This window comes from Secundilactobacillus kimchicus JCM 15530 (assembly GCF_001433995.1).
In the GTDB taxonomy this organism is placed as follows: domain Bacteria; phylum Bacillota; class Bacilli; order Lactobacillales; family Lactobacillaceae; genus Secundilactobacillus; species Secundilactobacillus kimchicus.
On record NZ_AZCX01000007.1, the window covers coordinates 1 to 104,631 of the forward strand.

General features: G+C 47.4%; 93 protein-coding genes, 1 pseudogene and 1 other annotated feature. Of the genes and pseudogenes, 57 read left to right on the forward strand and 37 right to left on the reverse strand.

Annotated features, from left to right (window positions below; genetic code table 11):
- From FC96_RS08955 to FC96_RS08965, 3 genes are all read right to left on the reverse strand, one after another.
- A partial coding sequence (locus FC96_RS08955) for a glycosyltransferase family 2 protein (protein ID WP_056942747.1) occupies positions 1–759 on the reverse strand: 759 nt, incomplete at its 3' end.
- Between the two features lie 24 nt (positions 760–783).
- Positions 784–3,042, reverse strand: a complete 2,259-nt coding sequence (locus FC96_RS08960; RefSeq protein WP_056942748.1) for a glycosyltransferase family 39 protein — start codon at positions 3,040–3,042, stop codon at positions 784–786.
- Positions 3,032–3,442, reverse strand: a complete 411-nt coding sequence (locus FC96_RS08965) for a GtrA family protein (protein WP_056942749.1) — start codon at positions 3,440–3,442, stop codon at positions 3,032–3,034. The genes FC96_RS08960 and FC96_RS08965 overlap by 11 nt, the downstream gene beginning before the upstream one ends.
- 158 nt (positions 3,443–3,600) lie before the next feature.
- Between FC96_RS08965 and FC96_RS08970 the strand changes: the two genes are divergently transcribed.
- From FC96_RS08970 to FC96_RS08990, 5 genes are all read left to right on the forward strand, one after another.
- Positions 3,601–4,293 (forward strand): response regulator transcription factor, encoded by a 693-nt coding sequence (locus FC96_RS08970; protein WP_056942750.1) that lies wholly within the window; start codon positions 3,601–3,603, stop codon positions 4,291–4,293.
- Between the two features lie 68 nt (positions 4,294–4,361).
- Entirely contained in the window at positions 4,362–5,603 is a 1,242-nt protein-coding gene (locus FC96_RS08975; RefSeq protein ID WP_056942811.1) for a sensor histidine kinase, read from the forward strand.
- A gap of 12 nt (positions 5,604–5,615) precedes the next feature.
- Complete coding sequence (locus FC96_RS08980) at positions 5,616–6,296, forward strand: matrixin family metalloprotease (protein ID WP_156403205.1); 681 nt, start codon at positions 5,616–5,618, stop codon at positions 6,294–6,296.
- Between the two features lie 6 nt (positions 6,297–6,302).
- A complete protein-coding gene (locus FC96_RS08985; RefSeq protein ID WP_056942751.1) occupies positions 6,303–7,034 on the forward strand; it encodes a potassium channel family protein in 732 nt (243 codons plus the stop codon).
- Positions 7,035–7,212: 178 nt separating this feature from the next.
- Positions 7,213–8,634 carry an MFS transporter gene (locus FC96_RS08990; protein WP_235804748.1) on the forward strand — a complete coding sequence of 474 codons (1,422 nt, stop codon included), beginning with the start codon at positions 7,213–7,215 and terminating at the stop codon, positions 8,632–8,634.
- Positions 8,635–8,696: 62 nt separating this feature from the next.
- On the opposite strand, the gene FC96_RS08995 is transcribed toward FC96_RS08990, so the two are convergent.
- On the reverse strand, positions 8,697–9,095 hold the full coding sequence (locus FC96_RS08995) for an aggregation-promoting factor C-terminal-like domain-containing protein (RefSeq protein WP_056942753.1): 399 nt from the start codon (positions 9,093–9,095) through the stop codon (positions 8,697–8,699).
- Between the two features lie 86 nt (positions 9,096–9,181).
- Positions 9,182–9,691: a DUF1440 domain-containing protein gene (locus FC96_RS09000; protein WP_056942754.1), complete on the reverse strand. Its 510-nt coding sequence runs from the start codon at positions 9,689–9,691 to the stop codon at positions 9,182–9,184.
- A gap of 278 nt (positions 9,692–9,969) precedes the next feature.
- Here FC96_RS09000 and FC96_RS09005 point away from each other — a divergent pair, with 278 nt between their 5' ends.
- Positions 9,970–12,339: a metallophosphoesterase family protein gene (locus FC96_RS09005; RefSeq protein ID WP_056942755.1), complete on the forward strand. Its 2,370-nt coding sequence runs from the start codon at positions 9,970–9,972 to the stop codon at positions 12,337–12,339.
- Positions 12,340–12,381: 42 nt separating this feature from the next.
- On the opposite strand, the gene FC96_RS09010 is transcribed toward FC96_RS09005, so the two are convergent.
- From FC96_RS09010 to FC96_RS09020, 3 genes are all read right to left on the reverse strand, one after another.
- Positions 12,382–13,218 carry a hypothetical protein gene (locus FC96_RS09010; protein WP_056942756.1) on the reverse strand — a complete coding sequence of 279 codons (837 nt, stop codon included), beginning with the start codon at positions 13,216–13,218 and terminating at the stop codon, positions 12,382–12,384.
- Positions 13,219–13,366: 148 nt separating this feature from the next.
- Entirely contained in the window at positions 13,367–13,768 is a 402-nt protein-coding gene (locus FC96_RS09015) for an ImmA/IrrE family metallo-endopeptidase (RefSeq protein ID WP_054660023.1), read from the reverse strand.
- Positions 13,761–14,093 (reverse strand): helix-turn-helix domain-containing protein, encoded by a 333-nt coding sequence (locus FC96_RS09020; RefSeq protein ID WP_056942757.1) that lies wholly within the window; start codon positions 14,091–14,093, stop codon positions 13,761–13,763. Before FC96_RS09020 ends, FC96_RS09015 begins: the two co-directional genes overlap by 8 nt.
- Positions 14,094–14,342: 249 nt before the next feature.
- On the opposite strand from FC96_RS09020, the gene FC96_RS09025 reads away from it, so the two are divergent.
- From FC96_RS09025 to FC96_RS09045, 5 genes are all read left to right on the forward strand, one after another.
- Positions 14,343–14,549: a helix-turn-helix domain-containing protein gene (locus tag FC96_RS09025; protein ID WP_056942758.1), complete on the forward strand. Its 207-nt coding sequence runs from the start codon at positions 14,343–14,345 to the stop codon at positions 14,547–14,549.
- A gap of 230 nt (positions 14,550–14,779) precedes the next feature.
- A complete protein-coding gene (locus tag FC96_RS09030; protein WP_056942759.1) occupies positions 14,780–15,199 on the forward strand; it encodes a hypothetical protein in 420 nt (139 codons plus the stop codon).
- Between the two features lie 524 nt (positions 15,200–15,723).
- On the forward strand, positions 15,724–16,134 hold the full coding sequence (locus FC96_RS09035; protein WP_056942760.1) for a phage holin, LLH family: 411 nt from the start codon (positions 15,724–15,726) through the stop codon (positions 16,132–16,134).
- Positions 16,127–16,963 (forward strand): GH25 family lysozyme, encoded by an 837-nt coding sequence (locus tag FC96_RS09040; protein ID WP_054660032.1) that lies wholly within the window; start codon positions 16,127–16,129, stop codon positions 16,961–16,963. Before FC96_RS09035 ends, FC96_RS09040 begins: the two co-directional genes overlap by 8 nt.
- A gap of 1 nt (position 16,964) precedes the next feature.
- A complete protein-coding gene (locus tag FC96_RS09045; RefSeq protein WP_054660034.1) occupies positions 16,965–17,249 on the forward strand; it encodes a hypothetical protein in 285 nt (94 codons plus the stop codon).
- A gap of 68 nt (positions 17,250–17,317) precedes the next feature.
- On the opposite strand, the gene FC96_RS09050 is transcribed toward FC96_RS09045, so the two are convergent.
- Positions 17,318–18,148 (reverse strand): hypothetical protein, encoded by an 831-nt coding sequence (locus FC96_RS09050; protein WP_056942761.1) that lies wholly within the window; start codon positions 18,146–18,148, stop codon positions 17,318–17,320.
- Between the two features lie 200 nt (positions 18,149–18,348).
- Here FC96_RS09050 and FC96_RS09055 point away from each other — a divergent pair, with 200 nt between their 5' ends.
- From FC96_RS09055 to FC96_RS09080, 6 genes are all read left to right on the forward strand, one after another.
- The gene (locus FC96_RS09055) at positions 18,349–18,996 is read left to right on the forward strand and encodes a GntR family transcriptional regulator (RefSeq protein WP_056942762.1); all 648 of its coding nucleotides are present in this window, start codon (positions 18,349–18,351) and stop codon (positions 18,994–18,996) included.
- A gap of 140 nt (positions 18,997–19,136) precedes the next feature.
- On the forward strand, positions 19,137–20,309 hold the full coding sequence (locus FC96_RS09060) for a betaine/proline/choline family ABC transporter ATP-binding protein (protein ID WP_054660040.1): 1,173 nt from the start codon (positions 19,137–19,139) through the stop codon (positions 20,307–20,309).
- Positions 20,306–20,935, forward strand: coding sequence for an ABC transporter permease (locus FC96_RS09065; protein ID WP_056942763.1), 630 nt, complete (start codon positions 20,306–20,308; stop codon positions 20,933–20,935). Before FC96_RS09060 ends, FC96_RS09065 begins: the two co-directional genes overlap by 4 nt.
- Positions 20,936–20,947: 12 nt before the next feature.
- Positions 20,948–21,880 carry an osmoprotectant ABC transporter substrate-binding protein gene (locus FC96_RS09070; protein ID WP_056942764.1) on the forward strand — a complete coding sequence of 311 codons (933 nt, stop codon included), beginning with the start codon at positions 20,948–20,950 and terminating at the stop codon, positions 21,878–21,880.
- On the forward strand, positions 21,880–22,530 hold the full coding sequence (locus FC96_RS09075; RefSeq protein ID WP_056942765.1) for an ABC transporter permease: 651 nt from the start codon (positions 21,880–21,882) through the stop codon (positions 22,528–22,530). Before FC96_RS09070 ends, FC96_RS09075 begins: the two co-directional genes overlap by 1 nt.
- A gap of 374 nt (positions 22,531–22,904) precedes the next feature.
- The gene (locus FC96_RS09080) at positions 22,905–24,188 is read left to right on the forward strand and encodes an O-acetylhomoserine aminocarboxypropyltransferase/cysteine synthase family protein (protein WP_056942766.1); all 1,284 of its coding nucleotides are present in this window, start codon (positions 22,905–22,907) and stop codon (positions 24,186–24,188) included.
- Positions 24,189–24,286: 98 nt separating this feature from the next.
- On the opposite strand, the gene greA is transcribed toward FC96_RS09080, so the two are convergent.
- From greA to FC96_RS09095, 3 genes are all read right to left on the reverse strand, one after another.
- On the reverse strand, positions 24,287–24,760 hold the full coding sequence (gene greA, locus FC96_RS09085) for a transcription elongation factor GreA (protein WP_056942767.1): 474 nt from the start codon (positions 24,758–24,760) through the stop codon (positions 24,287–24,289).
- 63 nt (positions 24,761–24,823) lie between these two features.
- On the reverse strand, positions 24,824–25,378 hold the full coding sequence (locus tag FC96_RS09090; RefSeq protein ID WP_056942768.1) for a cysteine hydrolase family protein: 555 nt from the start codon (positions 25,376–25,378) through the stop codon (positions 24,824–24,826).
- A gap of 178 nt (positions 25,379–25,556) precedes the next feature.
- A complete protein-coding gene (locus FC96_RS09095; protein WP_056942769.1) occupies positions 25,557–26,213 on the reverse strand; it encodes an MIP/aquaporin family protein in 657 nt (218 codons plus the stop codon).
- 120 nt (positions 26,214–26,333) lie between these two features.
- Here FC96_RS09095 and FC96_RS09100 point away from each other — a divergent pair, with 120 nt between their 5' ends.
- Together FC96_RS09100 and FC96_RS09105 are read left to right on the forward strand one after the other, a co-directional pair.
- Positions 26,334–26,765 carry a hypothetical protein gene (locus FC96_RS09100; RefSeq protein ID WP_056942770.1) on the forward strand — a complete coding sequence of 144 codons (432 nt, stop codon included), beginning with the start codon at positions 26,334–26,336 and terminating at the stop codon, positions 26,763–26,765.
- A gap of 100 nt (positions 26,766–26,865) precedes the next feature.
- Entirely contained in the window at positions 26,866–27,273 is a 408-nt protein-coding gene (locus tag FC96_RS09105; protein ID WP_054660046.1) for a hypothetical protein, read from the forward strand.
- Between the two features lie 97 nt (positions 27,274–27,370).
- Here the strand turns inward: FC96_RS09105 and FC96_RS09110 are convergent, their stop codons facing one another.
- Entirely contained in the window at positions 27,371–27,853 is a 483-nt protein-coding gene (locus tag FC96_RS09110) for a C39 family peptidase (protein WP_054660048.1), read from the reverse strand.
- Between the two features lie 233 nt (positions 27,854–28,086).
- On the opposite strand from FC96_RS09110, the pseudogene FC96_RS09115 reads away from it, so the two are divergent.
- Positions 28,087–29,709, forward strand: a pseudogene (locus FC96_RS09115) (peptide ABC transporter substrate-binding protein).
- A 77-nt stretch (positions 29,710–29,786) separates the two neighbouring features.
- Here the strand turns inward: FC96_RS09115 and FC96_RS09120 are convergent.
- The 3 genes from FC96_RS09120 to FC96_RS09130 form a co-directional block, all read right to left on the reverse strand.
- The gene (locus FC96_RS09120; protein ID WP_056942771.1) at positions 29,787–30,734 is read right to left on the reverse strand and encodes an alpha/beta hydrolase; all 948 of its coding nucleotides are present in this window, start codon (positions 30,732–30,734) and stop codon (positions 29,787–29,789) included.
- 150 nt (positions 30,735–30,884) lie between these two features.
- Complete coding sequence (locus FC96_RS09125) at positions 30,885–32,072, reverse strand: acetate/propionate family kinase (protein WP_054660056.1); 1,188 nt, start codon at positions 32,070–32,072, stop codon at positions 30,885–30,887.
- Between the two features lie 219 nt (positions 32,073–32,291).
- Positions 32,292–32,933: a histidine phosphatase family protein gene (locus tag FC96_RS09130; RefSeq protein WP_056942772.1), complete on the reverse strand. Its 642-nt coding sequence runs from the start codon at positions 32,931–32,933 to the stop codon at positions 32,292–32,294.
- Positions 32,934–33,048: 115 nt separating this feature from the next.
- Between FC96_RS09130 and FC96_RS09135 the strand changes: the two genes are divergently transcribed.
- Together FC96_RS09135 and FC96_RS09140 are read left to right on the forward strand one after the other, a co-directional pair.
- Positions 33,049–33,834, forward strand: a complete 786-nt coding sequence (locus FC96_RS09135) for a carbon-nitrogen family hydrolase (RefSeq protein WP_054660060.1) — start codon at positions 33,049–33,051, stop codon at positions 33,832–33,834.
- Positions 33,835–33,908: 74 nt separating this feature from the next.
- Complete coding sequence (locus tag FC96_RS09140; RefSeq protein ID WP_054660062.1) at positions 33,909–34,385, forward strand: S-ribosylhomocysteine lyase; 477 nt, start codon at positions 33,909–33,911, stop codon at positions 34,383–34,385.
- 62 nt (positions 34,386–34,447) lie between these two features.
- Here FC96_RS09140 and phoU read toward each other — a convergent pair whose 3' ends face one another.
- The 6 genes from phoU to FC96_RS09170 all read right to left on the reverse strand — a co-directional run bounded on the left by phoU (position 34,448) and on the right by FC96_RS09170 (position 39,491).
- Positions 34,448–35,143, reverse strand: a complete 696-nt coding sequence (gene phoU / locus FC96_RS09145; RefSeq protein WP_054660064.1) for a phosphate signaling complex protein PhoU — start codon at positions 35,141–35,143, stop codon at positions 34,448–34,450.
- Positions 35,144–35,153: 10 nt separating this feature from the next.
- Positions 35,154–35,900 (reverse strand): phosphate ABC transporter ATP-binding protein PstB, encoded by a 747-nt coding sequence (pstB, locus tag FC96_RS09150; protein WP_056942813.1) that lies wholly within the window; start codon positions 35,898–35,900, stop codon positions 35,154–35,156.
- Between the two features lie 24 nt (positions 35,901–35,924).
- Entirely contained in the window at positions 35,925–36,719 is a 795-nt protein-coding gene (gene pstB, locus FC96_RS09155) for a phosphate ABC transporter ATP-binding protein PstB (RefSeq protein ID WP_054660066.1), read from the reverse strand.
- 10 nt (positions 36,720–36,729) lie between these two features.
- Entirely contained in the window at positions 36,730–37,623 is an 894-nt protein-coding gene (gene pstA, locus FC96_RS09160) for a phosphate ABC transporter permease PstA (RefSeq protein WP_056942773.1), read from the reverse strand.
- Entirely contained in the window at positions 37,620–38,540 is a 921-nt protein-coding gene (gene pstC, locus FC96_RS09165) for a phosphate ABC transporter permease subunit PstC (RefSeq protein WP_056942774.1), read from the reverse strand. The genes pstA and pstC overlap by 4 nt, the downstream gene beginning before the upstream one ends.
- Positions 38,541–38,606: 66 nt before the next feature.
- Positions 38,607–39,491, reverse strand: a complete 885-nt coding sequence (locus FC96_RS09170; protein ID WP_056942775.1) for a phosphate ABC transporter substrate-binding protein PstS family protein — start codon at positions 39,489–39,491, stop codon at positions 38,607–38,609.
- A gap of 173 nt (positions 39,492–39,664) precedes the next feature.
- Between FC96_RS09170 and FC96_RS09175 the strand changes: the two genes are divergently transcribed.
- Positions 39,665–40,387: a winged helix-turn-helix transcriptional regulator gene (locus FC96_RS09175; RefSeq protein ID WP_056942776.1), complete on the forward strand. Its 723-nt coding sequence runs from the start codon at positions 39,665–39,667 to the stop codon at positions 40,385–40,387.
- Between the two features lie 186 nt (positions 40,388–40,573).
- On the opposite strand, the gene FC96_RS09180 is transcribed toward FC96_RS09175, so the two are convergent.
- Positions 40,574–41,974 carry an MFS transporter gene (locus FC96_RS09180; RefSeq protein ID WP_056942777.1) on the reverse strand — a complete coding sequence of 467 codons (1,401 nt, stop codon included), beginning with the start codon at positions 41,972–41,974 and terminating at the stop codon, positions 40,574–40,576.
- Positions 41,975–42,112: 138 nt separating this feature from the next.
- Here FC96_RS09180 and FC96_RS09185 point away from each other — a divergent pair, with 138 nt between their 5' ends.
- Both FC96_RS09185 and FC96_RS13180 read left to right on the forward strand, forming a co-directional pair.
- Positions 42,113–42,580, forward strand: a complete 468-nt coding sequence (locus tag FC96_RS09185; RefSeq protein WP_054660070.1) for an NUDIX hydrolase — start codon at positions 42,113–42,115, stop codon at positions 42,578–42,580.
- The gene (locus FC96_RS13180) at positions 42,567–43,808 is read left to right on the forward strand and encodes a C39 family peptidase (RefSeq protein WP_235804749.1); all 1,242 of its coding nucleotides are present in this window, start codon (positions 42,567–42,569) and stop codon (positions 43,806–43,808) included. The genes FC96_RS09185 and FC96_RS13180 overlap by 14 nt, the downstream gene beginning before the upstream one ends.
- Here the strand turns inward: FC96_RS13180 and FC96_RS09195 are convergent.
- Together FC96_RS09195 and FC96_RS09200 are read right to left on the reverse strand one after the other, a co-directional pair.
- Entirely contained in the window at positions 43,780–44,877 is a 1,098-nt protein-coding gene (locus FC96_RS09195; protein WP_056942778.1) for a DmpA family aminopeptidase, read from the reverse strand. The two genes, FC96_RS13180 and FC96_RS09195, sit on opposite strands and share 29 nt — an antisense overlap.
- 2 nt (positions 44,878–44,879) lie before the next feature.
- Positions 44,880–45,485, reverse strand: a complete 606-nt coding sequence (locus FC96_RS09200; protein WP_156403206.1) for a M15 family metallopeptidase — start codon at positions 45,483–45,485, stop codon at positions 44,880–44,882.
- Between the two features lie 112 nt (positions 45,486–45,597).
- Here FC96_RS09200 and hisJ point away from each other — a divergent pair, with 112 nt between their 5' ends.
- The 12 genes from hisJ to FC96_RS09260 all read left to right on the forward strand — a co-directional run bounded on the left by hisJ (position 45,598) and on the right by FC96_RS09260 (position 55,555).
- Positions 45,598–46,434, forward strand: a complete 837-nt coding sequence (gene hisJ, locus FC96_RS09205; protein ID WP_056942779.1) for a histidinol-phosphatase HisJ — start codon at positions 45,598–45,600, stop codon at positions 46,432–46,434.
- A gap of 75 nt (positions 46,435–46,509) precedes the next feature.
- Positions 46,510–46,769 (forward strand) — a binding site (T-box leader).
- A 50-nt stretch (positions 46,770–46,819) separates the two neighbouring features.
- Entirely contained in the window at positions 46,820–47,971 is a 1,152-nt protein-coding gene (locus FC96_RS09210; protein WP_056942780.1) for an ATP phosphoribosyltransferase regulatory subunit, read from the forward strand.
- Complete coding sequence (hisG, locus tag FC96_RS09215) at positions 47,968–48,600, forward strand: ATP phosphoribosyltransferase (RefSeq protein ID WP_054660074.1); 633 nt, start codon at positions 47,968–47,970, stop codon at positions 48,598–48,600. Before FC96_RS09210 ends, hisG begins: the two co-directional genes overlap by 4 nt.
- Before the next feature lie 5 nt (positions 48,601–48,605).
- Positions 48,606–49,904 carry a histidinol dehydrogenase gene (gene hisD / locus FC96_RS09220; protein ID WP_056942781.1) on the forward strand — a complete coding sequence of 433 codons (1,299 nt, stop codon included), beginning with the start codon at positions 48,606–48,608 and terminating at the stop codon, positions 49,902–49,904.
- On the forward strand, positions 49,901–50,485 hold the full coding sequence (gene hisB, locus FC96_RS09225) for an imidazoleglycerol-phosphate dehydratase HisB (protein WP_056942782.1): 585 nt from the start codon (positions 49,901–49,903) through the stop codon (positions 50,483–50,485). Before hisD ends, hisB begins: the two co-directional genes overlap by 4 nt.
- The gene (gene hisH, locus FC96_RS09230) at positions 50,486–51,112 is read left to right on the forward strand and encodes an imidazole glycerol phosphate synthase subunit HisH (protein ID WP_056942783.1); all 627 of its coding nucleotides are present in this window, start codon (positions 50,486–50,488) and stop codon (positions 51,110–51,112) included.
- Positions 51,090–51,818 carry a 1-(5-phosphoribosyl)-5-[(5-phosphoribosylamino)methylideneamino]imidazole-4-carboxamide isomerase gene (gene hisA, locus FC96_RS09235; RefSeq protein ID WP_056942784.1) on the forward strand — a complete coding sequence of 243 codons (729 nt, stop codon included), beginning with the start codon at positions 51,090–51,092 and terminating at the stop codon, positions 51,816–51,818. Before hisH ends, hisA begins: the two co-directional genes overlap by 23 nt.
- Positions 51,808–52,566, forward strand: coding sequence for an imidazole glycerol phosphate synthase subunit HisF (hisF, locus tag FC96_RS09240; protein WP_056942785.1), 759 nt, complete (start codon positions 51,808–51,810; stop codon positions 52,564–52,566). Before hisA ends, hisF begins: the two co-directional genes overlap by 11 nt.
- Positions 52,563–52,883 (forward strand): phosphoribosyl-AMP cyclohydrolase, encoded by a 321-nt coding sequence (hisI, locus tag FC96_RS09245; RefSeq protein WP_054659010.1) that lies wholly within the window; start codon positions 52,563–52,565, stop codon positions 52,881–52,883. The genes hisF and hisI overlap by 4 nt, the downstream gene beginning before the upstream one ends.
- A gap of 13 nt (positions 52,884–52,896) precedes the next feature.
- Complete coding sequence (gene hisE, locus FC96_RS09250) at positions 52,897–53,217, forward strand: phosphoribosyl-ATP diphosphatase (protein WP_056942786.1); 321 nt, start codon at positions 52,897–52,899, stop codon at positions 53,215–53,217.
- Between the two features lie 13 nt (positions 53,218–53,230).
- Positions 53,231–54,313 (forward strand): histidinol-phosphate transaminase, encoded by a 1,083-nt coding sequence (hisC, locus tag FC96_RS09255; protein WP_056942787.1) that lies wholly within the window; start codon positions 53,231–53,233, stop codon positions 54,311–54,313.
- Positions 54,314–54,652: 339 nt separating this feature from the next.
- On the forward strand, positions 54,653–55,555 hold the full coding sequence (locus tag FC96_RS09260; RefSeq protein WP_054659012.1) for an AraC family transcriptional regulator: 903 nt from the start codon (positions 54,653–54,655) through the stop codon (positions 55,553–55,555).
- Positions 55,556–55,650: 95 nt separating this feature from the next.
- On the opposite strand, the gene FC96_RS09265 is transcribed toward FC96_RS09260, so the two are convergent.
- On the reverse strand, positions 55,651–56,685 hold the full coding sequence (locus FC96_RS09265; RefSeq protein WP_056942788.1) for an aldose epimerase family protein: 1,035 nt from the start codon (positions 56,683–56,685) through the stop codon (positions 55,651–55,653).
- A 211-nt stretch (positions 56,686–56,896) separates the two neighbouring features.
- On the opposite strand from FC96_RS09265, the gene FC96_RS09270 reads away from it, so the two are divergent.
- The 4 genes from FC96_RS09270 to araA all read left to right on the forward strand — a co-directional run bounded on the left by FC96_RS09270 (position 56,897) and on the right by araA (position 62,016).
- Positions 56,897–57,982, forward strand: a complete 1,086-nt coding sequence (locus FC96_RS09270; protein WP_056942789.1) for a GntR family transcriptional regulator — start codon at positions 56,897–56,899, stop codon at positions 57,980–57,982.
- 214 nt (positions 57,983–58,196) lie between these two features.
- Positions 58,197–59,801 carry a xylulokinase gene (locus FC96_RS09275; protein ID WP_056942790.1) on the forward strand — a complete coding sequence of 535 codons (1,605 nt, stop codon included), beginning with the start codon at positions 58,197–58,199 and terminating at the stop codon, positions 59,799–59,801.
- Between the two features lie 24 nt (positions 59,802–59,825).
- Positions 59,826–60,554, forward strand: a complete 729-nt coding sequence (locus FC96_RS09280; RefSeq protein WP_056942791.1) for an L-ribulose-5-phosphate 4-epimerase — start codon at positions 59,826–59,828, stop codon at positions 60,552–60,554.
- A 37-nt stretch (positions 60,555–60,591) separates the two neighbouring features.
- Positions 60,592–62,016: an L-arabinose isomerase gene (araA, locus tag FC96_RS09285; protein WP_054659016.1), complete on the forward strand. Its 1,425-nt coding sequence runs from the start codon at positions 60,592–60,594 to the stop codon at positions 62,014–62,016.
- 73 nt (positions 62,017–62,089) lie between these two features.
- On the opposite strand, the gene FC96_RS09290 is transcribed toward araA, so the two are convergent.
- The gene (locus tag FC96_RS09290) at positions 62,090–62,707 is read right to left on the reverse strand and encodes a DedA family protein (RefSeq protein WP_056942792.1); all 618 of its coding nucleotides are present in this window, start codon (positions 62,705–62,707) and stop codon (positions 62,090–62,092) included.
- A gap of 128 nt (positions 62,708–62,835) precedes the next feature.
- Positions 62,836–64,011: an NAD(P)-dependent oxidoreductase gene (locus FC96_RS09295; RefSeq protein WP_056942793.1), complete on the reverse strand. Its 1,176-nt coding sequence runs from the start codon at positions 64,009–64,011 to the stop codon at positions 62,836–62,838.
- 66 nt (positions 64,012–64,077) lie between these two features.
- On the opposite strand from FC96_RS09295, the gene FC96_RS09300 reads away from it, so the two are divergent.
- Positions 64,078–64,710: a DapH/DapD/GlmU-related protein gene (locus tag FC96_RS09300; RefSeq protein WP_056942794.1), complete on the forward strand. Its 633-nt coding sequence runs from the start codon at positions 64,078–64,080 to the stop codon at positions 64,708–64,710.
- Between the two features lie 32 nt (positions 64,711–64,742).
- On the opposite strand, the gene FC96_RS09305 is transcribed toward FC96_RS09300, so the two are convergent.
- The gene (locus FC96_RS09305) at positions 64,743–65,663 is read right to left on the reverse strand and encodes an NADP-dependent oxidoreductase (RefSeq protein ID WP_056942795.1); all 921 of its coding nucleotides are present in this window, start codon (positions 65,661–65,663) and stop codon (positions 64,743–64,745) included.
- A 246-nt stretch (positions 65,664–65,909) separates the two neighbouring features.
- Here FC96_RS09305 and FC96_RS09310 point away from each other — a divergent pair, with 246 nt between their 5' ends.
- The 3 genes from FC96_RS09310 to FC96_RS09320 all read left to right on the forward strand — a co-directional run bounded on the left by FC96_RS09310 (position 65,910) and on the right by FC96_RS09320 (position 68,586).
- Positions 65,910–66,230 (forward strand): PTS lactose/cellobiose transporter subunit IIA, encoded by a 321-nt coding sequence (locus FC96_RS09310; protein ID WP_054659020.1) that lies wholly within the window; start codon positions 65,910–65,912, stop codon positions 66,228–66,230.
- 99 nt (positions 66,231–66,329) lie between these two features.
- Positions 66,330–67,637: a nucleobase:cation symporter-2 family protein gene (locus tag FC96_RS09315; RefSeq protein WP_268872577.1), complete on the forward strand. Its 1,308-nt coding sequence runs from the start codon at positions 66,330–66,332 to the stop codon at positions 67,635–67,637.
- A 166-nt stretch (positions 67,638–67,803) separates the two neighbouring features.
- Positions 67,804–68,586, forward strand: a complete 783-nt coding sequence (locus tag FC96_RS09320) for a (S)-acetoin forming diacetyl reductase (RefSeq protein WP_056942797.1) — start codon at positions 67,804–67,806, stop codon at positions 68,584–68,586.
- A 58-nt stretch (positions 68,587–68,644) separates the two neighbouring features.
- On the opposite strand, the gene FC96_RS09325 is transcribed toward FC96_RS09320, so the two are convergent.
- Entirely contained in the window at positions 68,645–69,736 is a 1,092-nt protein-coding gene (locus FC96_RS09325; RefSeq protein ID WP_370866653.1) for a PTS sugar transporter subunit IIC, read from the reverse strand.
- Positions 69,737–69,932: 196 nt separating this feature from the next.
- Here FC96_RS09325 and FC96_RS09330 point away from each other — a divergent pair, with 196 nt between their 5' ends.
- The 4 genes from FC96_RS09330 (at position 69,933) to FC96_RS09345 (ending at position 74,526) form a co-directional block, all read left to right on the forward strand.
- Positions 69,933–70,769, forward strand: coding sequence for a hypothetical protein (locus tag FC96_RS09330; RefSeq protein WP_054659024.1), 837 nt, complete (start codon positions 69,933–69,935; stop codon positions 70,767–70,769).
- Positions 70,770–70,848: 79 nt separating this feature from the next.
- Positions 70,849–71,322 carry a nucleoside 2-deoxyribosyltransferase gene (locus tag FC96_RS09335; RefSeq protein ID WP_056942798.1) on the forward strand — a complete coding sequence of 158 codons (474 nt, stop codon included), beginning with the start codon at positions 70,849–70,851 and terminating at the stop codon, positions 71,320–71,322.
- A gap of 153 nt (positions 71,323–71,475) precedes the next feature.
- Positions 71,476–73,320 (forward strand): glycoside hydrolase family protein, encoded by a 1,845-nt coding sequence (locus FC96_RS09340; RefSeq protein ID WP_056942799.1) that lies wholly within the window; start codon positions 71,476–71,478, stop codon positions 73,318–73,320.
- Between the two features lie 198 nt (positions 73,321–73,518).
- The gene (locus FC96_RS09345) at positions 73,519–74,526 is read left to right on the forward strand and encodes an acyltransferase family protein (RefSeq protein ID WP_056942800.1); all 1,008 of its coding nucleotides are present in this window, start codon (positions 73,519–73,521) and stop codon (positions 74,524–74,526) included.
- Positions 74,527–74,726: 200 nt separating this feature from the next.
- Here the strand turns inward: FC96_RS09345 and FC96_RS09350 are convergent, their stop codons facing one another.
- The 4 genes from FC96_RS09350 to FC96_RS09365 all read right to left on the reverse strand — a co-directional run bounded on the left by FC96_RS09350 (position 74,727) and on the right by FC96_RS09365 (position 78,616).
- A complete protein-coding gene (locus FC96_RS09350) occupies positions 74,727–75,638 on the reverse strand; it encodes a matrixin family metalloprotease (protein ID WP_056942801.1) in 912 nt (303 codons plus the stop codon).
- Between the two features lie 213 nt (positions 75,639–75,851).
- On the reverse strand, positions 75,852–76,481 hold the full coding sequence (locus FC96_RS09355) for an alpha/beta hydrolase (protein WP_056942802.1): 630 nt from the start codon (positions 76,479–76,481) through the stop codon (positions 75,852–75,854).
- Positions 76,474–77,445 (reverse strand): ring-cleaving dioxygenase, encoded by a 972-nt coding sequence (locus tag FC96_RS09360; RefSeq protein WP_054659038.1) that lies wholly within the window; start codon positions 77,443–77,445, stop codon positions 76,474–76,476. The genes FC96_RS09355 and FC96_RS09360 overlap by 8 nt, the downstream gene beginning before the upstream one ends.
- Positions 77,446–77,713: 268 nt before the next feature.
- Positions 77,714–78,616, reverse strand: coding sequence for a GH25 family lysozyme (locus FC96_RS09365; RefSeq protein WP_056942803.1), 903 nt, complete (start codon positions 78,614–78,616; stop codon positions 77,714–77,716).
- Between the two features lie 406 nt (positions 78,617–79,022).
- Between FC96_RS09365 and FC96_RS09370 the strand changes: the two genes are divergently transcribed.
- The 5 genes from FC96_RS09370 to FC96_RS09390 all read left to right on the forward strand — a co-directional run bounded on the left by FC96_RS09370 (position 79,023) and on the right by FC96_RS09390 (position 83,467).
- Positions 79,023–80,195: an aminotransferase class I/II-fold pyridoxal phosphate-dependent enzyme gene (locus FC96_RS09370; RefSeq protein WP_054659042.1), complete on the forward strand. Its 1,173-nt coding sequence runs from the start codon at positions 79,023–79,025 to the stop codon at positions 80,193–80,195.
- Positions 80,196–80,231: 36 nt separating this feature from the next.
- A complete protein-coding gene (locus tag FC96_RS09375; RefSeq protein ID WP_191976664.1) occupies positions 80,232–81,212 on the forward strand; it encodes a D-2-hydroxyacid dehydrogenase in 981 nt (326 codons plus the stop codon).
- 31 nt (positions 81,213–81,243) lie between these two features.
- Positions 81,244–81,990: an alpha/beta hydrolase gene (locus tag FC96_RS09380; protein ID WP_056942805.1), complete on the forward strand. Its 747-nt coding sequence runs from the start codon at positions 81,244–81,246 to the stop codon at positions 81,988–81,990.
- A gap of 36 nt (positions 81,991–82,026) precedes the next feature.
- Positions 82,027–82,791, forward strand: coding sequence for a matrixin family metalloprotease (locus tag FC96_RS09385; protein ID WP_056942806.1), 765 nt, complete (start codon positions 82,027–82,029; stop codon positions 82,789–82,791).
- A 64-nt stretch (positions 82,792–82,855) separates the two neighbouring features.
- Positions 82,856–83,467, forward strand: a complete 612-nt coding sequence (locus FC96_RS09390; protein WP_054659050.1) for a uracil-DNA glycosylase — start codon at positions 82,856–82,858, stop codon at positions 83,465–83,467.
- Here the strand turns inward: FC96_RS09390 and FC96_RS09395 are convergent.
- Complete coding sequence (locus FC96_RS09395; RefSeq protein ID WP_054659052.1) at positions 83,459–84,637, reverse strand: phosphoglycerate dehydrogenase; 1,179 nt, start codon at positions 84,635–84,637, stop codon at positions 83,459–83,461. The two genes, FC96_RS09390 and FC96_RS09395, sit on opposite strands and share 9 nt — an antisense overlap.
- A gap of 11 nt (positions 84,638–84,648) precedes the next feature.
- On the reverse strand, positions 84,649–85,725 hold the full coding sequence (serC, locus tag FC96_RS09400) for a 3-phosphoserine/phosphohydroxythreonine transaminase (protein ID WP_056942817.1): 1,077 nt from the start codon (positions 85,723–85,725) through the stop codon (positions 84,649–84,651).
- A 309-nt stretch (positions 85,726–86,034) separates the two neighbouring features.
- Here serC and FC96_RS09405 point away from each other — a divergent pair, with 309 nt between their 5' ends.
- Positions 86,035–86,664, forward strand: coding sequence for a histidine phosphatase family protein (locus tag FC96_RS09405; protein WP_056942807.1), 630 nt, complete (start codon positions 86,035–86,037; stop codon positions 86,662–86,664).
- A 556-nt stretch (positions 86,665–87,220) separates the two neighbouring features.
- Positions 87,221–90,946 (forward strand): hypothetical protein, encoded by a 3,726-nt coding sequence (locus FC96_RS09410; protein WP_056942808.1) that lies wholly within the window; start codon positions 87,221–87,223, stop codon positions 90,944–90,946.
- 509 nt (positions 90,947–91,455) lie between these two features.
- Here the strand turns inward: FC96_RS09410 and FC96_RS09415 are convergent.
- Positions 91,456–92,175, reverse strand: a complete 720-nt coding sequence (locus tag FC96_RS09415) for a hypothetical protein (RefSeq protein ID WP_056942809.1) — start codon at positions 92,173–92,175, stop codon at positions 91,456–91,458.
- Between the two features lie 578 nt (positions 92,176–92,753).
- Between FC96_RS09415 and FC96_RS09420 the strand changes: the two genes are divergently transcribed.
- Positions 92,754–104,631: hypothetical protein (locus FC96_RS09420; RefSeq protein ID WP_056942810.1), on the forward strand; the 11,878-nt coding region annotated here is incomplete at its 3' end.

Sequence of the window (104,631 nt, forward strand, 5' to 3'; positions counted from 1 at the left end):
CAGGCTGACGAGGCCGTAGCCAAAGCCAATCGCGATGGCGAGACCACCTAACCAATTGGTGAGCTTGAGCGGCAGGTCGGAAAACGAGGTCAGGCCGTCCGTGGCGAGGCGCAACATTTTTTTCAGCGGGTACTTGGTCACGCCGGCGTTGCGTTCTTGCCGTTCGTAACTCACGTCGGTCTGTTTGAAGCCGACCCAGCTGACCATTCCGCGAACAAAGGGTTCAGTCTCGTCCATCGTTTTGAGTTCGGCAATCACCTTCTTGTCCATTAGGCGGAAGTCGCCGGTGTCGACAGGCATGTCAACGCTGGTCATGGCGTGAAGGATGCGGTAGAACGCCTTAGCCGTCACTTTTTTGAACCAACTTTCGCCGTCACGGGACAGGCGCTTACCATACACGACATCGTAGCCGTCATGCCACTTATCGATCATTTCGGGAATCACAGCTGGCGGGTCTTGTAGATCGGCATCCATCACGACGACGGCATCGCCGGTCGCGTAACGAATGCCGGCCGTAATCGCTAACTGATGACCGAAATTTCGGGAAAATTGAACGAGGCGAATATTGTCGTAGTTTTCTTGTGCTTGTTGAATCAATTGGGCGCTGGTATCTTGAGAGCCGTCGTCGACGAAAATCAGTTCGTAGCGGGGAAGTTGATTCGTAATAAAGTTTTCTAAAACGTCAATTGTGTCCAAGATACCGGCTTCTTCATTAAAGACGGGCAGGACGATCGAGATGTTATCCGTGATTTTGTTCATGAGAATTCCTCCTTACCGGTGGATTTAATCAAAGATGGTGCTGAGGTCGTACAGGGTACCAGAACTGTTTGGACCGCCCATACCGCCACCTGGTTGAGCGGCTGACTGACCAGTTGTCGACTTCTTAGTTGTCGAAGCTGGTGCCTTGCCGTTTCCGGTTGGCTTCTTGCCCGGCTTCATCGTTGGCTTTTTGCCTTGATGACCACTCGTTGGTGGGGTTGTCGTGCCAGTTGATGGTTGCTTATTAGTCGTCGAAGTGGCCGTTGTTGACTGGTACTCGCTACTCTTCACTTTAGTGGCGTGTTTCTTAATCCAACTAACGATGGCGTTATTAGTCGAGCCACCAGATTTACCACCGTCGTAGTAGTACTTCAGTTGGCCGGTCTTCACGAGTTTCTTGAATTGTTTCAGCGTCATTGCCGGGTCAGTACCGTTGAACCCACCCATTGCCATGACGGCCTTACCCGTTTTAATGATGTAAGGTGCGGCCGTGCTAGAATCAGCGGTTGCGAACAGGTACTTGGCGTTGCCTTGATGCTTGACGACGTAGTTCAACAGTTTAGTGTTGATCTGGTCGCCCATTCCACCAGCCATGCCGCCCCCGCCATTACTGGTTAGGAGATCAGGTCCGGCCGTTGGAATTTGCGCGGATTCGGCTGCGATGGTTGGGGTCAATGACCACCAGCCGGGGGCAACCATGATGCCTAATAGCCCAAGGGAAATGAGCGGTAGGGTTGCCCGTCGGTTTCGAATGAAGATGAGTGCGAGACTGACGACGATCCCAAGACCGAGAATCAGCCAAGTTAACCACGGGTAGTAATCGTAGACGTACCAGGCTTGCAGTGCAGCTGTGCTGGTGAGGGCCAGTGGCAGTAGGTAGAAGCGCCAGTTTGCCAGGCCGGTCTCGTGGTAGAGACTCGTTAGGGCCTTAACGCCAATCCCGAAGAGGGCCGCGATGGCTGGTGCCAACATAATCGTGTAGTAGGGGTGGAAGAAGCCGGCAACGCTGAAGAAGCCGTAGACGGGAACTAACCAGCCCGCCCATAACACGAGCTGCTTTTGTTCGTGAGAAAAAGCGTACCACTTCCGCTTGCGGTCACGATAGAAGGTTAAGCCACCGAGTAAGCCGAAGATGGCAAATGGCAGTAGCCAACTAATTTGGGGACCGAGTTCCTGTTGGAAAAGTCGGAATGGACCAGCGGTACCGATATTGAAGGCGCCGCCACCGCCGCCCATACCGCCTTTTTTAGAGCCGGCTTTACCGCCTGGGCCACCAGCTCCCATCCCTTCGGGGGCTTTACCTTTAGTTCCACTTGGTGGGGTGCCCATTTTTGGGGCATTTTTAGAACCAGTCGGTGGGGTGCCCATTTTTTTGGAACCTGTGGCGCCACCAGGTTGACCAGATTTTGAGGACTTGTTATTGCCCATTCCCGGGAAAGCACCGCCCGTTCCGGTTGTTTGGCCTAGGAGTCGTTCAGAGCCGTTGTACCCAAAGGCCAGTTCGAGCACGGAGTTGTGCTCCGACCCGCCTTCGTAGGGGCGGTTGCTGGCACTAGTCAGGTCGACTGATAAGGGCCAAGCAAGGGTGAAGACGACGAGGGCGACCGTTGCGTAAACGGTCTTGAGGATTTTTTTCTTCCAATTCTCCTTGGCCGCAATCCAGTAGAAGAGATACATTGCTGGCAGAACCATGAAAGCCTGTAACATTTTAACGTTAAAAGCGACCCCGATAAGGGCGAACGACCCGACCAGCCACCACGTGCTGTGCCGGTCAATGGCCTTTTCAAGGAAGAGAAAGGCTAGGAGTAAAAAGAAGACCAGGGTTGCGTCCATGTTGTTGGTCCGGGAATCGGCCACAACAATTGGGGTGATGGTCATGGCTAAGGCGGCTAGGTTCCCCGCAAGCCGGCCAAAGTACGGTTTAACAAGGCGATACATTAAGTAAACTGACCCAACCCCGAACAGGACGGATGGGAGCACAATACTCCAGCCATGGAGACCGAAGACCTTGGCACTGATGGCCATGAACCAAAGGGCAACGGGTGGTTTATCCACCGTGATATAACCGGCGGGGTCAAAGCTGGCGAACCAGAAGTTCTTAAAACTCTGGGTCATACTTTCGATAGCGGCCGTGTAAAAGCTGTTGGCGCTACCGGCCTTCCAAATTTGCCAACCATAGAGGAAAAGGGCGAGTAGTAGAATGACGGATAAAATCCAGTCAACGTTGAATCGTCGCTGCGGTTGCTTAAACGAAGAGCTGGGTTCGATTGAATTAGTTGCCATAGTGTCTGGCCTCCTTAAAATGATGATGTTGCGAGAAAACCCAGAATTTGCTAAGCAAAAAATTGAGGGGGATCGTCAACATGAGACTCCCAATTGGAATAAGCCAAGTGGGGAGTTGCCAATTGGTGCTGGCAACGTGGGTGAACCCAACGCTAAGTAACCACGTGAAGCCGTATGTGGCATAGTATTTCCAAGCTACGCTACGAACGGCTTGATGAGCGTTAAAAACCCAGTGGTTGTTGAGCGTCAATCCGACTAGGGATGTCAGACCATAGCCCACCGCCATGGCGACAGTGGGGGTTGTAAGGTGAACCAATAATAAATAGATAACGTAGGTCAGGCCGGTGTTAAGACCGCCAGTTAGACCAAATTTGATGAATTGCTGACCATTTTTGGGCACCGTTTTGCCTCCTTTTATGAGTTGATGACATTAGTCTACTAAGCCCACCCTAAAATAAACTTAAAAGCCAAAATGAGTTAAGAAATGCTAATGCTAGTTGACCTGATGCGAAAAAATCGCTATTTTGAATGAAAGGATAGTTATCTGGAGGACTGCTAATGAACGAATTAAAGGTATTAATTATTGAAGACGACGAAGCGCTGGCTGCCTCGTTAGACCGCTTTTTAAGCGAACTAGCTGAGACAACGGTGAGTCACGACGGCTTTGAAGGCCAGATGCTGGGGCAGGAAGGGATCTATGACTTAGCCGTACTGGACTTAATGCTGCCCCAAATTAATGGGTACGACGTATTAAAATACTGGCGCACTGAGGCTAAGTTAGACATGCCGGTGCTGATTTTAACGGCCAAAGACACCTTAGATGATAAGGTCCACGGATTTCAACTGGGTGCGGATGACTACTTGACCAAGCCGTTTCACAGGCAAGAGTTGCTCATGCGAGTCAAGGCACTCCTCAAGCGATCAGGGCGATTAGGTGTTGACAACCAGTTAACAGTTGGCCAATTTACGGCGAACTTGAATAACCGCACAGTTGCGATTAACAGTCAGACATTAGAGTTAAACGGCAAGGAATATGATCTATTGGTCTACTTCCTGCAAAATCCCGACACCATTATTACTAAGGATCAGATTTTCGATCGGCTGTGGGGGTTCGATTCAGAAACAGCCCTGACGGTGGTCGAAGTTTATATGAGTAATTTACGTAAAAAAATCAAAGCAAAGGCGGACAGTCAGCCAATTAGAACGTTGCGAAACGTGGGTTATATGCTTGAGACGGAGGATAACCAGTGAGCAAAAAGAATCAAAAATCTACGCCAGAAAAGCGGCAGCAATTCCAACTTTTTATCAAAGAGTTGGTGATGTTTGCCATTTTATTTGCGACGTTAGGTGGGGTTGTGTACTTTTTCTTTCACGAATCGGTCTACCATAATATTGATCAGGGATTACAGGGAGAACGCAACCGAATATTAAAAAACACGCCTCAAGATGCCTTTAAACGTGATCCTGGTAGCCGCGGCGTCCAGCCTCCGGAAGCGGCCGGTCCATTTCGGGCGAACACTATTGTGTTTGACGGGAATGGCAAAATCTTAAACGCGGGCTGGCTGGGAACCAGAAACTATAATTTATTGAAAAACTCGACACTAGATAAGACTCAGCTCAATAAGATCCAGGAAGTCGTGTTGTCCTCGGGGACCGTGACCAGCCATTTTAGAACGCTGTTAATCAAGGTTCCAACAACCAATACAAACCCGATGTATCGGGGAAACTACGTCTTGATTTTAGAAAACGTTGACGCCGATCTATTGGCTATCAGTAGTTTTAGAAAGGCTCTTTTAGTCACGTTGGTGTTCTTTTGGATCTTGGCAATCGCGGTGGCCTACTTCCTGTCGCGGTCTAGTATGAAGCCCATCATTCAGTCTTGGCGACGGCAACGTGATTTTAGTGCCAATGCAGCTCATGAATTACGAACGCCACTAACGGTGATCCAAAACCAGTTAGAGTACATGCTGACGAAGCCTAAGGATCAAGTGATGACCCAAATTGACGAAATTTCGACGGCTCTGGGTGAAGTAAAACACTTAAAAACGCTAACAAACCGGCTATTGGTGCTGGCACGGTCGGATTCGGGAACCATCCAAATTAACCGGCAATCTGTCGACCTTGAGCCGTGGTTTGATGGTATTCTCAAACCGTATGCCGAGATCGCCACTAGTCAGCAAAAGGCGTTTAATCCAGTCGTTAAGCTTAGCGGTCAGGGTCGAATTGATACTGATTTTATTCGCCAATTAATGGTGATTTTACTGGATAATGCCATCAAGTACACGCCGCCAACCGGGACGGTGACGGTTCGTGTCACCCGCAGTCATGATAACTTGCACTTAGAAGTGGCGGACACGGGGGCGGGGATTGCTGACGACGACAAAGTTCGCGTCTTTGACCGGTTTTACCGAACGGACCAGTCCCGTAATTCAAAAACGGGGGGCAACGGGTTAGGGCTCGCGATTGCTAAGTGGATCGTGGACCAACACCGTGGCCGCATTACTGTTCGCGATAACCACCCAAAAGGGGCCGTATTTAGTGTGACACTACCGATTAACTAGGGGGAACGGGTGATGAAAAGGTCATGGTTATTATGGCTGACAATGATAATTGTCGTGGTGTTTATTCCACTGAAGGTGGACGGTCAACCAGCGCCCTTGTCGTTTTGGCGCCAGCTTGACGCGTTGACCCCAACGTTGACAGCCCCGACATCAAGCAGTCAATCAACCAATCAGCAACAAACGACCGCTGATGGCAAGCAAATGACACCGACGGAATCCATTGTCTCTGACAAGACTCTGAGTCCGACGTATTATTACACGTTTGCTAGCGGCATGACGGCCAGCGAGCGGAGCGTTTTCCAACGGGCCGTTTCCATTTATAATGCGACCGGAATCGTTAAGTTGATCCCGGGCTCGGCGGGGACGTCAGATAATGCCGTGACTTTTTTCGTGTATAAGAAACACATGGATAAGTCCCAACAAGGCATGATTGAAGCGGGTCATGGGGGCCCCAAGATTATTCAGCGGCTTGGGGTGGGCGCGTATACGGTCAATAAGGCGCGTGCTGGATTAAACGTGTCGTATCCCCAATATGGCGTAAAATTGTCGGTTGCCATTCATGAACTTGGCCACGCTTTAGGACTTGATCACAGCAGTTCTCGACGTTCTGTCATGTATCCAGTTGATCAGGGAGAAACCGCGTTGGCTCAGTCTGATATTCGGGGATTGAAGGCCATTTATCAGGGGGAATAGGCAAGTATGATGAAGCAAAAATGGTTGGTCAGTTATCATGTCCTGATGACGCTGATGATTTTAGCATCAGCTGGTATTGCGGGACTACTGCTGTTCAAGGTCCAAGTGCCACCAGGGGTCCGCGTTGCCAATACAGTGCTGTGGGCGATATACACCATTGATTATGTTGCTCGATTAGCACTAGTTAGCAACCGCAAGACTTTTTTGATTGAAAACGCCCTAGATCTGTTAGGAATTATTCCGATGCATCCGGGGTTTGCGTTATTTCGACTAGGTCGCCTCTTGCGCATTATCCGCATTCATCACCTGTTTTACAAACTGGGGATTGATGGGAAATGGACGCGTAATTTTCACCGGTTTATGTATGATACTGGGTTTATTTACTTATTTTCCATCAGTATCGTGATTATTTGTATCAGCGCCTGGTTGTTCTCAATTGTTGAACGCCAAAGCCTGCCTAGTGCGCTCTGGTGGGCGGTGACAACTGCGACCACGGTCGGTTACGGCGATGATTCGCCCCATACCGCCTGGGGGAAACTAATTGCAACGGCCCTCATGTTCGGCGGAATTGGGTTTATCGGGTTACTGACCAGTACCATTACGGAATTCTTTACAAAACGGGCCGCTCAAACGAAGCCTTCGGATCCGGAAATGACGGCGTTACTTCAGGAGGTACGGGCGCTCTCAAAGCAGGTCACACAGCTTCAGCGTCAGTTGAACCATTCAAAAAAGAAATGAGCGCTCCAAATTGAGTTTAAACTGAAAAAAGCAGTGGGTTTGACGGATTCAGTCAAGCCCACTGCTTTTTTGATGATTCAGCAGATTTTCGGTGGTCAGCAAGTCGTTTTACGAGGGCGATAACGGGTTTGGCGCTATAATCTCTTTGTAGACTGAGGGATATGGAGGTGCGAGTTTGGTGGCTGAAAAAGAGAACCAAAACCGTTGGTGGATTTTAATTTCCATTGGATTATTTGCATTTATGTCAAACTTGGATGCTAGTATTGTGAACATTGCAATGCCGTTGATGGCGAAACAGCTAACAGTCCCAATGAATCAGATTGAATGGGTGGTCTCCATCTATTTAATTATTGTGAGTGCGCTATTATTATTTTTTGGTAAGCTTGGCGACCTGTATGGAAAAATCAAGATTTTTCGGTTTGGCACAATCGTGTTTTTGCTTGGGTCGTTTTTATCGGGGTTACAAGTCAATTTTAGTTTCTTATTAGTTGGCCGGATTATTCAAGGCATCGGGGCCGCTATGACCTTGTCGAATACGTATGGTATTACCACGTCAACGTTTGATTTAAAGGAACGCGGGCGGGCCATGGGGTTCATTGGGACCTTTGTGGCGTTAGGTGCGGTAGCTGGTCCAGGGCTCGGCGGGTTGATTTTAGCGAAATTGAGCTGGGGTTATATTTTTTGGGTGAACCTTCCCATTGGGATTATCGCCGTACTCCTAGGTGTTGCAGTTTTGCCCAAGGCCACACCGGCTGCGAGTGGCAAGATTGACTGGGCCGGATTTGGGAGCTTTGCCCTGTTAATTGTCAGTTTCTTTCTTGCCGTTTTCATCGGCCAGGAAGTGGGCTACTTCAAGCCGGTCCCACTCGGGTTGTACGCCGTTGCAATCGTGATGCTTTGGCTGTTTATTCGAAGCGAAAAGCGGGCGCCGGAGCCCCTAATGCCGTTATCGTTATTTAAAATCAAACCGTTTACTTACGGGGTCGGCGCAGCGGTGCTGATTTTCTTATCGAACTTTTTTACCGTGGTTATCATTCCGTTCTACCTTGAAGATGCGCGGCGGTTAACGGCTAGTCAGGCGGGTCTTCTCTTAGTAATTTTCCCAGTTGTGATGGTTTTTGCTGGGCCGATTGGAGGCTTCATGGCTGATCGGTTTTCACAGGCTAAGGTGGCAACGATTGGATTATTGATTGTGGCGATTGGTCAAGCTGGGTACATTTTTATGACCCTGACGAGTCCGATGTGGGTCTACGTTGCGGTGACCATTGTGATGGCCATTGGGTCCGGATTATTTCAATCGCCGAATAGTGATATTGTGATGTCCGTGGTCCCACGAGATCAGCTGGGAAGTGCAGGCAGTCTCAACGCATTAGCCCGAAATATTGGGATGATTTCTGGCACGGCGCTTTCCACAAGTGCCCTCTTTTTGGCAATGTCGGCACGGGCGGGTTTTCGGGTCACGACCTATCTGCCAAGCCAGCCGCAAACGTTTATTTTTGGGATGCATGTGGCCTTTCTCATTTCTCTGATCATCATTATTTTGGCCTTTGCCCTGTCCTTGTTACAGGGTCGAACCGTTAAGGCGGGTCAGATGCAATAAGGGGCAACTAAAAACAGCTTATCCGGCAATCGGGTAAGCTGTTTTGCGTGTTATTTAAAAATTTAGTACCAGTGGTGCGCTTGCCAGAAGCGCTTGGCGTTCGTCCATGACCCGTAACGGCCGTTCACATACTTGTTGGCGGTTCGTTCTTGATTGACCCGGGAATAATCACCGTGCAAGTAAGCTCGTAACAGCTGGTAACGGCCGTAACATTGACCGTTTGAAACGAAGTAGTAGCCTCGTGATTCGCGGTAGGCAATCCAGTTCTTAGCCGCTTGCTCTTTTTTTGATAGCCCAGCGTTTACTTGGGCAATTTGTTGGTTAATTGATAATTTTTTCGTGGTGGCTGCTTGCGCCACGACGGCTTGATCATTTGGCGAGAAAGCAAGTCCACTTGAGAGACCAAACAAGACTCCCAAAAACATTAAGCCCGTAGCAATCCGTGATTTAAACGTCAACATGAAAAAAATAACCCCTTTACGATAAGTGCTAAGGCTATCATAAAGGGCGAATATTTCATAACTGTTAAAGCGACGTTACGTTGTGGTTAAGCCTTGGTTTTGGCTGCGAGTAGCTGGTCGGCTAACTCGTTGATACTCCACATCCAAATGGCGTGACCAAGAGCTTCTGAAAGGTGCTCTTCAACAGGTTGATCCTTGGCTCGCGGGACGGTGCCAAGAGCGGGTAAGAGACCGTGGTGGAAGACACCGAAAACGGCGAGGCCAAATGGGATGCCGTGCCCTGCCTTGAGGGCTGGAATATGACGAGCTGCTAATTCATAAAAGACGCCAAAACCAGTGGAAAAAGCAAAGTGGACCGCTAAACTTGGCCACAAAATTTTATGGTCAGAATAGGTATAAGTCGAATCGAGAATTTTATTTGGTACCCCTATTTGATGCAGTAGCGTCATTGGCGGATTGACTTTGTCACGATCGGGCGTCCGTGGGGGTAACACGTTTTCCCAACCGAGTTTCACAAACCCGCCAACAATGCCAGCCACTGTTCCCGCCGCAATTGCTGCGGTTTGTGTTGGTAAACGGAATGTTCTTTTTTTCATTGTAGGTCACATCCTTTGCTTAAAGTATAACGGTGTCAGGTAAAGTTTCCTATTAAAAAGGTTTGGAACGATTCAATAGCGGTGAAAAGGTGACCTACGGGTGGCCTTTTTATTTTGCCAAATTTTCAGTCATAAACCATAAATATATTAACTATTTTGAGAGCGAAAAGTGAGCCAAAAGTGAGCGAAGGCCGAGCGGCACAGCAGTGAGTTTTGACTAGACTTAAGTCAGTGATTGGCCAATCGCTAAAATAAAAAATATAGAACGGAGTTTTATTATGACAATTGATACAAATTCTTTAGGGACGGTCACTGGACCGCAAGCTGAAAGTATTGCAGACCAAACACCTGATGGTACGCGGTTAGCGATTAGTGGACAATTTACCTTTACAAGCAATGCTTGGGGGCGCACTAGCACTGATATTAGCCTAACCGGTACGGATCACTGGGTGGCGGGGACCACTTGTGACTATCAAGCTAAAATCAAGACGAGCGATCGTTATTGGTTAGAATATATCGAAACTAGTGGTCAGACTTTGTATGTCCCTTACGCGTTTATTTCACCATGGCGGACAATTGGAACCGATAGTAACGATATTGTACCGGTTTACAATGTGACAACCGATGGTGGTAATACCGGCGGCGATCCGGATTCAAACGAATTAGGGAAGGTTACAGGCCAAGCTGGTGCTGATTTGTCTGGCCAAACCGCAGATGGCACGCGAGTAGCTATGGACGGCACGTTTACTTTTGATGAAAATGCAGCAGGACGTAATGAAACCCTAATGGCTGGAACCAAAAATGGTGATAAGTTTGGGTCTGGCGATCAAGTCGTGTACGTGGCCAAAGTTAAGGCTGACAATCACTATTGGTTAGAGTATCAACATTATGGTCAAGGCACCTTCTACGTCCCATACGCAACAATTAACCCGTTCCGATACTACGGTGAGGATAGTAACGCCGGAGACCCGGTTTATAGTAAAGGGTCAACTGGTGGTAATACGGGGACCACGGAGTCGGGGCGTACACCAGGTGAAATCTCACAAAACTATTCACTAAGCGGTGCTGCGCCAGTATCTTCTTTGAATGGTTATGAGTTTCCTATGAGCGGTTGGGTTGTCATGAAAAATGGCGCGCAAGAACGGACTACACCAGACTTTGCGGGCGGTACAAAAGGCACTAAACATTATGCTGGCACAACTAAATTGTCATATGTTGCTAAGACTAACGGCGTCGATGACCATAAACGTATTTGGGTGAAACTGACGAATGGTAATTACTTGCCAATCGCACAATTGGAATTTTTAAACTACATTAAGCGAAATAATGATTCTGCGATTAGCATGACATTGAAAAATGCGGCTGGTAAAGAGTATGTTCAGGATCAAAACACGGAACAAGTTTATGAAATGGTTTGGCCATACACCAAAACTGTTCATGGTGTTACAAAAGGAGGAGACGGATTTGGCAATATCGTCACTGGTTGGGAATATAACGAAACGCCAGTGCAAGAACCTGTTTCAGAGACTTTTACCCCAAGTACTGATGAACAGGCTCAACTACAGGCTTTACATGACCAAGTCGAATTAGGCAAGCATTCTGATGATGTGATTATTGCCTATATTACAGATACTCACTTTGATAGTTATGCCACACCGGCATCGGCACGAGTACTCCACAGCATGCAGTTAATGAGTTGGTATGCGAAAACTTATCCAGTTGATTTAGTGGTCCACGGTGGTGACGTGAATGATGGGGTGAAGGATAAGAATTTGAGTCGCATTGATGTTGAACAGGCAGTTGATGCGATTAAAACGAGTCACCGGCCGTATATCATCTTACAGGGGAACCATGATGATAATTCCGGTTATGTCAGAGATATGGCCGGGTATCAAGAAAATCAACTGCTGACCAATTCAGAAGCATGGAACCTTCGAAACAGTCCAGTGCTTAAACGAGCTACAGGTACTGACAATCCAAATAATGCGGTATTTGGTACGTATGATATTCCGAATAGCAAGATTACTGTAGTGGTTTTAGATGGTTTTGATCAACCAGATGTGGCTCCCACAGGTAGTGATGGTGGGATGCATTGGAAGAGTTTCCGGCATGGGTACAACCGTTATAGCCCCAAACAGGTTAGTTGGCTGAAGGGCACCTTAAACACGATGCCACGTGATCGGAAAGTGTTGTTTATCAACCATATTGCATTGAATGGGGTACCAATTGGGGTTGAAAATAGTGGGTGGAATATTCTTGGTGCAGACAACAATGATAAATACAAATCTGGTTTATTTGAGTATAACGCCGGGGTAGATAAGAGTGATGTATCGAATAGTCGCGAAATCTACGACACTATCACCACGTTTCAAAGCCAGACAGGTAATGTGATTGGGTATGTATCAGGGCACACCCACGCCGACAATAATGCATACAGCGGCGGCGTGCAATTTATCACCCAAACTGCAGGTATTGCTGATCGTGGTGGTGATCGGGGAACCGATAAATCAATTCCAAGTAGTTCTCTTTATGGAATTGACAACAATGCGTGGACCATTTTACGGATTAGCAAACAAGCTGGCACAGTCGATCAATTTAGATTTGGCTGGCAAAATTCTCAGAGTTTTAAGAGCCACTGGAATTTTTAAGTAACAAAAAAAACGGAGCAGTCGCTCCGCATACATAACTAACTATTTGGTCAATAAAACGAAGTAATGACCAAAGTTTTCATTATTTTTTGGGTAGGCAAATACTCCAATGCGGTAACCGGTATAGTCAACGTCCAATACTTTTTTGTTAATATCGACAGCCATGTTCCTAGCAGCTATGTATCCAATTGACTGATGTACAAAGGATTTAAAATCAATACTAGGATCGACTTGGGAACGATTCATAAAACCGGCCATAATATATTGGTTAAGCGTCGAATCAAGTAATGTTTTAAAAGTACTTGACTGATTTGAAATTGGTCCGGAAACCTGATCATTTGGTATTTGTTCCGCTAATTTCTGCAACTTAGTATCCGGTACTGCTCCCGGAAATAAGCTAATCAACTCTTGATTGAGCTTCTCATCAATTAACTTTGGATCAACCTTGGGTAAGTTATTTAGATCATTGCTTGGCTTGGGTGTAGGTGTCACCGTACCGGTACCAGAGCTTGTGGTTACACGGTTCACAAAATTCCGGTGTACATAGCCATATTTATTGCCCTTAACTAGTTTGTAGTAAATACCAGTTTTATTACCCCGCGTTTTCTTTGGATTGTACATTTTGACACTTTGCACAACAGACCACTGGGTATGGGGGTAATTACGCAAGTTGTGCAGTTTCTTAGTATGATTCCAGTTCCACATGGTAACTGACTGGCCGGGAGTATTGGCAGAATACAAAGGTGGATTAGCACTGTAATCTTTTGTTTTTAGCCAGGTGAAGCCCTTGGCTTGAGCGGTGGTTTGATTCAGAGCCAGGCCACTGCCAATAATAGCTGTGACCACGGCCAAAGTTTTTAATAAACCGATTCGTTTCATTGAGTATCCCTCCTTATTGGAATTGTAGCATAAAGCGCTCAATTTTTAGAATAAATCGAAGTTTTTGCGGTGCGCTGACTTTCTTGAAATGAGTTCGATGTACGACGTAAAGTTCAGCTTTTTGTAACCGTCAAAATTTGAACTTGAGTTACATATATTGATTTCTTAATTCCTTTTTAACCACGTCTTCTAAACTTGCTGGTATCTCAAAGTCCCGCATGAAATTCACGTAGTTCGGGATTTCATCATTCCGCTTATGGTATTCATCTACCAGCAGTGCAACGGCTGCTCTATCAGCAGAACCTTCAATTGACCGAGTACTGTCCGTGTGAAAGTATAAGATACCATCATCTTCGTGAAGAATATGGCTGATTTCGTGAGCCGCAATAAACGGTAGTTGATTGGGTTTATACCAGCTAGTATTGATGACCAGACGCCTTTCTTGAGGGTAGGCTCCTGAAGGTGTATGAATACTTAGAACGTTGGTCAGTTGGCACGAAATATTGTGGTCAAAGGCAAAGTTTAGCATTGCTTCCAGATAATCATTCATCGCGGCCACCTCGCAAAAGTCGTTTCATTAATTCTAAATCTTCTGGCGGAATAGGCCGGCCTTCAAACGTCATGATGAAGTCGTTGTCATCCGCTAAATCGACGTGCGGTTTTTCTGTCTTGGGAGATGGATCGTCGGTTTTACCCAGCAGATAATCCACAGAGACGTTTAACACCTTTGCGACAGCTTGAAGGTTATTAAAACTAGGTTCTTTATTTTTCCAAGAATAAATAGTATTTTTCCCCAAATGGGCGAGGTCATTAACCTTTGTCAGATTATATCCCTTTTTTTTGGAAATTTTTTTAATTCGTTCTAGGACTGTCATATTAAGGATTCCCCTCATTGTTGTTAGAATGAATTTTAGTCTTAGGCTAATAAAACGTTGACTGTTTTGACACTAAGACTTATCATGAGCCTATCAAGTACTTAAGCAACATGACCTGAAGTCTATCAGTTGAGATGTGGATTGATAGAGTGGGTTTGACTTTTGCTTATTTGTCATGCTCTCATATTAGACCTGGTCTAAAAATAAGTCAACAACTTGATTAAAAAATAACAGAAAGAGGGATTTTTAATGTCTGAAGAAAAAATTGCTGTTGCAGTGAAATCAATCACTATTTCTATCAAGAAGGCTTTGATTGAACGAGATATGAAGCAGGTTGAATTGGCGAAGATATTAGGCGTTGCACCACAGGTTCTAAATCGAGCTATCCACGGTGATATGTCACCACAGTCGGTGCGAATTCGCTGCAGAATTAATCAGATTTTGGGTATTGAATAATAGTCCTTGGGGTAGAAAAAATGAGGGTGCATGCATGTTAAGGTTGATTGTGATAAAAACCGGCAGTAGTAATCGGTAATCCATTATTAACCCGAAAACTGAAACCTAGTCTTAAGGGAACATACAGTGAGAGAAGATCATGCTGGATTATCGGTGAGTGAGCAAAATGAGATTGTTGAGGGATTATCTTTGCTGAGTACTCAAAGATAGTTTCAATAAGGAGGCGTACTATGAAAAATGGAGTAGTTAAACACATCGAAGAAATTTTACAGGACTATCCCCGACTACCGGCGTATATCCAAGAGCGTCGAGAGGAACTGTTAACACCTTATTATCCGGGTCGCGATGAGAATGTTGGGGGCGGCAAGATTGAATTTAAGTACGATGAGAGCACCGCAAACCGTGCGATTGATCTTGTGACTGATCGTGAGCTTAAGGGCCTTGAAAAGACCCGGCAAGCAATTGCATATTGCTTGGAGCGGGCTGATGACGAAACGATAGCCGTTATCCACGAATTATATTTTAAAGCACAACCTAAGCCAAGTTTGCAGGCAGTGTCGATGCGATTAAATATTAGTCGTCCGGTGGTTGGTCGTAAACGTCAGTTATTTTTTGAAGCTTTGGGAAAAGAGTTAGGATTTGTGTATTGAGATAACGCGTCGATCCGACTTTATTAGAGCAAAAAGCGAGCAAAATACCCTAAATAAGGGTGTTAGAGTAGTAGCATGGAAGTTCGTTGAGAAGCGAACAATCATATCGATGTGCTGTGGTTAGTCGGTAATTAGGCTTGTTTAAAGCGTAAAAATGCTATTGTCCAGGCGAAGGTTAATCCGGGTTTAATTCCCGGTAATGGCATTGTCAAGTTAGTGGGTATACTCGTCGGCCAAGAATCAATAAACTTTTTTGAACTGAATGGGATCCGGTCCATTCAGTTTTTTAGTGTGTTCATGGTTGCTCCTTTGTGTGGAGAAAATATGGATCCGGTATTTGAGCGCAGAAAATTCAATTCACATGAGATTAACCTGCTTTGCGACATACGGGGAAGGAGGTGAGGTAGACGAAATTAAGTATACACTGACAAAGTTTTGAATTTTATTACCGCCAGTTTGCGCTAACCCAAAACAACACTCAACCGATATGGAATCCAGACTAAACAATAAAGGTGGTCATAAACATGTTTAATGGCACAATTGACTATGCCAGTGGTATTAGTTTTTTACTAATTGTTATTCCAGCAACATATAGGTTACTGCACCCATTGATTCAAGCAAAGATCAACACTGAAAAAAACGCCCAGACAAAACAAGAAATGGCCTTGGCTGATCATTATGCGCAGGTTGCTGAAATGGCGGTAATGGCTAATCTGAGTAAAGCAGATCGTAAAAATGAAGCCGTTCGATTTTTAATGGAAAAAATGTTGCAGCGAGGTTTTGCTGTTTCTGATGGCACCGCCCATGCGACAGTTGAAGCCGCTTACCAGGACTATAAACACCAAATGGGCGGCGATATTCATACAATCCAAACGCCGACACATGTTGCTGCAGACCCTGACGTCAGCGTACCTGGGGGTGATTTAAATGACTAAAGAAGTCGTGGACATTGCCAGCTATCAAGATAGCTCAATTAGTTACTTAAAGACGCTTCGGCAATATGCCGATTCATTAATTGTTAAATTGACAGAAGGTTCTGAGAATGGCAGTGGTTATCTTAATCCAAAAGCAGGTATGCAAGTTGGCAATGGGTTACAAGTATTCCCCGCGGTGGGGGTTTACCATTATTTTAAAGGTAATTCTCAACTATATGGTGACCAGGATCCCGTTAATGAAGCGAAGTGGTTTTTGAAAAATATTGTGGCCTTGGGATTAGATAGGAATACGGTCGTTGTGATTGATGTAGAGGACAGTAGCTTAATGAAAAATGTGACTCATGACATCAATCTCTTTTTGGCGTATCTTGCTGACAAGGGTTATTCTAAGCAACTGGTGTACGCATCGGCCTCATGGTTCAACGAGGGCCGTATCAACCAAGCGGAACTGTACCAACAATCGCCTATTTGGGTAGCTGCGTACAATGACAATGCCCCTGGTGTTGATGCTGCCAGCGCTTGGCAGTATACCAACAATGGTCATGGCTTACACGTGGATTTTAGCTATGACTTCGAAGGCCGATTATCAGGAACGTCTGGTTCGATAAAGCAGTCAGATGAAAGATGGCCAGCGACAACCAGTCAATATGAAGTAATTGCGGCATCCGTTCTAGTTTATCAAGATGCTAAACTAACCCAGCCAACGGGCGAAAAATTGGCGGCTGGTAGCATTGTTACTGCTACTCCGGTGAGTGATGGACTAATGGTTGGACGCAGTTATTACTTAGCAGCGAATCATACTCAAATTAAAGTGAGGGGGGAAAAGTGAGATGACATTTTTAGGATTGACAATTGAGGACTGGGCATCGTTATTTGCAGTTCTGGGAAGTATCGTAACTGTCATATTTTACCTATTTCGAGTTATCGTAGTGAATCCCATTAATTATCGCAATTTAACCCTTCAAGCTAGTATCGGTTCTTTGACCCAAGAGCTTAAAAAGATGCGTGAAGAGGTTGATCAAGTTCATCAAGATATGAACCGACATCTCAGTAATCATGATGTGGCCTTGGCTCGACACGAGGTTGAAATATCGGATTTAAAAGCAGGTAAATAAACCGTTTGTAGGGGTGAAGTGTTCATCAAATAAAAAGACCTTCCAATTTTTGGAAGGCCTTGTACATATTACTTTGGGATGCCCAATACAATTGTGCAATGACTATAATCCATTAAATCGATAAGGTCCTTTGTAACAGTCGGGTAGCGAGATTTTTGAGATAGCGTAAACAACGTTGGATTGTCCATAGCTTCTGAATTACCCGCAATTGTGATTCCAATATAGTATTTGGTCATTGATTGGCGCTTATCGGCAGTGTATCCAAGTGCATTGAGGTGGTTCTCGATATATTTAATGGCTACTGAAGGCGCCATTTTCTGGACTTGTGTCTTTAGACGATTATCATCGAAGGCAATTCTTTGAACGTCTGAAAAGTTTTTAATAAGACTTTCGTGTGTCTCGTAAGCATAGTTAGAAAGGGTTAAGTCAATTGGTGTGTTAGGAAATAGCTGAGCAACCAACTTCGATAATTTGGTTGCCCGACTAGTTTTAAGGTAATTAGCATAAGCAGTGCTACTGTCAAAAAGCGGTGGCAGTTTTTGTAAATTTTTCTTCAAGTAGCCAGACCAAACAGTTCCTTTAAGTTTGGGATTATAAGCTGAGTAAAGCTTGTAATAGACTTCGTTATTGCCCTTTACCTGTCTAACAAAAGCGTTAGATACTAGCCAGATAGTACTAGGGTAGTTCTTTAAATTGTGTAGTCGTTTGGTGTGGCTGCTATTCCAGATATAGGCTTTTTTGCTTTTTGTGATTGAGTAGTAAGGAATAGGGCCAAAGTGTTTACTACCATCGAAAGAGTACGCGCTAGACACTTGGTTGGCCGAAGCAGGTTGAGAAGAGATACCGTTAATAAACAACATTGTTATTAGTAAAAAAGCAATTGCGATTTTTTTAAACATGATTAAATTCCTCCGCTTTGTTTCATTTATACCAATGAAGAGAAGCCCACTAAAATATAAAGTTAGCTATTAAGACGGCTAAAATTCCACTTAAATAGGCCACACACCACAAATAATCAACCTTTCGTCTCATTTTCGTCAAATTTAAAGGGTAAAATAAAGATAAGTCAATAACGGTTATTAGAATGGAGGGGTTATGAATGACGAGTAACCGACAAAAAGTGTATCAGGCGTTGAGACAGGCTATTATAACGGGGGAACTGACCAGTGGCGAACCCATTGCCGATCGGGTGTTAGCGGACCGGTATCAGGTCAGTCGGACACCGGTTCGGGAGGCCTTGCGGCAGTTGAGCGCGGAGGGCTTCGTGGATGTCATTCCCAACATTGGAACCCGGGTTGCGGTGTTACCAGCTGAGCAGCTTGTGCCCAGTATCATGCTGATGGGGCGGCTAGAACAAGCGGCGGTTGAAATGATGGTCACAACTGCGACTAAAGCCGACGTTAAGGCGCTCAAGGCCATTAACGAGGACTACCGGCAGGCGATTGTCAATCAGGACTGGCACGACGCGATGACCGCTGACCGGCAGTTCCATGATTATCTGATTAGTCGTTGTGGCAGTGACTATGCGGCCCAGTTTTCGGACCTGCTATTCGCTCAGCTACAGAGTTACGAACAAAGTTACTTTAAGGAACGGCTGATGAGTGATTTAACGGCCTATGAACGCCATCAAAAGCTCATTAAAGCCATTAAAGCCGGGAAGGCCAAGAAGGCTGGAAAGCTGATGCGGCAGCAGTGGCTCGCTCAGATTGAGGGATATGAAACACAGCAGCGCAAAGCCGCGAAATGAAAAGACTTAAAAGTTTAAGATTGTCTAAAGATACCCTGGATTATCGGCGGGAAGTCGACAGAATTTGGGGTCTTTGATACGTTGTAAACAAGAACGTCCGGCTTGAGAGGGTTAGGCCGGCGAAAAAGGAGTGGGCGCGTTTGTTTTTATCGCTAGAACACCTCAATAAAACCTATAACGGTGGCAAAGTTGCCGTTGATGACTTTAACTTGGAGATTGAAAAGGGCGAATTTGTTTGTTTCATCGGGACGTCTGGATCGGGGAAAACAACGACGATGCGGATGATCAATCGGATGCTACAACAGACTTCGGGGACGATTAAACTTGACGGTCAAGATATTAGTGAACTTGATCCAGTCAAACTGCGTCGCAAAATTGGGTATGTGATCCAAAATATCGGATTGATGCCCCACATGACTATTCGACAAAACATTACGATTGTCCCCAAGTTGCTGAAGTGGTCGCAGGATAAGATGGATGAACGAGCCAAGGAAATGATTAAGCTCGTTGAATTACCAGAAGAGTTTTTGGACCGGTACCCATCTGAACTCTCAGGTGGCCAACAACAGCGGATTGGTGTTGTTCGTGCATTGGCTGCCGATCAAGACTTGATTCTAATGGATGAGCCGTTTGGGGCGCTGGACCCAATTACGCGAGAAGCGCTTCAAGATTTGGTTAAAGACCTTCAGACACGACTGGGGAAAACCATTGTTTTTGTGACGCACGATATGGATGAAGCCCTGAATCTGGCCACGACCATTGTGGTGATGGATGCTGGTAAGATTATGCAGGTGGCCACACCAGACGAAATTCTGCGGCACCCAGCCAATGAATTTGTTGAAAACTTAATCGGAAAAGAACGCCTGATTCAAGCTAAGCCAAGCATTACAACGGTTGGTCAGGTGATGCTAACTAAGGTGGCGGCCATCACACCAGACCGTCTGCTAAAGGATGCGTTGAAGGAGATGCACGAACGGCGGGTCGATTCATTGCTCGTGGTGGACCAAGGTGGGACGCTAAAGGGCCGCTTGGACATTGAAGATGTGGATTATAATTTCCGGACCGCGACTAGTGTTGGTGACGTCATGCACCATGATGTCTTCTACGTGTATTCTGACTCAGTCATCCGCGATACGGTTGAACGGATCTTGAAGCGGGGCTTCAAAAACATTCCCGTAGTTGACCGGGATCGAAAACTGGTCGGCATCGTCACCCGTGCAACCTTAGTTGATATGGTTTATGACGCGCTGTGGGGTGATGAAGAGGTTAAGGACGAATCATCCGATGCGGAAAAGGACGGTGAAGCCAAATGATTGCGTTTTTACAAGCACACGGGGCGGAACTGTTGGTTAAAACCTGGCAACACATTTATATTTCGGCTATTTCGCTCGGCTTAGGGGTTCTTTTTGCAGTGCCGCTTGGCGTGTTACTGACCCGGGCAAAAAAGATTGCGGGTCCGGTGATTGCGATTGCTAGTATGCTACAGACCATTCCGGCCTTAGCATTGTTGGCATTTATGATTCCGCTGTTTGGAATCGGGTCAATTCCAGCCATTGTTGCGCTGTTCATTTATTCGTTATTGCCGATCCTTCGAAACACGTACTTGGGCATGGAAGACGTCAATGGGACGTTGATCGATGCAGCCAAAGGGATGGGGATGACCAGTTGGCAGTCAATTTATAAGGTTGAGTTGCCGTTAGCGGCGCCGGTTATTATGTCCGGGGTTCGGCTATCTGCAACCTACGTCATTGCTTGGGCCGCACTTGCTTCCTATATCGGGGCCGGGGGCCTTGGGGACTTCATCTTTAACGGGTTGAACCTGTATCGAACCGACCTTATCTTGGCGGGGTCTATCCCGGTCATTTTACTCGCCCTAATCGTTGACTGGTTACTCGGTAAGCTGGAGGCTGTCTTATCGCCTAAGACAGCCGCCGCGTAGGAGGTGAGCAGTATGCGACGAATTAAAAAATGGCTCACAACAGCACTCCTCACAGTTGTTAGTGGCCTCAGTCTTGCAGCCTGTGGGTTTCCAGGGGTGTCGAATTCAGCTAACGATACGATTCGAATTGCGTCTCAAAATACGACGGAACAACAAATTATGGCTTACATGATTCAGGATATGGTGGAACATTACTCTGATTTGCACACCAGTATCATCAATAACCTTGGTTCGGGTCAAGTGAGCTTTAACGCGCTAAAGCAGGGGCAAGCAGATGTTTCGGCCATTCGCTATATTGGTACGGATCTAACGACCATTCTGGGTGAACAAGCTGATCGTAATCCAGCTCGAGCTCAAAAAAAGGTGACCAAACAATTTAATGATAAGTACCATATGACGTACTTTAAATCATACGGTTTCGCGGATACCTACGCCTTTATGGTGACCCAAAAAACAGCTAAAAAGTGGCACTTGAACACGGTATCGGACATGGCAAAAGTAGCACCAAAGATGAACGTTGGGATTGACCAGATCTGGCTAAATCGAAAAGGAGACGGCTACGATGGGTTCCAGAAAGTCTACGATTTTAGCTTTGGCGAGATTCATCCCATGCAGATTGGCCTCGTCTACGACGCCGTGGCGGCCAACAAAATGGATGCCGTGTTGGGGTACTCGACGGATGGTCGGATTAACAGTTACCACTTAAAAGTGTTGACGGATAACAAGCACTTTTTCCCGCCATATGATGCGAGTCCGGTAGCGACAAATGCCATTTTGAAGAAGCATCCTGAACTCAAGGGGATTTTAAACCGACTTGTCGGTAAAATCGACCTCAAGACGATGCAAAAATTGAACTACCGGGTCGACAATGACCTCATTGAACCGGAAGTTGCGGCTAAGCAATTTCTTGAGCAGCACCACTACTTTGAAGGGAGTGACGACTAATGGCAAACATGAACGTTTTTGAGCAACTGCTGTATTACTATCAACAAAACGGTGCGTACGTTCTGTCTCAGTTTACACGTCACTTTCTGATTTCAGTGTATGGGGTCCTGCTGGCGGCCATCGTCGGCATTCCAATCGGTATTTTCATTGCCCATCATGGCCGGTTAAGCGGCTTTGTGGTCGGCGTGGCCAATGTCATCCAAACGGTCCCGTCGTTAGCGATGTTATCCATCATTATGATTGGGTTGGGCCTTGGTGTGAATACGGTCATTGTGACGGTCTTCTTATACGCCCTATTGCCCATTATTAAAAACACCGATACTGGAATGCGTAACGTTGATTCAAGCGTTTTAGATTCCGGAAAGGGGATGGGGATGACCCGCATTCAGCTACTGAGAATGGTCGAAATCCCGCTTTCTTTGTCAGTCATCATGGCTGGGATTCGAAACGCGCTGGTGTTGGCTATTGGGATCACGGCCATCGGGACCTTCGTTGGGGCTGGTGGCCTTGGGGACATCATCATCCGCGGAACGAACGCCACCAACGGGACGGCCATCATTCTCGCGGGGGCCTTACCAACTGCGCTGATGGCCATCGTTTTAGACCTTATCTTGGGCTGGATTGAACGCAAAGTTGCGCCTTCTAATTAAGTTGTGAGCGGCCCCTTGACATGGCGGAAATCGTGAACTATATTAGATAACAATTAGATTATGAAATTCGGATGGGAATAGTAACCGTGACGCGATGTTTAAGCGACCTGCAGGTGGTGAAAGGCAGGACATCGGCAGCTTGGCGAATGAACCCAGATTGAAAACTGGCCGTTGACGCGGTTAGTTCGCAAGGATGCGTTACCATCCCAGACATCAACTGGTGTCGTTGAGGCGGTTAGTGTAAGCTAACCGCGAATAAGGGTGGCAACACGAAGCGTTCGTCCCTTTACTAGCAGTGGCTAGTGAGGGACGAACGCTTTTTTGCGGTTCATAATCAAGACTAATCATTATTATCACGAAGGGGCGTTTTAACTATGGCAACTCACCAATATCATTTTGAAACTCAACAAGTTCATGCGGGTCAAACCGTTGATGAAACCGGAGCTCGAGCAGTTCCCATCTACCAGACAACCTCGTATGTTTTCAAGGACGCCGAACAGGCCGCCAATCGGTTTGCGTTAACTGATCCGGGTAATATTTATACCCGGCTAACGAACCCCACCACAGCTGTTTTTGAAAAACGGGTCGCCGCCTTGGAAGCTGGGACGGCTGGGGTGGCGCTAGCAACTGGAGCAGCGGCCATTACTGCGGCTATTCAAAACGTCGCTAATGCCGGCGATAATATTGTGGCGGCCAGCACATTATATGGCGGGACGTATGATCTTTTCAGCGTCACTTTGAAGAAACTTGGCATTACGACCACCTTTGTGGATCCGGATGAGCCACAGAACTTTGAAGCGGCCATTGACGATCATACAAAGGCCCTTTACATTGAGACCATCGGTAATCCTGGGATTAATTTAATTGATATTGAAAAGGTCGCGCAAATTGCTCACGACCATCACATTATCTTGATTGCTGATAATACGTTCGGCACCCCGTACTTAATTCAGCCCCTCAAACACGGCGTTGACGTGGTGGTTCATTCGGCCACGAAGTTCATCGGAGGTCACGGCACGACGATGGGCGGCATCATTGTCGAAAGCGGGACGTTTGACTATGCCAAGAGTGGTCGCTACCCTGATTTTACGACGCCTGATGCTCAGTACAATGGATTAGTCTGGGCGGACCTCGGTGGTGCAGCCTTCACCACTAAGGTCCGGGCAGAAACGCTGCGTGATACTGGGGGTGCCATCAGTCCATTCAACTCGTTTTTATTACTGCAAGGGCTCGAGTCCTTATCCTTGCGAGTTGAGCGACATGTCGAAAATGCGACTAAAATTGCGGATTATCTTAATCACCATCCGAAGGTCGCGTGGGTTAACTACCCAACGCTGGCTGGTAACCCCTATAAGCCACTGGCTGACAAGTATTTCCCGAACGGCGTTGGGTCGATTTTCACCATCGGTCTGACCGGTGGTGAAGCGGCTGGCAAGCAATTGATTGAAAACTTGACCCTCTTCTCGCTATTAGCTAACGTCGGGGACGCCAAGTCGTTGATTATTCATCCAGCCTCAACCACCCATGCGCAGCTCAATGAAGCTGAACTTAAGGCGACGGGGATCACACCGGATTTGATTCGGCTTTCAATTGGCATTGAAAACGTTGCCGACCTCATCGCGGATTTGGATCAGGCATTGGAAAAAGTTAGCGACTAGTCTTAATCGCTCATAGCGGTTGGGTTAGTTGTCAAAAGGGACCGCTCCTAAAAGTGAGTTTGCAGCTTTTAGGATCGATCCCTTTTTCGTGGGGTGGGTTAAGGTGTTAGTGAAACAGTTATGATTTTGACCTGATATCGGCCATTCGGTGCGTTGACGGACACCGTATCACCAACAGAGTGGCTTAGAATTGCGGCGCCGATGGGTGACGCTAGTGATATTTTGTTTGTGGTCACGTCAGCTTCGGGGGTGCCGACAAGGTCAAACGTATCCGTGTCGTTTTCGTCTAAAAAAGCCAAAACCACCCGTTTGCCGATTTCGATTGTTGCGTCATCCGTAGGGGTCACCACTTGGGCGTATCGGAGCTGTTTATCAAGAAATCGAAGGCGACTTTCAAGGTGTCGAAGGTCACGCTTGGCAGCGCTATACTCCGCATTTTCAGAGAGATCACCGAGTGCCCGGGCTGCGGATAAGGCCGCAATTTTGGCTGGGCGGTCGGCTTTTAAGGCGTCAATTTCACCCGCGATTTTGTCGTAACCCGCTTGGGTAATTTGAGTAAAATATGGCTGCATAATGGGCCCCCTTGAAGAATTGATCGCCTTCATTATAACAGGCCTATCGGACAGTGGATAGCGTTAGTCGACAACGGTAGCGCCTAGGACGTGCTCAAAATGATCAAGGGCCCAATCCTGACCGGCGGCGGTCAGTGCGGCAACGGCTTGACGGTGAATGACTAAGTTATAGTTGAGATTATAGGCATCAACGGCGGTGTGAAGGACACAAATGTCAGTGCAGACCCCGGTTAGGTGAAGCGTGTCCACGTGGCGTTCGCGCATGCGCAAGTCGAGGTCCGTCCCCGCGAAAGCACTGTACCGGGTCTTGTCGTACATGTAGACTCGGGCGTCGTCCTGATGGACGTCATACCAAGGCTGCAAGTCACCATAAAAGGCTCGTCCCCACGTGTTTCTGACGTTGTGGGGCGGAAATAACTTTGTCTCCGGATGGTACGGGTCGTTGGGTTGATGAACATCCGTTGGTAAAATTACCCACTGGTTGGTTTGTTGGAATTGGTTAGCTAAATCAATGATTGGCTCCATGAGAACCTGGCCAGATTGGCCACACGTTAGGGCGCCGTCATCGGCAACAAAGTCGTTTGTATAATCGATAATCAGCAATGCATCACTTGCCATAAGAAAACCTCCTGAGGGTGTCTTGACACCTTTTGGGTTGATTATAACGGAAACGGGAGCGTTAGGAAAGAATTTGCCCAATAAATGTGAGGGGTTCAATCACGATAGGGGGGCGGCGAAGTTATTAATGTGAAAAGGCAGCCACTAGGTGTCAAATCCTAGCGGCTGCCGTTCACGTTCAATCAGTCTTTTGTGATGAGTGATCAGTTTTGAGTAGGCGGTGAATGATGGCCGCACAAACTGAGCCAATTAGACCTGCTAATACGTAATCGCCTAATTGGAAGAGGGCTTTACCACCGACGTAAACGGCTGGTCCGATCGCCCGGGCTGGGTTCAGGGCTGGGCCTGTTAAGGAGTAGGCGGCAACACTCAACGCAACAATGACGAGGCCGTTAATCAGCGCTGCGCCGCTGGTTTCGGTCGGGTTAACTCGGAGGTAGACTAAAACCACGAAAAACGTGAGTAACCCTTCAACGAGTAAAATCATGGGGTCCGTTAGATTAGATGTTGTTTGGCCAATGTTACTCCCCGTTGTCCCAAGGTTAATGGCGGACAGATAAACGAATCCAGAAGCCAGGATAGCACCTAGAATTTGAGCTAGAACATGGCCAATCATTTCCGCCCATTTGAGTTGGTGGTTAATGGCCAGCGCAAGGCTGACGGCCGGGTTGAATTCACCCAGTGTTAACCCGTCGAACGCATAGTACGCAACGGCGTAAGTGCCACCAAAAGCAAGACCGATGGTGAGTGGGTCGGCGTTAGTCAGCGCCATCGTCGCCGTACCAGTGGCAACGACCATAAAAGTCCCTAAAAATTCTGCAACGTAAGTTTTCAAAAAAAGTGCCTCCTCCACAGTATCTTGAGTCTATTGTACCAAAAGAACGCAGTCTGCTTGAAAATTCATGCAAAAAGTCGTAGACTCTGCTTTTAGCTTAAGGTATAAAGGAGCGATTGGATGGCGGGATCAACATTTGTTTTTAAGGTACCAGTTTACATTGATTGGCTTGATTGGCGGAATCATCGGCATTTAACGACCGGCCGTCAATTAGATCTCGCCATTCAAGAGCTCTTATTGGCTCAAAGCCCGTGGACGGATGAATGGACCACGATGGTGCCGTATCAAGCGGCTGGCCAGCATCAGTTGGGGCATGCTCGACTGGTGAATGTGACGGCTAACCACCAGACACATCAGGCGATTTTGACAGTTATTTACTGGTTAGATGATTCGGTCCCGGCAAGTGACGATTTTGTGGATGTTTTGCAAATTTTTTTAACAACGTTGCTTAACCGGTTTTGTCAACGGACGGTCTTTGGGGTTGCTCAGGCCCGCTTAACTGTTCGATTTGCTGGTCTCGTTAGTTTAGCAGGGCAACGAATTGTTATCTAGACTAAGGATTTTAAAAGATTTGAAATAATTGCAGACCGCCGCCTGTTTTGAGTTTATAATAAGAGAGCTGATTTATAAAAAACTGGGAGAAGTGAATCGAATGAGTCTGAACGAATTGAACAAACAGAACCTCAACAGTCCAGAACAAGTGATGATGGCTTACCAATTACCGGATTTAGAAGGCATTGTTAAGATGCTCGGGTTCACCGAGAGCCAGCTAGATGAAGAGGTTGGCTATTTCGATGATCTGATGCCTGCTGAAAAATGGCCGGCGAAGTTTATCAGTGTCAGGACAATTCGGGAAGTGGTTGAAGACGAATACGACGATTTTCTGGAGCAGCTGGGCAGCGGTGCCTCAACTGAAACGAATCCCGATGTGTTATTGGGAAAGTTCCGCTCTCAGCTTCGGTTAACGTGGCGCAAGTTGTTGGTTGTGACCAATAATGGCAACGCGTACGTAGCAGAAAAGACAAAGGCGATGCCGGTATTTAAAGACGGTAAGCAATAAGGGTGCGACGACAGCCCCGTCGTCAGCGGTCTTAAACAAATAAAATAGCGGTCAACTTGATGATGAAATTTGTCAAGCTGATCGCTTTTTGTTTGCCCTAAATTGTTAGCGCCCGGTAACCCTTATTTTGCCAAATCTGGTTAAAAGTCTGTTGAGTGAGGGTCTCCTCACGTTCAGTCCAGCAGTCATTAACCGTTACGGTTGTCGCATCGTAGCCGGTGAGCACCAGTGCGTGGGTGTGAAACCCATCGAATTCGCCAACCCATACGACGACGGGATGACCCGCGTCAAGAACCGCTAGTAGGGTAGGCAGCCGGGTGCCAGTCAGGTCGGTTGCGTGGCCGGCGTAGCGCTGCACGAGGTCCAGGAGTGCCGGGGGATAGATGCTGTTGCCATCGTCGGTGAACGGATTGCCGACGAACCCCTTATCACAATCAGTCGGGTCGTAGGGCATTTCTCGCGCTAAGGTGACCTTATCAGCGGGAATCCCTTGGGACTGCAACATCATCGTGACGGCAGTGATTTCACATCCGGTCGGTAATTCGGGGCGTTGAGCAATGAGTGGGACGGTTAATTTCACGGTAGTTCCTCCATCGGGTAATTGTTTGAATGTCGCAAAGTATAGCACATTATTGTGGTTTGGTTAAATTTGGATAAACACTCATTTACGGGGATTTAATGAGGCTAAAGACGAAAAATAATTAAATAAATATTAGGAATTTGGTTACCTATTCTCATTGTTGTGTTATTCTATAAACAATTCAATGTTGGAAACATTGTTTGGGTTTGAATGGTGATTGGAGGAATCAGAGTATGTGGTTAAGTAAAAAAGGGCTGACGACCATTGGTGTTGCAAGCTTATCATTGCTATTGGCAGCTTGTTCTAGCGGTGGCTCACAGAGTAAAAAAGCCGTCACGATGTCCACAGATGCCCAGCTAGCATCGATGGACCCATCTAAGACAACGGCATTGGGCAGCTTTGACATGTTGAATAACACCAATGAGGGGCTGTATCGATTAGGTAAAGACAGCAAGCCAGAAGTCGGGCTCGCAACTAAAATGACGCAGTCTAAAAATGGCAAGCACTTTGTGATCGACATTCGTCCCAATACGAAGTGGAGCAACGGCGATACCGTCACGGCTAAGGATTTTGTGTACGGGTGGCAGTGAACCGTTAACCCTAAGACCGCCTCACAGTATTCCTACCTGTATAGCGGCATTAAAAACGCGGACGCCATTATGAACAGTAAAAAATCACCGGCCACGTTGGGCATCAAAGCCACGGGAAAGTATGAATTAACCGTGGACTTGGACCAACGCATCCCATACTTTAAGTTGTTACTTGGGTTCCCAGTATTCTTCCCACAAAACCAAAAAGCGGTTGAAAAATACGGGAGTGGTTACGGTACCCGGAGCAGTCGAATGGTCTATAATGGCCCGTTCAAGTTAGCGAAATGGAATGGGACGGGGAATACTTGGCAGCTTGAGAGAAATAATCAATACTGGGACAAGAAGGCCGTTAAACTTGATACCGTCAAGTACCAAGTGGTTCAGGATAACCAAACGGGCCTGAATCAGTACAACCAAAAGAAACTGATTGGGACGGCGTTATCTGGTAACCAAGCTAAAAACTTAAAGAACAACAAGGACATGGTCGTTCGGCCACAGTCGAGTTCTTATTATCTAGCGATGAACCAAAAGTTAACCCTCTTCAAGAACAAGAAGATTCGCCAAGCAATCTCGATGGCCATTGACCGTGATCAAATTGTTAAAAACGTTCTGGGTGATGGTTCGATGAACAACGGCAGCTTTGTCTCCAAGGGGTTAGCTACGAATCCTAAGACCGGTAAGGACTTTACGGCTGACGCTAAGACGCCAGAATCAATGACGTACAACCTCAAAAAAGCCCAAGCACTCTGGAAACAAGGGCTGCGAGAAACAGGCGTTAAGAATCCAAGCTTTACGTTATTATCTTCCGATAGTCCGGCCGGTAAACAGGTGACGGAGTTCTTACAAGGCAAGCTGGAGAAAAACTTGCCAGGGCTAAAAGTGACGACCCAAAACGTGCCACTCCGAACGCTGCTATCTAAGCAAGGCGATCACGATTATCAGGTAACGTTAGCTAGTTGGTTCGCAGACTTTGCGGATCCTATTACGTTCTTAAACATTTTGACGACTAAGAATCCAAGTAACAACCCACAGTGGTCAAATGCTAAGTACGATAAGCTGATTCAAGCCTCATCTACGACGGATGCGAATAACGCTGAAAAGCGGTGGGATGACATGGTGAAAGCTCAAAACATCTTGTTGGAAGATCAAGGGGTGACGCCACTTTATCAATCAGCCGCCCCATGGTTGATGAACCGCAGCTTAAAGGATTTGGTTTACAATTCAGCAGGTGCTAACTATAACTGGAAAACGGCCTATATGAAGTAGTGCGTTTTCGCGATCTAGTCATTAAAAACGGGAGATCACCGTCATCGGTGGTCTCCCGTTTTTAATTGATAGTAGCACTACAGTTCAGCGTGCCAGAGGTACCAAGCAAGCATTTGTTGGACCCGGCGGTTAGTATTGTGTAACTGGAAGTGCGAGGCATCTAGCCCGTGAAGTTCCTTGGCCGTATAGCGCTTTGCCCGGTGGCCGGTTAAGGCGCGTAACGACCGCGCTGAAACGGTGGTGACGCAGGTATCGGAGTTGCTACCGTCGCCAATGTTACCATAGATGTTCAGGACTTGCGCAGTCGCTGGAAACTGGTTGCGAGCCGTCCAAAGCGCCCGGTACTCTGGGTGGACCATGGCGGGTCGACCATTCCGCAATAGGCGGTTGGTGTTGGGCTTATCATCCACTAACTTCAATAGTTTGTTGGATAAAACGAGCAGGCGTTTGGCTCTTAAATGCATGATGCCGTTAAACGGTCCAGCAATGGTGACCAGCTTGTTGAGTGTCGGCTGATCGCTAGTATGACTGAGTCGCTCGGCATAGTAAACTGCGGCGTAAGCCCCCATGGAATGGCTGACCATGTTGTACTTGGTCACCCCGTATTTTGCTTTTAATACGGCCAAGACATCGTGCAGCCATTCTGCATCTTGAACTTCCCCCGCGAGGTTATTTTCGAAACGCAACAGGATAACCGGATTCTTTTTATGGGTAAGATGCCCCTTAATCGCGATATGGCCGTTGGCTTTAACCGAGACGAGTAGTCCCCATGTGGCGATGCCCGCACGGACCGAAGGCTTAACCATCGGTGTCTCAGACAAATACCGTCCGCCAAGGCCGTGAACAAAGAGCGTCGGGACCTGTTTTAACTTTGTCGTGTGAACGGCCCGGTTGGTCGCTAAGTCAGCTTGGGAGGCGTGACTTGTGACGGGGCGGTTCAACGTTTGATTATGAGCGGTTTGAAGGCCAAAACCAATAAGTGCGATGGCGATGACCAAGCCAAACCGGAAAATAATTTTTTTCATATCCGACTCCTTGCCATTTTGTTACAATCTTTGAGTATGACAAGTTAACTGGCAAATTTCAAGTGAACATTGTGAACTTTGTCAGTGACGGTCGTGAAAATAGTGATGTGACAAGTGTTACACCCATTCTTAAAGTTCAGTAAAACCCGGTCACTTTGTTAATCGCGCCACGTCTCGCGCGATCATGAGTTCTTCATTGGTTGGGACAACCCAGACGTCCACTGGCGCTCCAGTTTGGCTAATTTCTTGTTCCACCCCGCGCACGTTATTTTTGTCAGGATCTAATTTGACACCAAAATAAGTGAGTTGATCCGCAATCTTTTGGCGCATCGCAATCCCGTTTTCACCAGAGCCCGCAGTGAAGACTAATGCGTCCAGACCGCCCATTTCAGCAACGTAACTGCCAATATAGCGGATCACGCGGTTAGCAAACATGTCTAGCGCGAGCTTTGAAAGGGGGCGACTATTTTGGGTATCCTCTAGGTCACGTTGGTCTGGTGACAGCTCAGAGATTCCAAGCAAGCCGGACTTTTCGTTTAAAATATCAATCATTTCCTGGCTTGTAATGCCCAATTTTTCCGTTAAAAAGGCGACTAGCGATGCATCAACATCACCAGAGCGGGTCCCCATCATCACGCCAGCCAGCGGGGTGAAGCCCATTGATGTGTCGATGACTTGACCGTGATCGAAGGCGGTGATTGACGACCCAGAACCAAGATGGAGGGTAATCAATTTTAAGTCAGCAAGGTCTCGGTTCAAAAGCTCCGCTAACCGATGAGCAACGTACCGGTGGCTAGTCCCGTGGGCCCCGTATTTGCGGGCGCCAAATTCTTCGTAGTACTTGTAAGGAATTGGGTATAAATAGTTCATTTTGGGCATATCAGCATACAATGACGTGTCAAAAACAGCGACCTGTTGGGCATTGGGTAGGAGTTTTTCAAAAATTTCGATGTAGGTTGCTTGAATCGGATTGTGAAGTGGCGCGTACTGGGTTAATGCCCGAATTTGATCGAGGACCGTCGCGTCAATGAGCATCGAGTCCTTAAAGGTTTCGCCGCCCCCTACGACCCGGTGACCAATCCCGGTAATTTCGTGAAGATGGTGCACGATACCAGCGTCTTTTAGATAGGACAGGACAAGGGCGGCAGCCAGATCATAAGTGATGTTGTCCTGAACATCCTTATACTTGTCGTGACCGGGGCGCTTCACGGTAAAAACTGATTCTGGCAGATTCAACCGATCCACCAAGCCGCTGGCGATAACGGTTTCTTCCGGCATGGAAAAGAGCTTCCATTTTAACGTTGAACTTCCTGCATTAATGGCTAGTGTTTTTGTCATAAAATCCCCCACCTTAAATTCGTATAAGTCCAGTCTACCTAATAATGTATCCGCTTTCAATCAATAAGTGAAAAAGGCAGTCTTTGACACGGTGGACCAGTTGAAAAATTGATAACGAACCAAATAGCGCCTTATCCCATGGGCACACACCGGGATAAGGCGCTAGATTAAGATCAACTAGGGTTGGTCACGCGATCCAAGTTGATCGCCGTTCACAGATTACTGGTTATATGACTCGAAGGCCACTTGGTCTTCGTACACTGTCAATTGGCTAATTCCGCCATTTTTGGGGTAGTTGTCAGTTGTATCAACGCCGAGGTAGTCGGCCATCGTTCGGATGAGCGTGCCGTGAGACACGAGCAGAATGTTTTCGTTGAATTCGCAGTGGTCCCGGAGTTCTTGAAAGCCAGCTTTCATCCGGTTAATAACGGCATCATAGCTCTCGGCTTCATCTGAGGGATCCGCCTTTTTCATCGCGTTGCGGGCTTCTTCCATGCCCCCGATTTCGAGCAGGTCGGCTTGGGTGCTTTTGCCATAAGGCGCGGCGATTCCGTGCCAAATATCAGTCGAATTTAGACCTTCAAAGAAGCCGAAGTTAACCTCCCGAAAGCTTTTCAATTCGCCGTTCTCCTTGAGTGCACCGGGTGTGTGGTTAACGATAATGTCACGCGTTGTCATGGCCCGGCCAAGATCGGATGAGAATGCCCGGTCGAACGCGATGTCTTTGAGCCGTTCAGCGGCTTCTTGAGATTGAGTGATGCCGTCGTCAGAAAGGTCTGAGTCAATCCAACCTTGCATGCGATCATAGGCATTTAAAAAAGTGGCGCCGTGGCGCACGAGATAAACGGTAAATGAATTCATGTGTGTTGCCTCCAACTGAAATCAATAATTACCACCATTCTGCTTGATTATTCGAATAAAATCAAACAAAAAAGTTAAAAGTCGCTTATACTAGTCCTAAAAGTGGGGTGGTTAAATGAAGTTAAACGTTGCAATCGCACAAATGGACGTGGTTTTCGGCGACCCAGATGCTAACTTTTCGAAACTTGAAGATTTCGTTAAACAGGCGGCCGAGCAGTCAGCCGATATTGTGATTTTTCCGGAAATGTGGAATACGGGATATGACCTGACGCACTTGACGACTATTGCTGATGAGGCTGGTCAACAGACTAAAAGCCGGTTAGCTGAACTGGCCAAGCAGTATCAATTAACCATTCATGGCGGTTCGGTAGCGACAAACCGGGCGGGGAAGTTTTACAACACCACGTACGTTTTTGGCCCCAGCGGTCAGTTGTTGGCGGACTACGATAAAGTTCACTTATTCGGGTTGATGAATGAAGACGCCTATTTGACGCCTGGCGATCATGGCGATCAATTTGAGGTGGCAGGCGTTCAAGCAGCGAGTGTCATTTGCTATGACGTCCGCTTCCCAGAATGGCTCCGAACGCTGAGCTTGCATGATAGTCGACTCTTAATTGTGCCATCAGAATGGCCGACGCCGCGCTTAACGCAGTGGCATCGGTTATTAGCAGCCCGAGCTATTGAAAACCAGAGCTTTGTAGTTGGGGTCAACCGGGTGGGCACTGATCCAGATAATGCGTTTGGCGGTCAGTCGGTGGTTTATAACCCGTTCGGGGATGAATTGATTCGGTTAGATGACCAAGAACAGTTGGCAACTGTGGTGATCGATATTGCAGAGACAACGGCTGCTCGAGGTTTCATGCCGGTCTTTTCAGATCGCCGCCCCGACCTGTACGAGTAGGGGACTAAATTGACAGTTGTTTAAAAGTTCACTACAATGAGCCTGTTTAAGTCATATCTGGGAGGAAATTAAGCATGGCAAAAGTTGAGAGTTTTGAATTAGATCATACCAAGGTTAAGGCCCCTTACGTTCGGTTAATTACGGTGGAAAAAGGCCCAAATGGTGACGCCATTTCGAACTTCGATTTACGGTTAGTGCAACCAAACGAAAATGCCATTCCAACGGCGGGATTACACACAATTGAACACTTGTTGGCTGGATTGTTACGTGATCGGATGGATGGCATCATCGACTGCTCACCATTTGGTTGCCGGACCGGGTTCCACTTGATTGCTTGGGGTGAACCTTCCACGACTGAAGTGGCAAAAGCACTCAAGGGATCATTGGAACAAATCGCAAACGATATCAAGTGGGAAGACGTGCCCGGCACTGATATCTACAGTTGCGGGAACTATCGCGATCACTCACTGTTTTCAGCTAAAGAGTGGTCGAAAAAGATTTTAAGCGAAGGCATCAGTGACCAGCCGTTCGAACGCCACGTGGTGGACTAAGCATTCAAGGTTAATAGATCAAAAGGAGTCCCGATGTTGTTTATCGGGGCTCCTTTTAATTTCTAGTTAAGCAGGTCTTGAACAAGTCCTGGCTGGCGTTTACCAAGGTTGAGTTCCACCATTTCCCCAGTGGCTTGGTAAATGGTAGCTTCGTTAAGGTTGACGACGTGGTCACCGATGCGCTCAAGTAACCGAGCAACCAAAAGATCGCTCTCGCTGGTTGGAATCACACTGGCATCCTGCTTTGCAGCGGCCGTTAATTGGTGTCGGATCCGAACGTAGGCTGCATCGATTTGCAAATCTAACTTGGCCGCTTGGCGGGCTTTAACAACATCGTCCGTGTTGAAGGCGGCCAGTGTTTCGGTTAGCATGTTTTGAACCTGTTGACTCATGTCCTTGAGGGCGGTGTTAACGGTCGGAATTTGCGGATGACCGTTGAGTCGAACCGTTTCCCATGAGATACTGGTGGCGTGATCGCCCATTCGTTCAAGGTCTGAGCTGGCTTTTAGAATGGTAATCACCGCCCGAAAGTCGTTAGCGACAGGTTGCTTAAGAGCCATCAGTTCAAGGGCCATGCGCTCCAGGTCGATTGAATCGTGGTTGGTGGTTTGATCTGCTGAAATCACCGATTGGGCGGCTGATTTATCATGCGTGATAAATGCTTCAATGGCCATTTGAATCTGCCGGCTGACATCTTTTCCCATATCAACAAAGCTTTGTTGTAAATGATGAAATTCATCAGAAAATAAACTTTTCATGGTGGGCCTCCTAGCCGAATTTGCCGTTTAAATAATCACTGGTCTGTTGATTTTCGGGCGTCATGAAAAGCGTCTGCGTTGGGCCGGACTCAATCACGTTGCCATCTAGCATAAACACCGTGCGGTCGGAAATTCGGGCCGCTTGTTGCAGATTGTGGGTAACGATGATGATGGTGTAGTCGCGCTTTAACTGCATCAGGGTTGCCTCAATTTTAGCGCTTGAAATGGGATCTAAGGCGCTGGTAGGCTCATCTAATAAGATGACCTTTGGTAGGACGGCGAGAAGTCGTGCGATACAGATCCGTTGCTGTTGCCCGCCAGAGAAGCCCATGGCGTTTTCGGTTAAATGGTCTTTGACCTCATCCCAAACGGCGGCTTGTTTAAGGGCGGTCTCGACGCGTTCGTCAATGACGGCCTTGGGCAGGGAATGGGCCAGTCGTAGGCCATAGGCCACATTGTCATAAACAGAAAACGGAAAGGGGTTGGGTTGTTGGAACACCATTCCAATTTTTTGTCGTAGTGTGACAAGACTGATGGCTGGTCCGTTGACGTTTTCTCGATCAAACCAAATTGAGCCGGTTATTTTGGCGTTTGAAACCTGGTCATTCATGCGGTTAAAACACCGCAGTAAAGTTGATTTACCACACCCGCTGGGGCCAACGAGGGCTGTCATGGTCTGCGCTTCAAAAGCGAGATCAATCCCTTTCAGGGCCTCTTTTTGACCGTAATAGAGGTGCAGATTTTCGGTTGTTAACATGGACACGAACCGTCCCTCCAATCATTAGCCGAAGTTACCAGTAATATAGTCTTGGGTCGCTGTCATTTCAGGATTTTGAAAAATCGTCGGGGTTTTATCAAATTCAATCAGGTGGCCAAGGTGTAAAAAAGCGGTATAACTGCTCAATCGAGCCGCTTGTTGCATGTTGTGGGTCACGATAATGATGGTGTATCGCTCAACTAGCCGCTTTAGCGTCACCTCAATTTTGGCGGTGGAAATGGGGTCTAAAGCACTGGCAGGTTCATCTAACAGCAGAATTTCTGGTTGTGTGGCTAAGGCGCGGGCGATGCAGAGCCGCTGCTGTTGACCGCCAGAAAGCGCTAGGGCACTTTTGTGCAGGTCTTCTTTGACCTCTTCCCAGAGGGCGGCTTCTTTAAGGCTTTGTTCAACCCGGTCGTCGAGAATAGTTCGGCTTTTTATCCCCGTTGCCTTCAATGCGAAAGTCAGGTTATCGTAGATGGACTTTGCAAACGGATTAGGGCGTTGAAAGACCATGCCTAGGTGGCGACGAACCGCGTATACATTAATGGTTCGATCGTTAATATTCGTTTCTTGATACATAATTTTTCCAGTTACCCGGGCAACTTTGTCATTCATCCGGTTAAGGCTTCTAAGATAAGTGGATTTCCCAGATCCGGAAGCGCCAATCAGGGCGGTAATTTGATTAGCGGGAAAGTTTAGCGTGGCGTCAAAGATTGCTTGTTGGCGACCGTAAAAGACCTGCAACTTTTCCGTTGATAATGCGATGGGACCGCCGGGTTCGATAATGTGATGTGCTGTTAAGTCGTACGTTGCCATAAGACATCCCTCACTTGTTAGAATTGCCGGTCATTTTCCGGTAAAGGTGCCGACCAATTAAGCGTGCTAGAAAGTTAAAGAGTAAGATCACGATGATCAAAACAGCGGATGCGCCCGCGGAGATACTCACTGCATCGGGGGTCACACCTTCAGTATTGACCTTCCAGATGTGGACGGCCAACGTTTCAGCGGGGCGCATGGGATTCAAAAAACTATCACTACTGAGCGGATTCCAGTTGGTATAGTTAACAACCGGCGCGCTCTGCCCCGCTGTGTAGATGAGGGCTGCTGCTTCGCCGAAGACCCGACCGGCACTGAGAATCACACCGGTCACAATCCCGGGAAGCGCAGCGGGGAGAATCACCCCACGGATGGTCCGCCAAGCCGACAATCCTAAGGCTAATCCGGCTTCGCGTTGAGTATCGGAGATCGCTGCTAGTGCCCCTTCAATGCTTCGGGTTAGTAGTGGTAGGTTAAAAAAGGTGAGGGCAATGGCACCAGATAAAATGGAGAACCCAAAGTGAAAGTGAATAACAAACAACAGGTAGCCAAACAATCCCACAACAACCGACGGCAGGGAACTCAACACTTCAATAGCGGTTCGTAAAAGCCCGGTCAACCAATTGTCACTCGCGTATTCATTGAGATAGACAGCACTCCCAATGGCTAGGGGCAGTGAAATAAGAAGGGTCAAAACAAGCAGGTACAATGAATTGAAGAGTTGGTCCACAATCCCACCCCCAGCGGCGAAGGATTGCGACGGTGATGTTAAGAAGTGCCATGAAAGGTGAGGGACCCCTTGAATCAGAATGGTGCTGAGTAGGAAGAGTAAGATTAAAACCACGCAGGCGACGAATACTTCAATGACTTTGGTCGCTACTTTATCCAGACGAGTTGGCGTCATGAGAGCTGCCCCCGCTTTCCAATAAACCGGATGAGTAAGTTGAAGATCAGTGACATGACCAGTAAGACTAGTGCAAGTGACCATAGCGCGTTATTGGGCAGTGTGCCCATGACGGTATTGCCAATTTGAGTCGTTAGCTGACTGGTTAACGTCGCCGTTGGTGTGACCAGTCCGTGCGGCATCAAAACGGCGTTACCAATCACCATTTGAACGGCTAACGCTTCACCAAAGGCCCGGGCCATGCCGAAAATAACGGCGGTAAGTAAGCGGGGCGTCGCAGCCCTCAGCAACACTTTATGGATGGTTTGCCAGCGGGTCGCGCCAAGGGCCAGTGAGGCATCCCGAAGGTAACCAGGAAGGGCGTTTAAGGCGTCGACTGACAGGGTTGTGACCGTTGGTAAAATCATGACAAACAGCACTAACGTTCCCGCTAAAATGCCCATGCCAGTGCCACCGAAAAGGTGACGAATGTATGGGACGACAACGGTGAGACCGATAAAGCCATAGACAACGGATGGAATCCCGACTAGTAATTCGATAACGGGCTGGAGGATTCGAGCACCACGATTGGGCGCAATTTCAGTCATGTACAAAGCTACGGCTAAGGCAAACGGGGTCGCGATAATGGCGGCTAAAATGGTGACGGTAAACGAAGTAACCATCATCGCTAGCGCTCCTATCTGAGGCTGACCGTGAGCATCAAGTAGGCCCGGGTTCCAGCTTGTTTGCGAAATAAAAGACCAGAGGCTCACGTGGTTAACGGTGAAGGTGGCAATTCCCCGCGAGGCAATAAAATATAAAATGCTGATGACTAGGACCGCAATGACGGCCACGCAGCAGTAGGTGATGACCTTGCCAAACACATCCTCTCTGGTGGCTTTTGAGGCGTGACGGAGTTCTTGTTTAATTGAAGTCATAAGCACCCTCCTAAGTAAAAAACGGTCTGGATATCAGCTGTCGCCGAGTCCAACCGTTTTAATCTGCTAGTTTTTCGTCACGACGTTTTTCGCATTTTTGGAAACTTTCATGGCGTGGATACTGATGTATCCCAGCTTTTGGACTAAGCTATTTTGAACTTTTGCTGAATCCATATACTTTAAGAATTTAGCGGTTTGAGCATTCGGTTTGCCTTTGGTGTACATGTGTTCATACGACCAGATGGGCCATTTGTTGGTGATGACATTACTATCTGTTGGTTTGATATGGTCAATGGCCAGTGGTTTCACGGTCCCTTTGATGTAGGAGAAGGCTAGGTAACTCACAGCACCCGGTGTTGAACTCACAATCTTTTGGACGGTGCCGTTGGCGTCTTGTTCCTGTGAAGTGACCGCTTTTTTGCCCTTTAAGACGGCAGATTCAAAGGTGGCTCGGGTGCCACTGCCTTGCGCCCGATTGACAACCGAGATCTTCTCGTTGGCGCCACCAACTTGTTTCCAGTTCGTGATTTTACCGGTAAAGATTTGACGTAGCTGGTTCATACTGACGTTTGTCACACCTGCAGATTTGTTGACGACGGGGGCCATACCAACGACTGCTACTTGATGATCCACAAGTTGGTCGGCTTTAATCCCCGACTGTTGTTCGGCGAAAATATCAGAGTTTCCAATTTGGACAGCGCCCTGTTGAACCTGACTAAGGCCGGTACCGGACCCGCCACCTTGGACCGTTAATGAGATCCCGCTGTTTTGTTTTTCGAAATTTGTCGCGGCTTGTTCAACTAAAGGCTGAAGAGCAGTAGAGCCAACAGCGGTGATTTTAGTTGGCGAATCGCTAGACTTCTTAGCGGCTTGACTACCGCACCCCGTTAAAATGAGGCCCAAAGCACCTAGGGCAATAGCTGATGAAAGCAACGCTTTTTTACTTTTCATGACGTTTCCCCTTTTTTTAAATGATTCTCAGGTTGATTCCTGAGTACACCGTCAGTATAAGGGGCAAAGGTAAAAGGACTGTATGTATCTTGTAACGTTTATGTAAAAGCCCTTTTTAATCGGTGACGGCTATGCGATAACTATAGAAACAACGGGTGAAAGGAGTCATGGCAATGTCACGAGAAATTGTGTTAGTGACCACTAATTTAGCGTTAATGAGTCAGCTTCAACAGGCCTTAAATCCACGACAAATGACCATTCAATCACGATTTGATCCCCAACTGAAGTCGGTCGGCCGCCAATTGACGCTAATTATTGATTTGGCGGCCCACTTTGCTTATGGTCAACTAGCAGATCAGTTGCGCGAATTTCGTCGGTCTGCAGGTGGTCCGGTAATCGGCTACCTGCCCAACGAATTAGTCGCCACAGCGTCAATGGCAGACCTATTTACCACTTATCAATTGGACGAAGTGTTAACTGAGAAGATGACCACTGACGAATGGGTCGCCCGAATCCGCCAAAAAGAATGGGTTTATGCGCAACTTAACTTGATTGATCAGCCCAGTCGATTGACTGTTGGCCATTTACGAATTGATCCGCGTCAGTTTCGAGTGTGGCATAGGGGGGTGCAACTGCCAATCAGCAAACGCGAGTACCGACTATTGCTATTTTTCGTTCAACACCAAAACGTTGTATTATCACGCTCACAGCTGGCCGAAGGGGTCTGGGGGAGTGACCGGGGGTCAACCATGCGGGCGGTGGATGCACACATTAGTCGGTTACGGCAGCTCATCGAGGATGATCCTAAGCATCCTCAGTTGCTACGAACTGTCCGCGGCTTCGGTTACATTTTAAGCGAATCAGACGGCACAAAAAATGACCACTCACAGTCGTGAAATGGTCATGAAGAAACTGGTAGGGCGTGGGGTGCGCGGTGACAGGAGGTCGTGCTCCGCGGCTTAACCGCCTTGACTCACACTCTTATCGAAACGTGTTCCCCAAGGCAACTCCCTACTGTATAAGGAACTTAGCCACAAAGGTTAAGAGCAACCTTTATGTCTAAGTCCCTTATACTCCGGGAGTTAACCGCCTTGACTCACACTCTTATTAATTTTTCCCATTGCCGTCACTCCCGCAATGGCAGCGATTAATGCTAATCCGATGAGGATCATAAAATCAATGTGACCACCGGCTAATGTGGCTGCTGCGATGTTATCATGATGTCGTTCTTGCGACGAAATGACGGCCGCTAATACGCCCGTGCCGATGGAACCGGCGTACTGTTGCATCATGCTAAAGAGAGAATTTTGATCCGCCTTGTTCTCCAGACTCACATGGGTGCTGGCATCCGACATCAAGTTTCCGAAGCCAAAGTTAAAGCCAAGCCGGAGTAAAACAAAGAAGATGGCGAGTATTCCGGCGTTAAGTTGATCGGTGAAGATAGTAAAGAGACTCACGCTTAATAGGACGAACCCGTTGGCAAAAAGGAGTGGCAACGGGAGGCCCTTGTGATCGTAAACGGTTCCGGCGACTGGTCCCAGACAAGCACCAAGCAGGGCGCCTGGGAATAAAATCATGCCGGCGGTTAGGGAGTTAGCCTCCAAAACATTCTCGGCAAATATCGGAATAACAAAGGAAATTCCGATATTGATAAACTGAAAGAAAAAGTAGTTAATGAGTTGGAGTCGGATAATCGGCCGCTTAAGAATCCGCCAGTCTAGCAATTGTCGGTGACCTGTCCGGGCATGGTAAATTTGAAGTAAAATGGCAACGATGGCAACGGCCAGCCACAGCCCAAACTGGCTGCTGGTAAAGCCGTGAAGGCCAGCTTGGTTAAACGCCCAAACAAGGCTGGCGAAGATCACAGTCATTAGCCCCAATCCTCCGAAGTCAAAGGCACCATTTTTGTGACTGGCTTTGATGGTGATAGTGCGCTCGCCCAATAGCGCGACTAAAACGATGAGGGGCAGTGCACACCAGAAAATGGCTCGCCAACTTAAGAGTTGGTTCATGACACCACCGTATGTGGGGCCTAGGGCGGGGGCAAACGAAATAATCATGCTTGCGATGCCGACGTAAACCCCGAGACGGTGTTCAGGAACACTTGACATAATCAAATGAAACATTAACGGGGTGGCGAAGCCGGTTGCAAAAGCTTGGGCAAGTCGGCCGATTAATAACACCCAAAAATTGGGAGCGGCGGCGCATAGCAATGTCCCGATGAGCACCATAAAGATAGCGGTGCGAAAAATCGTTCGCGCGTCAAAGCGCTTGATGGCATAGGCGGTTGTGCCCATAACCAAGGTGACGAGCAACAAGTAGCCCGTCGTTAACCACTGAACAGTGGCTAACTTTTCGTGAAATTCGGCGATCAACGTCGGAAATGTCACGTTCATGGAGGTCTCTACCAAGATGCCGATAAAGGCTAATAGCCCTGCGGCGAGAATCGAAAGTTGGGTCTTTCGGGTAACGGTTTGTTCCAATATGGTCCCTCTCTTCCAAAATAGTTCCGGTTTGGATTATAGCATTGCAATTTAGCTAAATGCAAAGTAGGCTGGCCGGCCGGTGGTTGAGCAACCTGTTATAATGGTTGTAATTGATTAACTAAAGGAGGGCGTTTCATGGCTGATTATATTCATGAACTTCGGGGGTTGGTTGGGCACCGACCACTCATTTTGACGACGGCAGCTGGTGCGTTACTTGACTCGCAGAATCGATTGTTATTGCAGGAGCGAACCGATACAGGTGACTGGAGCTTTCCCGGCGGTTACATGGAGTTTGGCGAAAGTTTTCAGGAGACTTGTCAGCGCGAATACCTTGAAGATGCCGGGGTCGCGGTCGAATGTGAGCGTTTAATTGCGCTGTTTGATCATGATTTCTACACGTATCCAAACGGCGACCAGACCCAGTTGATCACGGCCTTGTACTTGGTTCACCAAGTGGGCGGTGAGCTACTGACAACGGCAACTTCGGAAACTCAGCAGGTCAAGTACTTCCCGTTAGACCAATTACCACCGTTCTTTAATGATCAGTCCAAAAAGATGGCCCAAAAAGTGATTGAGATGGTGGCGGCAAATGAAGCAGATTAGGGTCTTTGACGAGCATCAGCGAGCTATCGTTGTCGCTCCGGCGGGTAGCCGACTACTCACTGGAATCGGTGGTTTGCGGCAGGCGATTGCACCATCCGTTGTAGTCGAGGCGTCAGCTGAAGTGCAAGATGATCAAGGCAATCGCTGGTATCACGGCTCAACGGGGCTAGTACCAGCTGAAGACGTGGTGTTGATTCCGCAAATGATGACCCGCCGACCGTTACCGCAGCCGCAAAAGGCCAGAGTCGTGGTGCCAGGCGGGACATGGACCACGGATCCTAACCATCAGACGGCTCGTCATTGGTCGCTAAAGGCGGTGTTGACTGTCGTGGCCACGGCAACGAGTACGGTCGGTGATGTCTTTGAAACGGTTGACCATCAGTTTGTTGCTAGCGAAGATGTCTGGCTGACGGGTACGCCGATGCAGTTTGAAATTATCCGCGCGGTTTCGCAAACTATTCAGGTGATTGCATCCGTGCCGGAACCCGTTTTGGATGACCAACTGCAACTGGTCACAACGCAGCCGCCATTTGCGATGGTGGCCGTTGAGGCCGAACTAGTTGATCGATTAGGCGACCATTACTGGCGGTTAAAAACGGGGGAATTGATGGCTAAGGCCAACACGGTGGTAGTCATGGCTGATCTCGGCGTAGACACCACGGCCCCCATTCTTAAGTTGGGCGCGGAAAATATCAATCAAAATTTTTGGGGAATGCCAAATGGGTGTGAACCAGCAGCACTGCTGGAAGGTCTGCACCTAGAAGCGCAAGCGGCCACGCTTAGCTATGGTGACTTCTTGCAGCAGATGCCCATTTCGGCTGATTATAACCCGTACCACGGCTTTGGCGGCGACCCGGCAACGTCCGTTCATGGCCGCTTTGAAGCCATTTTTCCAACGCCATTGAGTCGGTGGGCCAGCCGTTATGCAACTGTTCGAGATTTAAGTGGTAGCACGGTCAGTCAGTTAAAACAGGTCGTGAGTCAAAAAAACCCCGTTATCGCTTATGTGACAGTGGGATTTGAGACCCCCGAGTGGGCCGTTTATTCATTTGGAAAAGCGGTCACGAACAATCACGCCGTTTTGATTGACGGTTGGTTTGACCAGCTGATCCACGTGTCAGACCCGATTGACGGGCCGTATTGGCTACCAGTTTACCGGTTTGCAGCGGCGTACAATGCCCGCTATTGGGCGGTCGGGATTATGGAATCAACCCTAACTGGTGCTTGAGTTCGGTTAATTGAGCTGTTGGGTGCACCGCGAGATATTGGTCAATCGCATCGCGTAAGCTTAATCGAGGCTGGCCTTTGCGGTCAATCATTGTGGTTGCGTGAGTTAAGACGCTCAGCACGGCCTCTTCCACAACGGCCACGGTCATTCTAAAATACCGGTCAAACCGATCGTCTGAAATGGCTTGTTGCTGACTGAGTTCGTGGTGACTGAAATGGGGGACGCGATTAGCCGTTGAAAAAGCTAAGACGAGTTCGCCGCTGCCATTGCCAATAAAGGCACCGGTGCGGGTGATGCCCACACTAGCCCGTTTGGCAATCCGGCGTAACTGACGTGAATTGAAGGGAATATCGGTTGCTAAAACGGTGACGATACTCCCTTTTTCCTTGGCCTTTTCAGCGGCTTGAAAGGCAGCTAATTGGGCGCCGACGGGAACGTTATAGATATTAAGATCGCGAAGAAAGCCGTAGTTGGAGAGGACAAAGGCGCCCATGGTGAAGCGGTGACCGTCAATGTCAATGGTGCGGGATGCGGAACCGACGCCGCCTTTTAGGTCGTAACAACACATCCCGGTACCAGCGCCAACGGCGCCTTCTTCAACCGTTTCGGTAGTGGTGTTGAGGGCGGTCAACACGTCTTGTTCGCTGATAATTCGGTCGCGAATATCATTAATTTCACCATCGTTACACTCCATGACAACCGGATTAACAGTGCCCGTGCTGTCTCCAATGGCAGGATTTGCGGCCAGTAATTCGCCGATTAAGGCGTTTTGAGCGGTGCCCACCGCGAAGGTGTTCGTGAGGACAATGGGGGTCTCAAGCGTTCCTAATTCGTTAATCTGAATGGTCCCGGTGCTTTTACCAAAGCCGTTAATAACATGAACGGCAGCCGGGCATTTGGCAAGAAAGACGTTGTCGCGAGTCGGACGAATGACGGTGACGCCGGTGTGATGGTGCCCCGTATTGATGGTCACCTGGCCGACGGTGACGCCAGCAACGTCGGTGATGAGGTTGCGCGGGCCCGGTTGGGTGTCACTAACCGGATCTAAGAATGGTTGATTAAGTCCCATAATTATGTTGTCCTTTCATGGTCGTAGTCGTTGGGGTTCACTTGAGCGGGCTCGTAGCTGTTGGCATCGTTATCTTGGTAGTCCCACCATTCATTCTCGTAGCCATGAAAATCGGCTTGAGTCATAGCCGATAATAAGGCCCGGTAAGTGACTTCTTGAGCAGCAGTTCTGGGAAAGTCCCGTTTTGCCCGGTTACTGAAATCGTCGAATCCGCTTTGCATGGGAATTTCCTGACCAGCCATGTCAGTGAGGGTCAGGTCAAAGGTTACACCCTTTTCGTGGCTATAGTTTGGGTTGGGCGGGGCCACCCAAGTCGGGTCTGGCCAGGTGGAAAAAAGCCGTTGCTGGGCGGTCGTGGGTCGGTAGGCATCCCAGACTTTGAGCCGGTAACCCTGGGAGCGCAGTTGTTGTGCTGCAACGGCCAGCTTTTTGGCTGTCCCAATGCGAGCAATGGCAACGGTGAAATCGTAGATGGCCTGACCCGTGAAATTATCGTTGGTCGCATACTTTAGGTCCACGATAATACTGGGATCAACTTGTTGAATATTAATGAATCCTGGGTTGGCACTGATAGACTTGGCCAGCCGATTGTGATTTTGAGGTAACATTAACTGGACGCCCCCTTAGAGTCGGGCTAGAATAACAAACAGTAGGAAAAAATGTCCGCCATCATTTTATCATAATTTGCGATGGCAGACCTGTGTTTGAGGGGGATTATTAATGAGTCGAAAAGATGGCCATTCGCACACTGAATTTTGCCCACACGGGAGTGGCGATGATGTCGAGCAAATGATTCAAAAGGCAATCAAAATGGGATTTACCCAGTACTGTGTGACCGAACACGCGCCGTTGCCTGATAGTTTCAAGGACCATTACGCGGGCGTTGAAACTGGGCTGACGGAAGCGGCAATGAGCAAGACCGATATTGGGCGGTATTTGGTTAAAATTGCGGCTTTAAAGCAAAAGTACCGCAGTCAGATTCACATTAAAGTGGGGTTTGAAATTGATTATCTTCCCACTGAGGTTGAGTGGACCAAGGCGTTTATGGCCGAATATGGCCCCCAAACTGATGAAAATATCTTATCGTTGCATTTTTTACAGGGGGTCAATGATAAGTTTTGGTGTGTAGACGATACGCCGGAGGACTTTCAAAAGGGGCTGATGGCCAGATACTTTGATCCTCAGGACCTGTATGCCAAGTATTTGAGTACCTTACTGACGGCGGTTCGCGAAGATTGGCGTAGTCCAAGTCTGAAGCGCATTGGTCATTTGACGTTGTTTAAAAAATTCCAAGATATCTTTGGATTACCCAATGAGCTCAGTGATGACAACAAGCGGTTAATGGGGGCCGTTCTAGCGACAATTAAGGCGCAGGGGTTTGAAATTGACTATAACGCAGCGGGCCTATATAAGCCAAGCTGCAACGAAGCGTATCCTGATTGGTGGACGGTTCAACAGGCTAAGGCCATGGGCATTCCACTCGTTTATGGGAGCGATGCCCACAGTGTCGCTGAAGTGGGCCAGGGGATTCATGATATTGAGACTCGGATAAATTAAAAAATAATTAAAAAATTGTTGACATGTTAGAAAATAGTGGTAAATTGTACTTATTCAATTAAAACTAAATGACAAAATAAAGTTGTGATTAGAACAAGTACCCTGTTGAATCTGTCAAGAGAGTTCGGGATGATGAGATCCGGACCAGATTCACGGGCGAAACCACGTCTATGAACTGTTCGACCGAAGCACTCAGTAAGTCGTTCCGCATGTTTAGCGTTATCAGGGTTACCCTAGCTGTTACTTTTTGGTGACTAGTTATCGGCAACGTAAGGTCGACCATCGTGAGGTGGCGACAAATTGAGGTGGAACCGCGATTAATACTCGTCCTCGTAAGCTATTGGTAGCTTACGGGGACTTTTTTTGTCAGAAGGGGGATAGCGAGATGAAGAATCGAAATTTACCAAATGGAACCCGTGATGAGTTTGGAACGCGTGCAGAGATCAAAGAAACCATCCAGGAACGGCTGTTCAAATTATTTAGAGACCGGGGATTTAATCGGTTAACAACGCCGATCCTAGAGTATGCTGATGTTTTCTCGCCATTAAATCTTGAAAATGTCAGACCTTACCAACTATTAGATGAACAGGGAGAAGCCCTTGTTTTACGCCCAGACTTAACTTTACCCGTCGCTCGGATGATGAGTACGACAGGCATCGAGGTGCCGGCTAAATGGTACTACGGCGGGGATGTTTTCCGGCTTAATAAGCAGCTATCGGGGAGTTATAACCAAGTCACTCAGGCTGGAATCGAGATTGTCGGTTATGCCGGTCTGAAAGGTGAATGGGAGTCCTTGGCAATTGCCGTTCAAGGATGTGAAATCAATGCGGTCAAGGACTTAACCATCGAATTGAGCGATGCCCGGTTTGTCGATGCGGTGTTCGCCCAGCTACCATTAGCTGACCCAACGAAACAAGCGTTGAAGCAGGCATTATTTGATAAAGATCTGACGCGCTACCAGCAGTTAGCCCAGTCGTTGGCTAACACTGCGTACCAGCCATTTATCTCAGAGTGGCCCTGGTTATTTGGGGCGGTTGATTTGGTGATGGCGACCGTGAAGACACTGCCAGACCAAGAACAGCTCCAACCGATTTTGACCGACCTTGAAAGGACAGTTCAGTTTATCGAAGCTCAGACTGGCGATTTAACGGTCGTGTTGGATCTAAGCCGGCCGACACCGCAAAGCTACTATACGGGAATGGCGTTTCGAGGGTATACCCAATCCGATGCCGATTATCTGTTTAGCGGCGGCCGCTATGACAAGTTATTGACCAGCTTTCAAAAGGTTCAGGAACCTGCTGTGGGCGTTGCATTTGACGTCGATGCGTTAGCCGATCGGGCAGCGGGGCCAGTTGATGTCGTGCAAACGTTACTCTACTTTGAGCCAGAGCAATGGTCAGTGGCGGAAGCGGCGTTGAAAAAAGATCCCAATGCGACGTTGTGTTTAGCAGATAGTCTAGCTGAGGCCCAAGCCATTGCCCGAAGCCAGCAAATGACTCTTGTTAATTTGGCGGCGAACCAGGAGGTGGGCGCATGACAATCAAGATTGCTTTAACCAAAGGGCGGGTCGAAGAACAAGTTGTGCCCCTGTTGGAACAGTGTGGCGTAGACGTTAGCGGAATCAAGCATAAGGGGCGGCGCTTGATCTTTGATGAAGATGACACCTTCGAGATTATTCTGGTCAAGGGTCCCGACGTTTTGACTTACTTAAATAACGGTTCCGTTCATATTGGCATTGTCGGTAGCGATATCTTGGCGGAACAGCAGAACTCGCAGTACGACATGTTGGACCTGGAGGTTGGCAAGTGCCGGTTTGTCTTAGCATCTACTCGGGACTACAATCCACATCAGGTTCGCCGCAAGATTATTGCAACGAAGTACCCGACCATCACCAAGCGCTATTTTCAAAGCATTGGTGAGGATGTCGAAATTATCAAAATCGAGGGATCGGTCGAGCTGGCGCCACTGATTGGCCTAGCCGATGCCATTGTTGATATTACGGAAACAGGGACCACGTTGCGGGAAAATGACTTACAGGTCTATGCTGACTTGCAACCAGTGAGCACGAAGTTAGTGGTCAACCGGCTGGCGATTAAGCAGTATAAACCGCAGATTAAACAACTAATTGAAGCCTTAACTCAAGCAAAATTAACCTTAGGAGAGTGACCACCATGCAAATTTTAACGCAACCATTAAATGAACTTTTACAACAAGTTGCCACCAGAACCGATAAGCAAGCAAATAAGCCTGAGGTTGAGTCAACGGTAGCGGCCATTATCGACAACGTTCGTCAAAACGGCGATGCAGCGCTTCGCGACTACTCGCAGCAATTTGATAAAGTCGCGTTGACCGACTTTCAAATTCCACAAGCGGCCATTGAGATGGCATATGAAAATGCCGATCAGGAATTGATTGATGCGCTGAACCTGGCCAAGCGCAATATTATTAGTTACCACAAGAAGGAAATCCAAAACGGATTTGTCGACGCGGAACAGCCGGGGGTTGTTCGCGGCGAAAAAATCATGCCACTGGCCGCTGTGGGCTTGTACGTCCCCGGCGGAACAGCCGCTTATCCGTCTTCAATCTTGATGAACGTCATCCCAGCCAAGCTGGCGGGCGTCAACAAGATCGTGATGGTGACACCACCCCAAGCCGATGGCGTCGCTCAATCCGTGTTAGTTGCTGCGAAAATCGCGGGAATTGATGAAGTGTATCAAGTGGGTGGTGCTCAGGCCATTGCGGCTTTAGCTTACGGGACGCAAACCATTCCCCGAGTCGATAAAATTACTGGTCCCGGTAATATCTTTGTCGCTGTCGCTAAAAAACAAGTCTTTGGTCAAGTTGACATTGATATGATTGCCGGCCCATCTGAAATTGGCGTTATTGCTGATGAGGGTGCTACGGCTGCACAGGTTGCTGCTGATCTGTTGTCCCAAGCGGAACACGATAAGTTGGCGCGGCCAATGCTCGTCACCCCAAGTTTAACTTTTGCTAAGCAGGTTTCAGCTGAAATTGATGAACAACTTGTCACACTCCCCCGGCGCAACATTGCGAGTGCCTCCGTCGAAAACGAAGGGTTCATTGCGGTGGTTGACAACATTGACGATGCCTTTACCCTGATGAACGCGATTTCACCAGAACACTTGGAGGTTGAACTGGCGGATGCGATGTCGTATTTGAATCAAATCCAAAACGCTGGTTCCGTTTTCCTTGGCTATAACGCCTCCGAACCCGTTGGCGACTACGTAGCGGGGCCTAACCACATTCTGCCAACTGGTGGGACTGCTCGCTTCTTTTCACCCTTGGGTGTTTCAGATTTTGTTAAACGCATTCAGTTCGTGGATTACACACGCAGCGCGTTGGCTAAGGAAGTCAAAGCTATTACCACTTTGGCTCGGGTAGAAGGGCTTGAAGGTCACGCTCGGGCAGTCGAAAGTCGATTTTCTGAAAATGGGGTGTCATCGAAATGAGAATAGCTGAGATCAAACGAATAACGAAGGAAACTCAAATTACCCTCAGTTTGAATTTGGACAATTATGACACCATTGATATTGATACCGGCATTGGATTTTTTGACCACATGCTGGACGCTTTTGCCCGCCACGGTCGGTTCGGACTAGTGGTCAAGGCAACCGGGGACTTAACCGTTGACCCCCACCACACAACAGAGGATGTGGGGATTGCTTTAGGACTAGCGCTTAAACAAGCGTTAGGTGACAAAGCGGGTATCGAACGGTTTGGGTCGGCGTTGATCCCCCTTGATGAAACACTGAGTCGGGTGGTTGTTGATCTATCCGGTCGAGCCTACCTCGTTTTTGATGCAGAACTGTTGAATCAACGATTGGGTGATTACGATACGGAGGTGACAGAAGATTTCTTCCAAGCTTTCGCGTTCAATGCGGAGCTGAACTGTCATGCGGCGGTCTTATACGGTCGCAACACCCATCACAAAGTGGAGACCTTGTTTAAGGCGTTGGGTCGGGCGCTTCGAGCCGCTGTGACAATAAATGATGAGATTAAAGGAGTGCCATCGACAAAGGGGGTCATTTAAATGCTCGTGATAGTGGACTACGATACGGGAAATACCCAAAACGTCAAGAAAGCGTTGGATTACCTTAATATTGAGAACCAGTTGTCGGCGGATTCAGCTGTAATTGAAGCAGCGGATGGGTTAATTTTACCTGGTGTTGGGGCCTTTAAGAAGGCGATGTTAGCACTTGAAGAACGTAATCTAGTCATCCCAATTCAGCAAGCTGCGGCTAACAAGAAGCCAATTCTAGGCATTTGTCTGGGGATGCAACTCCTGTTTGAAAGCAGCCTAGAATTCGGTGAAACATCTGGATTGGGATTGATTGATGGCCGTGTCGAAGCCATCCCGGACGATTTGAGCGTTAAAGTTCCTCACATGGGTTGGGATCAAAATCGGGTGATTCAAGATGATCCAATTGCCGCTCGCTTTGCTGGCGAATCCAGTTATTTTGTCCACTCGTTTTATGCGAATACGCGCCCTGAGAACGTATTAGCTGTTTGTGATTACGGGGTGGCACTCCCCAGTATCGTTAGAAATGATAATGTGATTGGGATGCAGTTTCACCCAGAAAAAAGTGGTGCGGTTGGTCTGCGTGGCTTGGCCGCCTTCAAGGAGTTGGTAGAAAATGGAAATTATTCCCGCAATTGATTTAAAATCCCAAAAAAGTGTTCGCCTATACCAAGGGGATTTTGACCAAACAACCCTGATTGATGCCGATCCGTTACAACAGGCGCTTGCCATTCAGAAGGCTGGGTTGACCCGATTGCACCTTGTTGATCTGGATGGCGCCAAAACGGGGCGGCCTGTCAATCGCACCATTATTGAACAAATTTGTGCCCAGACGAACCTGAAAGTTGAAGTCGGTGGTGGGATTCGAACGTTGGCTCAGGTGAACCAATACCTAACAAGTGGTGTTGATCGGGTCATTCTCGGATCGGCAGCACTGACCGATCCGACCCTTGTTCAAACGGCTATTCAACAGTTTGGTAACGATCAGATTGTGATCGGCATCGATGGTAAAAACGGCCGGGTCGCAATCTCTGGTTGGCTGGAAGAAAGTGACGTGACAATGACGGCTTTGATGACAGCCATGGTGGCTTTTGGCGCCGTGAACTTTATCGTAACGGATATTGAAAAAGATGGCACCCTCAGTGGGCCCAACGTTGCCCAGTTAGCTGCCTTGCAGACGGCCTTTCCCATGACAAATATCGTGGCTTCGGGCGGGGTCACGACCAAGCAAGATCTGGCAGCTTTGGCGCAGGCGGGGTTGCAAGCAGCAATCGTGGGTCGGGCAATGGCGACGGGCGACTTACCCTTAGCCCAATTGGCGGAGGTGGCTGAAGATGTTAGCTAAGCGCATTATTCCTTGTTTGGACGTTGATAACGGCCGGGTGAAAAAAGGGGTTAACTTTGTGAATTTAACGGATGTTGGCGACCCCGTGGAGATTGCTAAGGCCTATGAGGACCAAGGGGCTGATGAGTTGGTGTTTTTGGATATCACTGCGACCAACGAAGGCCGGCGCGCAATGACCGATACGATTGCAGGTGTAGCGCGTCAGGTATTTATGCCGTTAACCGTTGGCGGTGGCATCAATTCGGTTGCTGATATGCAGCGGTTACTCAAAGCCGGTGCGGATAAAGTTGCGGTGAACTCTGCGGCAGTGGCTAATCCGAAATTAATCACTGCGGGCGCAGAAAAATTTGGGGCCCAGTGTATCGTGTTGGCCATTGATGTGAAATGGGATGTTGCAACCAACCAATACTTGGTGTTTGTCAACGGTGGCCGGCAAGCAACCCCGCTTAATGCCATCGAGTGGGCTCGGCAGGGGGTTGCGGCTGGCGCTGGCGAACTACTGGTTACTAGTATGGATAAAGACGGTACGAAAAGTGGCTTTGATTTACCGTTATATCAGGCGATTACCGCAGCTGTTGGGGTGCCGGTTATTGCTTCTGGCGGCTGTGGGCAGGTCAGTGATTTTGATGACGTATTTGGCCAAACAAATGTGGACGCAGCCCTGGCCGCATCGGTATTTCACTTTGGCGAACTCACCATTCCAGCCGTGAAACAGGAATTACGACGAAGCGGGGTGCCGGTGAGATGAAACCAGATTTTGACAAATACCCGGATGGTCTAGTGCCCACGATTGTTGTGGATGATCGGACTGGTCAGGTGTTAATGATGGCTTATATGAACGATGTCGCATATCAACGCAGCTTGACGAGTCGTGAGACGTGGTTTTGGTCCCGAAGTCGTCAGGAGCTTTGGCACAAGGGCGCAACGAGTGGCAACACCCAGGCCATCAAGGCAATGTGGATTGACTGTGATGAGGACACGTTGCTGGTTCGCGTCAATCCGGCTGGTCCAGCGTGCCATACGGGCCACACCAGCTGTTTTTATCGCACTATTCAACTACCGTAAGGAGATGGCAAACATGCAAGATTTAGACGCATTATACGACTTAATTTTAGACCGTAAACAAACCCCTAAAGAGGGATCCTATACCAATTACTTATTCACCAAAGGACTCGATAAAATTCTGAAAAAAGTGGGCGAAGAGTCAACCGAAGTGATCGTGGCCGCTAAAAACGACAGTGATGATGAATTTGTCTATGAAGTGGCTGACCTTGCCTATCATGTGCTCGTCTTGATGGCCAATCGAGGGATTAGCGTGGCTCAGGTTAAAACGGAGTTAGCCGAACGGGAAGGTCTAATGAGTAAGACCAAAGAGCGCCGGGACATCAAAAAATTGTAAAGAGGTGTGGTTGATGGTGAAACCAGGGTTAGCAAATTTAAAACCGTACGTTCCAGAAGAATCGTTAAGCGGATTAAAAAAACGACTAGGTCTCAAGAAAATTGTTCGGTTATCCGCTAACGAGAATGCTTACGGCACTTCACCAAAAGTGAAGCAGGCGTTACTTGATTGGCAGTTTGAAGACGCCAATCGTTATCCGGATGCTGAGGCAAGTCGACTGCGAACTATCATTAGCGAACAGTTTGGGATTAGTCAGGACCGATTAGTTTTTGGGAACGGCTTAGATGAAATCATTGAGTTGTTATCGCGAACCCTATTAGTACCGGGAGATACGGTCATTCAGGCAGGACCGACGTTTTCGGAGTACGGCTTGCACGCGTTGGTTGAATCTGCGACCGTGGTTGAGGTGCCAGTTGACGAAACGGGAACGACTGATTTAGCCGGTTTTTTAGCGGCCGTGACACCGACGACGAAGTTGATCTGGTTATGTAACCCCAATAATCCAACCGGCACGTATTTGGCGCCTCAGCAGATTGAAGCGTTCTTGCAAGAGGTTCCCAAAACGGTCATGGTTGTCGTGGACGAAGCCTATATCGACTTCGTGACGCGCGACCCGGACCCCTCCGTCTTGTCGCTCACAACGCGTTATGAGAACCTCGTTGTCCTCCGCACGTTTTCCAAAGCCTATGGGCTGGCAAACTTTCGAGTGGGATACGCCGTTGTACCAGAAGCCCTTGCGAGTGTGCTGCAGACCGTCAGACTGCCCTATAATCTCAGCAGTTTTGCTGAAATTGCTGCGAGTGCGGCATTTGCCGACCAAGCTTTTGTTGATCAAACGACCGCCCAGGTGGCCGTTGAGCGGGAGAAATGGTTAACGTTCTTAGCCGAAATGAAGCTGGAATATGATGAGTCGCAAGCAAATTTCGTTTACTTCAGAGTCCCCGATGCACAGGCGTTAAGCGATCGACTCATGCGACAGGGTTACCTAATCAGAACCGGCCTTCAACCAGAGTGGTTACGAATTTCAATTGGCCAACCACAAGAAAATCAAACTGTTCGAACGATAACTAAAAACTTTTTAGAAGAAAAACGATAATCATTGCGGTGTCGCGTTCTATAAGCGTTAAGAATGTCGGTTAAACGATATTTCTTGACGTTTTTTTGATTTTAAAATGACATTTTGTAGTTATTTGTGTACAATATAAATGGAATATTTCGTATTCAAAATATGGATTAACTGGGCGAATTAAAAAAGTGTATTTAAAAAGTTTTAAATGGGTTTCATTGCGTAGTTATACTTGTTACATAAGCAGCGCTAGGACCGGTCAAAATCTGACGGCGACCGATTCAAATGGCGTGACCCAACGGTCCTCATGAGCTATTATTAGCGTGCGAGGATTGGAAGATCAAACAAGACCAGAAAAGGGGAAATCTCATGGCGCAATCGGCATATTTATCACTATCATGCTTGCCACTGCCGACCTTTATCGAAGGGGGCCATGCTGAACTACATGCAGACGGGCGGATGGTAAGTCGGGTTCATCTCGAATACTTTATGTTTATTTTCGTTCGAAAAGGCACGTTAATGATGTCGGTCGATGGCAAGGAACAGCAGGTCCACCGAGATGAGTTATTCATTCTAGTTGCGGGAGACCACCGGTATGCTTGGTGGGCCGAGACACCGGAAGTCGAAATCGACTGGTTGTACGTCTTCGTGGCCGGCGAGTGGACACTTAAAAACGAACCGGCGCCAATCAAAAACGGGATGGCGGCCGTTTCGCTACACGCGAACGTCCCCGTTCAAACGTTGTTTTTGAGACAGCATCAGGCCGTTGAAGATCCCGACAGTATTAAGGAAACGATGGATCAATTAGTGCCCCAAACAATTACGTGCGAGTCGAAACAATTTTTCAATTCACAAGCCCTTTTCATCCAGCTACTCAATAAGTTACGGGCGCAAGACAACGCGCAAAATCTGATGATTCAGGTTTCTCTAGAGTTACAGGCTTATTTGCGGAGCCATTTTCAAAACAAAATTACGGCGACGACGTTGGAAAAAGAGTTCAATCGACCGGCGACCTTTTTAACCAAGGCATTTCGGCAAACAGTTGGGATGACGCCAACCGATTTCTTAAATCAGTACCGAATGGAAGAAGCCGGGCGGCAGTTATTGAACACTGGCCTGTCGATCTCAGAGATTGCCAGCCGAGTGGGCTTTCAAAATATTTATTATTTCTCGACGTCCTTTAAGAAATATGCGGGGACGTCGCCATCACGCTATCGTCAGGTCAACAGCATCGAGACGAGTGAGAATTTGTCCAACCGTGGTGATGAATAAGCCGCTACCGTTGGCTTCAAAAACACCGCTGATACAGTTTTCGTATCGGCGGTGTTTTTTGATATTGCGGGGTTTAATTCAGTTTTCTCGAGCGATTAGTAGTGGACTTGATAGGCGATTTCGTAATGTTTAGGCTCGCCAGGTAACAAGGTAATGTCGCCAAAGTTTGTAAACCGAGTGGCATCTGAAAGGTTTTGAGCCTCCAAGGCCACACCCATCCAAGGCGTACCATGGCCGTGGCCGTTAACCAGGGCCATGTCGTCAGTAAACGAGTTAGCGGTGAAGACAACCAAAGCATTGCGGGCCGAGTAAAGGGTGACACTGCGGTTGCTATCGGTACTCTTGAGTTGGGCAATTTCGTGGTCAGCAGCGGGGGCCACTTCAAAAATGTCGTCGAAGCCCTTTTCGGTGGTGTCAGCCATGCCATCAATGGCAGTTCCCAATTGGGTTGGTTGGCTGAAGTCGTAAGGGGTGCCCGCGTTATCAAGAAAGTCCCCAGTTGGCAATTTTTCGGCATCAACGGCCAAGTGCCGCGTCGAGTTCAGTTGAAGTTGTTGTGACTTGATCGTATCTGATCCGTCAACGTTAAAGTACGTGTGACACGTTGGGTTGAAGAGGGTCGGCGCATCAGCCTGACCGCTGAAGCTTAACGTCAACCGATCGTCATTTGAAAGCTGATAGGTCACGGTCACGTCCATTGATGGGAAGTCGCCGGCGCCTTGTTCAAATTGATGGTGTAGCGTGAGCGTCGCACCATCCTCAGTGACGTCGGTCGTGCCATCCCAGTTAACGAAGCTGAAACCGTGAGGGCCGCCATGGAGCGCGTTATTGCCCTCGTTTGGTGTAACCTTGATGGTCTCACCAGCAACGTCGAAGGTTGCTTGCTTGATTCGACCGGCTGCTGGTCCAATGAGCATGTTAACGTAAAACGGATTAGCGTAATAGTCTTTGGTATGAGGATAAGATAAGAGGACGTTTGTCGTTTCGCCAGCGGGACTGGGAACGTTGTATTCGTGAATAATGCCGCCCATGCTTAAAATGGTGGCGGAAACACCGTTATCGTTTTCCAAGTGGAAGGCGGTGACGGCATGACCATCGTATTGGTCAAAATCAGATTGCGATGCTTTCATAAGTTGACACTCCTGTTCGTTATCGTTTTGTGAGTGGATGTATCCGTTTTCAATTTAATATTTATACGGACAAATGTCAATACTTGTCTTTCAAGTCGATTTCACAAAGTTATGGTAATCTGATATGCTGTGCTATATTATTTAAGTGCACATAATTCTTAAAAAATGGTTTTAAACTGTTAAATTCAATAGAAGTAGACGGGGTCAAGAGATGCAAGCTAAGTACGAAGTCGTCGAAGCCGGGTTACGCGAACAAATCCTGGCGGGCGAATATAAAATTGGCGATAAGTTGCCAACTGAAACTGAATTAATGGCCCGTTATGATGTGAGTCGTTACACGGTGCGCCGGGCCGTCGGCGACCTTGAAAATGAACATATGATTTACCGAATTCAGGGCGGTGGCATGTACGTCAACGACTGGCAAAGTGTGAAAACAGAGGACCAAAATACCAACCGGATGATCGGTATTTTGACGACGCATATCGCGGACTATATTTTCCCAAACATTATCAGTGGGGCCGATCAAATCATATCAGACAGTGGTTATGCGTTGCTGTTAGCGAACACCCACAATGATCCCAAAAGGGAGCGGCGGTCGCTAATTTCAATGTTTGACAGCAACATTGCGGGGTTAATCATTGAACCCACTCAGTCGACACTTAAGAGTCCAAATGCCGACTTATATGAGAAAATTCGTCAAACGGGTTTACCGACAGTCTTTATCAACGCCACATACCCAAGCTATGAAGCAGTGTCAGTGACAACGGATGATGCAGGGGCGATTTTGCGCTTAACCAACTACTTGATTGACGCGGGTCACGAGCGGATCCTGGGGGCTTTTCAAGTTGATGACGCGCAGGGCGTTAACCGGATGAACGGCTATATTAAGGCCTATCAGCAACATCCAGACATTGCCTTGAAAAGTAACGTGGTCATGTATCGGTCGATGGACTCGATTAAGGAGATTTTGTCACAAATTGAGCATTATCTCCGGAGTCCTGTTGAGACCCGACCAACCGCCATTATGTGTTACAACGACCAACTGGCCATTCAGGTGATGGATCTGGTCAAATCATTGGATCTCCGGATTCCTGAGGATGTTTCGGTAACCGGATTTGATGACTATTCACTCGGCCGATACTTGGAACCGGGGCTCACCACAATGGTTCATGAAAAGGAACGGATGGGCCACGATGCGGCAAGTTTGTTACTTAATATGATTGATAAACGGCCGGTTGAATCAATCGTGTACGAGCCAGAGTTGGTGGAACGTCGATCAGTTAAAAAAAATAATTAACGCCAGAAAGCACGGAACGACAAGGTTTCGTGCTTTTTTGACGCAAAATTTTATACGGTTAAATAAAATTTTTGTTGATTTATACGGATAAATAATCTACAATTTGGCTTGTAAGCGATTTAGCAAACTTCGCAAAATCTTTTAGTCGCAGATGTTGTTGATTCCACTGGCGCATCAACTCGACAACAGTTAATCAATCTGGAGGGTTTAACTCATGGACGCGAGCCGTATTAAGAATGAAATTGTAAGCGGAAACATTTCGCTAGGGATTGAACTTGGTTCAACCCGAATCAAGGCCGTATTAGTGTCAGATGACTTTCAAACCGTTGCTTCCGGTGACTTCACCTGGGAGAACGAGCTTGTTAACAACATTTGGACTTATCCGGTTGCCAAGATCTGGAAGGGCATCCAGACCAGTTACCAAAAAATGGCCCAGGACGTCAAGGACCAGTACGGGGTTCCCGTTAAGAAAATCGGGGCAATTGGGATCAGTGCGATGATGCACGGATACATGCCATTCGATGATGATGGTAACCTATTAGTACCGTTTAGAACTTGGCGGAACAACATTACGGAACAAGCCGCAGATGACTTGACCGAATTGTTTGACTTCAACATTCCACAACGTTGGAGTATTGCTCATCTTTACCAAGCAATCTTAAATCAAGAAGACCACGTGAAAGACATTAGCTTCTTTACAACGCTTGCCGGCTACGTGCATTGGAAGTTGTCGGGCGAAAAGGTCTTGGGAATTGGCGATGCTTCTGGCATGTTCCCAATTAATGATGAAACCCGTTCGTACGATTCAAAGATGATTGACCAATTCAATCAGCAACCAGCAGTACGGCAATACATCTGGAGTCTGAGAAAGATTTTACCGGAAATCAAATTTGCCGGTGAATCAGCTGGTACTTTGACCGCAGAAGGGGCTAAGTTATTGGATCCTTCTGGCGACTTGGAAGGCGGTTCATTAATGGCACCGCCAGAAGGGGATGCCGGGACTGGGATGGTCTCAACCGACGCTGTTCGCGTTCGGACTGGGAACATTTCTGCCGGAACTTCTGCCTTCTCAATGGTTGTCTTAGATGAACCAATGGATAACGTTCACCGTGACATTGACATGGTGACGACGCCAGATGGGGCTCCAGTAGCTATGGTGCACACTAACAACTGTTCGTCAGACATTAATGCCTGGGTTGGCTTATTCAATGAATTTGCCAAGGAAATCGGCGTTGATTTGAAGCCAAACGACCTTTACGGGGCGCTCTTCAAGAGTTCCGAACGCGGTGACAATGACGCGGGTGGCTTGCTCAGTTACGCTTACCTGTCAGGTGAAAACATTACGAAGATGCCTGAAGGTCGACCATTGTTCGCCCGGACACCAAACAGTAAGTTTAACTTACCAAACTTCATCAAGACCCACTTGTACTCAGCGTTTGCCCCACTGAAGATCGGTAACGATATTCTGGCTAACGACGAGCACATCAAGACGGACGTTTTCATTGCCCAAGGTGGTCTGTTTAAGACCCCTAAGGTTGGCCAACAAGTGTTAGCTGACGCGTTGAACACACCAATTACGGTGATGAGTAATGCCGGTGAAGGTGGCCCATGGGGAATGGCAATCCTAGGGTTGTTTGCTAAGAACAAGGCTGAAAATGAAACTTTGGCCGATTTCCTCGACCAAAAGGTTTTTGCTAATCCTGAAAGTGTCACTGTCGCCCCAACCAAAGAAGGCGTGGCCGGCTGCAACAAGTTTATCGAAGCCTACAAGAAGGGCTTAAACATTGAAACAGCTGCCATCAATTCGATTGACCTTTAATTTCAAGGAGAGTGGAGAAACAACATGTTAGAAGACCTGAAAAAAGAAGTATACGACGCCAACATGCAGCTGCCTGAACTGGGCTTAGTGACCTTTACCTGGGGTAACGTTTCAGGGATCGACCGCGAAAAAGGGTTGTTTGTTATTAAACCTTCCGGGGTAGAATATCCTGACTTACGGCCAGAAGACTTGGTTGTCGTTAACTTAAAGGGTGAAGTTGTTGAAGGTGATATGAACCCTTCAAGCGACACGCCAACGCATACTTACTTGTACAATCATTTTCCTAAAATTGGAGGCATCGTTCACACGCATTCCCCTTGGGCCGTTTCATTTGCCGGCGCTAAGATGGATGTGCCAGCAATGAACACCACCCATGCCGACACCTTCTTCGGTGATGTGCCAGCCGCTGATGCGCTGACCAAGGAAGAAATCGAGGAAGACTACGAAGGCAACACAGGGAAGACGATTGTCAAGACCTTCAACGAACGCGGCCTCGATTACGAAGCCGTTCCGGCAGCGTTGGTTAGCCAACACGGTCCGTTCGCTTGGGGACCCACTCCCGCCAAGGCAGTTTACAACGCTAAGGTCCTTGAAGTTGTGGCTGAAGAAGACTATCACACGATGGAATTGACTCGTGCGAACTCCGATTTACCACAATACCTGTTGGATAAGCATTATTACCGTAAGCATGGTGCCAATGCCTACTACGGTCAAAACAATGCCCAATCCAAGAATCATGCGAAACACTCTTAAACTACGTTAACTTTTATTAAAAAAGGAGATTATTGTTATGCTGAGTATTCCTGATTACAAATTCTGGTTCGTTACTGGGTCACAATTCCTTTATGGTGAAGATCAACTGAAGTCAGTTGAAAATGACGCCCGCGACATCGTGGACAAGTTAAACGCTTCAGGTAAGTTACCTTACCCAATCGAATTTAAGTTAGTGGCAACCACTGCTGAAAACATCACTAAGTTGATGAAGGACGCCAACCATGACGACTCCGTTGCCGGTGTGATCACTTGGATGCACACTTTCAGCCCTGCTAAGAACTGGATCCGTGGGACGCAATTATTGCAAAAACCACTCTTACACTTAGCAACGCAATACTTGAACAACATTCCATACGCTGATATCGACTTTGATTACATGAACTTGAACCAAAGTGCCCATGGTGACCGTGAATACGGCTTTATCAACGCCCGTCTTCGTTTGAACAACAAAGTCGTTTACGGCTGGTGGGGCGATGATGAAACCCAACAAGAAATTGCTGACTGGGAAGACGTTGCAGTTGCCTACAACGAAAGCTTCAAGATTAAAGTTGCTGTTTTCGCTGACAAGATGCGTAACGTTGCCGTTACCGATGGTGACAAGATCGAAGCTCAGATTCAATTAGGCTGGACTGCTGATTACTGGGCAATGGGTGACCTTGCTCAAGAAATCGATGCTGTTTCAGACGCTGATATTGACAAGAAGTACGACGAAATTTCAAAGGAATACACGTTGGTCGCTGGTGACAACGACGAAGCAACGTTTGAAGAACACGTTAAGTACCAAATTCGTGAATACTTCGGTTTGAAGAAGTTCATGGATGACCGTGGATACACCGCCTTCTCAGACAACTTCGAAGACTTGTACGGTGTTAAGCAATTACCTGGTTTGGCTACTCAAATGTTGATGGCTGAAGGTTACGGGTTCGCCGGTGAAGGTGACTGGAAGACCGCTGCCCTTGACCGTTTGATGAAGATTATGAGCCACAACAAGCAAACAGCCTTCATGGAAGATTACACATTGGATCTTCGTAAGGGTCACGAAGCTATTCTTGGCTCACACATGTTGGAAGTTGACCCAACCTTGGCTTCAGACAAGCCACGGGTTGAAGTTCACCCATTGGACATTGGTGGTAAGGAAGACCCTGCTCGTTTGGTCTTCACTGGTTCAGAAGGCGACGCTATCGACGTGACCGTTGCAGACTTCGGTGACGAATTCCGGATGATCATGTACGAAGTAGAAGGCAACAAGCCTGAAGCTGAAACGCCACACTTGCCAGTTGCTAAGCAACTCTGGACACCTAAAGCAGGTCTTAAGGCTGGTTCAAAGGCTTGGATCGAAAATGGTGGTGGCCACCACACCGTCTTCAGTTTTGCTGTGACTGCTCAACAAATGGAAGACTTCTCAAAGATGGTCAACCTACACTTTATTAACATCAAGTAATTAAATTTTTAATCTAGTTCGCTAGATTAGATTGAAAAGGGATCCTCAGCCAGTGAGCCGAGGATCCCTTTTGTTACTTCACGATTTTTTTCTTACGATATAGCCAAAAACTAAAGCCACTGAGCATCAATAATGATGAGATCAATACCAGATCACTCACACTCTCGATTGTCGCTAGAATCCCTTGCCAGTGGTCACCTGCTAGAAAGCCCGCAGAGATAAGCACGGCGTTCCACAGGAGGGTACCTAGGGTAGAGAGGCCCAAAAAGCGAGAAAAGGAATAGTGGGCCATTCCAGCAGGAACCGAAATTAAACTCCGAACAATGGGGACGAAGCGGCCGAAAAAAACAGCTTGACCGCCATATCGGTTAAAAAAATCAGTCGCTTTTGTGATGTGTTGCGGTTTGATCCGAGTTAAACGCCCAAAACGGGTGTTTAACAAGCGTTCTAGTCGGGTGGTATCGATGAGTCGACCGACGCCGTAAAGGAGGCCAGCGCCAAGAACTGACCCCAATGTTGCCGCAATAATGGCGCCCAGCACCGTCATACTAGAACCGATGGTGAGAAAGCCGGTAAACGTCAGGATAATTTCTGATGGAATAGGTGGAAAGATGTTTTCAAACGCAATGAGCGCAAAAACAGCTAGGTAACCATACGTGTTGATTAAGGTCATGATGGTAGCATTCGCCATGTGGGCCCTCCGAGATATTAGTTGTGGTTAGCAAGCAGATCGTGTTCAGTACTGTATTAATAGTGTATCGGCTTGGTGAATTCAGGTCAATTTTATTGCGGCAAAGGGGTGGGTTCTTAAGGGAAAGCTTAGATACTAGGTGAAAAGGGCGCGGATGCATTGGCCAGTAGTCGAACCCGAATCATCCCGCTGACAGCCATCAGGGCTTGGCGGAGGGTGGTCCAGTGCTGCCGCTGAGCGAGTGATAAAGTGGTGTTCATCAAGATGTAACCGACACTATCTCGGGTATTGACTACCATTTCTTCGACCGGAATGTGGTTTTGGGTTAGAAGACTGTCAACCTCGGCCCAAAAACCAGGTCGGTCCTTGAAGAAAAGGGTCAGTCGATCTGGGCTGGCAAACGGCAAGTCGGCGGTAGGAAAATTGACTGAGGCACGGACGGTACCAGCGGTCAGAAAGTCTTGGGTATTTTGAAACGTGAGGTTGGTACTGTGAGATAGTGCTTCTCGTGTATTTCCACCTAAGTGCGGGAGCTGCCAAATATGCGGGATATTCTGTAAGTCACGGTGGGGAAAGTCGGTGATGTAGGCTTTTAAGCGTCTGTCTTGGACGGCTTGAACAACTGCTGAGTTATCAACTAGTTCACCTCGACCAAAGTTTAGTAGTGTTGCACTAGGCCTCATGAGGGCAAGCTTTGGCCCATCAATAATCCGTGACGTCTCAGTTGTGAGCGGTAGTAATAGGACAACAAAATCAGCTTGAGTTAAGACCTCAGCGATGTTGGCAACCTGTCGCACGTGTTGTAAGTTCTTAGGGCTCCGATTATATCCGACGACCTGTAAGCCAAGGTGGTAGCAAGTATCGGCGAGGCGCTGACCAATCGTCCCTAATCCGATGATGCCAATTGTCTTACCATAAAGTTCACTGCCAATAAAGGCTTGGCGTTGCTGTTCAGCGGCAGGCTGTAACGGGTCAGCAGTTAACTTGGCGGTTTCTCGGATTGCTTGGGATAACGGCCGAACAGCTTGAAATAAACACTGAATGATAAGTTCTTTCACGGCATTGGCATTGGCCCCCGGAGTATTAAAAACGGCGGTTCCGTTGGTGGTACTTGCCGCCAAATTAATGGTGTTCGTTCCAATTCCAGACCTAGCAATCAAGAGTAGCCGCGGTGTGATGAGGCGGTCAGGAACTTGTGAACTTCGTACGAGAATAACATCAGGAGAAGCCGTCTCTGAAGCCGTCAGTAGGTGGTCGTCGACGGTTGAAAGGTCAAAGTTATCAATTATCTTAACTTGGTACATGGTGGACCCCTCTTTTCGGATTTTGTTCTATAATAAAGCTCAATCTACGCCAAGGGAAGTGGTTGAATGCATATTGATGTTGTTAAATTGTCAAAGGAAAAGCCGACAATTGGTCCGGGAAGCAAAATTAAAGCGACCACGTTTGGCCAATACGTCGAGCTTGGCGCTCAAAACTATATTGATAACGCAACAATTGGCGACTATACCTACACTGGGCAATACTGTTTTATTCAAAATAGTACCTTAAAGCGATTTATTAGTATGGCGGCTATGATTCGAATTGGGCCGACTAACCATCCCTACGATCGGCCAGCTCAACACATGTTTGCTTACAATGGGGAGGGGTACGGATTTGGTGCCCCCGATACTGCCTTTTTGACAGCCCGGAAAAACCAGACGACCACCATTGGTAACGATGTGTGGATTGGTCACGGGGCCATTATTCAATCCGGTGTGACGGTTGGCGATGGGGCGGTTATTGGCTCCGGCGCGGTTGTAACTAAGGACGTTGCCCCGTTTACCATTGTTGGTGGTGTGCCAGCTAAGCCCATTAAAACGCGGTTCTCAGACGAAGTCATCGCCGACTTGCTCGACATTGCCTGGTGGAACTGGTCACGGGAGAAACTTGAAGAAAACTATGCCGACTTCCGGCTTCCTACAGCGGAATTTGTTAAAAAACATCGGGTATCAAAAAGGTGAACAGCGGTTGCTGTTCACCTTTTTCAGTAGGATTAACGATCCATTAAAATAACGACTCGACCATCGTGGGATTGCTCAAGGATTTCGTTTCCTTGTTTCAATCCCGTCGCGCTAAAGGGGAGTTGGCTGGTAATATTAATCGCCAGTTTGCCGTCCTTCAACAGGTCCATGATCACCGCCAAGGCTTCGGCATCCGTCGGCGTTGAACTAGGATGGATGTGGTTAATGGTCACCTGTTTATTAGCGGGTGGCGTATTGTGGGCAACGGTAGCGATGACGCCTCCCGGTTTGGTCATCACGATGTCGTCATCACTGCCGGCACCATTCATGGCTGCGTTGATGAGGACATCAGCCCGGTCAGCCAAAACGCTACTTGGGGTGAGCTGATCATAGGCCACAAACTCACTAGCTCCCAGAGCGGTGACGGCCGCTTCATTTCGGCTGTGAGCGATGGCAATGACGTGGGCGCCCCGGTCGACAGCCATTTGCAAAGCGAGGGCGCCAACGCCACCGGATGCCCCTTTGACAATAACGGTTTGTCCGGCCGTTACGTGAGAGAAAGTGGTAATAGCACGGTAGGCGGTGATTCCGGGTGTAATCAAAGCAGCCGCGGTTGTCGGCATGATGCCACTCGGGACTAGAGTAGTGGCGCTAGGCTGTGCTACGACATACTCTGCGTAGCCGTTTTCAACGTGTGAGGCGACGACTTCGCCGGGGGTGAAATCCTTGACGTTTGGTCCGACACTTTCAACGGTGCCAACAATGTCGCGCCCGGTCACGGTAAAGCCACTGATAGGGCCAAACTCTCCCGCCCGTTCAGCTCGTTCCCGGTTGTTTAAGCCAATGGCGATGACTTTAACTAAGAGCTCATCTGCCGCTGGCTGTGGGGTATCCACGGTTCGTTCCTCGAAAACATCCGGTCCACCGACGTGATCGAATCCAATGACTTTCATTTGTAAACGCCTCCTTACTTGATGGCCAAAGTTTACCCGGTTGATAGACAGAAGGCAAGGAAGTCGATTTATCGACGGCTGAATTTTGGAAGAAGTTAAGTTCAATAATGGACGGCATTGTTTTCAACGAATACTGAAAATGAGTAGTATTTGCAACTAAATTACATTCATTTCAGAAAACAGCTTGAACCCAACGTCGATTTGGCTTAGGGTTGTTAATAATAATCTAAGAAAGTGGGGAATGCCATGACACCAGAACAAACGGTCATGCAATTGATTATCGGGGCTGGTCAGGCGAAAAAGTTAGCTTTTGATGCGATTCAAGCTGCCCGAGACAACCACATTGAGACGGCTGACCAGCTTTTAGAGCAAGCAACAAAGGCCTTAGCTGGCGCTCATCAAATTCAGTCAGACGCGCTAAGAGCGGACGCGGCGACACAACAGCAGCCAACTTTGCTGATGGTTCATGCGCAAGATCACCTATCAATGGCAATGACAGCGATGGAACTTGGCCGGGAAATAGTTGCAATTTATAGGCGTCTCAGCGAAAATACGAACGATAAATGAGATGAATATAAGAAAGTTTGTGGATAAATTGATTTAATCTGTATAAAGTGATAAAATCAATTAACTTTTTAATTAAATACGAATGAGGAGCGAACGATTTTGCAAACCAAAACAAATGAGCAGTCGGTACTTAGGAATTTTATTTTAGGGTTTCAGCACTTATTAGCCATGTACTCCGGCGATATTTTAGTGCCATTACTCATTGGTGGCGCGCTCCATTTTAACGCTGCACAAATGACGTATCTGGTTTCGATGGATATTTTCATGTGTGGGATCGCGACGTTACTCCAACTAAAGCGGACGCCGTTAACTGGGATCGGACTTCCCGTTGTCCTAGGTTGTGCGGTTGAATACGTTGCCCCACTTCAAAGTATCGGTGGCCACTTTGGCTGGGGGTACATGTACGGCGGCATCATTGCAGCGGGATTGTTTATCCTATTGATTGCGGGACCGTTTGCTAGCCTCCGGCGATTTTTCCCGCCGGTTGTGACGGGCTCGTTGATCACTTTAATTGGGTTTACCCTGATTCCCGTTGCGTTCCAGAATCTGGGTGGCGGAGATGCGACGGCTAAGTCGTTCGGCTCACCTGTCAACTTGGTTCTTGGATTTACCACAGTGGCGATTATTATGGTGATTAACATCTGGGGTCGCGGCTTTTTAAAGCAAATTTCGGTTTTGATTGGTATTTTAGCCGGGACGCTTTTGGCGATTGGTCTCGGTCAGGTTGGGTTTTCAAGTGTGTCAGCAGCCCACTGGATTCAATTGCCGACGCCGTTTTACTTTGGGGTGCCTAAGTTCGAATGGTCATCAATTGCAACAATGATGCTTGCAGCGATTACTTGTATGATCGAATCAACCGGGGTTTATTTTGCCCTAGCTGAAATTACGGGACGCGACCTTGATGCAAAGGACCTTAAACATGGGTACCGTTCTGAAGGGTTGGCGGCCATCTTAGGTGGGATTTTCAATACGTTCCCGTATTCGACGTTCTCACAAAACGTTGGCATCGTGCAACTTTCCGGCATTAAAACGCTTCGGCCCGTTTACTACTCGGCGGGTTTGTTGGTTGTTTTGGGGTTGATTCCAAAGTTTGGCGCCATCGCGACTCTGATCCCAACCTCGGTACTGGGGGGAGCTATGCTTGTGATGTTTGGAATGGTCGGCGCGCAAGGTGTTAAAATGTTGATGAAAGTTGACATGAACAATAAGAATTTATTGATCATTGCCGTCTCCGTGGGATTGGGACTAGGTGTCACCACGCAACCAGCGCTGTTCCAATTTATGCCTGCAGAGGTTCAAACAATTCTAAGTAACGGGATGGTCGTTGGTAGCTTTGTCGCCGTGGTATTGAACCTGCTGTTAAACCATACAACGTTAAAGAACCGGGTCGAAGAAGACGTGGCCTAGCTAATGAAAGGTGATTTCTTATGGAAATCATCTTTTTTATTGGTTTTCAGGAAAGCGCTTTCATAAAAGCCTGAATCGTGATACGATAGAGGCGAATCAAAAACGAACGAGGTACAAGCCACTTTCGCTTGTCACGGTCGTTCAATCATCAATGGAGGCGTAGGATATGGCAGATTTAAACGGAAAAGTAGCATTTGTGACGGGTGGCGCTCAAGGGATCGGTAAAGCGATTGTCGAGCGGTTATCTGCAGATGGGTTTGCAGTTGCGGTTGCTGATTTGAATTACGATGAAGCCGAAAAGGTGGCGGCCAAACTCAACGAAAAGGGTGGCAAAGCCATGCCAGTTGAAGTTGATGTTGCCTCACGAGACAGCTTTTTTGCTGGCATCCAAGCAGCAGCTGACAAGCTGGGTGGCTTTGACGTGTTAGTTAATAATGCGGGACTTGGTCCAACAACGCCAATTGACACCATTACACCGGAACAGTTTGACCGTGTCTATCACGTTAACGTAGCGGGTGACATTTGGGGGATTCAAGCAGCCCATGAACAATTCAAAAAGACGGGCAAGGGTGGCAAAATTATTAACGCGACTTCCCAAGCTGGCGTAGTGGGGAACCCTAACTTAGCCCTTTACAGCGGGACCAAGTTTGCAGTTCGTGGTATTACGCAGGTTGCGGCCCGGGATTTAGCTGAAGAAAATATCACCGTTAATGCTTACGCTCCTGGTATTGTTAAAACCCCTATGATGTTTGATATTGCCCATCAAGTTGGTCAAAACGCCGGTAAGGACGATGAATGGGGCATGCAGACCTTTGCAAAAGACATTGCGTTAAAGCGACTCTCTGAACCATCTGATGTAGCAGCAGCCGTTTCATTTTTAGCTGGCCCGGATTCTAACTATATTACAGGCCAAACCATTGAAGTGGACGGTGGGATGCAATTCCACTAATTGCACAACTAAAAAAACGTTTCGGCTTTAGTGTGAGGCCGGAACGTTTTTTTAATGGCTAAACGATTTCGAGATGTAATTGATTTTCTTTGACCCAGTGTAAGCCGAGCAAGACCCGGTATACGATTAATGAGATAACGGCTGGAATCAAGATTCCCATGGCAAGGTAAGCGATAAACATTGACATGTTTGAGGAAGCCAAGTTGATTGGGGCAATCAGGGAGTTTAAGCCCAAGCCGCCTAACGTATAAGGTACTTTAAAGTGGAAAAAGAGGGTGGCAATTGGCGCTGAGACACCAGCGGCGATAAATGACGGAATGGCTAATCTCGGGTTAGCCAATAGGTTTGGAAATTGCACTTTAGGTGTAATCACACCCTGAGCGATGTTTGCCCCTAAGTTGTTTTGGCGCCATGAGATCACCGTGAACCCAACGAATTGGGCTGTGGTCCCAATCAAGGCAGCTCCTGAAGAAAGGGGATCAAGCATGACTGCGACCGCCAAGGCGGCACTCGAGGCTGGGGTCATTAAGAAGAGGGACCAAGCCAGTGATACTGCAATTGAGCCAATGACGGGATTGACTTGCATGGACTGCGCAATGAAGGCGGATAACCAGTTCAAGGCAGGGGTTGTCACACTTGCAAATCCTAAGCCAGAAATGGAACCGATCAGGGTCGCAGCCAACGGCACGAGCATCATATCAAGCGGGGTCTTACCCGTTAAATATTTGCCGACGAGTGCGGCAATCAAGCCAGCGGCCACCGCGCTAATGGGTTGCCCCGTTGTAAAAATTCCGGATTGAGCAGCTTCCACCATTTGGTTACCGGTGGCTGTTGCAGCATGCATGGTGGTGCTTGTAAAGTAAACGGCATTAGCACCAACAGTTGCGGAAATCATGGCACTAAATAACACCAGGGTATTAGTTTTAAGTTGGGAGGCAACGGCGGCGCCAAATGCGGGTGCCAAAAGCCATTGAGCAATTGAACCCACTTGGTACAGGGCCGGCCAATGGACGAAGTTTGCGATGGATTGTGTGAGTAAGCCAATCCCTAACATGACCAAAACGGCGTTAGAGACGCCTGCTGAAATCTTGTAGACGTAGTCCATGACCGACATTTTTTCCGTAGATGATTCTGAAGCTGTGTTCATCATAACCATGACCTCGCTTTATGTAGTTTAACTAAGAAAGTATGTAAAAATGAGAATAAGATTAAAAACTGATGTGATTCTTATTTAATCACCATTCGTTGTTGATGTCAAGTTTTGGCTTGAAAATGGCAGTAAGTTCTCTTAATTGCTTATTGGCAGTGGGTTGGCTATGATAACTGGTAGTTTGGAGGGGATAACAATGATTGAAAATGACTACGCTGCACAACCACTAAGCCCAGGACTGACTGGAATTTCATTGCCGGAAGTCAGTCGAGCATTACTGACTAACAGCTACGCTTGGGTTGACGTAAAAGGGGCTCGGTTCCCATTGGCGGGGCTAATCTCACCAGTGGCGTTCAATGAGCGGGGACTTTACCGGTTCTTGGATAATGCAAAGGCTAATAACCATAATCTCGACCAGTTTATGCGGACACGGCTCATCCAAGACGGTGATGATCAGCAGCTTGCAAGCGCGCTTTATGATCAGCAGACCCCAACTGAGGGGGTTCATCGGCTGTTGGGGGCTTATTTGCTACAATATAGTCAATCAGATGGCTTGTTTTTGCCGTTTTTAGATGCGCTGGCTTTAGCTAACGTGGACGTGATTGGGGTGACGGTGCTGATGCTTCAGCAGTCGGCAGCGGAGCGAACAGCGGATGAGGTACCAGACTTGGTCGTCAGTTTGATCCAACAAATTGCGCGGTTTCTCGCCCACCAGATGCCACACCAAATTCGGGTATTAGACCACGAGCCTACGGAAGATGATTTAACCATTCCGCCGTATGCCCTGATTCCGTTAGCAGCGGATAATGGTGATGAATTCGATGTGCCAGTCGCCTTGATTGATTGGTTACAAGAACATCTTGAGGCGTTGGTGGCGCTACCAGCAGATCATCGTGAAGCCTTGCTGGATTTAATTGCTAAAACAACCGATGGTAACGGCGTCATTATTAATGAATGGTTGGCCCGCGATACGGAAAATGAAACGGTCTTCGTTGAGTTTGTTGATAGTCAATTAAATCGACTACAAGCGTAATTTCTCACAGAACTACTAAAATTCTTGCGCGGATTCTGTGGTATTCTGGATGTACTAATTAAAAAGGAGCCCCTTAAATATGAATACCATTTATCTCGCATCGCCATTTTTTTCCGAAGGTCAAAATGACCGTGTCAACAAAGTTGTCAGTCTCTTAAGAGAGAATGCCACTATCCAAAGTGATGGTATTTTTATTCCGTCCGAGCACCAACATGAGGACCTTGAATTTGGTAGCTTTAAATGGCAGGTAGCGACGTACAATAGTGACGTTCGGCAGGTTCGAAAAGCCGATGCTGTGGTTGCTATTTTAGATTATCAGATGGAAGAAACGGCTGAAAACGAACCCGATTCAGGCACTATTTTCGAAATTGGGCTGGCTTGGCAAGCTGGTGTGCCCGTCATTTTGGTCCAATTTGATGCTGACAAAAAACTGAATCTAATGCTGGCTCAATCGTACACGGCGCTATTTAACGGGGCCGCCGATATTGAAAACTTAAAGGACTACGACTTTAACGAGATGCCACAACGTTACATCGACAAAGAAGTATTTTAGGCATCGTTGCAGACAGTTTATCTGGAATGTGACAAAATGATTAAGTTTTTTAACACTCTTGTTAAAAGCCAACGCAGATTCGCATTTTTCGTTAAAATGAAAAGTGGTTATATTTTGGATTAAATTTGTTTGAGGAGAGGAAGGTGTCAGACTATGTATTTGCCCAAAAAAGCTGCACTGGGCCTCGCGTTAGTTGGGGTCCTTGGCGGCTTCGCGGCGGCTCAAGCCACCACTCATTTGGCTAATCCTAGTCAAACAATCGTTGCTAAAGCAGCAACGACGGTCAACGCCAAGACCCAAGGTATGGTGCCAAACGGGACAACCGATAACGCACCAAAGCTTCAGTCAATTATCGACGCATATTCTGCAGATGATAACGTGACGATTCGGGTACCAAAGGGGACGTATCTATTTACCAATGCAACGTTGAAGGCCATTAAGTTACATTCCAACATCACTTTTGATTTCGATGACGGGGCCGTCTTCAAGATTTCAAAGGGCGATCGGATTCCGTTTGTCTATCCTAGTCCGTCTACGGGATACGACGGTGGGATTTCAAATGTGACCTGGAAGAATGCGACTTTTTCAGGTGATTACACCACTTCAACGGGGCAAGCCGTTTTTGTGCAAAGCTTGAACCACGCTAGTAACGTGACCTTTGAGGGCTGTACCTTTGACAATTGTGAGTCGCCAACTGGGCACTACATTGATATTGATGGTAGTCATAATATTGACATCGAAAATTCGACGTTTACCGGGTTTAATGCCAACACCGATTACGATTATAAAGAAGCCATTCAAGTTGATTATTCAAACACGAAGGCGATGTCTTACCATAACTCTGGCGACAAGTACGATGATTTACCATCGTATGATGTCACGGTTAACAACAATAAGTTTGTGCCGTTAGCAAATGCCTCGGGTTCGGTTAAGTCCTTTGCGCCAAACCCAATTGGGCAGCACGTTGTTTACAAAAAAGGGGTCGGTGGTATTATCCACGACATCCAGTTTACAAACAACTATGTGCAGGATGCCAAGCCACTGCTTGATGATGATGGGGCCAACATTCACTTTGTGATGGTCAACAATCTGACGATTAGCGGCAACACGTTTGAAAATAAGAGTGCATTGGGTTCTGGGAACTACATTCGAATTCTAAACAACCAGCCGGCTATTGCAATCAGTGGGATCACGATTAAGAACAATAACTTCGTGAACTTGGATCCAAATAACCGCTACATTTATCTCGACACCAAAAAGGGTGGCGGCATTAGTGATGTATCGGTCACGGGAAACAAGATTACCTCGTCTAAGAGCCAGATTCCATTTGTCATCACGAGTGGTATGGCTAGCAGTGATATCACGATTTCAGGGAATACGAACAACAAGTCTAAAAAGATCTCAGATCCCGAAGACATCAAAGAAACGACCAAACTTAAAGGTTCGTCAACAACCCTCACTAAGAAATATAAGGGTAACAAAAAGACCAACAAACAACAGACCTTTTACAAAGGGGTGGCTAACCAGTACGCTAAGCTAGTGTCTGGCGCCAGCAAGAAGTACGGTCTGTACAGTCACATTAAGGGCGATACGGGTTGGTATCTGTTCAACAAAGCCGATGGTTGGGCCCAGCAAAAGTCTTCAACGGTCTACGTTGATGGCCGCGCCACAGCTAGCTCAGGCAATTGGTACCGGATTCGCTTTAGTTCTAATACGAATGCCCGGCGCTACTGGATTCGATCAGGGGCGTTGCAATTCGATAAGATTACTTACGATGATGTTAACAAGACGTTAACGACATTGAAAAAGTACACTGTTTACACCCGAGTATTTAACGATAAGTTATTGGCTAAGACCGCTGGGACGACGGCCGACCTATCATCTCGGACGGTGACGATTACTCAACGAGCACGTCGGGTTTCCGTCTTAAACCACAAGACGTCAACGTACTATCAAATTGATGGTAAGTACTGGACGAGAGCTTTAGCGTTCTATTAAAGTGCGCGATTGAAAAGCAGTTAGCTTGATTGGGAACTTCAAGCTAACTGCTTTTTTGATTGATGACAATTTGATGACATTATTTCAAATCCATGTGTTACAGCCTTTGATTGGGTTTTCGTGTATAATTAAAGCTATGAAAAAACGGGTCGACTGTGACAGTGTCCGGCCGAACCAAAAGGGGAAGTTCAAGGTCTTATGAAAAAAAGAGTTGAATGGGTGGACATGGCCAAGGCGGTAGGCATCATCGCCATTGTGTTGGGGCATGCAATTCACCCACTAACGGATACTAGTCATAGTATGAGTGTGTTATACGCCTCACTTTACTGGTGGCACGTTCCGCTGTTCTTTATTGTGGGGGGCTTTTTTCTTAAGCCAATCCAGCGGACTTGGGCCAGTTTTTGGGCGTTTGTCAGGCGCCGCATTGTGCCGAACATCGTCCTATACTTTGTCGCTGGGATTTTTCTGATTCTGACGAGTCACTTTTTAAACGGTGAAAGTTGGTCGTATACCGGCTTTTACTTTGTTCGGTTAATTTACGGTGGTCAGACGCTGAACGGTGAATTGAGTATTTTCTGGTTCATGACCGTTTACGTGATTACCGTGTTCCTGGTTGTGATGATTATTAGCTTTATAAAGTCGATCCCAATGCAATTTTTGATCACCATGGTGATGTTTGGTATCGGGACAGCCCAGCCACACTACCACTTTTTTCAATTCAAGTCGGTGCCATGGTCGGCTGACTCAGCGTTGATTGCGGCTGTATGGATGTTGACTGGGTACTACGGCTATAAGTATTACCCCCAATTGAAAAATAAAGTGGGTTATGCGGTCGCCGGGGTGTTGATTTATGCTTCTTGCTACGTTAAGAAGGCCACGATTGGTCTGAATTTTAAGCTGTATCTGAAGTCTCATATCATTCACACGCCGTTTATGGCCTTTTTCATTCCGATAGCAATTTGTTTAGCCATCTTTATTATTTGTGAGGCGTTAAGCCGCACCCGATTTTTCAAATGGCTGTTGCCGATTGGCCAGTATTCATTAGCTATTATGTACTTGCATAAAATGATTTTCGACGTGGCTGAAAAAATTCCGTTGTTTAATCACGTCTGGGCATTTGTTATTCTGGGTGTCGTAGTCCCTGTGGGATTAGCGATGATCTACCACTACTTTAAAGACCGATTTTTACCTGCAAAACGTGCTTAAAAAGAACTTCCCAAACCGGGAAGTTCTTTTTTGATGATATGTGTATTCACAACTGTGAATGACCGCGCCACTATGTAGGTGGTCTTGGCATCTTTAGATTTTCTTAATCTTTCCACTGCTAGGGTAACATGAAAGTGAAAGCGCTTCAACCAATAACAAAATAAAAACCGCGACGAATCGCGGTTACGCCCCTTGCTATCTTAGGCGAGGGCTTGGTGAATTTTAATAGCAAGCTTTGCTCGATTTTTATCAGTGGGACTGATGAGGTTAAATCCCGTAGTTGAATTTTTAACGGCGTCGTAATTATAGAATTTTGAACTACCACTTTGCCAGTACATGAGGTCGGTTTTGTTTGGCGAGTGCTTTAGGCCCAGTGAGTGGCCAAATTCATGGGCGAGAGTGTCGGCATATTCGAAAACTCTGGCGCGTCGGTCTAAACTGTTTTGATTAATATTGTTAAGCTCAGCGGTCAATTGTTGTTTGGCGTTTGCCACTTCCTTTGCACGGTAGGTGGCAATCAGCGTCGTTGCGTTTGCGTCACCGGCGACCCGCTTCGCATAGGCATCGATGTTGCGATTGGCCTGATTGATAACGGCGACTTCGCTATGATTCATCATGGCATTTCGTAAGGTGGTCGTTTCGGTGGCAAATTCACTTGAACGAATCTGGGTCAGTCGCTTAGCGGGTAACCACCAGGCGTCACTGCGATCAGCTGCCGAGGCTTTGGCTGTTGACAAGTTAACCGTCATGGTATGGGATTGTTTGGTGCCTAACTTGAAAATAGTGTGTCCAAGTTTATGATTCCAGTATCCCATCGCAAGGTTGACACTCTTTTTAACGTCGGTGTTGGATGTTGCAATGTAGACTTTAGTAAGGCCCGTTTTACCCATGCTGGTTTGAGCTGAATAATCAAAGCGATATCGTTTTGCGAGGCTCGCTTTGTGGGTACGGTAGTAGTTTGCTGACTGTTTTAAGACACTGGCACTTGGTGTTAGGCTGGCAGCATGGCCAGTGGTGCCCCCAGTAAAGCTCGTAAAGCTCATCGCTGCTAGGCCAATGACAGCTCCACGTGTAAGGGCTGATAAAATGCTGTGTGATGATGCGGTTTTCATAATTTAAACCCCTCCCCTTTAAGCCACCCAAGCGTAACAGGCGGACACGGCCAAGGTCAAGGAAAGGCCGTTAAAGTTTTTGCAAAGGACGAAAAAGAAGTCGTTTTTGCCGGGCGAATTGGACAACAAAAATCAGGCCACGGCTTGAACGTTTCTGAGTCGTAGCCTGATTCGGCTGAGTAATCAAATAAGCGACATTGCGTTTTCTGATTATTAATGTGATAAGACTAAGCGCCCAGTTTTATCTAACCAGGTTTTAGCGGCAGAAAGTTCAGCCCGGGTCAGTTGGTGTGATTGGTGACCAGTATAGGCTTCAACGGCTGCACCGGCATCTGTCAGTTGGCGCCTTAGCCCAGTAAAATTAGCTGAGGAGACAATTGGATCCACATCACCGTGAGTCAAGAAAGTTGCAACGCCGTTTAAATTTGCCGCAGACGCCTGAGGGTCCAACATCATGGGGTGTAACAGGATGGCTGTTTTAAATGGGGCTTTTTTGTGTAACCAGGCATATGCCGCCACGTTAGCGCCGTTGGAGAATCCTAGAACCAGTAACTGTTTGGGGTCAATGCCGTGCTTGGCACTTTCAGTCACAATCGTGGATAACAGCCAGTCGGTTTCGGTACTGAGGTTATCAAGGTCGAATCCACCATCGTCAGTGTGCTTGAAGTAGCGGTTCGCGCCGTTTTCATGGATGCGGCCACGGATTCCAAGTTTAGGACTGTCAGGAGCTAAGAAAGAGGCGATGGGTAATAAGTCGGTTTCGTCGCCCCCGGTACCGTGCAACATTAAAACCGGCGCTTTATCAGATTCTCCGGGAAAAAAAGCAGTTTGCGCATCACTCATTAGCATTTGCCTCCGTGTTAAATGGGACTAGGTTGGCTTCAATTCGATCACGGTATTCTTCCAAGAATGGTGGCAATTCCAAGTGAACGCCGGCTTCTTCGTAGGTTTCATCTTGAAGAAAGCCAGGGCCGTCCGTCGCAATTTCGAACAGAACGCCAGGCGCAACCTGGAAGTATTCTGAAGCGAAATAGAAGCGATCAACAAAGCCAGAGTCGGAGAGGCCAAATGATCGAATCCGGTTGATCCAATAATTTAGCGTCTCCTGGTCCTGGGTTCGAAAAGCCATGTGATGCACAGTACCGTATCCCTGAACTGAATCGGGTAGGACTAGACTTGTTTCGACAATAACTTGTGCGCCATGGCCGCCATTATGAAGTTCATATAAGGTCTGAGACGCTTCTTTTGCCACCTTTTCAAAGCCCATCAAATCGATCAGCAGTTTCTCCAAGGGTTCTGGTTGACTCACGGTAATCACCGTGGGGCCAAGGCCAGAAATCGCAAAGTCGGAAGCCACTGGACTCTTACGGTATGGCGTTCCACCACCAAGGCCATGGTTGTGCTCGTCGGACACTAACTGGTAGCGTTGATTGTCAAAATCGTAAAACCGAAGGACCTTGGCCCCAAAACTGTCCGTAATTGAGTCATGGTCGATGTTAAATTCTGTGAACCGGTTTGCCCAGTAATCAAGGGCCGCATCACTGGGAACCCGAAAGCCAATACGAGAAATGGTGTTTTTCCCCGGCTTACCATAACCGATGCCTGGAAAGTCGAAGAAGGTCAAGTCGGTGCCGGCCGTCCCCATGTCATCTGTAAAATAAAGATGATAAGTTCGGACATCGTCTTGATTAACCGTTTTTTTAATTAAATGAAGGCCAAGAACCTCAGTCATAAACTGAAACATTTTTGGTGAACTTGAGGTAATTGCTGTGATGTGGTGAAGCCCGAATAAGTCCGTCTTTTCCATGGGTAAAGACCTCCGTTTTTCAAAGTTTGATTGATAGTAGTATCGCACACTTACAAAAAGTAAGCAATAGAAAAGATTACCAGTTTAATATGAGTAATCCCACTTAAAAGACCGGTGTCATCTCAATCCGTCTATTATATGAGCTAATCCTCAGACTTGAGTAGATCATATAAATAAACCCCGATTCGCACAAGTGAAGTGCTAAATCGGGGTTTATTAATGTGATTTCCCAGAGTCACCCCAGTTCGGGTTGCGACTCTCAGGTGAGTTATTTAACTTGAACGTAAGCTTTGTTAGCTGTGATATAGTTGCCATTTGACAGGTGAATGCGGTAGTAGTTTCCCGATTTCGTCACCGAAGAGGCGGTGTAAGATTTGCCGTAGGACATACTGCCAACTTTACCGGTCAGATTAGCGTTGGAGTAGCGATTAATCGAACGCGTGGCCGTTACGGTTGCCCCAGAGTTGACGTCTTTGTAGTAGCTTGCTGGAGTCTTTTTGAGCCAAGAATTCACAGTTGTGCTGTTGAGGACCTTGTTTAAATCCACGCGACCGCTAATACCGGCCAGTGAGCCGCTACTAGTATATTGCCATAAGTCGGTGGCAACATTTGGTTGCGCCGAATAGTTGGCAATCCAAGACCCGTCAAATTGGCCGAAGTTAATTTTGTGGACGTTGACAAAGTTTTGGTATGAATAATAAACCAGTGGCTTGTTGGTGAGGCTGCGCATGGTTGATAACCAAGCATTAACGTAGGTTTGTTCCTTGCCAGCTACGCCAGTCATCCGTTTTTCGTTGTCCAAAACGTAGAAGCGGGCGTTTTTATGTGAGCGGGCGTAGAAGTCGCGGGCTTCTTTCTTGGCATCGTTGACGCTGGTAAACTCTGTAAAATCGTAGTTTCCGAATGGAACTCCGTACTTAGTTGCGCCGTTACCATTGATGTTTCGATGGGTATCAATTTGAAAATCGCTGTCGCCAGTGTTTCCGTGTTGAACCCGGATCAAAGCGAACTTAAGCTGAGTGGCCGCTTTTGCCCAGTTAACGGTTCCTTGGTATTGTGAAATGTCGGCAATTTTGGTTTTAGCTGCGTTGGCGGTCGTCCCAATGGCGAGCGCGCTAGTTAAGACCAGGGCACCAAGCGCCAGTTTTTTCAGTAAGTGTGACTTGAACATGTTTTTATCTCCCCTATATCTTAAGTCTTGATTGCTAGTGTACACGAAATTCAAAACAGAAGGAACACATCGGGATTACAAGCGACTAACAAATATGTTGCAGACTGTTATATTTGCAACAATTAAAGGGATTTTTTTGGCTATTGACGCGGCGAATGAAACTGTTATGATAATAATATACGATTTATGAGGAGATTTTAATGATGACAACACCGTTAACTCAACTCAATCAGGTTTCTTATAACTTTTGGTTTTTCCAGAGCTGATCTGTGAAGAGCCAAAAGCTGTTTTGATGAACGACTTTAGCCCCCGCAGATCATTCAGTGACTGCGGGGAAAAAACCAACCAGGCCCCCTCAGTCATTATTGGCTAAGGGGGCCTTATTTATTATTAGGGAGTGTTTAGTATGAGTCATTTAGAAAATCGCATGAAAACTAGTCTTGCCCAGATTCAACCATCCGATATTTTAGCGTTCAATCAGGAGATCTCAACCATTGATGGGATTGTCAAATTAACGTTAGGGGAGCCTGATTTCAATACGCCTGAGCACGTGAAGCAAGCAGCGATTGATAGTATCAATCAAAACGAAAGTCACTATACAGATTCACGTGGAACGGCGGGATTACGACGGGCCGCCGCTAGTTTCTTAGCGACGAAGTACCACCTTGACTACGACCCTGATAGCCAAATTTTAGTGACGGTCGGGGCTTCAGAGGGAATCTATTCTTCGCTGACAGCGATGCTAAATCCTGGCGACACGGTCATTATTCCCACACCAATTTTTCCACAGTACATTCCTGCGACCCTCTTAAGTGGTGGAAAGCCGATTTTTGTGGACACATCAGCCGATGGTTTTATTCTGACACCGGAAAAGTTACAAGCAGCTATTGAAGCGAATCGGGACACGGTGAAAGCGGTCGTTTTGAACTTTCCAACAAACCCGACTGGGGTGACGTATTCCCGAGCGGAATTGACGGCGTTAGCTGAGGTTTTGAAGCAGTACGACATTTTTGTGCTAGCTGACGAGATATACTCGGAATTAACCTATGAGTCGGCGCACGTTTCGATGGGCGAGATTTTACCTGAACAAACAGTTTTGTTAAATGGCGTTTCTAAGTCTCATGCAATGACCGGCTGGCGAATTGGCTTAATTTGTGGCCCGCAGGCTGTGATTCGTGAGATTGCCAAGGTTCACCAAACGGCAGTCACTGCCACAACGGCTAACGCTCAGGCAGCAGCTGAAGAAGCCTTTGCTCATGGTCAAAACGACGGGGTCGAGATGCGAGCTGTCTACCAGAATCGTCGGGATTTTCTGTTAGCAGGCCTGGCCGATGCTGGGTTTCAGTGCGCCAGTCCAAAGGGGGCCTTTTATCTATTTGCTAAGATTCCCGCGTCCCTTGAGCAGGATAGTCTGAAATTCTGTTATGATCTGGCGAACACAGCTAAGGTTGCCCTTATTCCGGGCGCGTCATTTGGCCCCGGTGGTGAGGGGTACGTTCGAATTAGCTATGCGGCAAGCATGGTTGATTTGCAAACGGCAGTTGATCGCATTAAGCAGTATGTCGCCCAAAAAGGGTAATGAACGGATAAAGAAGGGGTTAAATTGAAACTATTAATGTATCATGTGCGAGACGATGAACTGATTGCGACGCAGCGGTGGATGGCGAGTCATCCTGATGTGCAGGTCGATACGAATACCTTGCCGTTTAACGCAGAAACCGTTGAGCTTGCAGCAGGATACGATGGCATCGTGTTACAACAACACGGACCATTGGGAGCGCCGGCAGTTTATAAACGGCTTCACGAGTTGGGCATTAAGCAAATTACATTACGAATCACTGGTTATGAAATCGTGGATCTGAAAGCTGCTTCCCAATTTGGGTTAACGGTGACTAACGTGCCGGCGTATTCACCGCGTTCCGTGGCCGAACTGGTCTTAGCCCATACAATGTGGCTTGTTCGTCATTTGGGGATTACAGCGGCCCGTGAGGCTGACCACGATTTTCGATGGGACGGGTTAGAGGCGGCCGAAATCCATAATTTAACGATTGGCATTATTGGCGCAGGGAAAATCGGCAGTGCTGTCGCTCGCATCTTCAGTGCATTGGGCGCCACGGTGATTGCCGCAGATCCCATTCACCGACCAGAGTTAGCCGATGTTTTAACCTATACCACCCATGAGGACGTATTTAAAACTGCTGATATTATCACCATGCACACCCCTTTGACGCCGGACACGACCCACATGATCAATGCCCAGACGCTAAAGTTGATGAAGCCCACGGCCTTTTTGATCAATGCTTCCCGGGGCCCGGTTGTTGACACCCCCGCACTGGTTGCCTCATTGCAGGCCGGAGAGATTGCGGGGGCCGGTCTTGATACGGTAGAAGGCGATGATCAGCTTGTTGCTCAAGATTGGCGAGACAAACCGCTCAATAACGCGCCGTTGACGGCGTTATTATCAATGGCCAACGTTAATCTGAGTCCGCATATTGGGTTTTACACGGACGTCGCTGTTGCTAACATGGTTGAGATTGCCCTCGATGACGTTGTTCGAATCGTGAGTGGTGAACAGCCTCGACATGCTGTAGTATAATGATGGTGATTAATCGTTGGGAGGTGGTCAGATGCAAAACCAGCCAGCCCCGTTCCTGTTTGAAGCGGGTAAGCGGGCCGTCGTTTTACTGCATACGTTTGCTGGTTCAACCACTGATGTTCGCGTTTTGGGCCGCCAGTTTCAAAAGGCGGGCTATACGGTATTGGCTCCCCTTTTTACCGGGCATGGTACGCCTGATCCGACGACTATTTTTACGGTGGGCAATCCAAATCAGTGGTGGCAAGATACCACTCAAGCAATTGACCAACTAGTTAAGAGTGGGCATCCGCAAGTTTTGATTTTTGGTGAGTCACTGGGTGGGTTGTTTGCGATAAAGGCGTTAGAGGAACGGCCGGAAGTCTTGGCTGGTGGGACCATCAGCACGCCACTGTATCCGGTTGATACAAGTCGGGTCGCTGCGCGATTTTTAAGTGATGCCCGAGCTTGGTATCATAAACAGGCGTTGACCCCGACGGATTTAGCGGCTAAAATGACGATATTGACCCGGGCGATTACGCCAATGCTCGATCGCATTGCTGCCTATACGGTTCCAATTCAGGCTCATTTGGCCACCATCCGAAAGCCGGTTTTTATCGGTCAGAGTGGCGCCGATGAACTGATTGATCCAACGGTTGGTCAGCGGTTGGCAGATGAGTTAGCCCATCACACCCAGGTCGTTTATCGACACTATCCAGGCGCCCCCCACGTGATGACGTACAGTTCACAGGAGCGCGACTTAGCTCAAGACATGATTGCATTTTCCAACCGTTTTTTCTGACCTAACCACACGAACCCGTTTGAAGGAGGGATTCGCATGCGGCGAATGATAATTGGCTTAGCTGCAATGAGTATTGGCTTCATTGCGATGATTAGCCAAGCGACTGCGAAAGCTACGCCAGCGCCAAGTCAAACCTTGATTAGCCAACCAACTGAAACCCTGCAGACTACCGAGATGAAGCTACTTAAAAAATATCGGATTAACTTGGCTTATCAGACCGCTTTTGATTCGCAACACCAAGTATGGGTCATTGATAAGACAGCGACACCTGCCATTGCGACAGCCTTGACCAAGGCGATGGCCTATTGGAATGATGAACTAGGGACCGCGGTTTTTAACGCTGGTTCGGCGGGTAAGGCGACCGTGACGGTTAAGTGGACGACTCAAAAAGCAGCGACTGATAGCGGTCTGGCTTGGTGGGCTCCTAAAACCGAGACGCTAAAGGTTAATAAGGGCACTTACCAACACGAATTAGCTGATATTACAAAGTATATGAAACGCCATTATCGGGCGGACGAAACACCGACGCTGAGTAAAAAAGCGGCGTATGCGCAGATCACGGATTCTGCCGCTCAGCAGGCACGAACCGTGGAGTACGCTAGAATTCTGACTCATGAGTTGGGTCACATTTTAGGATTAGGTCATTCCACTAACCGGTCAGATCTGATGTATCCGGGACTGGGATTTGGTGACCTCTATGATTTAGATAAGGTATCAGCTGACACAATTTGGCAGACGCCGTTAACGGAAACGGATGGTGCCCGTGGGCAGTTGGCTTATCGGTTCGAAAAACTAAAATAACCGAAAAATCGCCAAAGTCCTCATTAGACTTTGGCGATTTTGATAGGATTGGAGCATTTTTAGCATGGCAACGTTTCTAACTCCGGAACTCATTCAACAAGCAAAGAGACTGATTGAAAGCGCCGCACAACTGGAGGGCTTTGTCCCAGGCGAAGGATCCTTGACCCCGAGGTTTACCATCGTGAGTGAAGCCCCAGGCCGGGTGGAGGCTGAAACTGGTCATGGGTTTATGGGCCCCGCAGGACAAGAACTAAATACTTGGCTAGCAGAACTTGATGTCACTAGAGATGAGATATACATGACTGGTGCAGTTCGGGCCCGACCGTTTGCGACTCTAAAAGGGCGGAAACGGGATCGTAAACCGACACGAGCCGAGGAAAACGCCTTTGCACCATTGTTAGATGCAGAACTGGCAGCGTTACCGGCGGCTAATGATTTGCTGGTACCGTTGGGTAACACGGGGCTACAGCGATTGATAGGCCCTGGTGAAACCGTCGGGAACCGCCATGGCCAGCTGTTTTCGAGCGCAATTCGGTATTGGCAAGGGGACCATTATGAGTGGACGCAGCGTCAATACCGACTATTCGCGATGTTTCACCCGTCCTACACCCGTCGATTTCCTAGTAAACGAGCATTACTTGCGGCGGATTTAGCAACTTTAAGACAGTTACTGTAGGTTTTGATTTGTTAACAGCCGGGCGCGGTAAACGGCATCGATAGCGCCTAGCCGGGTGACTAATTGGGTATCTTGTTCTGCTTGGAGGTGGTCGACATCAATAATGGTGTAGGCCACCTTTTCCTTTGCGGCGTTACTCATTCCTTCGATGTTGATGCCAGCTTGAGCTAGCAGGGTGGCGATTTGGCCAACCATGTTAGGGATGTTTTGGTGCATGAGCGTCAATCGATAATGGGTCTGGAAAGGGACCTGAAGATTGGGAAGGTTGACGCTGTTCAACACGTTACCGGTCTCCAAAAACTGCATAATGGTGTTGGCCCCCTGAACGGCGCCGTTTCGTTCAGCCTCGGTTGTTGACCCGCCGATGTGGGGGGTGACGATGACATCGTCGCGGTGCAATAGCTCATCGGCGCCAAAGTCGGTGTAGTAGCCTTTGGCACGTTGATGATCAAGGGCGGCCACCATTGCGGTGTTATCAACGATTCCGCCCCGGGCAAAGTTGATGACCGTCACGTCAGGTTTCATTTCAGCTAGTTCAGCTGTTCCAATTAAGCCGGTTGTTTCGGCATTCTTAGGTACGTGGACGGTTACGTAGTCGGCGTTCTTAACTGCTTGAGCCAGCGAATTTGCCCGTAGGATGTCGGTTGAGATGCGCCATGCAGCATCTGACGTCAGGTAAGGATCATAAGCGACCACTTTCATTCCGAGCTCGCTAGCGGCGTTGGCCACTAGCGACCCAACGTGGCCAACCCCAATAACAGCAAGTGTTTTCCCAGCAAGTTCATTACCGTTGAACTGCGTTTTATCACGTTCCGTTCGTTTTGAAATGTCGGCGCCGCTATTGTGGGCCGCATAGTCTGCTGCAGCAAAAAGGTTTCGTGAAGCAGCCACCATCATTGCGATGACGAGCTCCTTAACGGCGTTGGCGTTGCTTCCGGGAGTGGTGAACACGGCCGTCCCGTTTTGGGTAGCTTGCTCTATTGGAACATTGTTAAAACCGGCACCGGCCCGAGCGATAACTTTAAGGGTTGGTGGGAGTGGTTGGCTGTGTAAGTCGACCGATCGGATGAGGTAGGCATCAGCATCGTCTGTTTCATTAATGGCGTATTGGTCCGTAAAGTGACGTAGACCGGCTTGGGCAATTGCATTGTAAGTTTTAATTTGGTACATGGTTGATCCCCCTAACGTTGTTGTTCGAAATGATGTAAGAAATTAACTAAGGCGTCGACGCCGGTCATTGGCATCGCATTGTAAAAACTGGCTCGGAGTCCGCCGACGCTGCGGTGTCCTTTCAGGTTCATGAGACCTTCTTGAGCGGCCGTTTCGACCACTTCAGCATCGAGCTGCGCATCGCCCGTCATGAATGGGATGTTCGTTAGCGAGCGATCGGCGTGGTGAACCGGGTTATAAAACAGCTTAGAATGATCCAGAAAATCATAGAGTTTTGCTGCCTCTTCCTGGTTACGTTGGTAAATTCCGGCCACCCCTCCCTGGGCCTTTAACCACTTGAGAACTAATCCGGCAGCGTAAATGGCAAAGACTGGTGGTGTGTTGTATAGCGAATTCTTAGTCATGAATAAATGATAATCCAGCATGCTGGGGAGGTGATCGACCGGTTTGACGATCGCTTTTTTGATGATGACCACGGTGACACCAGCGGGCCCCAAGTTCTTTTGGGCGCCAGCGAAGATCACGTCGAAGTCAGTGACGTTGTACGGTTGTGCCAGAAAGTTAGAGGACATGTCAGCGACGAGTGGCAGATCCGAGCTTTGAGGAATTGTATGATAGGTGGTCCCTTCAATCGTGTTGTTAACGGTTAGGTGAAGGTAATCGTACGACTCGGTCGGGATGGTGGTGGGGAGGTGCGGCAGTCGCGTGTAATGGTCAGCCTGAGTCGAGGCGAGGGTGGTGACGGCCACCCCCAGTTTCGCTGCTTCGGCACCAGCGCGGTTCGCCCAGTGGCCGCTGTCTAACAAGGCGATGGCGTGATGAAGCGTGGCTAGGTTAAGTGGGGCAGCCGCAAATTGGCCAGTACCACCACCCTGAAAAAACAGGATTTCATAGTCATCAGGGATCCTCATCAAATCACGTAAATCTTGCTTGGCTTCGGCCAAGATTGTGTCAAAAAGTGATGAGCGGTGACTAATTTCTAAAATGCTCATTCCGGAGCCGTTTAAGTTGGGTAAGTCGCGTTGGATTTGCTCAATAACAGGCTTTGGCATGACGGCAGGTCCAGCTGAAAAGTTATAGATTGGCATGGTTAATCCTCCAATTAGGTAAAATAAAAAGTCCCCACGGTAATGACCGCGAGGACTGTTAAAGACCGATTTGTCCGCCCCACGGTGAAAGATCACCTGTGAGGCCGTTGGTTGAAACACAAAATTGGCCTACACAGATAAATCTGTAGACCAGGAGGATGAAGTGACGATGTTGGTTAATAAGTTTGTCATGGTAATACCTCCCTGTAATTTAATTAAATCCTAACCGAGCATAGCCGGAAAGTCAACTTGTATTTCGAAAAATTGCAAAAGTATGAGATAATGACAAAAATGAATTTGGAGGCCATCATGACAGTTTTCTACTTGATTCGCCATGGTCAAACGACTGCAAATGTTCAAGGATTAAAGCAGGGGACCATTAATACCGCTATTACTCAGTTAACGGCGACGGGGATTTCCCAAGCAGAACGATTACATGATCAATTTGATTGGTCGTTTGCTAATCGGATTGTCGCCAGCCCACTTGATCGAACTCAGCAAACGGCTGCGATAGTGAATCAAACAGCCCAGCTACCAGTCGAGTTAGACGACCGATTGCTAGAAATCTCATACGGTAGTTGGGATGGTCAATCAAATGCAGCGCTCCAAGCACAACATCCCGATGTGTTTGACCCGGTATTAAACGATGTTTTGCCAACCTACGTGAATGCGGCACCAGATGGCGAGTCATTTGGCCATGTCATGGGGCGCGTTGATCATTTCATGCGGGATTTTGCCACTCAGGCACCGGATGAAGCCATTTTAGCCGTAACCCACGGATTTACCATCAAAGCGGCCGTCCTGACAGCCCTTTCGTTGCCTGAAACCGTGCCGTTACCCGAACCCATGAACACGTCGGTGACTAAGATTAGTTTTGAGCCGCAGTCTCAGCAGTATTACTTATGGTATTACAATCGGTTTGACGCTTCTAGTTACTAATCCAGTCAGCACGTCGCAATTGAGCCAGATGGCTCTTTTTTTGTAAATTTTAATATTTGACAGATCGACCCTAAATGTAATAATACCAAGGGTTTTCGGCTATGATTTTTGCAAATAAAACATATTGATAGTTTTGTATGGAAATTATCAGGAAATATTGGTACCATTAGGAGGATTGGAGAGGTACGCGCCTTGACCAATCTTGAAATAGTCATTGCTATTTTAAGCGTTGATGCGACTGGTGAAAGTTTTTTGTCACTATCGGTTGAATATTTGTTGCCACTGAAGTCAAATAGGTTGTCGCTCAAGTCAATTTGTTGTTGCTAATTAGGATTATTTGGTTGTCACTTAGGTCTATTCGTTATTGTTGTCAGAATTTGTCCGTTACTAGGGATTTCTTTGTTGTCACTCTGTTTTTTTGTCTGTTGCTTTGTTTTGATGAGGTTATTGTGGCCCTAGGGTCGCTGGCATTTTTGTTTATCGCACTTGGTTTGGGGCAATTTGCCCACTTAAAGTTTCATTATTTGATATTGAAAGGAGGTGAAAACAACACGTTATGGAAAAGATCTCTAAGAAAACAAACAAACGGTTGATTGTCGGCGTTGCATCAGTTATTTTAATGGCGCCTTTGATGGCTAACTCAGCAGTTGAATCATGGCTGGGAACCGTGACAACGGCCTCTGCTTCGACCTCAAGGACGGCACTTGATCAGGTTAATCTTGCAGCTCGAAAGGCCTTTGCTCCAGAGCGAAAGGTCAATCAGTTAGTGACATCGTCGATTAGAAAGACGCATGGGGTCCCAGTGCTTAATGTGACCGTGCGAGCTTCGAAGCAGAACTACGTTAAAAAGGGCGATCGAATCACATACCGGTTTAGCGCCAAAAACGTTGATTTAAGTCAGCTAAAGGCCAGCAGTTCGAAGCACCTACCGTTCACTTACAAAAAGGTGAACAATCGTGAACTTCAACTGACGTTTAACAAGGCGCTGAATCGTGGTCAATTTGCCCAGGCGTTTGCCATTCCAACGCGGAATGTCACGTCCCTGACTAAGGTAATGGCGTCGTTTGATGACCATGTTTTAGCTATCGGACATAATCGCATCCAATCACGGTACGTCGCACCAAAGGTTGTCGAGACAACGACACCAACGGCCACGACTCAGGCGGCCCAACAGACGCAGGAGACGGCCTCCCAGCAGCAAGTGACTTCAACGGTGACAAGCACGTCAACAGTGCAGTCTCATACGGCGCAGCGAGTCGGGACAACGTCGGAAACGACACCGGTAGCTGCAACAACGCATCAGACGAAAGTGACGAACCAGCCGTCGACAACGACTAAGTCGGTCAAGGTTGCACCATCGTCCACAACGTCAGTGACGGCTCAAGGGCGTGCCACAGTTTCTCCACAAAAGTCTGTTGAACGCCAAGTAAGTGCGCAAGATGCGTATAGTGCGGTGATGGATCGAACCACTATTTCGGTGGGTGACAACGCTGGCTCAGAAACGGGCACGTCGTCAGCAACTACGACTGATTCAGCCGCAACTACTGCAACGAGCGTCACCGATGGGACAACAGCCAGCTCACAAGCGTCGACAACTAGTGCAACGACGAGTGCTACAACGACCTCGACGTCAAGCCAAGGACAGACGGTTGATAAGTCAACTGATTCAACAGGTTCAGCGTCGACGACCACGGCACCTTCAGCAAGTTCAACGACTACGAACGACACTACGGTGACAACGGTTCCAACTCAGACGGTTAAAACGGCTGAGACGACACTTAAGCAGTATATGACCAGTGCTGATGAAACGACTAGCGACAGTACAACAACGGTAGCTAACAGCCAGAATACGGCAGTTCAGACACCCGCTCAGGAGCCAGTTCAAGAAACGACTGCTACTACTGACCAGACTAGCCAGCAGCAGGCAGTCCCAACGACGGCTACTGCAGCAAGTTCGACAGTGAGTGACCAGACGCAGACTGGGGAATCGTCCCAGACTGATTCTTTGAGCACTCAAGGGGAGCAACTATTTGAAACCATTCGGCATCAGGTGATGACGAAAACGGCGAGCGCCACTTCAATGGAACAGGCGGAGATAACAAAGGCCTTACCATGGATCTGGCAAAATATTGCCCAACGCACAACCGATGCGCTACTGGACAAGGGGCAAGTCTGGCAGTATCAGCTTCAATTAAGTTCCGGCCGCATGGCCCGAATTTCAATTGACGGCCGACCGATGACTACCGATACGACTTCATTGGATGCCAATATGCCGGCGTTATTAAAGTCGCTAGGGGATCAATCGACACCGGGAATGTTTGACGATGCTGTTGATTTGGATGTCCTTAAAGAGTCTGAACTATACAAGGTATTAACTAACTTGCAGACCGCAAATTCCACGGGAACGAACGGTTTATTTAGTGCGCTATCAAGTTGGATAACTCATCCTCAAGAGATGGAAACGTTAATGACGTTGAGTAATCCATCGAAAGCAAATGAATATGCCATGACATCAGGTCTATTTAGTCTAGTCGGCAGTGTCATTCAACCAATCATTGGAATTGGGGCGGTTGTCCTACCCGTTGTATTGGGCGCGACAGCTGTTATTGGGGCAGTCGTTGCTTCTATCGGGGTTGCATTAAGTGGGGTACTCGCCACAGCCGGTCTATTGATTGGCGGCACCATCGCATTACTATCAATCATTCCAGTGACCATTGCGGCCGTTATCGTGATTACTCATCCAATCGTGACGCTGGCTGTGTTAGCTGGTTTAGCGATTACAGCAGTCGCAGTGACGGCAACTGTTGCAGCCGTTGCGACGGTTTCAGCTGCCATTGTAGCCGGAATTTCTGCTTTGATCGCAGTACCTGTCGCCCTTGGTGTCATGAGTGTTCTAGCATTACCCGTCTTTTTGGCTGGCCATTGGCTTTCAGATATTTCAACTATGAATCTGACAACAACTTTGCGACAACTACTGAAGATGGCAGCACCGATGACGGTTAACCGATTGACGACTGGTCACATCACCTTAGCAACTACCAAAGTAACGTTGGGGAACGTTATGAACAGTGTGATGATGGTTAAACCGGCCTCGTTTGGGTTGAATGCGAACTTTATTAAAGCCACCCTACCTAGTCTTTTTGCTGGTTTAGCAGCAGCTCTTTCAACGAAGGCCCTGTCTTCGGAATTGACGACCGAGTTAGGCCGTGGGGCAGTCTTTAATGCGGCTTTTAGAAGTACGCCGTTTAAGACCATGATGCAAGTTACTCATTCGGTAAACGCTGCATTGACGCCAGGCGTTACGCTGGGACTAGGCTTTAGTCCACTGATTTTGGCTGGCGTGACCTTTATGTTAATTGCGCTTGTCCCACTGGCTGCGTTTGCCTTAAAACGCATGTTAGCGGCAAGTCGAACACTTGCAACAATGAGTCAGGTGATGGGCCAACTACTAGCTGGTGGGCGTCCTACTTTAAAGAAAGCTGGATTAGCTGAGTCGGCTGTTTTGGCTTACATTCGTCGCGCTGGTTCATTATTAGCAACCAAATTTGGGCCACTTGGCATTCGAGTTATGGTTGGCACGACACTATTGCGCGTTATTTCGTTAGCAATGGTTGTATTTGGCACGCCGTTTAAAGCAATTCACTTATTCAACCGTTTGTTGCGGGACACTGTCTTTGGGACGGTTAACGTTCTTACTGATTTGATCGGTTTTGCCATGAATGGCATGACTAACACGTTACATCAAGTACATAACATGATTGCCCCTACGGTAGCTGTCGAAGTTGCTGCCGCGGAATTCGGCATTCTGCAAACTGCTAATGTTAAGCACTTGATGGGTAACCTGTTAGGTTCTTTAACCCGATCAATAGGTGAAATCAGTAGCTTAACGTTGGCGGTCACATATCTCTTAGCACATGTTGTGCAAGAGCAAAATCCAAGTGCAATGGCTGTTGCCATTGTTTCCTTGGCCAGTTTCATTATCTTAGTAGTTCTGGCGGCCTTAGCATGGCGTCGATTGAGACAACTTGCTGTGCTGGCTAACCACCTTACAAATTATCTGGGGGTAAGGACGGCAGCTAATGGTCGCCAATCCAGCACGTTAGCCAACTCATTGGGGATGAGTGTGGTTTCTTTCAGTCGTGCAAAAAACGTCACCGTTGGTGCTTTTACTGGCGACCAACCAACCGTGTTGAGTGGGGACTTAACCGGTGGTCGTTTCGGTATTCGCGCACGGTTTATGCGTCAAAATTTCATAGCGTTAGTAAACAACTCACTGGGATAACCATTGAGTTCATTTTGCGTGCTTTGAAATTGTTTCAACCTATTTCTATGATGACTTGATGACGGCTTATCGCCTATGAGAATGGTATGGTTGGGGAACCATACCAGCTAATTTAACAACAAGACTTGACGTTGTTTGGCCAATTGGCTATCACTAGTTCGTATAAAAAGAAGCTCGATGCTTCAGTTGTTCTCCTGGGGAGGAGCGCAACACTAAGTGTTCGTTAGAGATTTCTGGGGAAAACGGACACAACGCGTTATGGCACCTAGTTGAGGCGAATATGAGATTAACCATTTCACTCATTTCGCTAATTTAAGTAGCGCAGGCAGTGGGAATCCCGTTCTGACGAAACGTCATGAATGTGACTAGCTGGGGAGCTAATACCACTGTTATGTTGATTGACATGACAAATAATGAAAAAGCCGATTCGCTTGCTTCGGGAGCAGCGAATCGGCTTTTTCGTGATAGTCAAAACCCCGCGAGGCTTGATGGCCTTCGCGGGGCAGAAATTAAACGTTGTAGTTAAAGTTTTTGATGACTTGCTTGACACCCTTATCAGCAGCACTGTCGACCGTTGACTTAATTTTAGCCTGTGTGGTGGCATCTGTTTTAGGGTCCGCTACCTTTTTGCCAGCAGCTAATGCTTCTTGGTACTGTTTTTCAACGTTAGCGTTAACTTGCTTGGTATAAGTTTTTGTTAGCGCATCTCGCGTCCACTCGTTGGTCAGTTTCGTGGCTGGCGAGCTACTTGTTCTGGTGAAACGGTAAGCCGTTCCACTCGTACTTGGTAGTTTGCCAGTGCTATATGATTTTAGCTTGACCGTAAATTGTGTAGCCGACTGCTTTTTAATGTAGAAACTATAGTTTGTTTTTGAGAGCTTTCCCTTTGAGTTAGCGGTCTTAACCGTAAATTTAAGGGTGCGCTTGTCTTTGCTTTGGCTAGCCAACTTAGTTGGTACAGCGACCATGACGGTTGGCTTTTTGAAGTCACCAAAAATCAAGACTCGTTGGATCCCTTTAGATGATTGCAAATACTTCCAGTGGAAAGCATACCCGGCTTTCGTGCTGGAATAATACCCTGTTAGGCCTGCTGTTTGGGACGCTGAGAAGGTTTTGGATGATGCAGCCTGAGTCTGAGTAGGATGGCTGGCTAAACTGACGAATCCTAGTGATAACGTCGCTGCTGCAACTAGGAACAGGTGACGCCTTTTTGCGTTTGTTTTAAACATAATAGAACTCCCCCGAAATTATTTAATGGTACCATTAACCACTTCATTCTACCACGCAATTTTGGAAATGCGAAAATAATTTTCATTTCATAAATTGCGGGTGGTCCGTCAAATTATGAATAAGCCGGTGATTCGGCGTTTTCGTTCTTTAATACACAGTTCAACTTTTTCTGTGTATAGATAGGGGGAGCCGGACTCTGTATAATGAGAATAGTTAAATAACATCCTTTGTTATTTGGCTGGTTTCAATCTTCTGATGAGGTGGCACTCTCAGGAGGGCGAGATCGTTGCTACGTCGCTAAGTCATTCGGTTTGTTCGGTCATTGTTGAAAGTTTGATTGGCACTAAACGTATTCGGTTTGCTGATGTTGAAGGGTTTAAAATTTGTTGGTACTTTAGTCAAATTGTCGTCGCCCGTTTTTTTTGGTCACTTAACTCATTCGGTTTGCCACGTCACTCACGATGGGGAGTTTGAACTGTTTATTTATCATCTGATAGGCGCTTGGCGCTTTTTAAAAGAATGAAGCAGCTGCTCTTCGTCTCAAAACTAAAAGGAAAGGAAGTGAATTCAATACGTTATGAAAAAGCTAACTAAGAAACGTGGTAGACAACTCATTGTCGGCTTATCAGCAACGGTCTTAATGACACCGCTGATTACAAGTTCTGCAGTGGAGGCCTACCTTGGTGCGGAAAGCATTGTTAATGCTGCGGCTAAGAACAAGAAGTTAAAAGACCCGAAAAAGGGTGTGACTAACGCGACGACGCCTGACCGGAATACGAACAAGTTGATCAAATCAACCATTAAGTATTCTCACAAGGTGCCGGTGTTAGACGTTTCCGTTCGGCCCTCTGATATCAACTTTGTCAAAAAGGGTGAAACGATCACTTACACATTCAGTGATAAGAACGTTAATTTGAAACACCTGCAAGCCAGCAAATCAGACAACCTACCGTTTAGCTATAAAAAGTTAAGCAGTACGAAGCTGCAACTGACCTTTAAAAAGTCATTAACTTCTGGTGCTTATAGTCAAGCATTCGCTATTCCAACCAAAAACGTCAAAATGACGACGAAAGCAAAAGCGCAATTTGATGATCACGTTTTAGCTATTGGTCACAACTCGATTAAGTCAGTTCGTCAAGCAACGTCGAAGAAGACTCAGAGTCAAAATCAGCAGCAACAGCAAAATGGTAATTCGCAACAGACGCAACAACCGGGTACCCAGCAACAAGGGACTACCCAGTCGAATGGCTCGGCAAGCCAAACGACGAGTCGCGCTGCTGCAACACCAAATACTGCAGCTACTCAACAGACTCAAACGACGCCTTCGACCACGACTACGACGGCCGCTCAGTCGACGCCGACCACGACCACACCATCAAGTACAGCATCAGCGGTCGCCCCGACGACTGGTTCAACAAGTGGTACGGCAACCACTGGTACGGCGACCACTGCTCAACCAACCGCTACGGCAACGCAGCCTGCTGTGACGACGCCATCGACAACAAGTTCGACTACAACGCCAAGTTCAACAACGACTAGCACGACCGCGACTCCTGCGACGACGCAGTCAAGTTCAACAACGCCGGTAACGACAACTTCAACGACGGCACCATCAGCAAGCACCGCTTCGTCAACAACTAGTGTAACGGCTAATCAGGCAACCACTGCAACGCCGGCTACGCCAGCTACGCCAGTTGCAACCACTACGACAACTAGTTCGACTGTTAGCCAGTCGACACCAGCTGCAACGGTGTCACAAACGACGTCAACGACCACTGCCACGACGAACTCAACGACGCAGCAAACGCAAACAAGTTCGTCTGACAACGTGTCTGCCACGGATGCTTATAATACCGTATTGAATCGGACGCAGATTACCCAGTCGTCAGAACCGACGACTGATGGTAATTCAACTTCGTCCGCGGGGTCTGGTAACGTCACATACGTTACGACCCCGGCTCCTGAAGCGAGTGATCCAACTGCTACGCTGAAGGAACAACTCCAATCCAGTCAAACAACGTCGACTAATACGACTGCAACGACGGATGCGGCAACCACTAATACGGCTGCCCAAACGGTTGCAGGTTCAACTGAGTCAACCACTGCCACTGAAAATGCGGCTTCAAACGCTGTGAACCAAACAGCTAATACGGCTGCAACAACGGGGACAGCAACTGGTTCAACTCAGTCAACGACTTCGGACAAGACAGCGGTCAAAGCTGCTACGGCAACTGAAACTGCGGATAGTTCTGAAGGAACCGCACTGTTTAACAATATCCAAACGCAAATTAATGATAAGACTAGTTCCTGGGCAACTGCCACGGAACAGGGGGAGATTGTTAAAACACTCCCGTGGATCTTACATGATATTGCGGATAAGTTGCCTGACAGCCCAACTGGGAATGGTCAGATGTGGTACTACGAGATTCCGTTAACGACTGGTAAATATGCGCGCATCACTATTGATGGACGCTCAAACACTGCAGATGCCTCTTCATTAGAAGCACAAATGCCAGCACTTCTCAAATCATTGGGAAAGGCTTCGACTCCAGGTATGTTCGACGAAGCAGTCGACATGTCAACTTTGCAAAACTCATCGTTGTACAAGACGTTGGTTAAAATGCAAGGTAACGGAAACTCCAAAGGCATTAGCGCAATCGGCAACATGATCGGTGCCTTTTTCTCAAGTCCTAAAGACTTTTTGACTTTGATGAACTTGACTAAAGGAACTCAAAAGACCTCAAGCAACTCAATGCTCGGTGGCCTTGGATCAATGTTTGGCGGTAACTCGTTAATGTCAGGGATGTTCTCTGGTATCTCGAAACTCTTCTCAGGCGTTGGGAATTTCTTCGGAAAACTCTTTAATGTTAATAGTACGGTCGCAGCTGCTCCTGCAGCTTCAACTTTAGCTACTACTACATCACAAGCTGTTTCTGGAAAAGCATTGACTCCGGGTTCAATGACCGCGGCTACTTTAACAGCCCCAGTTACGATCCCAATGGCTCTATTATTGCCATTGCTTGCGCTGTCTATTTTTGTACTTCCTTTATTGATTGTGGGCGGAACTGCAGGCTTTTTGCTTGCTCCAATCACCATTAAAGTCGTTTTAGATACGACAATTTCACTCGTGGCAGCTAACCTTATCGCTGGCGCACCACTCGTGTTCGTCGTAGCTCCGATCGTGCTTGGAATTGCTGCCATTGCATTTGTTGCATGGCACGCATTCAAGGCTGTGGTTAAGATTGGTATCGCCGTAGTAGTTGTAGGTTTACTTCTACTCAACATCCTTAACCCAATTGGTAATACTTTAGGCTTAATGACTCTGGGGGTTCTCTGGCTCGGTTATGAAACTCTGTCAGGTTTAGCTAAAGCTACCTTGGTTGCTATTGGTTTAGCACTTGGTGTGGTTGGATTAACCCTATTTGAAAACCACATTGTTATCCCATTGGCAGTCTTCATCGGACTACTGTTTGTCGTACCAGCAACATCATTCCTTGGCGGCCTGGCTGTCGCACTCTTGATTGCAGGTCCAACTGTCTTCATCGCAGCTCCATTGATGATTTTAGGTGGCCTCGCACTCGTAGTTGTGCCAGTTCTCGTAATCGCTAGCTTAATTTTGTTGCCTATGATTTTAGTGACTGGTTTCGTTATCGGTTTAGCAGGAGTTCTTGTCTTGTTGGCATTGATCGTTGGCGCCTTGTTCTTCTTGAACAAGTTCACCATTGGTTTCATTGTTGATATCGCAAAACTTGTTATCTTCCTGCTATTGACTGCTATCGCACTGCCAATCTTCCTAGCTTCTCCACTTCTTGTGAAGATCGCTATGGTCTTATTGGCACTGATTCCAGTTGCTGGGTGGGCCTTCAAGAAGTTCCTTGAATTGATTACTGCGATTGGCTTTATCATCACGACTTTCGTTCTCGGAATTTCAGTTGTCTTACCTGGACTTAAATTAGCCATTGATGCTGGCGGATTGGCAATTAAGACTGCCGTTACTACTGGTAGTTTGATTGCTGTTGCCTTTGGCCCATTGGCTGTTCGTGTACTTCTTGGAAACCGTGTTTTGGCTTTCATCCCTGTTACTTTGTTGACCTTTGCCGCACCATTCCTTGCAATTCTCTTGTTGCTCCACATGGCAAAAGATTTCGCATTAGGTGCCGTCAAGATCGGTACGGATCTTATTGGTTTGACCCTTGTTGGACTTGGAATTGTTGCTAACTCAATACATACATTGATTGCAACAGCAGCTGCTATTTTAGACCCCGTTGCGGGCCTGATAGTTGAACTGTTTGTTGTAATCCCAGCGTTTGTTGGTGTATTGGGCTTGGCAGCTCCAATTGCAGTCCTCTTTGGGTTACCACTTGACCTTTTAGGGAACTTACTTGTGCCAGGCCTTGCACTAGTGAACATCGCCAAATTTATTGGCGCATTCATATTTAGTGTGATCGCTTTGCCATTTGCGGCAATCACATTGCCAATTACGCTTGGAATTGCTGCAATCTACTTTACTTTGAACTTCTTAGTATTGTTCGGATTGCCTCTTCTTAGCTTTATCGAAGCCTTAGCTTTACCAGTTATTCTGGTAGGTTTGTTTATTGTTAAAACATTAATCAACGCTGCAATCCGGATTGGATTCTTGATCCTTGACGTGATTGGTCTTGGTATTGGTTTCGTTGATGCACTTATCACAACCTTGCCTAAAGTGCTTCTTTATATGTTAGTCCCTGTTCGTTTGCTCTGGATCTTAGCAATTGGAGGGGGCCTGCTTGCAGGTATCGCCACCATTGCTGGTGCGTTGATCCTGGGCTTATTGTTTGGTTGGGTGGCCAAACTGGTACTTGACGTGGTTACACTTGCTGTTCCAGTGCTCGGAATCTTATTGATTCCATTGCACTTGTTGAACGCATTCTTGCTAAGTATTTTGCCTTCACTGCTCATTGGTGGTTTGGCATTCTTAGCAACACTATTGTTCGGTGGTTTACCACTGTTCTTAGGTTTATTAGCGCTTGTAATCGTGCCAGCTATCTTGATTGGTCTATTGACCGCATTGATTCCTGGTTTAAATCTAATTACCGTTCCACTTGGCTTGGTATCACTCTTTATTGGGTTACCATTGGCCTTGCTCGGTATGTTAGGTAACCTGTTAGGTGCCTTGGCTTTGGCCTTAGGTGTCTCGTTGGTTACGCTGCTTGGTTTAAATACTCTTGCTAACTTGCTTGGCGGATTGTTGGGTCTTGTATTACCACTGATCTTGTTGCCATTGTTAGCAATTGGCGCTGTGCTCTTGCCATTAATTTTGCTGGGCCTCGCCGCTGCATTGTTGATTATCCCAATCGTAATTGCCCTTATCTTAGGTGCCATTGCTTTGGGTATCGCAATGTTGAATCTTCTGCCAATCGCATTACCAATCATCATTGGGGTATTGCTCTTAGCAATTCCGCTGTTGATCTTTGGCTTCTTGCTTTCAGCAGAACTGATTTGGTTCTTCGCTCCGATCTTATTGGTCTTAGCCGTGAACCCAATCGCTGACGCAGTTGGTTTTGTTATCTCAGCGTACACCGCTGTCACCAACCCAATCTTGTTCTTTGGCTTCGGTCTCATTAACGTTCCGTTGGCGATCTTATTCTTCATCGGTTCATTCGTTAACTGGATCAACCCATTGAACGCATTATTCCACGCTATTACTGCCATCGCTGTTATTGGCTTGCTGGCCATTCCGGTCATTGCTGCTTTGATCATCGGTGTGCTTGTTATCGTTGATGCCCTCAGCCTCAACCCATTCTCGTGGTTCGCCGGATTACTCCTTATTGGTGGTTCTCTGTTGAACATTGGTTTGGTTATCTTGCTGACCATCAACACCTTGGTATTCGTGGTTGTACCATTGGCAATCAACCTCATCGTTTGGTTGATCATTGGACTCGTTACCGTCTTTATCGCAGCTGTTCTTTCAGGTGGGATGGGCGGCATCTTGAACCCAGCATTCTTGGCAATGTTAATTTACGTTCCGCTTGCAACCGTAGAATCAATTTTACTTGTATTGTTCGGTATTGCAGTAATGCTTAACGTTGACGTCATTGCTTTGATCATTGGTATGCCACTTATCATGGCTCAATTAGGCATTGGCCTGTTCTTAACAGTCCTTAACCACCTTCTCAATCCAATTGTTTGGATTATTGGGGTAGGAGGCTTCGCAACACTTGGAATCTTCTCAATCATCGCCTCAGTTCTTGGGTTCTTCTTCTTAGCCCAAGCATGGCTACCATTGACATTTAACATCATTCCAATCGTTGCTTACCTGATTTTGCAAAACCCAGCTTGGCTGGTTCTTGCATTATCGACTAACATTCCAGTTATTGGTTGGATTCCACTAGCAATTGGTGGGTTCACGTACTGGTTGTTCGGTCAATACGGTGTCGGTCTTTTGACTGCGATATCGTTCGAAATCTTTATTACTATCGGCATGGCTCTGTTCTTCAACATTACCTTTGGGTTGGCTATGTTGGGTGCCGTGTTACCAATTATCTTGATTGCTTTGCCAATCGGTATTATTGGTGCCATCATCCTACTTGCCATCATCTCCATTCCAGTGTTGATCATCACCGCCTTGCTTAACATTTTGCCAACGATCATCGGCGTCTTCGCAACCGTTATCTTGTTATGGTTCTTAGCACCAATCATCACGCAGCTTGCTGTTGATCCACTTAGCGACTTTGTAGCGTTTGTTATTCTTGTCTTTACGGCACTTCAACATCCGTTCCTATACTTCGCTTTAGCATTGATCACCGTTCCAGCTACGTTGTTGACCTTTGTTGGTATGTTTGCCAACTGGCTTAACCCACTTCGGTTAATCTTTAACGGCATTGCTATTGTTGCTGCAATTGGTTTGTTCTTTATTCCAATCATGGCATGGCTTGGCATTACCGCATTCCAGTTGTTGAACTTCTTGAACCCAGTTGCATTCTGGGGCTTTGCAGCTGCCAAGGTATTGCTTGAAATCTTGACGATTATCTTGTTACTGAACACCATCAACATCGTTGTTATCCCATTGGCTATCGAACTTGCAATCTGGTTCGTTGTCGGTTTGGTTACAATCTTCGTTGCTGCGTTCATGTCACTTGGTTTTGGTGGTATCTTCAACCCAGCTAACATCGGGATGTGGATGTACATCATCTTTGCTCCAGTGCAAGTGGTCTTCGTAACCTTGATCACGTTGGTTCTCATGCTGACCGCTAACCTGTTTGTGGTTCTGTTGGCTATGCCACTGATCATCGGTGCAATGATTATTGCGCTTGTCGCTTCATTGCTTGGTAACATCCTTAACCCAATTGCTTGGCTTTTGACACCATTACTGTTGTGGTTCTTCTCCTTAACTGGGGTTTCCTCAATTATCTTGGCAATTGCTCAAGTCTTTGGTACCGCCGTACTTTGGTTGCCATTTACATTCGGTATCGTGCCATTTGCTTGGTACTTAGCCTTTGTAAACCCAATCTGGTACGTGATTATCTCCGGTGCATGGTTCCCAGTTATTGGCTGGATTCCATTGCTCTTCGGATTCGGTTACTGGTTAGTTGGGATGTGGGGTGCCGGTGCATTAACCGCACTCTCATTCGCTATCTTCATCATCGGCGCTATGTTCCTCTTGAACAACGTCGTTTGGGGTCTTGCAACCTTGAGTATTAGCTGGTTCATTCCTTCATTGATTGGAACGGCAATTTTCTTGGGCTTGTTAGCACTCCCAATCATCTTAATTTCACTATTGCTCTTCTTACCAGAAATTATTTTTGGTATCACTGGGCTCATCACATTAAGTTGGCTATTTGCTCCAATTTTGACTCAATTAGCAGTTAACCCAATTGCTGACCTTGTGGCCTTCATCATCATGGCGTACACCGCCGTTACTGATGCACCACTCTTCTTGGCATTTGGTATCTTCACTGTTCCACTAACAATTGCCTTCCTCATCGGTGCCTTTGTTAACTGGTTAAACCCAATCAACGTGTTGTTCCACATTCTTGTGGCAATCGCTGTCGTTGGTTTGCCAGCGTTAGCATTACTGGTACTCGCTGCAGTTGGTACTTTGATGATCATTGACTTCATTGGCTTCCTCAATCCATTCTCAGTTCTTGCAGGTCTTCTGCTTGGGGCAGGGATGTTATTGACCATCGGTCTTTGGGTCGTTATCATCTTGAACGCTGCGAACATTGTTGCCATCCCAATGGCTATTAACCTCGTAATTTGGTTAATCGTTGGTTTTGTAACCATCTTCGCAGGCGAATTCTTCTCAATTGGGTCAGGCGGAATCTTACAACCCGGTGTTATCGGAATGTGGGTCTACCTACCATTGGCAAGTATTGAAAGTGTCTTGTTGGGCGTCATCACAATTGCATTGATGTTGGCTCTTGATGTGTTTGCCGCAATCTTAGGCATGCCAATTGTCTTCGGCTTAATGCAAGGTGGTTTATTCCTGACAATTCTTAACCACTTACTCAACCCACTCGCTTGGATTATTGGGGTTGCAGGGCTTGCTACGCTTGGCGTTTCTGCAATCGTGCTTGGTATCTTAGGCATCTTCTCATTTGGTGTCACATGGTTACCAGCCACGTTTAATATCGTTGCCTTCTTCTGGTTCTTGATATTTGCTAACCCAGCTTGGTTCGTCATTGCGTTATCCTCAAATATTCCAATAATCGGATGGATCACCCAATTTATTGGTGGGATGATTTTCTGGTTAGTCGGTGGATACGGTACTGGTTTAATTGCAGCTGTTTCATTTGAAATTTACATTGTTGTCGCAATGGGCTTCCTTGGATTAGTTGTCTTTGGTCTTGCAGCTCTGGGTGCGGTATTACCAATCCTATTGTTGGCTATTCCAATTGGTATCATCGGGGCATTAATCTTCTTTGCGGTCATTGGTATTCCAATTGCAATCATTATGGTGCTGTTGTTCTTGTTGCCAGCTTATCTTGGCTTATGGGGCGTTATCACACTGTTCTGGTTCTTCGGACCAATCTTCACGCAATTAGCAGTTAACCCAATTGCCGACATCATGGGCTTCGTTATTATGATGTTCACGGCTGTTACAAACCCAGTCTTGTTCTTCGGTCTTGGATTTATTTCAATTCCTTGGACGCTGGCACTGTTCTTAGGGAGTCTTGTGAACTGGGCAAATCCATTCCACATCCTCTTTGTTGCAATCTCTGCCATCGCTATCATTGGGTTGCTCGTCTTACCAATCGGTACCATCCTTCTTATCGATGGTTTCCAATTGATTAGTTTCTTGAACCCATTGGCATTCTGGCCACTGGAATTGGCTAAACTTGGTATGATTTTGCTTACGGGCATTATGTTCTTGAACGAAATCAACTTGATCGCCATTCCGCTGATGATTAACTTGGTTATCTGGCTCGTTGTTGGGCTTGTTACCATCTTCATCGCAGCCTTCATGTCTGTCGGGTTCGGGGGTCCATTGAACCCCGCTAACATCGGTATGTGGATTTACGTACCATTTGCTGTTATGCAAGTTGTTCTCTTCACCCTGATTGGTATCGCATTGACACTTGCTTTGAACTTCGGCTTGTTTGCAATTAGCTTGCCTGTTCTTGCCGGTCTCATGCAAATCGGTTTGTTGATGTCATTCCTCGGAAACATCATCAACCCACTGGCTTGGTTGATCTCACCACTTCTGTTGTTTGGTCTCTCAAGTCTTGGTAAGGCATCAATTTTGATTGGTCTTGCCGGAATCTTCATGATGGCCGTTCTGTGGTTGCCATTTACGTTCGGGATTGTTCCATTCCTACAGTTCTTAATCTTTAACAACCCAGCATGGTTCGTCATTGTCATGGGCTCTATGTTCCCAGTTATCGGTTGGATTCCTGAATTATTCGGGTTTATCTACTGGTTGATTGGTCAATACGGAACTGGTTTGCTCACCGCAATTGGTGCCGCAATCTTCTTCCCAGTATTCATGGGCCTTCTCGGAAATGTCATCTTCGGTTTGGTTGACCTTGCTGCTACTTGGTTCATTCCAGGTATCATCGGTGGGTTACTAATCATGTTGTTGATCTCACTTCCAGTTCTGCTAATCGGTCTTGGATTGTTCATCCTGCCACTGATCTTCGGTGTTTCTGGGATGCTCGTTCTGTTCTGGTTATTTGCACCAATCTTGTTGCAATTTGCTACGAACCCATTAGCAGATCTTGCGGGCAACATTGTTATGTTGTATACCGCTGTTACGAACCCAATCTTGTACTTCGGCCTTGGAATCTTCTTTATTCCATTGACGGTTCTGTTCTTCTTTGGGTCATTCTTGAACTGGATCAACCCAATTAACATTGTCTTCACGATTATTGATTTGTTCTCACTTGTTGGGGGCCCAATTCAATTAGTCTTGTCAATTGGTTTGTTCTTGTTGATTGCCGCAGCATCATTCTTCCTGCCATTTGGCTTTAACTTTGGTGCCGGTTTGGTTGCCGCAATTGGCGCACTTGCAATCGTTGCATTGATGGTTGCAACCTTCGTCTTCATCGGTTTGATCAACCCATGGTTTGTTCGGATTATTCTGGACATCAACCTTGCCGTTTGGGCAGTTGTAGGGGTTGTCACAATTGTTGGGACGATCATTGCTTCCCTTGGTTTTGGTGGACCACTTAACCCTGGTGTTATCGGGATGTGGATCTACGTACCATTTGCCGTTATGCAAGTTGTTGCTTTAACTGTCTTCAACTGGGCAATCACTGTCTTCGGTGATGTGTTGCTGTTGATCTTCAACGCCGCACTCATCGCAGGTATCTCAATTCCAACATTTATCGCTGCGTTCTTAGCACATCCATTGCTGTTCCCATTAGCCGTAATCGCAATGCTCCTTATTGGGCTTACTTCAATTGGGACACTGGTTGCTAGCCTGTTCGCAATGGCTCACCTTTGGTTGCCATTAACGTTCGGGATTGTGCCAATTATTTGGTTCATCCTGTTCGAAAGCCCAATCCTGTTCGTCATTGCACTTGGTACTATGGTGCCACTTATTGGTTGGATTCCACTTCTTATTGGTGGTCTGACTTACTGGTTAGTTGGTCAATACGGTACTGGTTTGTTAACCGCACTGTCATTTAACATCCTGGTTATGGGTATTCTATGGCCAATCGTATCAACTTCATTCACCGCAATTTTGACGCTTGCGCCATTCGGTGGCATTATTGCCCCAATTGCAGCATTGATCTTGTTACCATTGATTGCTTCAATGTTGGCAGGGATGTTCCTCTTAATCCTGGCACTCTTGTTAGTACCAGTGATCGGGGTCATCTTGCCACTCGTATTACTGGGCTTGATGGTTCTTCCATTGCTCTTACCATTTATCTTGTTGGCAGTTGTGCCATTGCTTCTCTTGGCCTTGCCACTCTTGTTACTTGGTACGTTGGCGCTTTCAGCGCTGATCACGCTCCCATTAACCCTCGGTCTCAAGTTGCTTAACTTGTTGATTGCCGGCGTTCTGGGCTTGATCACATTTGGTTTAGCTGCCTTGTTCGGTGTATTGCCTGTCACACTCTTGCTTGGTTTAGGTTCACTGTTAGCTATTTTGGCCAACTTGGCCTTGCTCGGCTTGACGCTCGTCCCAGGTCTTCACCAACTGCTGACATTCCCATTGATGTTGTTGACCTTGCCATTGGCACTCTTAGGCTTACTTAGCCTGTTGCCACTTGCATTGTTGGCAATCGCAGCGTTCTTAGCAGCGTTGCCATGGTTGTTGTTCGGCTTCTTGATGGCCTTGCCACTGATTACTGCAGCATTGTTCCTTCTGGGTGCAATCCTCCACGTTCTCTCATGGCCATTGAAGATGATTGCTTTAGTTGCTCTTGGCTTATTGCTGTTAGCAATCTTGAAGTTCATCATCCACGTTCTCTTCACTCTGGCAGTTGCCTTGTTAGCCTTGCCACTGTGGGGTCTGTTACACGGGATCGGTAAATTCCTGAAGGGCTTGTTCTTGTACCCATTGTTGGCACTGATTGGAACAGCACTCTTCGGTCCACTTTACTGGTTGACGTTGCCACTTCAAATCTTGGCTCACCTGATTCTTTCAGGGATCAAAGACTTGATTAAGTGGTTGTTGCTCTTGCCAATTGGCTTACTGCTTGGTGGTATTCCATTCTTGCTCGCCATTCCAGCATTAGTAACTGAATTCTTGATTCTTAAAGGCCTTGCTGATTTGATTGGTCTTGGTTTGGCTGCTTTGCTTGCGACGTTACCATTCCTGCTAGCCTTGCCATTGGCATTCTTAGCACACCTATTGCTCTTAGCATTGTTGTTCTTACCACTATTGCTTGGGTTGTTATTACTTAAGCTTTTGGCAGACCTCGCTAAGTTCTTGATCGGCATGGCAATCGGTTGGTTGTTCTTCCCACTATTATTAGTGGCTAAACTACTGTTATTACCACTTGCCTTACTCACCTTGCCACTGTGGA

Bases quoted from the DNA above. Each gene is read 5' to 3' on its own strand.
- FC96_RS09105 (WP_054660046.1), top strand. From the start codon at position 26,866: ATGAGTCTGAACGAATTGAACAAACAGAACCTCAACAGTCCAGAACAA.
- FC96_RS09415 (WP_056942809.1), bottom strand. From the start codon at position 92,175: ATGTTTAAAACAAACGCAAAAAGGCGTCACCTGTTCCTAGTTGCAGCA.
- FC96_RS09380 (WP_056942805.1), top strand. From the start codon at position 81,244: ATGCAAAACCAGCCAGCCCCGTTCCTGTTTGAAGCGGGTAAGCGGGCC.
- FC96_RS08970 (WP_056942750.1), top strand. From the start codon at position 3,601: ATGAACGAATTAAAGGTATTAATTATTGAAGACGACGAAGCGCTGGCT.
- araA (WP_054659016.1), top strand. From the start codon at position 60,592: ATGCTGAGTATTCCTGATTACAAATTCTGGTTCGTTACTGGGTCACAA.
- FC96_RS09040 (WP_054660032.1), top strand. From the start codon at position 16,127: ATGACTAAAGAAGTCGTGGACATTGCCAGCTATCAAGATAGCTCAATT.
- FC96_RS09020 (WP_056942757.1), bottom strand. From the start codon at position 14,093: ATGACAGTCCTAGAACGAATTAAAAAAATTTCCAAAAAAAAGGGATAT.
- greA (WP_056942767.1), bottom strand. From the start codon at position 24,760: ATGCAGCCATATTTTACTCAAATTACCCAAGCGGGTTACGACAAAATC.
- FC96_RS09410 (WP_056942808.1), top strand. From the start codon at position 87,221: ATGGAAAAGATCTCTAAGAAAACAAACAAACGGTTGATTGTCGGCGTT.
- FC96_RS09185 (WP_054660070.1), top strand. From the start codon at position 42,113: ATGGCTGATTATATTCATGAACTTCGGGGGTTGGTTGGGCACCGACCA.
- FC96_RS09310 (WP_054659020.1), top strand. From the start codon at position 65,910: ATGACACCAGAACAAACGGTCATGCAATTGATTATCGGGGCTGGTCAG.
- FC96_RS09210 (WP_056942780.1), top strand. From the start codon at position 46,820: ATGAAGAATCGAAATTTACCAAATGGAACCCGTGATGAGTTTGGAACG.
- FC96_RS09015 (WP_054660023.1), bottom strand. From the start codon at position 13,768: ATGAATGATTATCTGGAAGCAATGCTAAACTTTGCCTTTGACCACAAT.
- hisG (WP_054660074.1), top strand. From the start codon at position 47,968: ATGACAATCAAGATTGCTTTAACCAAAGGGCGGGTCGAAGAACAAGTT.
- FC96_RS09050 (WP_056942761.1), bottom strand. From the start codon at position 18,148: ATGTTTAAAAAAATCGCAATTGCTTTTTTACTAATAACAATGTTGTTT.
- FC96_RS09070 (WP_056942764.1), top strand. From the start codon at position 20,948: ATGCGACGAATTAAAAAATGGCTCACAACAGCACTCCTCACAGTTGTT.
- hisH (WP_056942783.1), top strand. From the start codon at position 50,486: ATGCTCGTGATAGTGGACTACGATACGGGAAATACCCAAAACGTCAAG.
- hisI (WP_054659010.1), top strand. From the start codon at position 52,563: ATGAAACCAGATTTTGACAAATACCCGGATGGTCTAGTGCCCACGATT.
- FC96_RS09275 (WP_056942790.1), top strand. From the start codon at position 58,197: ATGGACGCGAGCCGTATTAAGAATGAAATTGTAAGCGGAAACATTTCG.
- FC96_RS09360 (WP_054659038.1), bottom strand. From the start codon at position 77,445: ATGGAAAAGACGGACTTATTCGGGCTTCACCACATCACAGCAATTACC.
- FC96_RS09090 (WP_056942768.1), bottom strand. From the start codon at position 25,378: ATGGCAAGTGATGCATTGCTGATTATCGATTATACAAACGACTTTGTT.
- FC96_RS09025 (WP_056942758.1), top strand. From the start codon at position 14,343: ATGTCTGAAGAAAAAATTGCTGTTGCAGTGAAATCAATCACTATTTCT.
- FC96_RS09005 (WP_056942755.1), top strand. From the start codon at position 9,970: ATGACAATTGATACAAATTCTTTAGGGACGGTCACTGGACCGCAAGCT.
- FC96_RS09320 (WP_056942797.1), top strand. From the start codon at position 67,804: ATGGCAGATTTAAACGGAAAAGTAGCATTTGTGACGGGTGGCGCTCAA.
- FC96_RS09300 (WP_056942794.1), top strand. From the start codon at position 64,078: ATGCATATTGATGTTGTTAAATTGTCAAAGGAAAAGCCGACAATTGGT.
- FC96_RS09405 (WP_056942807.1), top strand. From the start codon at position 86,035: ATGACAGTTTTCTACTTGATTCGCCATGGTCAAACGACTGCAAATGTT.
- FC96_RS09270 (WP_056942789.1), top strand. From the start codon at position 56,897: ATGCAAGCTAAGTACGAAGTCGTCGAAGCCGGGTTACGCGAACAAATC.
- FC96_RS09325 (WP_370866653.1), bottom strand. From the start codon at position 69,736: ATGATGAACACAGCTTCAGAATCATCTACGGAAAAAATGTCGGTCATG.
- FC96_RS08980 (WP_156403205.1), top strand. From the start codon at position 5,616: ATGAAAAGGTCATGGTTATTATGGCTGACAATGATAATTGTCGTGGTG.
- phoU (WP_054660064.1), bottom strand. From the start codon at position 35,143: ATGAAAAGTTTATTTTCTGATGAATTTCATCATTTACAACAAAGCTTT.
- FC96_RS09280 (WP_056942791.1), top strand. From the start codon at position 59,826: ATGTTAGAAGACCTGAAAAAAGAAGTATACGACGCCAACATGCAGCTG.
- hisB (WP_056942782.1), top strand. From the start codon at position 49,901: ATGAGAATAGCTGAGATCAAACGAATAACGAAGGAAACTCAAATTACC.
- FC96_RS09045 (WP_054660034.1), top strand. From the start codon at position 16,965: ATGACATTTTTAGGATTGACAATTGAGGACTGGGCATCGTTATTTGCA.
- FC96_RS09000 (WP_056942754.1), bottom strand. From the start codon at position 9,691: ATGAAAAAAAGAACATTCCGTTTACCAACACAAACCGCAGCAATTGCG.
- FC96_RS09170 (WP_056942775.1), bottom strand. From the start codon at position 39,491: ATGAAAAGTAAAAAAGCGTTGCTTTCATCAGCTATTGCCCTAGGTGCT.
- FC96_RS09295 (WP_056942793.1), bottom strand. From the start codon at position 64,011: ATGTACCAAGTTAAGATAATTGATAACTTTGACCTTTCAACCGTCGAC.
- FC96_RS09265 (WP_056942788.1), bottom strand. From the start codon at position 56,685: ATGAAAGCATCGCAATCTGATTTTGACCAATACGATGGTCATGCCGTC.
- hisC (WP_056942787.1), top strand. From the start codon at position 53,231: ATGGTGAAACCAGGGTTAGCAAATTTAAAACCGTACGTTCCAGAAGAA.
- FC96_RS09100 (WP_056942770.1), top strand. From the start codon at position 26,334: ATGGCGGGATCAACATTTGTTTTTAAGGTACCAGTTTACATTGATTGG.
- FC96_RS08960 (WP_056942748.1), bottom strand. From the start codon at position 3,042: ATGGCAACTAATTCAATCGAACCCAGCTCTTCGTTTAAGCAACCGCAG.
- FC96_RS09035 (WP_056942760.1), top strand. From the start codon at position 15,724: ATGTTTAATGGCACAATTGACTATGCCAGTGGTATTAGTTTTTTACTA.
- FC96_RS09385 (WP_056942806.1), top strand. From the start codon at position 82,027: ATGCGGCGAATGATAATTGGCTTAGCTGCAATGAGTATTGGCTTCATT.
- FC96_RS09365 (WP_056942803.1), bottom strand. From the start codon at position 78,616: ATGTTCAAGTCACACTTACTGAAAAAACTGGCGCTTGGTGCCCTGGTC.
- hisF (WP_056942785.1), top strand. From the start codon at position 51,808: ATGTTAGCTAAGCGCATTATTCCTTGTTTGGACGTTGATAACGGCCGG.
- pstB (WP_054660066.1), bottom strand. From the start codon at position 36,719: ATGGCAACGTACGACTTAACAGCACATCACATTATCGAACCCGGCGGT.
- FC96_RS09200 (WP_156403206.1), bottom strand. From the start codon at position 45,485: ATGTTACCTCAAAATCACAATCGGCTGGCCAAGTCTATCAGTGCCAAC.
- FC96_RS09125 (WP_054660056.1), bottom strand. From the start codon at position 32,072: ATGACAAAAACACTAGCCATTAATGCAGGAAGTTCAACGTTAAAATGG.
- pstA (WP_056942773.1), bottom strand. From the start codon at position 37,623: ATGACGCCAACTCGTCTGGATAAAGTAGCGACCAAAGTCATTGAAGTA.
- FC96_RS09120 (WP_056942771.1), bottom strand. From the start codon at position 30,734: ATGAAAAAAATTATTTTCCGGTTTGGCTTGGTCATCGCCATCGCACTT.
- FC96_RS09140 (WP_054660062.1), top strand. From the start codon at position 33,909: ATGGCAAAAGTTGAGAGTTTTGAATTAGATCATACCAAGGTTAAGGCC.
- FC96_RS09010 (WP_056942756.1), bottom strand. From the start codon at position 13,218: ATGAAACGAATCGGTTTATTAAAAACTTTGGCCGTGGTCACAGCTATT.
- FC96_RS08985 (WP_056942751.1), top strand. From the start codon at position 6,303: ATGATGAAGCAAAAATGGTTGGTCAGTTATCATGTCCTGATGACGCTG.
- FC96_RS09335 (WP_056942798.1), top strand. From the start codon at position 70,849: ATGAATACCATTTATCTCGCATCGCCATTTTTTTCCGAAGGTCAAAAT.
- hisE (WP_056942786.1), top strand. From the start codon at position 52,897: ATGCAAGATTTAGACGCATTATACGACTTAATTTTAGACCGTAAACAA.
- FC96_RS09075 (WP_056942765.1), top strand. From the start codon at position 21,880: ATGGCAAACATGAACGTTTTTGAGCAACTGCTGTATTACTATCAACAA.
- FC96_RS09350 (WP_056942801.1), bottom strand. From the start codon at position 75,638: ATGAAAACCGCATCATCACACAGCATTTTATCAGCCCTTACACGTGGA.
- FC96_RS09130 (WP_056942772.1), bottom strand. From the start codon at position 32,933: ATGAATTCATTTACCGTTTATCTCGTGCGCCACGGCGCCACTTTTTTA.
- hisA (WP_056942784.1), top strand. From the start codon at position 51,090: ATGGAAATTATTCCCGCAATTGATTTAAAATCCCAAAAAAGTGTTCGC.
- hisJ (WP_056942779.1), top strand. From the start codon at position 45,598: ATGAGTCGAAAAGATGGCCATTCGCACACTGAATTTTGCCCACACGGG.
- FC96_RS09195 (WP_056942778.1), bottom strand. From the start codon at position 44,877: ATGGGACTTAATCAACCATTCTTAGATCCGGTTAGTGACACCCAACCG.
- FC96_RS09175 (WP_056942776.1), top strand. From the start codon at position 39,665: ATGTCACGAGAAATTGTGTTAGTGACCACTAATTTAGCGTTAATGAGT.
- FC96_RS09375 (WP_191976664.1), top strand. From the start codon at position 80,232: ATGTATCATGTGCGAGACGATGAACTGATTGCGACGCAGCGGTGGATG.
- pstC (WP_056942774.1), bottom strand. From the start codon at position 38,540: ATGACTTCAATTAAACAAGAACTCCGTCACGCCTCAAAAGCCACCAGA.
- FC96_RS08975 (WP_056942811.1), top strand. From the start codon at position 4,362: ATGTTTGCCATTTTATTTGCGACGTTAGGTGGGGTTGTGTACTTTTTC.
- FC96_RS09340 (WP_056942799.1), top strand. From the start codon at position 71,476: ATGTATTTGCCCAAAAAAGCTGCACTGGGCCTCGCGTTAGTTGGGGTC.
- pstB (WP_056942813.1), bottom strand. From the start codon at position 35,900: ATGTTAACAACCGAAAATCTGCACCTCTATTACGGTCAAAAAGAGGCC.
- hisD (WP_056942781.1), top strand. From the start codon at position 48,606: ATGCAAATTTTAACGCAACCATTAAATGAACTTTTACAACAAGTTGCC.
- FC96_RS09260 (WP_054659012.1), top strand. From the start codon at position 54,653: ATGGCGCAATCGGCATATTTATCACTATCATGCTTGCCACTGCCGACC.
- FC96_RS09355 (WP_056942802.1), bottom strand. From the start codon at position 76,481: ATGAGTGATGCGCAAACTGCTTTTTTTCCCGGAGAATCTGATAAAGCG.
- FC96_RS09305 (WP_056942795.1), bottom strand. From the start codon at position 65,663: ATGAAAGTCATTGGATTCGATCACGTCGGTGGACCGGATGTTTTCGAG.
- FC96_RS09395 (WP_054659052.1), bottom strand. From the start codon at position 84,637: ATGTACCAAATTAAAACTTACAATGCAATTGCCCAAGCCGGTCTACGT.
- FC96_RS09370 (WP_054659042.1), top strand. From the start codon at position 79,023: ATGAGTCATTTAGAAAATCGCATGAAAACTAGTCTTGCCCAGATTCAA.
- FC96_RS09030 (WP_056942759.1), top strand. From the start codon at position 14,780: ATGAAAAATGGAGTAGTTAAACACATCGAAGAAATTTTACAGGACTAT.
- FC96_RS09065 (WP_056942763.1), top strand. From the start codon at position 20,306: ATGATTGCGTTTTTACAAGCACACGGGGCGGAACTGTTGGTTAAAACC.
- FC96_RS09135 (WP_054660060.1), top strand. From the start codon at position 33,049: ATGAAGTTAAACGTTGCAATCGCACAAATGGACGTGGTTTTCGGCGAC.
- FC96_RS09290 (WP_056942792.1), bottom strand. From the start codon at position 62,707: ATGGCGAATGCTACCATCATGACCTTAATCAACACGTATGGTTACCTA.
- FC96_RS09330 (WP_054659024.1), top strand. From the start codon at position 69,933: ATGATTGAAAATGACTACGCTGCACAACCACTAAGCCCAGGACTGACT.
- FC96_RS09345 (WP_056942800.1), top strand. From the start codon at position 73,519: ATGAAAAAAAGAGTTGAATGGGTGGACATGGCCAAGGCGGTAGGCATC.
- FC96_RS09080 (WP_056942766.1), top strand. From the start codon at position 22,905: ATGGCAACTCACCAATATCATTTTGAAACTCAACAAGTTCATGCGGGT.
- serC (WP_056942817.1), bottom strand. From the start codon at position 85,725: ATGCCAATCTATAACTTTTCAGCTGGACCTGCCGTCATGCCAAAGCCT.
- FC96_RS09390 (WP_054659050.1), top strand. From the start codon at position 82,856: ATGGCAACGTTTCTAACTCCGGAACTCATTCAACAAGCAAAGAGACTG.
- FC96_RS09055 (WP_056942762.1), top strand. From the start codon at position 18,349: ATGACGAGTAACCGACAAAAAGTGTATCAGGCGTTGAGACAGGCTATT.
- FC96_RS13180 (WP_235804749.1), top strand. From the start codon at position 42,567: ATGAAGCAGATTAGGGTCTTTGACGAGCATCAGCGAGCTATCGTTGTC.
- FC96_RS08995 (WP_056942753.1), bottom strand. From the start codon at position 9,095: ATGTTGACGTTTAAATCACGGATTGCTACGGGCTTAATGTTTTTGGGA.